Source organism: Spiribacter sp. SSL99 (assembly GCF_009805925.1).
Classification (GTDB): domain Bacteria; phylum Pseudomonadota; class Gammaproteobacteria; order Nitrococcales; family Nitrococcaceae; genus Spiribacter; species Spiribacter roseus.
Window position 1 is genome coordinate 1 of sequence record NZ_MAOM01000017.1, and the last position, 115343, is coordinate 115343.

The following is a 115343-nucleotide window of genomic DNA, read 5'->3' on the forward strand; positions in this document are numbered from 1 at the left end:
GCGCCTCGAGCCGGGCCCGCACGGCGCTCGCCGGCGGGTCGGGATCCGGGGGCGGGGCCGGCGGCCCGGATGTTTCACCGAACAGCGAGAGCTGCGGGACCGCCGGTTCACTGGCCTCGAGCCGTGTCAGCTTGTCCCGGGCCGTCTGCAGGACCGCATCGGGCACGCCGGCGAGCGCCGCCACCTGCAGGCCGTAGCTTTGATTGGCCGGCCCTTCCCGCACGCTGTGCAGAAACACGATCCGCTCACCGTGTTCCACCGCCTCGAGATGCACATTCGCCGCACCGGGCGAGTGTTCGGGCAGGGTGGTCATCTCGAAATAATGGGTGGCGAACAGGCTGAACGCCCGGATCCGCTCACAGAGCGCTTCGGCAGTCGCCCAGGCCAGGGCCAGACCGTCGAAGGTGCTGGTGCCACGGCCGATCTCATCGAGCAGGACCAGGCTCTCACGGGTGGCATTGCGCAGTATGTTGGCGGTCTCGGTCATTTCGACCATGAACGTCGAGCGGCCGCCGGCCAGATCGTCCGAGGCGCCGATGCGGGTGAAGATCCGGTCGATGGGCCCGAATGCGGCCTCGGTCGCCGGCACGAAGCTGCCGATATGCGCCATCAGGGTGATCAGCGCGACCTGGCGCATGTAGGTGGATTTTCCGCCCATGTTGGGCCCGGTAATCACCAACATCCGTCGCTGATCATCCAGGTCGATGTCGTTGGGGATGAAGGGTTGCCCGGTGCTGCGCTCCACGACCGGATGGCGGCCGCCCCGCAGGCGGATCCCGGGGGTCTCACCAAGCCGGGGCTGGACATAGCCGAGGCTGTCGGCGCGTTCGGCCAGCGTGGCCAGGGTGTCGAGTTCCGCCAGCGCCGCCGCCAGGTCCATGAGCGCCGCCAGGTGCGAGCCCAGCCACTGAACCAGTGATTCATAGAGCGCCTTCTCCCGCGCCAGCGCCCGCTCACGTGCCGAGAGCACCTTGTCTTCGAAGCCCTTGAGCTCAGGGGTGATGTAGCGCTCGGTGCTCTTGAGGGTCTGGCGCCGGGTATATCGGCTGGGCGCCTGATCGCTCTGGCTGCGACTGATCTCGATGTAGTAGCCATGGACCCGGTTGAAACTGACCTTCAGCGAACTCAGGCCGGTGGCATCACGCTCGCGGGTCTCGAGGTCGGCGAGGTAGTCATCGGCGTTGCGCGACAGGTCGCGGAGTTCATCGAGCGTCGCGTCATAGCCATCGGCGATCACGCCGCCGTCCCGGATCACGACCGGCGGCTGGGTGACAAGGGCGCGATCCAGGGCGTCGGCGGGACCCGCTTGCGGGGCGGCATCGAGGGCCAGCGTCATCAGGCGTGGCTCGTCATGGCAATCGAGCACCGCGGCCAGCTCGGGCAGCTCGGCAAGCGTGTCGCGCAGGCCGGTCAGATCCCGCGGCCGGGCGGATCCCATGCCGATCCGCGCACTGATCCGCTCAACATCGGCGCACCGCCGCAGCGTCTCGCGCAGCTCGGTGGGGTCGTGGTGGATGAGCGCGGCGATGGCCGATTGCCGGGCCCGCAGCGCCGCCTGGTCGCGCAGTGGGCGATTGATCCAGCGCCGCAGGGTGCGACTGCCCATGGCGGTGACGGTGGTATCAAGCACAGCCGCCAGGGTGTGATCGCTGCCGCCACCCAGATTGGTTTCAAGCTCGAGGTTGCGGCGACTGGCCGCATCAATGGTGATGGCCGCATCGGTGGGTTCGACGCGCAGTTCGCGGATATGCGGCAGTGCCGAGCGCTGGGTGTCGGACACATACTGGAGAAGCGCCCCGGCCGCGGCGATCGCCAGGGGCATTGAATCCACGCCAAAGCCGCTCAGGTCGCGCGTGCCAAAATGGCGGGTCAGCAGGCGTTTACTGGCCTCGCGCTCGAAATGCCAGGGCGGGCGCCGGGTGACCCCGGCCGGCTGATCGGGCACCACCGGCGGCTCGGCGGACTCGGCAATCAGGACCTCGCGGGGCGCGAGCCGTTCGAGTTCCGCGCTCAGTCCGGCCTCGCCGTGGCCCTCGCTGACCGTATATCGACCCGCTGCCAGTTCCAGGCTTGCCAGGCCCCAGTCGTCGCCATCGCGGGCGATGGCCGTCAGCAGGTTGCTGCGCCGGTCTTCCAGTAGCGCCTCGTCGGTGACCGTGCCGGGCGTCACCACGCGCACTACCTGACGCTCGACGGGTCCTTTGGCGAGCGCCGGGTCACCAATCTGTTCGCAGATCGCTACAGACTCGCCCCGGGCGAGTAGCCGGGCGAGATACCCCTCGTAGCTGTGGACCGGGACGCCGGCCATGGGAATCGGCTCACCGGCCGATTCACCGCGCTGGGTCAGGGTGATGTCAAGCAGTTCCGAGGCGCGACGGGCGTCCTCATAGAAAAGCTCGTAGAAGTCGCCCATGCGGTAGAACAGGAGGATATCCGGGTGTTCCGCCTTGATCCGGAGGAACTGCTGCATCATGGGGGTGTGGCGGGGTGACTGATTCATCCCCGTATCATACGAGGCCGTCCGTGCCGGCAGCCAGCCATGCGCTGATCGTCTGAATGCGCCGCGGGTCGGCCTGATGTCCCAGCCCGTCGAGCAGGCGCCGCGTCAGTCCCGCCGAATCCAGTGGTGGGCGAGGGTCGAGATAGCCGTTGGCCTGCAGCCATTCCTCAAAGGCCTCGATCAGCGACGGACTCAGCCGCTTGACGGCTTTACCGCGGAGCGCCGCGAGCAGGGCGATCGGATCGCCGTTGTGCTGGTTCGCCTGATCGGTGACCCGCTGTTGCATGGTGTCGCTGAAAACGTCTGACGCCTCGATGGCCGCTCCATCCACGGGAAAAGACCGCCCTTCCCGGGCCAGGGAATGCCAGGCTCGGGCAATGCTGATCCGCTCGCCCAGGCTGGGGCCCGCTGCGATGGTCTGGCTGGCCTGCGCGCCGGCGGGGGTTGCAAGCCAGGTGGCCAGCGGCCCCAGGGTGGCAAGCTGCCAGCGCTCCATCAGGGTGTGCAGGCCATCGAGGTCGTCGCGCAGCAGGTGAAAGATATGAATCGCCCCGGCATCGGCAAGCGGGTCGACCGCCGGGACGGCGATCCGCTCACCGTAGGCCTCCGCGCTTTGGCCCTCGGGGGCCGGTACCCGGGGGAGGTCGACCGTGGGCAGCGCCGTCGGGGCGCGGTCAGTCGCCTGGCGCAGGGCCCCCAGATCGATGCGATGCGGTGCCGGCTCGACGCTCGCCTCCCACAGGGCCAGATCATCGGCACGCGCGGTCAGATAGAGGATCTGGCGGTCCTCCTCCCGGGCCATGGACTCGAGGTTGTCGGCCACGGCGGCGAAGCGTCGCGCGTCGGTATGGGTCAGTGCCTCGTCGAGCACCAGAGGCAGGGTGGGGCCGCTGCCCTCCTGGTCGCGGGCCCAGGCCACCCTTGCCGCCAGCAGCAGCTGCATTCGGGTCCCCGAGGAAAGGGCGGTCAGCGGGTGGCGGCGATCGTTGCGAAGATCCCGGGCCATCGCCTGATATTGACTGTCCAGCTCGAATGACCACTGGTGATGGGTGAACGCCTCGAATCGCTCGCGGGCGTCGCGCAGCAGTCCCGGCTCGTGGCGTTTGCGGTAGTCGGCCTCGATGTCGCGCAGCAGCCAGTCGCCGAGCTGGGTCTGCAGGTAATGGTCGCGTTGGCGCTGCAGGGCATCCGCCAGGGCCTGTTCATCGGCGAGGGCGCGGGCGAGGGCGCTGTCACTGCCGGCCTGCTCGAGGCTGGCATCCAGGTCGGCGATCTCGCGGCTCAGGGTTTCGAGTTGGGCCGCCGTCTCGCGACGCTGCTCGATGGCGCTGGCGATGGTCTCGGCCTCGGCGTTCAGGGTCCACTCGATAAGCTCGGGCCAGGCTTCGAGGGGCGTCCGCAGCTGCTGCTCCAGCAACTGCGCCTGATCCAGGTCCCGGCGGGTCTGTACGTAGCGTTCATGGGCCTCGAGCCGCGCCGCCAGTCCGGCACGGTCACCCACTTCGACGTCCGCGCGCCGATAGATCTCGGCCCGGGCTGTGAGACGCTCGTCCAGCTCGCTCTGCAGCCGCTCCTGCTCGCGCGCCAGCTCATCGAGGCTGCGCTGGCATTCGCGGGCCCGATCGAGACGCCCGTCGAGGCTCTCCAGTGTGCTATGCACGGCCTCGGCGTCATCCCCGGGCTCGGCGACCCACGGCGCGAGCAGGCGCTGGAGCGAGGCCTGTTGGCTGACGACCCGCTGTTCCCGTTCGGCCACGCGGGCCGACTCGCGCTCGTGCTCACCGCGGGCGCGGTGACAGTCGCGTACCAGGTCGAGGAATCGTGCAAGCCCCAGATCCCGATAATCGAGGCCCTCGAGCCCGGCATCGGCCAGGGCGGTTTCCAGGGCGCTGCGGGCCTGCGCCGTTGCCTCGGCACGGGCCGTGTCGCGGGCGGCGGACTCAGGGCGTGACTGCCATCCGGCGGCGGCCGCCGCCGCGGCGGCAAGAAACCCGCCGATCAGAGGGATCGGTGCCGCAGCCAGCGCCCCGGCGACGGCCACCATCAGGGCGCTGAGAATGGCAACCGCGAATAATCCCCGCGTCCCCCGCCGCGCGCTCTGCCCGGGGGATTCGTCATGATCCTCCCGGTTGCGGGCATCATGATAGCGGCGCAACGCCTCGCCGATGGCATCGACGGATGCTGGGGCGAGCGCGGGGGGTGAATCCACCGGGGCACCCAGTGCCTCACAGGCATGGGTTAACGTGGCCGCCGCCACCGCCTGGTTTTCGGCCGCATGGCGCCGGTCCTGTTCCGCCGTTCGCAGGCCCTCCAACCGGTGGCGGGCGTCGCTGATGAGCGCCCGCTCGGGCCGTGATTCCGCGAGCCCCGTGGCCGCCAGGGCGGCATCCTGATCGCGGCGCCGACGCTCGACATCACGCAGCTGCTCGTGGCGGGCGGCGATGGCCTGATCATAGCCATCCACCGCCGCCCCCTCGTCGCCCGTCAGTGCCTGGAGGACCGGCGGAAAACCGGCCTGGTGGCTCTCCAGCGCCCGCCGTTGATCCACCGCTTCCCGGAGCTGCTGGCACTGGCCGAAGCGCTCGAGGGTTGCCTGGGCCTCGCGGGCGGCGGCGAGGCGCTCGGCCCGCTCCGCCCGGCCGTGGCGCTGCTGCTCGAGCTGGCGGTAGTGGGATTCCGTCGCTTCGCGGTGCTTGATCGCCGCCTGCCAGTCGCGACGCTGGTTCTTGGGAAACCCCGGGACCTGCAGGTTGGCCTCGCGCCGCACCTGAGCCAGATCGATGCCCCCGGCGAGGGCGGCCCGAAAGCGCTGCTCAAGGGCCAGGTCGTCGTCCTCGTCGGGTGCGATCAGGGTTTCGGCGCGCAACCAGTAGCTGCCCAGGGCGTCGGCGGCGGGCAGGCGCGGCGGCTCGCCTGCCTCGCCGTCGCAGAACCAGCGCTGATTGGGCCCATCGCGCTCGACGCTCCAGTGATGAGTGGCATCGACAAACGCGGCCCGCAGCCTGAGGGCAGGCGGATCGGTCCGGCGGGCCTCCGCGAGCAGATAGTGCAGCGCACGGATCAGGCTGCTCTTGCCGATGGCGTTCGGCCCAAGGATAAAGTTGGTGCCGGGGGCCAGATCGGTGATCCGGATCGGATCGACGCCCGGGAGCTGCTCAATATCCAGCCGGGTCAGCCGCATCAGTCACGCTCCTGAGCGAGCATGGCGCGGAGGGCGTTCTGGCCGCTTTCACGCAGCCAGTCGGCAAGCCTCTGCCGGTCGGGCCATGGCCCGGGCAGCTGACTCCAGCCCGCATGACCCGGCATGCTCTGCAGGTGCCGGTCGGCGGCTTCAAGCAGGGCGGCCCGGTCGGCGTCGGTGGCGTCGCGCTCGAGCACCAACAGGCGTCTCGCCAGCAGGCCGGGCTGGTCATCGCGCTCCGCGAGGCGGCTGAGCGGTGTGACCGGCCGGGTGTCGATCCGCCAGGATTCGACGAACCACCGGATGGTGCCGTCCAGGCCCGGCAGCTCCATGCTGTGATCGGTCTGTGGGACGGCGGGGGTGATATCGGTCTCGACGAGATCGCAGTCGCCGGTGAAACGCAGCCGTAACCCGATCAGATCGGGGCGATCATCGGCCCTGTCGAGCGCACGGGCCAGCCCTTCAAGCCGCGCGTCGAGTCGCTGAACGACATCGGCCTCGCCGGCCGCGCCGCCAATGTCGATGTCGATACGCTCCCAGCGAAGCGGAGCCAGCGGACGTTGCTCGAAACGCTGTATATGGCCGTCGGCAACCTCGATCAGCCACGGCCCGCGCGCACCCGGTTCACCGGCGTCCAGACCCACCACCGTCCCCAGGTAGCCGCTGGCGTTGTCGACATCGAGCCCGTCGGGCTGATGGATATGACCGAGCAGCCAGGCATCAAAGCGCGCATCGCGCAGGGTCTCGCCGGTGACCGGTGCGTAGGGACTGTCCGCCTGATCGCGGTCACAGTGCAGCAGGCCCAGGCGCAGTCCGGTCCCCCGGTCATCCGGCAGCTGGGTCAGGGGGTTGTGACGGACGCGCTCGGCGGGGAAGGACCAGCCCCAGAGAGTGGCGGAGTCGCCGTGGCCCGGATCACCCAGCTGCACCGACTCCCATTGGCCATTCCGGCCCAGCAGGTGTGCATCGGGGACGCGGTCAATCAGCGGCGGCAGGATATTGACGTCGTGATTGCCGCTGACCGCGAAGGTCTGGATGCCGGCCCGGGACAGCGCCGCCACACCGGTCTGGAGACGGGGCAGCGCCTCGAAATAGTCATGCCGCGACTCAACCACGTCCCCGGCGAGCAGGACGGCTTCGGCGCCCTCGCGGATCGCCAGGTCGACGCTGCGGCGCCAGGCCTCGGCCGGTGAATAGTCATCGGCCCGAGCGGCGAGATCGGCGGGCAGGCGCGTCGGGCGGCGGCCCAGATGCAGGTCACCCACGGCGAGGAGCTTCAGTGTCATGCCGTCAATGCTCGAAGATCCGGGCGCCCGACACAAGTCGACCGCCGATGCCCTGCGACACCGACGGTCGTTTTGTCGACGATCGGGGGCGTCTTAGTGACGCGTGTCCTGCGCCCGTCGACGGAGCGCATGGGCCTCGGCGGGTGCGCCGCCCTGCCGGCTCAGCCGGATCTGGCCCAGCGGCTGGGAGTAGATCCGCGTGAGCTCGACCTCGCCCAGCGGGCGCCTGCCGGTGGCGCTGATCCCGATATCGGCCTTGAGGTGGTTGTCCAGCCGGGACGGATCGGCGGCGGCATGACGCCGACGGCCCCGCAGCCACTGGCCGATGGCCCGGGACAGACGCATCGGCGGCATGGCCGGCATGACGATCCCGGTGTTGTGTCCCTCAACCTGTTCACGGAGGTTGATGGAATGGTCGTGTCGATTGTTGCTATTGAACATCATCGGTGTCCTCCGTCGGGTTGAATGACCGCCATGGCAGTCAAAGATGTCGCCTCAGTGAACACAGTGTCCCCCGAGATATTTGTTCAGGCAAACGAATAAGAATAAACTCTGGGTTCAAATAAACTGATGCAAACAGCGGATGGGAGATCAGGATGTCGACACCGACGTCACCCAACTCACCCCAGGGCCTGCCGCTTCTGGATATGGAAATCCTCCGGACCTTTCTGGCCATCTCGGAGACCGGGAGCTTTTCCCGGGCCGCCCAGCAGATCCATCGCACCCCCTCGGCGGTGAGCATGCAGATCAAGCGCCTCGAGGAGATGCTGGGACGCGCGCTGTTCGTGCGTGAGCCACGTCAGGTCCATCTGACGCCGGAGGGCGAGACGATGCTCGGGTATGCCCGCCAGCTGCTGGAGATCAATGACGAGGCGGTCGGTCAGTTCCTGTCCCCCCAGGTGGGCGGAACGGTCCGGCTGGGGGCGCCGGATGACCTGGGGACACGGGTCCTGCCGGGCATCCTGTCACTGTTCAGCCGCAGCTACCCGGCGGTGCAGGTCAATGTGCGCGTGGGCCGGAGTCCGGATCTGATGCGCCGCCTGGATATCGGCGAACTTGATATCGCCCTGCTGGTGGCCGAGGCGGGCAACCGGCCGCATCGACTGGCCGAGCCGATCTATCGCGAGCCACTGGTCTGGGCCGGGCGCGAGGGGGGCGTGGCCCTGCAGCGCTCGCCGCTGCCGATTGCCGTGGCGGACCGCGGTTGTCCGTGGCGCCGCATGGCGCTGGAGTCGCTCACCCGCAGTGGGCATCGCTACCGCATTGCCTACACCTGCGAGCACACGGCCGCCCAGGAGGCGGCCACTGGCCAGGACATCGCCATCACGCCGCTCCCGAGGGGGTTGGTGCATGCCCCGCTGCGCGTCATCGAGGAAGACGAAGCGGGGCTCTCGCCACTGGGTGACTACGAAGTGCTGATGCTGCGCATGCCCGCCCGCGGGGCCGCCGTGGAGGCCCTCGCGGAGCACATCATGGATCATTTTGCGGGCACGCCGAACGCCGCGGCGGCAGCGGTCGTCTAGCCGATCAAAACTTGCTGATTGCGACCATTCCTGTCATTCATAAAGCAATGATGGGAAGCGGTATGTCGACGTTGGCAGGACAAGCAGCGGGCGTCACCGGACGGTGGCGGGCATGGCTCATTGGCGTGGTGTTGATCGCGGGCCTCGGGGGCCACGCGGGTCGCGTGGACGCACTGGATCTCGGGCCGCTCAGTGGCATCGCGCCGCCGGCGGGCGTGACCGGCCTGAGCCTTGAGCTCTCGGAACGGTCATTGTCCGGGCGCCTGGATGTCGGCGCGGGTATGAGCGTCGATGCCACCGTCGATCGACGCAGCGCCAATCTTCGCTTCGGTCAGGCCTTTTCGCTGGGGGATCGACCGGCCTATGTGTACGGCGAGCTCCCTTTTGTCGACTATGACCTGAGTGGCGAGGCCGCCTCGCAGTTCGATCTTGACGGCGGTCACGGCGTCGGCGATGCCGCGCTGGCCCTGGCGGTATGGCCGCTGGCGGATCGGGTCGCCGGCCGCTTTCTGGGTGTTGCCGGTTATCTGATTGCCCCGACCGGCGAGTACAAGGTGGATCGCACACTGGGGGCCAACCTCAACCCGGGCAGTAATCGTTACGCCGGGATCCTGCAGGCCGGCTTTCATCAGCGTCTGCCGGCAGGATTCGAATGGAGCCTGGCGGCTGACGTGATGGCCTTCGGCGACAATGATGACTATATCGGCGATCGCGTGACGATGGGGCCCGAGGGACTGGTCCCAGCGCGTCCAGCGACGCTCGAGGTCAAGCCCTATCACAGCTATCAGACGTCGCTCGCCTGGCGTGGCCATCCGGCGGTGACCCTGGCCGCGAGCTATTACATCGACCGCGGCGCTGCATCCCGCGTTGACGGTGGCGACTGGGGGCCGTCGATCAATCGCGACCGATACGGCCTCTGGGGGCTTTTCGCCCTCACGCGCCAGACGCGGATCAATGTCAGCCTTAAACGGGTTGTCAGCGATCGCAGCGCCCTCTCACTGGATTCCGCGGTGCAGGTGCGACTGGTGCAGTTCTTCTAGCCGCTGTCAGGCTTCGAGGCGCTGCCACAGCGCGGCCAGTTCAGCACTGTTGGCTGCGCCCATTTTCTCGACCACCCGCGAGCGGTGGACCTCGACGGTGCGGACCGCGATATGCAGCGCCTCGGCGATTTCCCGGTTGGTCAGGCCCTCGCTGACCCAGCGGGCGATCTCGCGTTCCCGCTCACTGAGGGTGGCGGCGAGGTCACGGATCCGCCGATCGCCGGCGCACTGGCGGGCACGGGCGAAAGCCGAGTCCAGGGCCCGTTCCATGGCCCGGGCACCAACCGGTTTCTGCAGAAAGTCCACAGCGCCGCGTTTCATCGATTCGACCGCCATGTCGATATCGCCATGACCGGTGAGGATGATGACGCCGAGGCAGGCGTCGGCGGCCCGCAGCCGCTCGTGGACGGCCCTGCCATCGATGCCCGGCAAGCGCATGTCGAGCAGTACGGCAGCGGGTTCGTCGAGATTGGCGCCGGCCAGAAAGTCCTCACCACTGCGCCAGTCAATGACCGCGAGCCCCAGGCCCTCGAGAAGGTAACGGCAGGCTTCGGCCACGCCTGCATCGTCATCGACCAGATGGACGGCCAGCGTCTCGCTCATTGCGATGCCTCCGCGCTTGGGATGCGCACCGTGATCTCCGCGCCGCCCCGGGCATGGTTGCCGACGCTGATGTCGCCACCCTGGCGTTGCAGCAGGCGGCGGGTGATCACCAACCCCAACCCCATGCCCTGAGCGCGGGTGGTCTCGAGGGGCATGAACGGTCGCGCCAGTCGCTCGGGGCTGAAGCCCCCGGCGTTGTCACGGATCGTCAGCGTCACCTGGCCGGGATCTGCGGCGCGACGCGCATCGATGTGGATCCAGCCGCATCGGTCAGCGGCCTCGAAGGCGTCGAGGCTATTGCCGATGAGGTTGCCAAGGACCTGCTCCATGGCCAGACGATTGCCGAGCACAGCCAGGTCATCGGGCTGGATGGAGCGATCGAGGGCGACATCCAGCCGTTTCAGCCGCGGCTGGGCCAGCGCCCGGACATGGTCCAGCAGGCCATGCAAGGGCAGGCGCTCCGGAGCCGGGGCGTCGCGCCGGATCCATTGCCGGGCCTGGTCGATGATGCCGGCGCCGCGATTGGCCTCATGGCCGATGCGTGACAGCGGCTCGAGAAGGGGGCTGTCGGGCGCTTCGCGCTGCAAACGCAGGACACTGCCCTCGGCATAGTGACGGATGGCGGCAAGCGGCTGGTTGAGTTCGTGGGCAAGGGTGGTGGCCAGCTCGCCGGACACGTTCAGGCTCTGGGCATCGGCCAGTTCCCGTTCGCGTTCGCGCAGCGCCAGCTGCGTCGCCTCGAGGGCCCGCCCGTGGCGGCGGGCCTTGCGTTGCAGCCATGCGTGGTACATCAGCGCCATCGCGAGCAGCACGAGGGCCGCCACGCTGTAATGCCAGTAGCGCTGCAGGGCGTCCATCAGCCGCGTGGACAGGGGCTCGCCCAGCGGGTGGAGCGCCAGATCATCGAAGAGCGTCGCCACCCGGGCGGCCGAGACGGGCGCGCCCCAGCGCGCGGTATCCTCACCGTCCATCGCGAGCAGCCGGCGGGCCACATCGCCGGTCAGCGCCTCGCTGACATGCGGCAGGGCGGCAAATGTCCAGTCGGGATAGGCGGGCGTACTCGATACGCACCCGCCAAGAGGCTCGTCCGTCGCAAGGGCACGAAAGTCATCGCGCCTGACGAGTCCCTCGCTGGCCATCTGCTCGAGCATGCAAACGGGCATAATGGCCGCCTCGGCCTGTCCGTCACGAAGCTGATAGACCAGCGCATCCACCGGATAGCCCAGAAAGTCCACCGCAATCTCGTCGCTATCCACGCCGGCGGCCTGCAGCTCGGGCCGCATCAGCAGATAGCCGCCGAAGGCGCGCTCGTGAACGGCCACGATGCGCTGCCCGGTCAGCTGCTCGGCGCGGCGGTAGGGGGACTCCGCCCGCACCCACAGGACCGAGCCAAGGGCCGCACGGGCCGAATTGGCGGGGTTGGAGCGCAGCGTCGCCAGCCAGCTCAGCGCATAGGGCGTGCCGAGCAGCACGAACTGCCCGGGATTGGTCAGGACAAAATCCACCTCGCCCTGCGCCACAGCCGCGGCGATGCCATCGAGCGTCATCGCACGGGCGGTGAGGGTGATCCGCGGGATGGCATCGTCAAGGGCGTCAAGGGTGGCCTGCCACTGCGCGAGGGTATGGGCCTCGCCGCGGGGGGCGAGGATGCCCACGGTGACATCGCCGGCATTGACACTGGCATGGCCGCCATCGCTGTCCGGGGCATGAGCCGCCGTAGCGGCGACCGGGCCGAGCAGGGCCATCAGACCGCTGAGCAGTATGCCCGCGAGCCTGACCCGCCGCCCGGTCGGCAACGCGCTAGGGGCAGGGGTTGGGCGCGTCGGCATGAATGGCTTCGATGGCGTCCAGTACCTCATCGCTCAGATTGACTTCGGCGCTGTCGATATCGTTCTCGAGCTGCTCGAGCGTCGTGGCACCAATGATGTTGCTGGTCACGAACGGTCGGCCCGTCACCCATGCAAGCGCCATCTGCGCCGGGTCGAGACCATGCTCGCGGGCCAGCTGCACGTAGGCCTCGGTGGCGCGCACGCCGGGTGCCTTGGTGTAGCGCGTAAAACGGTCGAACAGCGTCAGCCGGGCATTCTCGGGCTGACCGTCGTCGAGGTATTTGCCACTGAGCACCCCGAACGCCAGGGGCGAATAGGGCAGCAGGCCGACCTGTTCCCGGTGCGAGACCTCGGCCAGGCCCACCTCGTAGCTGCGGTTGAGCAGGTTATAGGGGTTCTGCACGCTGACCATGCGTGGCAGGCCATGGCGCTCGGCCAGTTCCAGGAACTTCATGGTGCCCCAGGCCGATTCGTTGGATAGCCCCACATGACGGATTTTGCCGGCGGTGACCAGCGACTGCAGGGTCTCGAGGACCTCGAGCATCCCGTCCACGGGATCGGGTTCGTCGCCCCGCGGAGTGAATCCAAGCTTGCCAAAGAAGTTGCTGTTCCGCGCCGGCCAATGCAGCTGGTAGAGGTCGATGACATCGGTCCGCAGGCGCTGCAGTGACTCGTCAACCGCCGTGCGCAGCTGCTCCGCGCTGTAGTCGCCCTTGCCATTGCGCACCGTGCTGAGCCCCGGCCCGGAGATCTTCGTGGCGATGACCAGGTCGTCCCGCCGGCCCCTCTCGGTCAGCCAGCGCCCGATCATGGTCTCGGTGTCGCCCTGGGTTTCGGTTTCGGGGGGAACGGGATACATCTCTGCGGTATCAATGAAGTTGATGCCGCGCTCGACCGCGTAGTCGAGTTGCGATGAGGCGTCCTGCTGGGTGTTCTGCTTGCCATAGGTCATGGTCCCCAGACACAGGGCGCTCACATCGATGTCGGTATGGCCGAGTTTGCGGTATTCCACTCAATGACTCCTGTTGCATGGAAGTTGCCGATCAACGGCTAGTCTGCCGGGGTGACCGGGGTCAGTCGACCCGTCGCTCCGGGTTTCGCCACCGCCTTTGTTCTAGGCAATCAGGGGTGCAGCGAACGGCTCGACCTCAACGATCTCTCCGGCCTCGACCGGGCCGCGCTCGGCGGGCAGCACGATAAAGCAGTCCGCCTCGCTCATCGAGCGCAGAACGCCCGAGCCCTGATGACCAACGCTGACTACCTCGAGCTCGCCATCCGGGCCCTCGACGAGTCGCCCGCGCTGGAAATCCTGGCGGCCGGGGGTCTTTCCGAGGGGGCTCCGGGTCGTCACGCGCATGCGACGGGCGGGACGTTGTGCCTCACCCGCCAGACGCCGTAGCGCCGGCGTGATCAGTTGCGAGAATGTGGTCATGACCGATACCGGATTGCCGGGCAGGCCGAAGTACCAGGCCGAGTCGAAGCGCCCGACGGTGACGGGTCGGCCGGGCTTCATGGCGATGCTGCGAAAAAGCAGCTCACCGTGCTCTCCGAGCAGCGAGGGGAGATGGTCGGTATCGCCTACCGAGACACCGCCGGAGGTCACGATCGCGTCAGCGTCGCGCGCACCCTGGCGCAGGGCGCCGGCCAGGGTTTCGGGGTCATCCCGGATCGTGCCCAGATCCAGTACCTCGACGCCGAGTTGCGTGAGCATGCCGTAGAGGCTGTAGCGATTACTGTCGTGGATCTCACCCGGGCCGAGGGGCTCACCGACACCGCGCAGCTCATCGCCGGTGGAGAAGAACGCGACGCGCAACGGCCGCTTGACGTTGAGCTCAGCCCGACCGGTGGAAGCAATCACTCCCAGATCCGCCGCCGTGAGCCGTCGCCCCGCCTCGAGAATGCAGTCACCGGCCTGCAGGTCTTCGCCGGCCCGCCGGATGTTGTTGCCCGCCGGCGGCCACGGTTCGGGGGTGATGGCATCGCCATCACGGCTGACGCGCTCCTGCATGACCACCGCATCGGCGCCGGCGGGTACCACGGCCCCGGTCATGATGCGCACACACTCGCCCGCACCGAGTGTGCCGGTGTAGGGATGACCGGCGGCGGCCGTGCCAACCCTCTGCAGCGGGACGTGCCCGGCATCGGCATGCCGGAGCGCATAGCCGTCGACCGCGGAGTTGTCGTGAGCCGGCACTGAAACGGCCGTGCGCAGGGGCTCGGCCAGTATCCGCCCGAGTGCCGCGCGCAGGGCGACCCGGTGGTAACCACTGATCGGTTCGATGGCGGTGACAAGTTCGTGGACGGCGGCGCCCAGGGAGCGGTCGGATCCATGGGGGTTACCATGAGCAGGTGGGGTCATTGGTCTTCCTGTTGCCGGCCGGGCAGTCGCGCCGCGATCGGAGCTCCGACGACGACCACGCACGGCTAGCGCAATGCCTGGCTGAAGGAGAGGAAGAATGCCTGGGTGCGCCAGGCGCTGCCGGCACGGATCGATCGGGTCGCCTGAATAATCGATGCGGGTTGGTGGGCGGTGCTGGGATCGAACCAGCGACCCCTGCCGTGTGAAGGCAGTGCTCTCCCGCTGAGCTAACCGCCCAACAGTCTGATAGTTTAGGAATCAGCCGGGGGGCTGTCAATCGCTGATGACGCCCACTGGCCCGTGACCCCGGTCACTCGCTAGACTGGTGTCTTTCCAGACAGCGAAGGCCGATATGTCCGTCACCACTCGTTTTGCCCCCAGTCCCACCGGTTATCTCCACATCGGCGGTGCCCGCACGGCGCTTTTCTGCTGGCTCTACGCCCGTCGGCATGGCGGCCGCTTTGTACTGCGGGTCGAGGATACCGACCGTGAGCGCTCAACGCCCGAGGCCATTAACGCCATCCTCGAGGGCATGAGCTGGCTGGGCATCGATTATGACGAGGGGCCGCTCTACCAGACCGAGCGTTTCGCGCGCTATGGCGAAGTGATCGATCGCATGCTCGAGGAGGGCACCGCCTATCGCTGCTACTGCTCGCGGGAGCGCCTCGACCAGCTGCGTGCCGATCAGCAGGCGCGCAAGGTCAAGCCCCGCTACGACGGCCGGTGCCGGCATCTGACCGAGCGCCCCGCGGATGCCGAGGGCGATCCGGTCATCCGCTTTCGTCAGCCCCATGAAGGGCACACCGTGGTCGACGATCAGGTCAAGGGCCGGGTGGCATTCGACAATGCCGAGCTCGATGATCTGATCATCGCCCGCGCGGATGGCTCACCCACCTACAATTTCGTCGTGGTGGTGGATGACATGGACATGGGCATCAGCCATGTCATCCGTGGCGATGATCACCTCAACAACAGCGCGCGTCAGGCGAATATCCTCAAGGCGCTGGGGGTCGAGCCGCCGGTCTATGCGCACGTGCCAATGATCCTTGATGCGCAGGGCAAAAAGCTCTCCAAGCGCACTGGGGCGGCCAGTGTCATGGAGTATCGTGATGCCGGCTATCTGCCCGAGGCGGTGATCAACTATCTGGTTCGCCTGGGCTGGGCCCATGGCGATCAGGAGGTGTTCACGCTCGATGAGCTGATTGAGTATTTCGACATCGGCGAGATCAATCACTCCGCCTCGAGCCTCAACCCCTCGAAACTGGACTGGCTCAACCAGCATTACCTCAAGACGCTGCCGCCGGCGCATGTCGCACGCCACTTTGCATGGCATCTGGGTGCGCTGGGGATTGATCCCGGTGCCGCTGACGCGCCGAACATCGAAGCGGTGGTATCAGCCCAGGCCGAGCGCAGCAAAACGCTGGTCGAGATGGCCGAGAACAGCCGGTTTTTCTATACCGAACCGCAGGCTTACGACGAAAAGGCGGCGCGCAAGCACCTGCTCGGCGCCGGTGATGTGCTTGACGCATTGACCAACGCGTTGGCGGAGGTGGAGCACTGGAAGGCCGACGCCATCCATCAGGCGATAACCGGCGTTGCCGAGGAGCAGGGGCTGAAGATGGGCAAGGTGGCCCAGCCCCTGCGGGTGGCGGTGTCCGGCGGCCCGGTATCGCCGCCCATCGATATCACGCTGGAACTGTTGGGGCGCGAGGCCGTCCTGCGGCGTCTTGTCCGTGCCCGCGAGTGGGTGGACCAGCCGGAGCTGGATCGGCATTGACACCTAGCCCGTGTGTTCCTAAACTCTCGCTCGTTGATTCAGGGGCCATAGCTCAGCCGGGAGAGCGCCTGCATGGCATGCAGGAGGTCGGCGGTTCGATCCCGCCTGGCTCCACCAATCCCCCACAAACGCTCCGCAGTCGTTTCTGCTGACCTCCAGACTCAGTAATGTTGTGTTATTCGAGTAAGGGGGCGAAATGGCAGATCTGCTTTTTTATAGTGAGCCGGTGGCGCTGAATCGTGATCAGCATAAGTCGATGAAGATCGACCCGCCGAAAGACTACGGGTTCACCCGTCAAACCAATTCCGTTGCTCTGGCAGGCGTGGAGTTTGCTGAAGCCTCGCGAAACTTTCCGATCGTCTTCACCCGCAGTGCCGGCCAGGTGATCCCGGTAGCGGTGCTGGGGATGCGCGATGAGGAAAATCTCTTCGTTGATTCCGATGGTCGGTGGCAGGCCGACTACATCCCGGCGTTCGTCCGCCGCTATCCCTTCGTGCTTGCCAACCAACCCAACGAGCAGGATCAGTTTCTGGTCTGTGTGGACGGCTCTGCGATGAGTGCTGAGACGGGCAATGAACTCTTTGACGCTGATGGGCAGGAAACCGAGTACCTTGCGACCGCGACCCGGTTCATGCGCGAATACCACCAGCGTTTTCAGCAGACCGTTGAGTTTGCGAAAAAGCTTGACGCTCTGGGGCTGCTTACCGAGCGAAACGCACGAGTTACCCGCGAGGATGAATCCGCGGTCGTGCTCGGGCAGTTCCTCAGCGTCGATGAGCAGGCCCTGATGCGGCTCACCACCGCGAACGTCGATGAGCTGTTCCGCGCGGGTTACATGGGCTGGATTTATGCCCATCTGATCTCCCTGGGCCTTTTCCCGGCGCTGGCGCGGCGGATGGGCGGAGTCGACGCCGCGGCCTGACGATGTGAGCGGCGCGGCAGAAGCCGGGTCCTGCCTTGACGCAGACCCGCTTTCTGCTATTATTCGCGTCGTCTACAGGACATGTCCCCATCGTCTAGACGGCCTAGGACACCACCCTTTCAAGGTGGCGACACGGGTTCGAATCCCGTTGGGGACGCCATTTCCTCGCCTGCTCCACGTCACACTCCTGTCATGTATCCGGCGGCATAATCCGGAAAACATCAGGAGACGGCCCGTGACTAAAGCCCATTCCCGAACCGAGACACTGCGCGGCGTGGACTTCCATCGCATCATCAGCGACGGGGATCGCCTGCGTATGCTGACCTGTCTGCATCATGCCGGTGAGCTCAAGGCCGACGAACTGGCCCGGGTCATGCCTCAGCCGCCTGCCGATACCCGCCAGATGCTGGGTGATCTGGCGGCTCGGGGATTGCTGGCGGCCCGTCACCAGCATCCGGACATCCACTACCGCCTGGCGGATGATCTGCCCGTGTGGGTGACAATCGCCCTGGGCGCGGCCAATGACTGGAACGGCACCGGCCGTGCCGGGCTACACGCCGGGCAGCCCCGATAGCGCCATCGACTGCTCGGCCATCTGCTCGGGTTCGTCCTCGAGCCTGCCGGCGAGATAGTCGGTGTAGGCCTGCATATCGAAGTGGCCATGCCCGCAGAGGTTGAATAGCAGCGCCTTCGACTCGCCGGACTCACGGCAGGCGATCGCCTCGTCGATGGTCGCCTTGACCGCGTGGTTGGCCTCGGGTGCCGGGATGATCCCCTCCGCCCGGGCAAAGCTCAGACCAGCGGCAAAGCAGTCGAGCTGGCCATAGGCGCGCGGCTGAATGTAGCCGAGGTCGGTGAGGTGGCTGATCTGTGGCGCCATGCCATGGTACCGGAGCCCACCGGCATGAAAGCCCGGGGGCATGAAGGCCGAGCCGAGGGTGTGCATCTTGGTCAACGGCGTCAGGTGGCCGGTATCGCCCCAGTCATAGGCAAACCGACCTTTGGTCAGGGTGGGGCAGGCGGCCGGTTCCACTGCGATGAACTCGGTCGCCGGCCCGCCTCGCAGCCGCTCGCCGAGAAACGGAAAGGCGATGCCCGCAAAATTCGATCCACCCCCGGTGCAACCAATGACCTTGTCCGGGTAATCATCCACCTGCTCGAGCTGCCGCTGGGTTTCCAGGCCCGACACGGTCTGGTGCAGCAGGACATGATTGAGCACGCTGCCCAGGGCGTATTTTGTGTCATCGCGCTGGGCGGCCAGTTCGACGGCCTCACTGATGGCGATGCCAAGGCTGCCGGTGGCGTCGGGCCGTTCAGCCAGGACGGCGCGGCCGGCTGCCGTGGTGTCGCTGGGGCTGGCGATGCAGTGCGCGCCGAAGCTCTCCATGAAGGCCCGGCGGTAGGGCTTTTGATTGAAGCTCACCTTGACCATGAATACTTCAATGTCCAGGTCGAACATCGCCCCGGCGAGTGCCAGTGACGACCCCCACTGACCCGCGCCGGTTTCGGTGGTGATGCGTCTGACGCCCTCGGCCTTGTTATAGAACGCCTGGGCGATGGCGGTATTGGGCTTGTGGCTGCCGGCGGGGCTGACGCCCTCATACTTGTAGTAAATGCGGGCCGGGGTGCCCAGCGCCTTTTCCAGCCGACGTGCCCGGTACAGCGGCGAGGGCCGCCACTGGCGGTAGACATCGCGGACCGGCGTCGGGATCTCGATCTCGCGCTCGGTGCTCATCTCCTGTTCGATGACCGCCTGCGGGAAGATCGGCGCCAGATCATCCGGCCCTACCGGGGCATAGTTGTCGGGCCTCAGCACGGGGGCCATCGGGGCCGGCAGGTCGGCGTTGATGTTGTACCAATGCCGGGGGATCCCGGTCTCGGGCAATGTGATCTTCACGGTCTCGTCCATCGCTTGGGCATCCCTTGAATCAGTGATCCGTAGAACGCCAAGCGTACCATTGCGATGGCTCTGCGTGCCCAGCGGATGGCTTGAATACGCCGCCGGCAGCCTCCACCTCTGACCGTGTTACCCGGCAATTGGCCGGCGATCTTCGGAGGTATCCATGCAGACTCTTGAAAACGAGGGCGTTGAGCCGTCCCGCAGTCTGGTCATCCCGCGGCTTCCTGACGACGCGATGATCCTGCTGCCCATCCGCAACATGGTGCTGTTTCCGAACATGCTGGTGCCCGTGGGGATCGGTCGCGCGCGATCGATCCTCGCCGCGCGCCAGGCGGCGCAGAACGAGCAGCCCATGGGCGTGGTCATGCAGCGGGATGCCAGCGTGGAGGAACCCGGTCCCGATGACCTGCATGCCGTCGGCACGGTGGCCAACGTCATGCGGTTCGTGAACGGCAATGAGGGGCACCATCACCTGGTCCTGCAGGGCGAACAGCGCTTCCGCGTCATCGAGCACCTGCACGGCTATCCGTTCCCGGTGGCGCGGGTCGAGCGCATCGCCGAGGAACAGCCCGTGGGGCAGACCGTGGATGCCCACATGGTCGCGCTGCGCGACAAGGCGCTCGAGGCGCTCGAGCTCCTGCCACAGGCACCCCAGGAGCTGGCTGGGGCATTATCCAGCATCAAGGAGCCCGGTGCGCTCGCCGACACCGTCGCGGGCTATCTTGACCTCGAGAGTGCCGATCGCCAAGAGTTGCTGGAGACACTCGATATTGAGACGCGTCTCGAGCGGGTGCTGACACTGGTCGACTATCGCGTTGAGGTGCTCAAGCTCTCGCAGAAAATCAGCGAGCGGACCCACGAGACCATGTCCGAGCGCCAGCGTGAGGCACTGCTGCGCGAGCAGCTGCGCTCGATCCGCGAGGAGCTGGGCGAGAGCGATGACAAGGGCGAGGAGATCCGCGAGCTCGAGGCCCGCATCGATGCGCTACAGATGCCCGAGGCCGTTGACGAGCAGGCGCGCAAGGAGCTCAAGCGCCTCGAGCGGATGCCCGAGGGTGCCGGCGAGTATTCGATGGTGCGTACCTATCTTGACTGGCTGCTTGAGCTGCCCTGGTCCACCACGCGGCCCGAGGACATTGATATCGCCCGGGCCCGGGAGATCCTCGACACCGATCACTACGGCCTTGAGCCGGTGAAGCGGCGCATCCTCGAGCATCTGGCGGTGCGCAAGCTCAACCCCGAGGGGCGCAGCCCGATTCTCTGCCTCGTCGGGCCGCCCGGCGTGGGCAAGACCTCTCTGGGGCAGAGCATCGCCCGCGCCACGGGTCGCGACTTTGTGCGCTCGAGCCTGGGCGGTGTCCACGATGAGGCCGAGATCCGCGGGCATCGACGCACCTATCTGGGGGCGCTCCCGGGCAAGGTGGTCCAGAGCCTGCACAAGGCGGGGTCACGCAATCCAGTGCTGATGCTCGATGAGATGGACAAGCTCGGCGGCGGCATCCAGGGCGATCCGTCGGCGGCGCTGCTGGAAGTGCTGGACCCGGCGCAGAACGGGACCTTTCAGGACAACTATCTCGGCGTCCCCTTTGATCTGACCGGCGTGCTTTTCATCGCCACCGCCAACGTCCCCGATCAGATACCAGCGCCGCTGCGCGACCGCATGGAGATGATCGAGATCCCGGGCTATACCCAGGAGGAGAAAGCGGAGATCGCGCGGCGTTATCTGCTGGATCGCCAGCTCGAGGCCGCCGGCGTGACCCGCGGGCAGCTCGAGCTGACCGATGCGGCGATTGACCGGGTCATCGCGGAATACACCCGCGAGGCCGGCTGCCGGCAGCTGGAGCGCGAACTGGGCGCCATCGTGCGGCATTTTGCGGTGCAGTTCGCCGAGGGCACCGCCGAGCAGGCACGGGTGGACGCCGATGCCGTCGCGACCGTGCTGGGCGCGCCGAAGTTCGAGGGCGAAACGGCCATGCGGACCAGCGTCCCGGGGGTCGCCACCGGGCTGGCCTGGACGCCGGTGGGCGGAGATATCCTGTTCATCGAGGCGAATCGCTATGCCGGTAACGGCAAGCTGGTGCTGACCGGTCAGCAGGGCGATGTCATGAAAGAGAGTGCCCAGACGGCGCTCAGCCTGATCAAGGCGCGCGCGGACGAGCTGGGGATCGACTCCACGGCATTCTCCAGCGATGACATCCATGTCCACCTGCCGGCCGGGGCCATCCCCAAGGACGGGCCAAGTGCCGGTGTGGCGATGTACAGCGCGCTGGTCTCGCTGGTGACCGGGCGGTGTGTTCGCGAGGACGTCGCGATGACCGGCGAGATCACCCTGCGCGGTCTGGTGCTGCCGGTGGGCGGTATCAAGGAAAAGGTGCTGGCGGCGCGTCGGGCCGGCATTCACACGGTGCTGCTGCCGGCCCGGAACCGCAAGGACTACGAGGACATCCCCGAGTCCGCCCGTCAGGACATGACCTTCCACTGGCTTGAGCACGTCGGCGAGGCCACCGCGCTCGCCCTGCGCGAGACGTCGCCCGGTGAGGCGGCGACCCAGGCTTCGGCCTGAGTCGGTTCAGGCCCGGCCTGCCGGGATAGACAGCGGCTGCAGCGGCATGGGTCGATAATCCTCGGCCGGTGGCGGGCAGAGGCTGGCCGCTGACGGCCGTGGTGACCGGCCCACAGCGATCGGGTTGACGGGCACCAGCCGACGCGACTCCGCCGGGGTCGCCGGCAGCCATGCCGGCGCCAGGAGGCTGGTCACCTGCAGGAATAGCGGAAATAGCAGGGGTCCCGCCAGCGCCGGCAGCAGCCACGGCAGCAGTGACGGCGCCCCCATGGCGACGGTCAGGCCGACGGTCAGCGCCCCGGCCGCAATGGGCGTGCCCAACCGCCATGCTTCACGCGCCGGGATGCGCCGCCGGCCGCGCAGCGAGGTATCCCAGCGGGCCGGGCGTCCGGCCAGGATGCGCAGGATGAAGCCGCTGTAGAGCACCATCATGAGGGGGGATCGGAGAATGCCGAAGCCCAGCTCCAGAAGGCTGCCACGCAGCAGCGACCAGCGCCGGCCGTACCCGCGTTGCTCTCGGGTGGCGAGAGCGATGCCGATCAGCCGCGGCAGAAACAGAACCATCAGGCTCAGGCCGATCAGCGGCACAACGGTGTCGGGCCGTGTGGTGGCGGCGTTCACCCAGCGCCCCTGATCCGGGGAGACCACCGCGTCGAGGATGCCGGCGCTGATCATCAGCAGCCACAGCGGCGCGGTCAGGTAGGCGAGCCCGCCGAGCAGAAAATTCAGCCGCGTGACGGGTCGCCAGCCGCGCCCGGTTAGCAGGCGCAGATGCTGGAGATTCCCCTGGCACCAGCGCCGCTCGCGTTTGAGATCGTCGATGAAATTGCCGGGCATGCCCTCGAAGCTGCCGCCGATTTCGGGGAGGACGTAAACGCTGCGGCCCGCCCGGCGCATCAGCCCGGCCTCGACATAGTCGTGACTCATGATGTCGCCGCCCAGGGGCGGCCGGCCGGGGAGTGGCGAGAGCCCGCAGCAGGCCTTGAAATCGGCGATGCGGATGATCGCGTTGTGGCCCCAGTAGTTCGTGCTGTTGCCCTGCCAGAAGGCCAGGCCGTTGGCGATGTGACGGGCATGGAGGCTGGCCGCGAGCTGCTGGAATCGGCCCAGCACCGTGCGCTGGCCGACTGGCAGCGGGACCGTCTGGATGATGCCCGCCTGGGGGTTGGCGACCATGCGGCGCACCAGGGTGACCAGGGCCTCGCCGGTCATGCGGCTGTCGGCGTCCAGCACCACCATGAACTCGTAGCCGGCGCCCCAGCGCTCGCAGAAGTCCCGGATGTTCCCCGGCTTGCGACCGGTGTTCTCATCACGGGCCCGATAGTAGAGCCCGGGCCCCGTCGGGAATCGACGCTGCAGTCGGGCCATCGCCTCGCGCTCACGCTCGCGCTGGGCTGGATCGTTGCTGTCGCTGAGCAGAAAACAGTCGAACGCTTCGCTTTGACCGGTGTCTTGCAGGGACTGCAGTGTCGACATCAGGCAGTGTACGACGTCGCCCATGTCTTCGTTATAGGCCGGCATCACGAGTGCGGTCCGCGCCAATGGGGGCGCGTCTTCGGCCGCAGGGGCGCCGCGCTGCAGGGTGACTGGATGCCGACCGGACAGCCGCAGGGCAATACCGGCCATCATGGTCCAGAATGCAATGCACGAGAACCCGAAGGTGACCGAGAAGGCCGCAATGACCAGCCCCTCCAGCGCATCAATGCCGCCGCCGCCGAGCAGCGCAGTGAGCCAGTGGATTCCCAGTGCCGTGGTTGCCATGGCGAGCCCCGCCATGACGCCGCGCCGCAGTGGCAGGGCGGGTTCGGTCAGTGTCCAGCTCGATGGTTGGATGGCCTCGCTCCTGTGCTGCATCAACACCCTCCTCGATAGGGCGTCGACAGTGCCACGGGGTGGAAGTTGCACCGACGCGGCGAGTCGTCGGATGGGACGGTGGCCCGGATGATGCGCCCGGTCGTGGCGGGGCTGCTCATCGCGCTGGGTATCAACCTGCTGCTGGTGGTGCCCGAGTGGTGGATGCCTTATACGCAGTTCCCATCGCCGTGGCTGGCGGCGGAGACCCTGATCGTGCTCGGCATCATCTGGAGCCTGCCGGTGGCGCTGGCACGCGGCGTTGCGCCCATGCTCAGCTCCGTGATTCTGGTGGCGGTGGCTCTTGCGCTGTCGGATCTGGGCACCGGCTGGGCGCTGGGCCGGCCCATGAATCTTCTCATCGATATCCCGCTCGCCACCTCGGTCGAGCACCTGCTGCGGGGTGCCATCGGTGCGCCGCTGGCCTGGCTGACATTGGTTCTGGCGGCGCTGGCCGTGGTGGGTGTATTTGCCCTGCTGGCGCGGATACTGCGACGCGGGATCCCACCGCGGGGCGCCTGGCGGCTGCGCACGGTGGGTTTGCTGGTATTGGTCGCCGGATTGCTGCTGCAGCACCACCGGGATATGCCGGCAATCGATCGCGCGGTGGATGCGCCGGCGGTCATCCGCTTCAACGACCAGACCCACCGGGTGCTGGAAACGGCCCGTGAGCGCCAGCGATTCGCTGATGCACTGCGGCGTACACCGGACCCGGTCGCTCCATCACTTGATCGACTGGCCGGACGCGATGTGATTCTTGGTTTCATCGAGTCCTACGGCACCGTCATGCTCGATGACCCGCGGTATCGCGCCACCGGGCGGGCGGCGCTCGAGCACTTCGGTGAGTCGCTGGACGCCGCCGGCCTTGCCGTGGTGACCGGGCGTTTCGAGTCGCCCGTACAGGGCGGGCAGTCGTGGCTCGCCCATGGCACCGTGCTGAGCGGGCATTGGATGAACAATCAGATCCGTTATGACCTGTTCCTGAATGCCGAGCGGCCATCGCTGATCGAGGATTTTGATCGCGCCGGTTATCAGACCGTGGCCCTGATGCCGGCCATCACCGATCCATGGCCCGCCGGCGGGCAATGGGGCTATGACCGCATCGACGATTATGCGCGCATCGACTACGCCGGCCCCCCGCTCAACTGGGTCACCATGCCGGATCAGTACACCTGGCATTACCTGCAGTCGGCGATCCGCGAGGCAACCCGCGAGCCGGTGTTTGCCGAGGTGGCGCTGATAAGCAGCCACGCGCCGTGGACGCCGATCCTGCCGATCCTCGACTGGGCGCGGATTGGCGACGGGGCCGTCTTTGAGCGCTGGGCCGATGCCGGGCCGCCCCCCGGCGAGGTCTGGAGCGAGGGGGCGCGCATCCGTGATCATTACCAGCGGGCGGTGGATTACGCCCTTCGCACCGCCGGCGAGTGGGCCGGACGGTCTCTGGGTGATGGGGTGCTGATCCTGCTGGGTGACCATCAGCCGGCGCCGCTGATCACGGGTGACTCCACCTCGCGCACGGTGCCGGTGCATGTGGTCGCCCGCGATCCGGCGCTGCTCGAGGGTTTCGAATCGCTGGGATTTCGCGCCGGTCTGGAGCCCGGCCCGTCGACGGCGGGAACGCTGGCGGATCTGCGCGCTAGAATACTCAGTGTGTTTTCCAACCCCGGACAAGGGAGTCGTTCCAATGAACAGCAATGATGTGCTGGTGGTCGGCGGTGGCATGGTCGGCGCCGCGGTTGCGGTGGATCTCGGCCGTCGTGGCATCCCGGTGCGGCTGCTCGAGGCCCGTCCGGCGACCCGGCCCACGGCCGATGAGCCGCCGCGGCTCCGGGTCTCGGCCCTCAACGGCCGGTCTATCGAGTATCTCCAGTCGCTGGGCGCCTGGCCGGCGCTGGACCAGGCGCGGGTGGCGACCTTTGATGAACTGGCGACCTGGGATATTTCGGCACCGGGACGGCTCGCATTCAGCGCCGATGAGCTGGGTCTGGATCGGTTGGGCGTGTTCGTTGAAAACGACCACCTGCAGGCGGCCCTGCTGGAGACCGCTGCCGGGCTCGAATCGGTGCGGCTGGATGTCCCGGCCCCGACGCTCGACGTACAGCCCGGCACCGATGGCCCGCGGTTAATCCTTGAGGGTGAAGGGGCGTTGACGCCGGCATTGACGGTGGCGGCGGACGGTGCCGGGTCGCGGTTACGGGATGCGGCGGGTATCGGCGTCTGGGAGGGCGATTATCACCAGCACGCCGTGGTCGCGACTGTGCAGCCAAACCCGCCGGCGGGCACCCGGACCTGGCAGCGCTTTACCCCGGATGGCCCGCAGGCACTGCTGCCGCTCGCCGGTGGCGCGGCGTCGCTGGTGTGGTATGTCTCGCCATCCAAGGCCCGCCTGCTCACCGCGATGAGCGAGGCCGATTTTGTGGATGCCGTGGAAAGCGCCTTCCCGACGGATCTGGGTTTGATCGACCAGGTCTACGGGCGGGGCAGTTTTCCGATCCGCCGGCTGCATGCACAGCGCTACTGGCGCGATCAGCTGGTGCTGGTCGGCGATGCGGCGCATGTGATTCATCCGCTGGCCGGTCAGGGCGTTAATATCGGGCTGCGCGATGCGCGGGCGCTCGCCGGGCAGATTGCCGAGTCGCTGCGCCGGGGGCTGCCGGCGGCGCACCCGGCCGGGCTGGCTGCCTACGAGCGCGGGCGGCGTCCCGATAATCAGCTGATGCAGTCGGCGATGAGCGCGTTTCATGTCGGTTTCACGGCGCCGCTCGGGCCGCTCGCGCCGGTGCGCGGACTGGGCCTGCAGATCGCGGGCCATGGTGGCTGGCTGAAGCGCCGGGTGCTGCGCTATGCCATGGAGGGCAGATAACCGAGGCCGGCGCCGGTCAGTGCACACCCCAGAACCACCGCCCAGGGTGGGGTGCGGGTCAGCGCCAGCGCCAGCAGCGCGACAAGCGCAATGCCGGCATCCGCCACTGAGCCGATGCCACTGGTGATGACCGGGTCCCAAAGCACCGCGGCCAGCAGCCCCACCACGGCGGCGTTGATGCCGGGCAGTGCGCGGCCGGTCGCCGGGTAGCGGCCGGCCGCCTGCCAGAATGGCAGAAGCCCCACCACCAGCAGCAGTCCGGGCGCAAAGAGCAGGACGGTGGCCAGCATCCCCGTCAGTAAGGGGGCCTGATCGGCGACTCCGGCGCCGACGAACCCGCCAAAGCTGAACAGTGGCCCGGGCAGGGCCTGGGCGGCGCCGTAGCCGGCGAGAAAGCGGTTGGCATCGATCAGGCCCGGCGCCACCAGCCCGCTCTCGAGCAATGGCAGCACCACATGGCCGCCGCCAAACACCAGGGCGCCACTTTGATAGAGCGCCGCCCATAACGGGGGAAGGCCGAACGGGCCGACGAGGGCGATCAGTCCCATGCCGAACAGCGCCAGGGCGGCGAGGGCCTGGCGGCGGGTGACGCGCGCGCCCAGATCGGCATGGGCGGATTTCGGGTACGGAAACAGGACCAGGCCCGCCAGGGCCCCGCCGATGATGACCACGAACGGGCCCAGCGCCGCCGGTGCCAGGCTGACCGCCAGGGCGCTCGCCGCGGCAATCCCGACGCGTGGCCAGTCCGGGCAGAGCTGTCGGGCCATGCCATAAAGGGCATGCGCGACCACCGCCACGGCGGCGAGTTTGAGCCCGGTCAGCCAGCCTGCGGAATCAAACGCGCCGAGGTGCTGCATGCCCATCCCCAGGCCGATCATGATCACCGCCGAGGGCAGGGTGAAACCCAGCCACGCCGCGAGTCCACCAGCAATACCGGCGCGCTCGACACCAATGGCGAAGCCGGTCTGGCTGCTGGTCGGGCCGGGCAGCATCTGACAGAGCGCGAGCAGCTGGCCGTAGGTGGCATCATCCAGCCAGCGCCGGTCGCGCACGAACCAGCGGTGGAAATAGCCGAGATGGGCGACCGGCCCGCCAAAGGCGATCAGCCCCAGGCGCAGGAAGGTGGCGAATATTTCGGTCAGCGGGGTCATGGCGCCGGTCCTTCTGGGTTCGCGCGGGCTGGGGCGGTTTGCTACCATACAATAGCGGTGGCGCTGGTCCCCTCGCGACGATAAACCGTCAACCCCGTCAGGCCCGGAAGGGAGCAGCGGCAGCGGTGGATTCGGGCGCCGGGGTGTGGCTGGCGTCCCCGCCTTTCTCTATTGTCCCCACTCGCCGATGCTATACTCGCAGTATGGGTTATCAGGTACTCGCGCGGAAGTGGCGCCCCCACCGCTTTGACGAAATGGTTGGCCAGGGCCACGTCCTGCGGGCACTCGCCAATGGCCTTGCCAGCGGACGTCTGCACCACGCCTACCTGTTCACCGGCACCCGGGGCGTGGGTAAGACCACGGTGGCGCGGATCCTCGCCAAGTGCCTCAACTGCGAGTCGAAGGGTGTCACCGATGTGCCCTGTGGCGCGTGTGCCGCCTGCGCGGAGATCGACGCCGGCCGTTTCGTGGATCTGATCGAGGTCGATGCCGCCTCCCGCACCAAGGTCGAGGACACCCGCGATCTGCTGGATAATGTCCAGTACGCCCCGACCCGTGGACGCTACAAGATCTACCTGATCGACGAAGTGCATATGCTGTCCACGCACAGCTTCAATGCGCTACTGAAAACCCTCGAAGAGCCCCCGGAGCACGTCAAGTTCCTGCTGGCCACCACCGACCCGCAACGACTGCCCGTCACGGTGCTGTCGCGGTGCCTGCAGTTCAACCTCAAGCCGCTGCTGCCGGACATGATCGCCGGCCAGCTGGAGACCATCGCCCGCCACGAGGGCATCGAGGTGGAAAAGCCGGCCATCGAGCGTCTCGCCCGCGCTGCCGATGGCAGCATGCGCGACGCCCTCAGTCTGGCCGATCAGGCCCTTGCATTCGGCAGCGGTCGGCTGGTCGACGCCGATGTACAGGACATGCTCGGCAGCATCGATCACGACTTTCTGCTCGAACTGCTCGAGCGGCTCGCCGACGGCGATGGCCCCGGCCTGCTGGATACCGTCGCGCGCATGGCAGAGACATCCCCGGATTTTGCCCAGGCGCTGGCTGAGTTGCTGGCCCTGTTGCACCAGCTGTCGCTGGCCCAGACCGTGCCGGCCGTTTTTGATGCCGAGACCACTGACGGGCAGCGCCTGGCCGCGCTGGCCCAGCGGCTGGACGCGGCGTGGGTGCAGCTGCTCTATCAGATCGTGCTGCATGGGCGCCGCGATCTGCCCCTTGCCCCGGATCCGCGCGCCGGCTTCGAGATGGTGCTGCTGCGGATGCTCGCCTTTGAGCCGGACCCCGGTGAGGGCGACACCCGCGGCCCCACCGCAGCGGCTCCGACGGCGCCGGCGGCGCCGGCTCCGGGGCCGGCCCCGGAATCGGCGCCGACCCCGGCCCCTGCCGCTGAGCCCGCTACCGAGCGCCAGACCCCCACCGGCAATGATGACTGGCATCGCCTGGCGGCGGCGCTGTCACTGAGCGGCATGGCGCAGGCGCTCGCCGATCACTGCGACTGGGTGGCGCGCGAGGGCGATCGGGTGACGCTGCAGATCGACGAGGGCCATCGGCATCTGGTCAACGACAACGTCACCGCGCGCCTTGCCGAGGCCCTGTCGCAGCACTTCAATGAGGCGCTGCGGGTGGACATCCGGGTGGGACCGGTCAACGCGGAGACCCCTGCCGCCGCCGCGGAGCGTGTGGCGAGCGATCGCCGCGACCGCGCGCGTGAGTCCATCGAGACCGACCCCAATATCGCGGCACTCAAAGCGACCTTTGATGCCGAAGTCATTAGCGAATCCATTCGTCCACGCGATCAGGAGTAATTCATGAAAGGCGGACTCGGCAACATGATGAAGCAGGCCCAGCGCATGCAGGAGGAAATGCAGAAAGCGCAGTCGGAGCTTGCCGAAATGGAAATCACCGGCCAGGCCGGTGGCGGTATGGTCAGCGTCGTCATGACGGGCCGTCATGAGGTGCGGCGCGTTTCCATCGACGAAAGCGTCTATGACGATCGCGAGATGGTCGAGGATCTGGTCGCCGCCGCCTTCAACGACGCGGCGCAGAAACTCGACCAGGAGACCCAGTCACGCATGGGTGGGCTGACCGAGGGGCTGAACCTGCCGCCGGGCATGAAGATGCCGTTCTAGGCCGGAGCAGCGCATGGCCTATTCCCCGGCGGTCCAAGAGCTCATGGAGGCACTTCGCTGCCTGCCGGGCGTCGGACCCAAGTCGGCACAGCGGATGACGTTCTCGTTGCTGCAGCATGACCGCAGTGCGGCCGGGCGCCTGGCACGGGCGCTGCAGACGGCGGCCGATTCGGTGGGCGAATGCCGGCTGTGCCGCAATCTGACGGAAGCCGATCTCTGCCCGCTGTGTGCCAGCGGACGCCGCGACCCGGGCCTGCTCTGCGTGGTCGAGAACCCCTCCGATGTGCAGGCGCTCGAGGATGCCACCGACTATGGGGGGCTGTACTTCGTCCTCAAGGGCCGGCTGTCGCCGCTGGATGGCATCGGCCCCGGCGAGCTGGGCCTTGAAAGCCTCGAAGCCCGTCTCGCCGCTGGCGAGGTGGGTGAGATCATTCTCGCGGTCAGTCCGACGGTCGAGGGCGAAGCCACGGCCCAATACATTGCCGGCATGGCGGCGGATGCCGGCGTGGACATCGCCCGGATTGCCCACGGTGTTCCCCTAGGCGGCGACCTCGATTATGTCGACGCCGGTACCCTGTCCCACGCCTTTGCCGGCCGCGCCCGATATCGTTGAGTTTTATTGACCCATGGGGTCAGAAATTCAGTAGCAACGGTTGACCCTCCCTCCCAAACTCCTCAACCTCTGGTCCGCTTTGGCGCGATTTCGTGCAGGATGCAAGGAGAAAGTGCATGTTCAAGAAAATCCTGGTCCCGGTGGACCTGGCGCACATCGAGGCGATCCAGCGTGCGCTGTCCACCAGCGCGGACCTTGCCCGCCACTACGGGGCGGAGGTCTGTTACATGGCGGTCACCACCTCCACGCCGGGGACGGTGGCCCGGACCCCCGAAGAGTACGAGTACAAGCTCGAAGCCTTTGCGAGCGGTCAGGAGGCGGTGCACGGGCAGAAAACCTCGTCGCGCTGCATCAACTCCCCCGACCCTACGGCCGATCTGGACGGGTTGATTCTCAAGTCCATTGAAGCGGTCGGCGCGGACCTGGTGGTCATGGCCACCCACCTGCCGAGGCACCTGGATGCCGTCATGCCATCCCACGGTGACCGAATCGCATCCCACACCGATGTGTCCGTCTTTCTGGTGCGCCCGGCCTGAGCCGATGTGCGCCCTCGACACCCATCAAGGAGAGAATCGTGAGTGACGAAAACCTCGATGAGCAGAAATCCACCGGCGTCCCGGCACCGGAAGGGCCTTCAGGCCTGATCGATACCGACTATGTCATCGGCCAGGACAACATCGCCGGCAACCGCTTCGGCCTCGAAGTCGATCTGCACGGCAAGGTCTTCACCTTCTCGGGACTGATCATCCTCGCCTTTGTCATCATTACGCTGGCGTTGCAGAACGAAGTGGGCCCGGTCTTTGAAACGACCCGCGTCTGGCTGACCCAGAACCTCGCCTGGTTCTTTCTTGGTGGCGCGAATATCTTTGTCCTGGTCGCCCTGGGGCTGATCTTTACGCCGCTGGCCAACGTCCGGCTGGGCGGTGCCCACGCGACACCCGATTTCAGCTATGCGGGCTGGTTCGCGATGCTGTTCGCCGCCGGCATGGGCATCGGGCTGATGTACTTCGGCGTCTCCGAGCCGCTCTCGCACTTCGGCACCTCCATGGGGGGCACCAGCATGGAAGGCGGCGTCCGCACCGACTGGGCCCCCCTGGGCGCGGCGGCTGGCGATCAGAACGCCGCCATTTCGCTGGGTATGGCGGCAACGATTTTCCACTGGGGGCTGCACCCCTGGGGTATCTACGCCGTGGTGGCGCTGGCGCTGGCACTGTTCTCGTTCAATAAGGGCCTGCCGCTGACCATGCGCTCGGTGTTCTACCCGATCCTTGGCGAGCGCGTCTGGGGCTGGCCGGGGCACGTGATCGACGTGATCGCCGTGTTCGCGACCCTGTTCGGACTGGCGACATCGCTGGGGCTGGGTGCCCAGCAGGCGACCGTCGGTCTGGGTTACCTGTTTGGCATTCCCTCCGGTGATACCACGATGGTGCTGCTGATCATCGGTATCACCATCATCGCCCTTGCCTCGGTGACGCTGGGCGTCGACAAGGGGGTGCAGCGGCTCTCGCAGCTCAACATGGGGCTTGCCGGCCTGCTGCTGCTGTTCGTGATCGTGGCGGGACCGACGCTGGCGATCGCCACCGGCTTTTTCGAGTATCTGTTCTCGTATGCCAAGAACGTCATCCCGCTTTCCAACCCCATTGGCCGCGAGGACACGAACTTCTCCCAGGGGTGGACGTCGTTCTACTGGGCCTGGTGGATTTCCTGGTCGCCGTTCGTCGGCATGTTCATCGCCCGGGTCAGCCGCGGCCGCACGGTGCGCGAATTCCTGATCGCGGTGCTGGTCATTCCCACGCTGATCTCGGTGCTATGGATGACGGCACTGGGTGGTACCGCCATTGACCAGGTGGTCAACAAGGGGCTGGAGAGCGTCTCCGAGGCGAGTGGCGATCTGCAGCTCTTTGAGATGCTCTCGAATCTGCCGCTAGGGCTAATCACCTCGAGCCTCGCCATCTTTCTGGTGATCGTCTTCTTCGTGACCTCGTCCGACTCGGGCTCGCTGGTCATTGACGCGATCACCGCCGGCGGCAAGGTCGACTCGCCCAAGCCACAGCGCATGTTCTGGGCGATCATCGAGGGCGCGATCGCCATCGCCCTGCTACTGGGTGGCGGGCTTTCAGCACTGCAGGCCATGGCCCTGTCGGCGGGCTTTCCGCTGACACTAGTGCTGCTGGTGGCCTGCTACTCCATCATCAGGGGACTGATGTCGGAGCCCCGCGCCGCCTAGACCCAGAGCTGGCCCACCGGGGTCGAGCGGCTGTAGTGGTGCTGGATCTGCGCCTGCAGCAGCTCGGCCGTCCCGATCGCATCCAGCACGGCCTGGTGCCCCTCGTAGGGGGGCAGGCCGTAACGGATGCGACTGTCATTGAGGCGGATTGATGCCGGCGACCGGCGCAGGAGCCGGCGCAGGCGAAGCCGCCAGCGACGTCGATGGCGTTTGGCCTCGATCTCCATGGTGTCGATGAGCGGAAACCGGAAGACGCTGCCGGTGCGCTCGCGCACGGCCCGATCCAGAAAGCGCCGCTCCACCGGATGGTAGTGCACCACCGGCAGGCGACCCTGCAGCTCGGCGAGGATCTCTGGCAGCACATCCGCCAGGTCCGGTGCCTGCTCCACCTCCGAGTGGGTGATGTGGTGATGGGCGACGGATTCGCCAGAAAAGCCCCGGGGCGGTCGCAGAATCCAGTGGCGGCGGCGGGCGACGGCGATGGCGTTCAGGGTAAACGGCACGACGCCGACGCTGAGGATGCCGTGCTGGCGCGGATCAAGGCCGCTGGTCTCGAGATCAATGGCGACCAGGGGCGTATCACCGATGGCGGCCTCCGGGTTGTCCGGGAACGCCGCATAGAAGTCGCGCAACGCCGGGGTATCGGCGCGCCGAGCCATCTCCTGCAGCCAGTCATGCCAGCGCGCGTGCGGGTCGGCTTTCAGCCGCACGCCTAGCGGCCACGCTTCTGCAGGCCGCCGGACGGCATCGGGTAGCGGAAACGCAGAAACTTCTGCGCGTCACTCAGGGCACGGAAGGCTTCCTTGATCTCGGCGCGCTGCTTGGCGGGCACGTTGCGGGGTTCGATGTTGTTATCCGGCTCACGCTCCTGCTCGATGTCGAGTACCTGATCGCGCAGGCGCGCGAGGCTCAGCACCTCGAGGGAGTAGCTCAGGCGATCGGCCACGCCGGGACCCAGCAGCGAGGTGGTCTTGATATCGGCAAGCCGCTCGAACGAGTTCTGTGCCTGCGACCCGCAGGCAAGGGCGTGAATGCGGATGAGATCGGTGAGCGGCGCGGTTCCGCGTCGCTTGACGTTGATCGAGTCGTTCTGTTGGCCGTCCTTTTCGGTCACGAATTCGCGGAAAAAACCGATCGGCGGCGTGCGGTTGAGGGCGTTGCGTGACATGGCCGCCAGAAAGGCGGGGCTGTCACCGGCCTCGGTGGCGATCAGTGTCTGCAGGGTCTCGATCAGGCGTTCCTCGCCGTAGAGGTTATCGAGGTCAAAAAAGATATTGCTGTGTAGCAGCCGCTCGGCATTGGGGGCCTGTATCCAGCTGCGGAAATAGCGCTGCCAGACCCATAGCGGCTGGCGCCAGCGCGGGTTGGTGGCCATGATGCCGCCCTTGCAGTAGGCATAGCCACAGGCATCCAATCCGTCGCTCACCCGCTGGGCGAGGGCGGCAAAGTAGTCATCGTGCTGCTGGGGATCAAAGCGGTCATCCAATACCAGCGCATTGTCCTGATCGGTCACCAGGGTCTGCTCATTGCGGGCCATTGAGCCCATACCCATGAAGGCGTACGGGACCGGTGGCGGTCCGAGCTCGGCTTCGGCCAGCTCCAGGAGGCGGCGGACGAAACTCCGGCCGATGGATGACAGGGCCGTGCCCACGGTGCGTGAGTCGGCGCCCACGCGAATCAGGCGAACCGCTGCATTGCGGACCTCGGGCAATAATCGGGCAAGTCCCTCGGGATGGCGCTGACTGAAGATGCTCTCAATCAGATAGAGGCTGCTCTGCGTTTCATAACGCACGACGTCCTCGAGCCGGATCACACCAATCGGGCGGCGCCGATGCATCACCGCCAGGTGATGGACGTTATGCCGAAGCATGGCGAGCATGGCCTCCTGCATGGTTTCGTCCGACTGCACCGCCACGAGCTGCTCATTGACGATTTCACCGACCGGAGTGTCCACCGGGCGGCCTTCGGCGACGAGGCGGGCGCGGAAATCGGCATCGGTGAGAATGCCCTTGACCTGCCAGAGCGCCCCGTCGGCATCCGCGTAGGTATAGCGCGGGTCATCGCCCTGGGGTTCGACCACCAGCAGCGCCGCCGATGGCTCATCGGCCAGCTGGCGGGCCACGTCGCGGGCGCTTGCGTCGCTCTCGGCGATCAGCGGCTGGCGTGTGACCAGCTTGCGGATCCGCGTGGCCATCCGGTCATTGTTCCGGGTCTGGCTATCAACGCTGGTCCCGGTCCGCGGCCGGCCCAGTTCGATGAAGTCGGCAAAATCGCCGTCGGTTTCGTAGAGCGCATCAAAACGATCGGCATCGATGGCATAGATCAGCGTGTCTTCGATGGCGATTGCGGGGTACTGGGCGCGTCGGCCCCGCAGCAGGCCGTAGTGGCCGAACAGACTGCCTTCGCCGAGGCGATCGAACAGGTCGCCGCTGCGCCGGTAGACTTCAACCGCGCCGCTGCGGACATAAAAAAGCGCGGCGATGGGTTGGCCCGAGGCCAGGATCTGCGAGCCCGCCCGGTAGTAACTGATCTCGACATGACTGGCGATGTCGTCGAGCTGATCATCGGTCAGGCCGTCAAATGGCGGGTGTTCGCCCAGGTGACGGCGAATGTCGAGCAGTTCCGGATCCATGCCAATGCCTCCCGATCAGTCTCCGGTCGACTCGAGAACCGGCTCGAGCAGCCGCTCGATGGCCTCGCGCTGTTCGGGCGTGCGTGCCTCGATGGCCTGTTGCACCACCGCCGGGGTGAGGTGCGGGGCGAATGTCTCGATGAACGCGAACATGTAGGCGCGCATGTAGGCACTGCGCCGAAAGCCGATCCGCGTGGTGCTTGCCTCGAACAGGTGACTCGCGTCCAGCGCGACCAGGCCTTCATCGCGCTGCGGGTCGAATGCCATGCTGGCCATGATGCCAACCCCGAGGCCGAGTTGGACATAGGTCTTGATCACTTCCGAGTCGGTGGCGGTGAAGACCACCTCCGGCGTGAGGCCGCGGGCGGAGAAGGCTGCATCCAGTCTTGATCGACCGGTAAACCCGAAGACGTAGGTGACGATGGGATGCTCGGCGATGGCCTCGAGGGTCAGGGGCTCGCAGGCGCAGAGCGGATGGCCCTGCGGCACGACGATGCTGCGGTTCCAGCGATAGCAGGGCAGCATCACCAGATCCTCGTAGAGTTCGAGCGCCTCCGTGGCGATGGCGAAGTCGACCTCGCCGGCGGTGGCCATCTCGGCGATCTGCGTGGGTGTGCCCTGATGGAAGTGCAGGCTGACGGCGGGGTAGTGGGCGCGGAAGGCCTGCACTGCCGGGGGCAGCGCGTGACGGGCCTGGGTATGGGTGGTCGCGATGCTGAGGCTGCCACTCTGGTCGTCGGCAAACTCCGCAGCAATGGACTGAATGCCACGGGTCTCCGCCAGTGTGCGCTCCGCGGCGGCCAGAATCTGATGGCCGGGGCGGGTGAGGCCGGTGAAGTGCTTACCGCTACGCTCGAAGATCGGAACGCCGAGTTCCTCCTCGAGCATGCGGATCTGTTTGCTGACCCCGGGCTGCGAGGTGTAGAGCGCATCCGCTGCGGCGGAGACATTCAGGCCGCGGCGCACGACTTCGACGATATAGCGGAGCTGGGTGAGTTTCATGGGCGATAGTCACCAAAGGTATGACGGATGCCCATGATAGACCAAATGGCAATAAAAAACCCCGCCCGATCAGACATCGGACGGGGTCGGGTCAGGCCCGCAGGCCCCGATCAGCGCTCGCCGGCAAACGCCGCGAGCAGCTGCAGCAGACTCAGGAACAGGTTGTAGATCGTCACGTACAGCGTGATCGTCGCCATGATGTAGTTGGTCTCGCCGCCGTTGATGATCTCACTGGTCTGGTAGAGGATCAGGGCGCTCATCAGCACCACGAACGCCGCACTGACCGCCAGCGACAGGGCCGGGATCGAGAACAGCACCGCGACGATGGAGCCGGCGAAGGCCACCAGCACACCCGCGAAGATGAATCCGCGCATGAAGCTGAAATCGCGCTGCGTGGTGAGTGCGTAGGCCGAGAGCCCCAGAAAGATCATGCCGGTGCCGCCCAGCGCCATCATCACCAGCTCGGCGCCGTTGCTGAACGCGCCAATGTACATGCTGACGATCGGGCCCAGCGTGAACCCCATGAAGCCGGTCAGCGCGAAAACGCTCGCCAGCCCCCAGACGCTGTTACGCAGCCAGGTGGTCAGGAACAGGAGACCGAAATAGCCACCCAGCACCATCAGCCAGTGCATGGGCGGTGCGTTGGTCGCCATCGCGGTTCCCGCCATGGCGGCGCTGAACAGTAGTGTCAGCGCGAGCAGCGCATAAGTATTGCGCAGCACCTTGTTGGTGGCGAGCACCGACTGGCCGGTGGAGCGGCCGCCGGCGATCGAGGTGCGAAAATCCTGAGCCATCGTTGCTTACCTCCGTTGGATCAATGATGCAACTGCCTTCAATATGTCATTGGATGGTGGCAATGTCACGCAAGTTCAATGCGCTCGTGGAGGCGGATGAGCGGCCACCCGCCGCCTTGCAGCCCATGGCTAAAAACCGTAACGTCCGCGAGCCTGAATCTAGGAGGGATCAACCCTGGTGAATATAGTCTGTCTCGACCTCGAGGGTGTGCTGGTCCCGGAGATATGGATCGACTTTGCGGCGCTGACCGGCATCGACGCCCTCAAGGCGACCACGCGCGACATCGCCGATTACGATGAGCTCATGCGCATGCGCCTGGACACCTTGGCCGCCCACGAGCTGGGCCTGCCCGACATCCAGGCGGTCATCGACCGGATGGAGCCGCTCCCTGGCGCCCGGGCGTTTCTCGACGACCTGCGGTCGCGCTACCAGGTGATCATCCTCTCGGACACCTTCTATGAGTTCGCCCGGCCGCTCATGCGCCAGCTGAACTGGCCGACGCTGTTCTGTCATCAGCTCGAGACCGGCGCCAATGGAGACATCACCGGCTATCGGCTGAGGATGCGCGACCACAAGCGTGCGGCCGTCGAGGCCCTGCGCGGGCTGAACTTTGCGGTGGTCGCAGCGGGTGATTCGTTCAACGACACCAGCATGCTCGCGGCTGCCGGGCAGGGTATTTTCTTCTCGGCCCCCGCGAACGTCACCGCGGCGTTCCCGCAGTTCCCCGTGACGGACAGCTATCCGGCCCTGACCGCCGCCATCGATGCGGGTTTTGCCGCGCAATGACTGATCGCTCGGTCCGGGTCGCCATTCTCGCGGATACCCACGGGTTCCTCGATCAGCGCATTGCCGATGAGGTCCGTCGCTGCGACATTGCCCTGCATGCCGGTGACGTCGGTGGCGCGGATGTGCTTTTCGCCATGCAGCCCGAACAGGAAGCCGTGGCGATCCGCGGTAATAATGACGATGCGGCGCACTGGCCCGCGTCCGAGCAGGACATGCTGGCCAGGCTGCCGGAAAACGCCACGGTGGATCTGCCCGGCGGGCGAATCAAGCTCGTCCATGGCGATGACGGCGGCACGATTGACCAGCGCCATCGCCGCTACCGGCAGCAATTTGCCGACTGCCGTGCGGTGGTCTACGGCCACAGTCACCGCCAGTGCGTCGATCAGAGTGCCGCGCCCTGGGTGCTGAACCCCGGCGCCGCGGGCCGGACGCGGACCTATGGCGGACCGGGCTGCCTGGTCCTGCAGTGTGACGATGCGCACTGGGATCTTGAGGCCCTGCAGTTTGAGCCGCGCACGGCGCCCCGGACCCGACGCCGCTCGGGCCGCGACGGATCGGAGTCCAACGACGGCCGGAATGGCTGAACACTCCAACGCCCACCCGACGCGTAGCGCTGCGAAGGCCCGGGCCGCCCGGGAGGCGATCACGCTGCGCCCGGATTATGCCCTGGATCTGCCCGTCCTCGAGCATGCCGAGGTCATCAAGGCGGCGGTGCGTGATCATCCCGTGGTCGTGGTCTGCGGCGAGACCGGATCGGGCAAGAGCACGCAGCTGCCCAAGCTCATGCTCGATCTCGGTCGCGGTATCGACGGGATGATCGCGCATACCCAGCCACGGCGCATTGCCGCCCGCAGCCTCGCCAGCCGTGTGGCTGAAGAGTGTGGGACGAGAGTGGGCAGCGGGGTCGGCTACCGGGTGCGTTTCAGTGACCAGACCGGGCCGGAGACGCGCATCAAGCTGCTCACCGACGGCATGCTGCTCGCCGAAACTCAGGCCGACGATCGGCTTGACGGTTACGACACGGTCATCATCGACGAGGCCCATGAGCGCAGCCTGAACATCGACTTCCTGCTCGGTTACCTCAAGCGCCTCCTGCCCCGACGGCCCGATCTGCGCGTGATCATCACCTCGGCGACCATCGATCCGGCCCGGTTCTCGCAACACTTCGACGATGCCCCCGTGATCGAGGTCTCGGGACGCACCTACCCGGTGGAGGTCCGCTACCGACCGCTGGTCGAACAGTCGGAGGATGAGCGCGAACGCAGCCTGCGCCAAGGCGTTGTCGAGGCCGTGGATGAGCTCGCGGGCCTCGGCCGCGGCGACGTTCTGGTGTTCCTGCCCGGCGAGCGCGAGATCCGTCAGTGCGCTGAGGCGCTGCGCAAGCATCACCCGCCCCATACCGAGGTGCTGCCCCTGTTCGGGCGCCTCTCCACCGCCGAACAGCAGCGCGTGTTCGCACCGCACCGTGGCCGGCGGATCGTCCTGTCCACCAACGTCGCCGAAACCTCGCTGACCGTCCCGGGAATCCGCTATGTGGTGGACAGCGGGCTTGCGCGGATCAGCCGCTACAGCTATCGCACCAAGGTCCAGCGCCTGCCGGTCGAGCCGGTCGCACAGTCCAGCGCCGACCAGCGCGCCGGGCGCTGTGGACGTGAGGGGCCGGGCGTGTGCATACGCCTCTACGACGCGGCCGACTTTGAGGCGCGGCCGCGGTTTACCGATCCCGAAATCCTGCGCACCAACCTGGCCTCGGTCATCCTGCAGATGAAGCATCTGCGGCTGGGCGCCATCGAGCGGTTTCCCTTCATCGAGCCGCCGGATCCGCGCTACGTCAAGGACGGGCTCAAGCTGCTCGATGAACTGGGCGCGCTCAACCGCCGCCAGAATCTCTCGCGGCTGGGTCGTCAGCTGGCCCGCCTGCCGGTGGATCCGCGCATCGCGCGCATCCTGCTGGCGGGCGACCGCGAGGGTGCGCTGGATGAGCTGCTGGTGATCGCCGCCGCGCTGTCGGTACAGGATCCCCGTGAGCGGCCCATGGATCGACGCGAGGCGGCCGATGCCGCGCAGTCCGCCTGGCAGGACAAGCGCTCGGATTTTGGCGGACAGCTGCGCCTCTGGGCCGCCTATCGGGAGCAGGCCCACCATCTGAGTCGGCGCAAACTCCAGGCCTGGTGCCATGAGCATTTCCTGTCTCATGTGCGGATGCGTGAGTGGGCGGATACCCACGCCCAGCTGCGCCGCCTCGTGCGGGATATGGGGCTCACCGAAAATACCGCGCCGGCACGACCGGTGGCGATCCATCGGGCCCTGCTCAGCGGCTTTCTCTCCAACATCGCCCGGCGCGAGGACGGCGGTGAGTATGTCGGGCCGCGTGGGCTCAAGCTCGCCATTCATCCGAGCTCGGCGGTGGCGCGCCAGCGGCCGCGCTGGATCATGGCCGCGGAGCTTGTCGAAACCAGCCGGGTGTTCGCCCGGGTGGCGGCCGATGTGCGGCCGGAGTGGATCGAACCGCTGGCCGGGCATCTGCTCAAGCGCCGCCATCGCGATCCGTGGTGGGAGGCCGGCAGGGGCAAGGTGTTCGGGCGTGAGGATGCCACCCTCTACGGTCTGCCCATCGTCACCGGGCGCAAGATCGACTATGCGCGCGTGGCCCCGGCGGAGGCCCGGCAGGTGTTCATCCGTGAGGGTCTGCTGGGCGAGCCACCACCGGATCCGCCGGCCTTTCTGCGGGCCAACCAGGACCTGATCGCCGAGGTCGAGACCCTCGAAGCAAAGACCCGGCGCCGTGATGTGCTGGTGGATCACGAGGCACTTGCGGCCTTCTATGACGCGGCCCTGCCGGCCGCGGTGGTGGATGGCCCGAGTCTTGATCGCTGGCTGCGCGACGGCGGCGACGACCGTGCGCTGCGGCTGGATCGCGATCAGTTGATGGCCCGGGGCGTGACCGAGGGGGCGGCCGACTACCCCGACACATTCGATGTCAATGGCGTGCGCCTGCCACTGCGATACGCCTTTACGCCCGGTAGCGAGGTCGATGGCGTCACGGTCTGCATTCCGGTGGCGGCCCTCAACGCGCTCTCGCCGGAGCCCTTCGAGTGGCTGGTGCCCGGCCTGCTCGAGGAAAAGGTGGTCACCCTGATCCGGGCACTGCCCAAGGCGCTGCGACGGCATTTTGTGCCCGTGCCGGATTTTGCCCGTGCGGTTCTCGAGTCACTGCCCTCCCGAGAGGGATCATTGGAGGCGGCGGTGCGCGCCGAGCTGCGGCGCATGACCGGGATTGATATCCCTGGTGGCCTGTGGGATGAACTGGTCCTGCCCGGACATCTGCAGATGCGCTTCGAGGTGCTCGATGAGGCCGGTGCGCTGCTCGACAGCGGTCGTGATCTGCCCGCGCTGCAGCGGTCCTGCGCCGATCATGCGGCGCGCGACTTCCGGGCGCCGGCCGACAGCAGCTTCGAGCGCACCGGGATCACCGACTGGGACATCGGCACGTTGCCGGAGCGGGTGCCTTTCGTGCAGGGCGGGATCGAGCTGCAGGGCTATCCGGCCCTGTGTGCCGAACAGGGCGCGGTGGCCCTGCGCCTGCTTGACGGCCCCGAGCGCGCCGCCATTGCCCATCGCGAGGGCGTTCGCAGTCTCCTGATGAAGCGCTTCGCCCAGCAGGCGCGCCACCTGCGCCGGGGGCTCGAGGGGCTCGATCGCATGGCCATCGACTACCGCGATGTGGGGGACGCCGATGAGTTCAAACGCGGCTTTGTGGCCGCGGTATTCGATCAGGTTTTTCTCGCCGGGACCGTTCCGCGGGACCGGGCCAGCTGGCTCGAAATCTGCGAGCAGGGCCGCACCGCAATCATCCCCCACGGTGAGCAGCTCCGGGATCGGGTCTCTGATATCCTGTCGCGACAAAAGCGGGTGCGCCGGGCACTCAAGGGCAATATCCCGCTGGGCATGATGGACAGCTACCAGGATCTCCGCCAGCAGCTGGACGGGCTGGTGTACCCCGGGTTTCTGCTGGACACCGACCCGGAGCGGCTCGCCGATCTGCCGCGCTATCTGGCGGGAATGGCCCGTCGGCTCGAGCGCCTGCAGCAGGATCCGAACCGTGACGCGGCCGGCCTGGCGGCGATCCAGCCGCATCAGCGCCGGCTCGACGAGGCGCTGGCGCGTCATGCCCGACGGGCCATCCGTGACCCGGCCCTGGCGCAGGTCCGGTGGCTGGTGGAGGAGTACCGCATCTCGCTGTTTGCCCAGGATCTGGGCACGCGCGAGCGGGTATCGGAAAAACGCCTGGCCCGCGCCTGGGAAGCCGTGCGCTGAGCCGCCAGGCCAATCGACAGTCAACAAGAGGAACACCGTGCTCGACAGTAATCAGCTTGCCACCCAGCTTGACGATCTCAAGGGACGCTCCGAGTCCCTGAGGGGGTATCTTTGACCTCGCTGAAAAGGAGGAACGCTTCGAAGAAGTCACCCGCGAGCTCGAGCAGCCCGATGTCTGGAATGACCCCGAGCGCGCCCAGAACCTGAATCGCGAGCGCGCGGCGCTGGACACGGTCGTCGCTCAGATGCGCGGCCTGCTGACCGGGCTGGATGAGGCGGGCGAACTGCTCGAGATGGCCCGGGAGGAGGATGACGCCGACACCCTGGAGTCGGTGGCGGCGGACCTCGCCGCCCACGAGCGCGTTGTCCAGTCGCTGGAGTTCCGGCGCATGTTCGCCGGCGAGATGGACCCCACCAACGCCTTTGTCGACATCCAGGCCGGCTCCGGCGGTACCGAGGCCCAGGACTGGGCCGACATGCTTCTGCGCATGTACCTACGCTGGATCGAGCACAAGGGTTTCAAGGCCGATCTGATCGAGGTTTCCGAAGGCGACCAGGCCGGCATCAAGAGTGCCACCATCCGGGTCGAGGGGGAGTACGCGTTTGGCTGGCTGCGCACCGAGACCGGTGTTCATCGACTGGTGCGCAAATCACCCTTCGACTCCGGCAACCGTCGCCACACATCATTCGCCTCGGTCTTCGTCAGCCCCGAGCTGGACGAGGACGTGGACGTCGAGATCGACCCGTCGGATCTGCGCATCGATGTCTATCGCGCCAGCGGTGCGGGCGGGCAGCACGTCAACCGGACCGAGTCGGCGGTGCGCATCACCCACCAGCCCACCGGCATCGTGGTGCAGTGCCAGAATGACCGCTCGCAGCACAAGAACCGGGCGACCGCCATGAATCAGCTGCGGGCCAAGCTCTACGAGCGCGAGATGGAGGCCAAGCGCGAACAGGCGGCGGCGGTGGAGGATTCGAAGTCGGATATCGGCTGGGGTAGCCAGATCCGCTCCTACGTGCTGGATCAGAGCCGCATCAAGGACCTGCGCACCGGCGTCGAGGTGGGCAACACCCAGGCCGTGCTCGACGGCGGTCTGGATTCATTCATAGAGGCGAGTCTCAAGGCCGGCCTGTAGGCGGGCGACACGCCGGACGACTTTTGGAACAGGAACAGCATGGCTGAAGAGCAGGATGAACACCGCCTGATCGCCGAGCGGCGGCGCAAGCTCGATGAGTGGCGCGCCGAAGGGGCCGCCTTCCCCAATGATTTCCGGCGTGACGCGCTGGCCGCCGATCTGCAGTCGCGCTATGCCGATCACGACGCCGAGCAGCTGGCGGCTACCCCGGTACGGGTACGCATCGGCGGGCGACTGATCCGCAAACGCGTCATGGGCAAGGCGAGCTTTGCAACGCTCCGCGACATGTCCGGCGACATTCAGCTGTTCGTACGCCGCGATGATCTGGCCGAGGGCCTGTATGCGGCATTCAAAGGCTGGGATGCCGGCGACATCATCGGCGTATCGGGCACGCTGATGCGCACCCGGACCGGCGAGCTCTCGGTGCATTGCGACCGGTTGGCGCTGCTGACCAAATCGCTGCGCCCGCTGCCCGATAAATACCATGGTCTGGGGGATACCGAGGCGCGCTACCGGCAACGCTATCTCGACCTGATGACCAACCCCGATTCGCAGCGGATCTTCACCGTGCGCAGTCGCATCATCCGCAGTATTCGCGAGGCCTTCCACGAGCGCGGTTTTCTCGAAGTCGAGACACCGATGATGCAGCCGATTCCGGGGGGCGCGGCCGCCCGGCCGTTCGTCACGCATCACAATGCCCTCGATGTCGATCTGTTTTTGCGCGTCGCCCCCGAGCTCTACCTCAAGCGGCTGGTGGTGGGCGGCATCGAGCGGGTGTTCGAGATCAACCGCAACTTCCGCAATGAAGGGGTCTCGACGCGGCATAACCCCGAATTCACGATGCTCGAATTCTACGAGGCGTACGCCGATTACCGGGACGCCATGGACTTTACCGAGTCGCTGCTGCGCCGGCTGGCCCGGGATGCCGTGGGCACCGAGCAGCTCGTCTGGCAGGGCGAGTCGATTGATCTGGCCCCCGCGTTCCGCCGGCTGAGCGTCCGCGACGCGGTCGTCGAGCACAACCCCCAGCTCGGTGCCGGGGTGGACGATCCGCAGGCCCTCGCCGGTTATGCCGAGTCACTGGGCATCGAGGTCGGCCCGCACTGGGGCAACGGCAAGGTCCTGCTGGAGGTCTTCGAGAAGACCGCGGAGGCCGCGCTCATCCAGCCCACCTTTGTCACCGACTATCCGGTGGAGGTCTCGCCGCTGGCCCGGCCACGGGATGACAACCCGGCGGTGACCGAGCGCTTCGAGCTCATCGTGGCGGGTCGGGAGATCGCCAACGGCTTCTCGGAGCTCAACGATGCCGAGGATCAGGCACGCCGCTTCCGCCGCCAGGCCGAGGAGAAGGCCGCCGGTGACGACGAGGCGATGCACTATGATGCCGACTACATCCGCGCGCTCGAGTACGGCATGCCGCCGGCCGTGGGCGAGGGGATCGGCATCGACCGGCTGGTGATGCTGCTTACTGACAGCGCCTCGATCCGGGATGTGCTGCTGTTCCCGGCCATGCGCCCCCGCGACTAGTCGCCTGCCGCGCGCCGGCCGGGCAGGCGCTCGCCGATCGAGGCATGCAACGACAGCAACACCGGGATGACGAACAGCACCAGCAGGGTGGAATAGCCCAGCCCGAAGGCGATGGAGGTGGCCATCGGGATCAGGAACTGCGCCTGCAGCGATGTCTCGAACAGCAGCGGCGTCAGGCCGCCGATCGTGGTCAGCGAGGTCAGCATCACGGCCCGCAGGCGCCGCACCGCCGCCTCCTCAAGGGCGGCGTCCACGCTCAGTCCGGCGGCCAGCTGATCGCGGTAGAACGCCACCAGGATGATCGCGTTATTGACCACGATGCCCGAGAGGCCGAACAGACCGAACAGCGAGAGCACGGTGAGTTCGATGTTCATCAGCCAGTGGCCGACGATGGCCCCGACCAGTCCCAGCGGGATGACGCCCATGACGATCAGGGGCAGGGTCCAGGCCGAGAACACCCAGACCAGGACAACGGACATCAGGGCGAGGCCCAGATACAGGCCGAACTGCATGTCATCCAGGGTGTTGCGCTGATCCGCCTGGCGCCCCTCGAAGCTGTAATCGATGCCGTAGCGCTCGGCCAGCCGGGACAGCGCGCCGTCCTGCAGTGAGCCGATGATGCGATCGGCATTGGCCACCTGATTGTCCAGGGATGCCTGGATCTGCACCGCGCGCTCGCCATCGGCATGGCGGATCGCCTCGAAGCCGCGCTGCGAGCCGCGGTTGATCACCTGATTGACCGGCACGAACTCGCCGGCCGGCGTGCGGATGGTCAGTTCGTCGAGGGCCCCGATGCGTCGCTGCTCATCGCGGGGTAGCAATACCCGCACCTCCACTTCGTCGGGGCCGGACTGATAGATCTGGCTCAGCGCGCCATCGAACGCGGCTCGCAGCTGCGAGCCCACGGCCTGCGTAGAAAGGCCCAGCGCACGGCCCTGTTCATTGACCGAGAAGGTGATCTGCTGACGTCCGTAGGGCAGGTCATCACTGACGTCCACCACACCGGGGATGCCCCTGAGGGTCTCGGACAGCGACACGGCCGAGTTTTTCAGCGCATCGGTACCCGCCCCGGTCAGGCGGACGGTCAGATCGGCACCCGGTGGACCGCCCTGGCGCGAGGTGATGGAAAAGTTTTCCATGCCCGGCGGCACCTGCGTGTTGGCTTTCCAGTCGCCGATAAAGGTGCTGTTACGCGTCGTGCGCGCGTCGGGGGGCGTGAGCTCCACCAGCATTGAGCCCAGGGCATCGCCCTGCGTGGCGCCGGTCCCGCCGACGGTACCGCCGGCCCGGGTGATGGCCGTCTGCACCAGATTCTCACCCGACTCCGCCTGTGTCTGGGCCAGACTGCGCTCGAGCTCGTCGAGGAATGCCTCCATCTCCTGGCGGTCCGTGCCGGCGACAAAGGTCGCGTTGGCGTAGACGATCTGGGACTCGGGCGTCGGGAAAAACGTAAAGCCCAGCCGTCCGCTGGCGAGCAGGCCAGCGGCCAGAACGACGCTGGCGGCGGCGATTGACAGGGTCACCGCCCGGTGGCTGACGGCCAGACGGACGGCCCGCCGGAACCCGTTTTCACGGAATCCCTCGAAGCCACGCTCGAACCGCGCCCGCCAGCGGCCGGGACCGCGCTGCGGCGATGGCGTGGGGGCGGTCGGTGTCTGAGGGCGACTGCGCCCGGTGAACGCACCCCGCAGATGACCCGGCAGGACCAGAAAGCTCTCCACCAGCGACGCGGCGATGACGCAGATCATCACGATGGGGATGTCCCGCAGGATCTGGCCGATGGTCCCGCCGACCACCAGCAGCGGCATGAACGCCGCGACCGTGGTCAGCGAGGAGGCCATCACGGGCCAGAACATGCGCCGGGCGGCGCCCTGCGAGGCCAGGAGTGCGGGTTCGCCGCCGCGGAAATGGGCATCGGCATCCTCACCCACGACAATGGCGTCATCGACGATCACGCCCAGCGCCATGATCAGCGCAAACAGCGAGATCATGTTGATGCTCCCGCCGATCAGCCAGAGGATGGCGAGCGCCGCGAGGAATGCCGAGGGGATGCCCACTGCCACCCAGAATGCAACACGGGCGGGCAGGAACAGGTAGAGCAGGATCAGGACAAGCACAAGGCCGCCCAGCCCGTTGCTGACCAGGAGGTTGATGCGGTCGCGGATCAACTGCCACGACTGGTCGTAGAGGGTCAGCTCGAGGTTGGCGGGCAGACGCGGCCGGGTATCGGCCACCCACTGCTCGAGGGCCTGAGCCGATTCCAGGCTGTCGCCGTGCTGGGCCCGCTGCAGGACGAGTTCGATGGCGGGGGCGCCATCATGGCGCATCAGCACCGAATCCGGCCTCGGCTCCTCGCGGATCGAGGCAATCGAGCCCAGCGTCAGCGAACTGCGCGGGTCACTGACAACCGGCAGTTCATCAAAACCCAGCACGTCGCGGCGCTGCTCGACGGCGCGCAGCTCCCGGCCCCCATCGAGGCTCCCGAACTCGCCGGCCGGGATGTCCGTGGAGCGACTGGCGATGCGATCGGAGAGCTGGGGCAGGCTCAGATCCAGCGACGGGATGCGCTGTGCCGGCACCGCCACCGAGATCTGCTGATCGGGCATGCCGTTGACGCTGATGCGATCGATGCCACGCTGGACGAGTTCGCGCTCAAATTGATCCGCCCATGTGCGCAGCGCCGAGCGGTCGACGTCGCCGTGCACCAGCACCCGTCCCACCGGGTCGAATTCCGGCGCGCGGCTGATCTGGGGGGATTCCGCGTTGGCGGGAAAATTGCGGAAGCTGTCGACCTGCTCGCGTACGTCCGCCAGGGCCAGCACGGTGTCGGTGCCCTCGATGAATTCCAGCGTGATGGTGGCGATGCCCTGGGCCGAGGTCGAGGTCATCTTGCTGACATCAGGGACCGCCCGCAGACGCTCCTCGAGCGGCTCGGTAATGCCGCGCTCGACGTCTTCAGCCGAGGCCCCGCTCCAGACCACTGAAACTGTGATGATATCGATGGAAAAGTTGGGGAAGAACTGCACATTCATCCGTGAAATGGCGAAAAGCCCGCCCAGAATCATGAGGATCATGACCAGATGCGGGGCGACGCGGTGACGGGCGAAGCGCTCGAGCAGACCCGGCGATTCGCTCACGGCGATGCCCCGTCGTCATCGGCGGGCTGCACGCGCAGACCCTCCACCGCGTTGGGGAGCTGAGTGGTGGCGATCCGGTCGCCGGCGGTCAGCGCTCCGCTGCGGATCAGCGCGCGCTCGGTGCCATCAACGCGGGTGGTGCCGAGGTGCTCGACGGCCACCCGCTCAAGGCGGTCATCGCGGACCCGGTAGACCCGGTCGTTGCCGTACAGCGCGCTCTGCGGGACCGCGATGGTGTCAGGCATGGCCGGCATCCGCAGTTCCATGCGAATGACCTCACCGGGGCGCAGCGAGCGATCCGGTGCCTCGAACTGAAACAGCCCGGTGACGCCCCGGGCACTCGCTGAACCGCCAAGCCGCATGAGCCGCAGCGCCACCGTGCCGCCCAGCAGCTGGGCCTCGGCGGTCGGATGCTCGTCGCGGGCCAGCGCCCGCAGCAGCGTTTCCGCCCGTTGATTGGGGATCAGGGCGCGCACCTCGAAACCGTCGCGGGGGAGAAACGTCAGCAGCGCCTGACTGGTGCTGACCCGCTCGCCGGTGGCGACCTCGCGCCCGGTAATAATCCCGGCGCCGGGGGCTTCAACCCGCGAGCGTCGGGCGTCACGACGGGCGCTGCGCACATCCGCCTCGGCGGCCTTGCGGCGGGCCTGCAGCGAGGCAAGCCGGGCGTCGAATGTCGCGACCCGCTCCTCGCGGGTGTTCAGCGCGAGCCGCGCCTGGTTGAGCGCATCGCGGTTGGACTCCACCTCGGACGGCGAGGCGAGTTCATCGCTCTGCAGCGTGAGGGTCCGCTCGAGGGAACGCTGCGCGGTGTCCACCAGTGCCTGCTCGATCTCGAGCGCCTGCTGATCACTCTGGTAAGCGCGGCGGGCCTCCTGGATCTGGGCCTGCAGGTCAGCAAGATTGGCCTCGGCGCGTCGCAGTGGCGGCTCGTAGTCGGCGGGATCCAGCGCGACCAGCAGATCGCCTCGTTCAACCGCGTCGCCATCGGCGACCGGCAGGCGGGCCACCCGCGCCGTCAGCGGCGCATTGATCACGAGTCGATCCGGATTCTCCACCTCGCCGGTGAGTGTCAGCTGGGGCTGGTGCGTGCCCGGCTCGACCACGGCCGTGTCCACTCGCCAGGCCCGCTCGGCCACGTCCGCCCGCGGCGGCGTCGGCCCGGTCTGGGTGAGCCAGATGTAGCCGCCCGCCGCCAGGGCGATGATCAGCAGGGGCAGGATCAGTCGGACAAAGCCCAGCCGAATCCAGTGGCGGGCGCGCGGTTCGGAGGCCATAAGTCAATCGCCTGCGTTCGAATACCGCCGTCAGTGCGGCGGGGTGTAGGGGAGATCCAGGATCTCGAGGGTGCGTGTCGCGACGGACAGTGTCTGTCCGGCCTTTTCGATGCGCAGCACCGCCAGCAGTTCACTGCCACCACCGGCCGCCGCGGCGCTGATGACGACCCCGGCCTCCTGATCATCGGCGTCGAGCACCGCCGTGCCGGGTGCCGGTGGATCGTCGGCGATGGCCGCCCGGTAGAGTCGGCGTTTGAGCTGGCCGCGGTAATGCATGCGCGCGATCACTTCCTGACCGGGGTAGCAGCCCTTGTCATAACTGATCCCGCCCAGGGGTTCGAGGTTGAGCATGGTCGGCACGACGGATTCGCTGACCTCGCGGGTCAGTTCGGGGAGGCCGGCGCGGATCGACTGCAGACGCCAGAAATCCTCGCTGCCCTCGACGAGTGCGTAGCCGAAGCGGGTGCGCAGGGCGGCCAGCTGATCGGCGGGTGCGATGACCAGATAGCGCAGGTCAGCCGCGCCGGGCAGGGCGATGACATGCAGGTCGCCGGCCCGCACGACCTCGCCCGCCTGGGCGGGCAGGGTGCCGGCCGCCTCGCTCAGCAGACTGGCGGCGGCCGGGCCGGCCATCCCCAGTGCCCCCTCATCGGGTCGCAGATCAGTGAGCGCGACCTGCGAGCGCAGGATGAACATCTGAAGGGTCGGGCGGATCGCCTCGATCAGTTGGGCATCGGCCAGCAGCAGCATGCCCGTGTCACTGGGGACGACGCGGAACACCGCGCGCGCCCGGCCCTTGGCGTTGCACCAGGCGGCGAGTGCGCTGGCGGATGGCTCCAGTCCCGCAACGTCGGCGGTCAACTGGTTCTGCAGGAACGCAACGGCGTCGTCGCCGGCGACGTGGAGCAGGCCCAACGAGGGCAGGGCACAGATCAGTCCGCTGTCGTTGAGGGCCATTTCCATTTCATCGGGCGTATTCGCGGGTTCATGCATGGTCGGCTCCAGACGGTAGCGGATAGAATGTCGGCCTCCGCTGTCATAAATGATGCCATTTGCAGACCGCCCCGTGTAGCTGGAGGATCCCACATGACCGACGATCGCAAGACCCATCCGTCCGACGCCGAGACTCAGGAAGGCGCTGCCGGGACCCCGTCACCGGAGACGGTGGATTGGGAGCGGCCCGAGACCTGGCCCAAAGAGGTGGGCGGTAAGCGCGGCCCGGAACCGACCCGCTACGGCGACTGGGAAAGCAACGGCCGCTGCACCGATTTCTGACCGGCACCGAGGGCGATTTGTTGCACTGCCGCGATATTGCGCGATGCGGCATGGAAGCGTAGTTTATCGGAATAATTCCAAAGATGATGACCCTCGGAGAGTGTTCAGATGAGTACCGATAACCGGCCCCTCTCGCCCCATCTTCAGGTCTACCGCCTGCCGTTCACCGCGCTGACGTCCATCAGCCATCGCATCAGTGGTGTATTGCTCTCCGGGGGCGCGCTGGTACTGGTGTACTGGGTGGTGGCCGCGGCCGCCGGCCCGCAGGCCTATGCCACCGCCAGCAGCATCCTCTCGAGCCTGCCGGTCCAGGCGCTGATCTTCCTCTGGACTTTCGTCCTGTTCTATCACCTGTGTAACGGCATCCGTCATCTGGTCTGGGACGTGGGTTATGGTTTTGACCTGAAAACGGCGCAGCGCTCCGGGCAGATCGCCATTGGCGCGGCCGCCGCGCTCACCCTGATCGCCTGGCTCATCGCCCTGGTCTGAGGAGAACAGCAATGGATTATCGGACTCCCCTGAAACGCGCACAGGGCCTGGGCGCCTCCCACCACGGCGTGGGCCATTGGTGGATGCAGCGGCTCAGTGCCGTGGCGATGGTGCCGCTGATGCTCTGGCTGGTGGTTGGCCTCGCCACGCACACCGGTGGTGGTTACGAAGGTGCCGTGGCCTGGCTGGGCAACCCGATCAACACCGTGGTGCTGGTAATCGCCTTCGGCGTGCTGTTCTATCATGCTTCGCTCGGGCTCCAGGTGGTCCTCGAGGACTACGTCAGCCACACGGGCACAAGACTGGCACTGGTGACCGCCGTGCGGTTCCTGGCCGCACTGCTGGCCGTCTCGGCGATATTCGCCCTACTCAAGATTGCGTTCGGAGGCTGACCGGATGAGCACCGATTACGAGATTATCGATCACACCTATGACGTTGTGGTGGTGGGTGCCGGCGGCGCCGGCCTGCGCGCGACCTTCGGCATGGCCGCCAAGGGCCTGAAAACGGCCTGCGTCACCAAGGTCTTCCCCACGCGGAGCCATACCGTGGCCGCCCAGGGCGGCGTCAGCGCGGCGCTGGGCAACATGGGCGAGGACGACTGGCGCTGGCATGCCTATGACACGATCAAGGGCTCCGACTGGCTGGGCGATCAGGATGCCATCGAGTACATGTGCCGCGAGGCGATCCCCGCGATCATCGAACTCGAGCACTACGGCGTGCCCTTTTCGCGGACTGAGGAAGGCAAGATCTACCAGCGGCCGTTCGGCGGCATGACCACCCGGTTCGGCGAGGGGACCGCGCAGCGCACCTGTGCCGCCGCCGACCGGACCGGGCATGCGATCCTGCACACGCTCTACCAGCAGTCGATGGCGCACTCGGCCGACTTTCACATCGAGTTTTTCGCCCTTGACCTGATCATGGAAAACGGCGCCTGCCGCGGAGTGATTGCCCTGGAGCTGGCCACCGGCAAAATCCATCGCTTCCGGGCCCATATCGTGGTGATGGCCACCGGCGGTTACGGCCGCGCCTGGTTCTCCTGCACATCGGCCCATACCTGCACCGGCGATGGCGGCGGTATGGTGCTGCGCGCCGGCCTGCCGCTGCAGGACATGGAGTTCACGCAGTTCCATCCGACCGGGGTCTACGGCGCCGGATGCCTCATCACTGAAGGCGTCCGCGGCGAGGGCGGCTACCTGACCAACTCCGATGGCGAGCGCTTCATGGAGCGTTACGCCCCCAACGCCAAGGACCTAGCCTCGCGCGATGTGGTGTCACGCTCAATGACCGTTGAGATCCGCGAAGGACGCGGCGTCGGGCCCAACGCCGATCACATCCATCTGCATCTCGAGCACCTCGGCCCCGATGTCATCAACCAGCGGCTGCCGGGGATCGCCGAGACCGCCAAGATCTTTGCGGGTGTCGACGTCACGCAGTCGCCCATCCCGGTGCTGCCGACCGTGCACTACAATATGGGCGGCATCCCCACCAACTATCGGGCCGAGGTGGTGGCACCCCGCGATGGCGACCCGGATGCGGTGGTGCCCGGGCTGATGGCGATTGGCGAAGCCGGGTGCATTTCGGTGCACGGCGCCAATCGTTTGGGCTCCAACTCGCTGCTTGACCTGGTGGTGTTCGGCCGCGCGGCGGCGATCCGGGCGGCCGAGATCGTGGCCGAAACCGGCGAGCATAAGCCACTGCCGGCGGACAGCGCCGACTACGCGCTCACGCGGCTGGATCGACTGCGCCATGCCAACGGCAGTCATCCCACCGCCAGCATCCGTGAGCAGATGCAGAAGACCATGCAGGAATACGCCGCCGTGTTCCGCACCGAAGAGACGCTCGCCACCGGCCGGGAGCGCATCCACGAGATCCACGCCATGCTTGAGGATGTGCAGCTTTCCGACCGGTCGTTGATCTGGAACACGGATCTGGTGGAGAGCCTCGAGCTCGAGAACCTGCTGGGCAATGCGGTCGTCAGCATGGATTCGGCGCTGAACCGGCAGGAGAGTCGCGGTGCCCACGCCCGCGAGGACTACACCGAGCGTGATGACGAGCACTGGATGAAGCATACCGTGTCCTGGATGCAGGACAGTGGCGAGGTCCAGCTTGACTACCGGCCGGTACACATGACGACGCTTTCCGATGAGATGGAAGTGATTCCGCCCAAAAAGCGCGTGTACTGATTCCAGGAGAGATTAGCGATGGCTCAGTTCGTACTACCCCCCAATTCCCGGATCAAGCAGGGCGAACACCACGAGGCGCCTGACGGGGTCAGTAACACCCGGACCTTCAAGGTCTACCGCTGGGAGCCGGACAAGGGGGAAAACCCGCGTCTCGACACCTACGAGGTGGATCTCGATACCTGTGGCCCGATGGTGCTCGACGCCCTGGTCAAGATCAAAAACGAGATCGACCCGACACTGACTTTCCGGCGTTCCTGCCGCGAGGGCATCTGTGGGTCGTGTGCGATGAACATTGATGGCCGCAACACCCTGGCGTGCATTCAGGCCATCGACGAAATCGACGGTGATGTGCGGATCTATCCGCTGCCCTCCATGCGGGTGGTCAAGGATCTAGTGCCGGACATGACGCATTTCTATGCCCAGTACGCGTCGATCCGCCCGTGGCTGCGCACCGAGACGCCGACGCCCCCCGATCGTGAGCGGCTGCAGAGCCCTGCGGACCGCGAAGAGCTGGACGGTCTCTACGAGTGCATCCTGTGTGCCTGCTGCCAGACCTCATGCCCCAGCTACTGGTGGAACCCCGACCGTTATCTGGGACCGGCCGTGCTGTTGCAGGCCTACCGCTGGATTGCCGATTCGCGCGATGAAGACACCGCCGGTCGCCTTGACGACCTCGATGATGCGTTCAAGCTCTATCGTTGCCACACGATCATGAACTGCGCATCCGCCTGTCCCAAGGGTCTGAACCCCGCCAAGGCAATCGCTGAGATCAAGCGCATGATGGTGGCCCGCCAGTAAGCGGCGGCACGATCCGTGAGCGAGCGATCGAGATTGCGCTGGCGATGCCGGCGTGGAACCACGGAACTGGATCGACTGCTGACCCGGTTCCTGGACGCGCCGGCCCAGGGCTATGACGCGCTTGATGCCGAGGGACGCGAGGCGTTTGACCGCCTCCTGACCATCGAGGATGACCACCTCATCGACTGGCTGGTCAATGGTCAGCGGCCCTCGGAGGAAAGCCTTGTCGACATCGTCAACCGCATCCGCCACGCCTCCGGTCTACCGACTCACGCCTAGCGCCTGGTTGCGTGGGGCGCTGATCGCACTGTTCCTGCTGGCGGTGCTGGTGGCGCTGGTCGCACCCGGGCTGGCCCCGACCCTGCGGATTGCGGCGCTGATCCTGACCCTCGCGGTGGCGGCGTGGACGGTGCCCCGGCACTGGCCGACCCGACCCCGGGCGGTTCAGGCCTTTCAGCTTGAATCCGGTCATTACGTGTCGATATGGCGGTATGATGGGGCACAGGCCCGGTATCGTCTCCGGGACAGTCGGATCTGGCCGGCGCTGGTGGTGCTGGCGCTGGCCGACGGCAGGGATCGCCGGGCGCTGTTCATACCGCGGGACGCCCTCGGGGGCGAGGCCCATCGACAGCTGCGCCGGGCCGTGAGCGCATGCTGAGGCGTTTGCCGGTGTCGGGGCGATCCGCTAGCCTCCTCAGGATGAATGAACTTCTACCAGACTCACGGGTCATTGCGGAGGGTGAATGAGTACCGCCAATGCGGACAAGGAGCTGGTAGAGCGTGTTCAAGCGGGTGACAAGCAGGCCTTCGACCTGCTGGTGCTCAAGTATCAACACAAGCTTGTCAAGCTCATCTCCCGGTACGTGCATGATCACGCTGAGGCGATGGATGTCTCCCAGGAGGCATTCATCAAGGCTTATCGGGCGTTGCCGAGGTTCCGTGGCGACAGCAGCTTCTACACCTGGCTCTATCGAATCGGGATCAATACGGCGAAGAACTATCTGGTCTCACAGGGCCGGCGGCCACCGGATAACGACATTGATGCCCAGGATGCTGAACGATATGACATCGAATCGCGTCTGAAGGATCAGGAGTCGCCGGAAGCGCTTGCGCAGCGGGACCAGGTGCAGGAGACAGTGGTCAGCGCCATCGAGGATCTGCCCGATGACCTGCGCACGGCGATCACCCTGCGTGAGTTCGACGGTCTCACGTACGAGGAAATCGCCGAGGCAATGGACTGCCCGATAGGAACGGTTCGGTCACGGATATTCCGTGCCCGTGAGTCAATTGATAAGCGGCTGCGGCCGCTGGTGTCCGGTACAGACGGGTGATAGCGATGCAGGATGATACGGATCAACAACTCTCGGCCTATGTGGATGGCGAGCTGGGTCGGGACGAAAGTCGTTTTCTGGAGCGCCGCCTGGCCGCCGATCCGGGGCTGAGGCAGGCGCTCGAGCGCTACCATTCAATGCGCGCCGCCGTGCGTGGCGAGCATGTCGCCGGTGTCGAGGGGCTGGCGGATCGGGTGCGAGGGCAGCTTGAGGCAGAGCCCGAACACGAAGCGGACGACGCCCTGGCCCAAGCCAATTGGCGACGAGCTTCGTTCATGGTCCAGCCGGTGGCGGGGTTGGCCATCGCCGCGAGTGTCGCGCTGGGGCTGGTGGTCGCCTGGCCGATGTTCACCGCGCCCTCGACGCCGGCACCCACGGCCACCCCGGTGCAGATCGCGGCGGAGCCCACCAACGGCAGTCTTTCGCGGGTGGGCGGTCCTTCAGCGGTCCGGCAGGACGACGACGTCGACGCACAGGTGCGACGTCAGCTCCAGCCCTATTTCATCGATCACAATGACCAGACCACGGCCCGGCCCATTGGCGGGACTCTGGAGTCGGCGAGAATCATCGGTCATGACCGCGAACGCTGATCCATCGTGGCGGCGCGGCCGCCGACGCGGTGCGACCGGCCTACTGGCGCTTGCCCTGTTGCTTGCCAACCCGGCAGCGGCGGAAACCCCGCGCAGCGCCAGCGGGTGGCTGGAACATGCAAGCGACGCGATGGGGCGTCACAGCTTTGTTGCCGATGTGATCTATGAACAGGGGGCGCATGTCGAAGCGCTGCGGCTTTGGCGCGATGCCTCCGTGGCGGACGGCAGCCGTGAACGGCTCATGTCGCTTTCAGGCCCCCCGCGCGAGATTCTCAGAACGCCGACCACCACCACCTACATTTCTCCCACCGCCGCTCCCCATCCCCGTCAGCGCTACGCGAACCGCTCGCTGCGGCTGCCCGATCCGGATGCCATTGATCGGCTCGATCAGTCCTACACGCTCAATCTCGAGGGACAGGGGCGGGTCGCGCAACGCGCGGCGCAGCGGCTTCGCGTGATCCCGCAGGACGATCTGCGGTATGGGTATGCGCTGTGGCTCGACCAGCAGACCGGCATTGTGTTGCGGGCCGATATCCTCGAGCCCGGCGGCTGGCCGGTGGAGCGCTTCATGGTGGTCGAGCTGAACCGTCGTGAGGCAATGGATCCGAGCCTGCTTGATCCGGTGCTCGCTGACGAGGGCGCGACTTTCGAGCGGGCGACCCGCGGGAATGCGGCGGCCGACCAGGATGGCCCGGTCCATGGCGACTGGTCGTTGACCGATCCACCCCCCGGCTTCACCCGACAGGCGGATCGCACCCAGGCGCTGCCGGGCTACGAACGGCCGGTTCGGCACCTGGTGTTCTCCGATGGCATCGCCAGTGTTTCGGTCTACATCAAGCAATCCGAGGCGGCCGAGGCGCTCCAGGGCGCGATGAGCATGGGCGGTGTGAACATCCATGCGCGCACGCATGACGGTGTCCAGATTCTGGTTGTCGGACAGGTGCCGGCAATCACCGTGGAACGGATGGCCAACGCCATGGTCCGCTCCAGTCAACCCAACGCGACAGGGCAGTAAACCGAATGACCCTCTTACGATCGATTTCCCGTGGCACCCGCCGGGGGGCCATGGCGCTGATGGCGGCCACGATGCTGGTGGCGCCGGGTGTCGGCGCCCAGAATCTGCCGGATTTCACCGACATGGTGCGCGAAAACAGCCCGGCGGTCGTCAACATCAGCACGACCCAAGCCCAGCCGGAAGGCCGTGCCGGCATGCCCGATGTGCCGGGCATGCCCGACCCCGAGGATCTTCCCGAGGGGCATCCATTCCGTGACTTCATGGACCGGTTCATGGATGACGAAGGGCCGGAGCAGGCGCCGCCGCGCCGCGACGCCCGGTCGCTGGGCTCCGGATTCATCATCTCCGAGGACGGCTACATCCTCACCAACAATCACGTGGTCGAGGACGCCAGCGAGATCATCGTCCGGCTGAACGATCGCCGCCAGATGACCGCTGAACTGGTCGGCGCCGACGACCGGGCGGATCTCGCCCTGCTCAAGGTGGATGGCGAGGATATGCCAACGGTGGAAACCGGCCAGTCCTCCGAAGTCGAGGTCGGTGAGTGGGTGCTGGCCATCGGTGCGCCGTTCGGATTCGAATATTCGGTCACCGCCGGCATCATCAGCGCCAAGCAGCGCAGTCTGCCCATGGAAAACTACATTCCCTTCCTGCAGACCGACGTGGCGATCAACCCGGGCAATTCCGGCGGCCCGCTGTTCAATCTCGACGGCGAGGTGATCGGGGTCAATTCGCATATCTACAGCCGCTCCGGGGGCTTTCAGGGCATCTCTTTCGCCATTCCCATCGAGCTGGCAATGGATGTGGCCGATCAGCTGCGTGACGGGGGCGAAGTCAGCCGGGCCTGGCTGGGCGTCGTGATCCAGGACGTCACCCGCGATCTGGCGGAATCCTTCGGCATGGATCGGCCCGAGGGGGCCCTCATCGCCCAGGTCCTGCCGGACAGCCCCGCCGCGGCCGCCGGTATTGAGCCGGGGGATGTGGTGCTTGAGTTCGACGGCAATGATGTCGCGACGTCGGGTGCCCTGCCACCGATCGTGGGCCAGGCGACCGTCGGCTCGACCGTACCAGTGGTGGTGATGCGCGATGGCGAGCGTCAGACGCTGGAGGTCACCCTGGCTGAATTGCCGGACGATGCCGGCCAGCGTGGTGGCGGGTCGCCGCAGACCGAACCCGGCGCGTTCGAGGAGCTGGGACTGATGCTGCAGCCCCTGACGGCCGAGCGCCGTGATGCGTTGGGCCTGGAGCCGGATGTTGACGGGCTTGTCGTGGCCGGCGTTGATGGCGGTCCGGCCGCCGAGGCGGGGATCGAGCCCGGGGATGTCATCGCCCGGGTCAACCGTTCCCCGGTCGAGGGGGTCGAGGCGTTCCGTGAGATCATCGCCGGCATGGAGTCGGGACGCCGTGTCCCGTTGCTGGTACTGCGAGACGGGAGTCAGCGGTTTCTTGCCCTGCGTATCCCCTGATCGGTATCGTACCGCGATAGCGTGTCGGCCCTGCGCCGATGAGGCCGCGGTGGCATCAAGCCGCCGCGGCTGATTTGTTTCCGCAACCGGCCCGACCCCGGCCAGGACTTCATGGACCAGATCAGAAATTTCTCCATCATCGCCCACATCGATCATGGCAAGTCGACCCTTGCGGACCGCCTGATCGAGCGCTCGGCACATTTCCAGTCCCGGCAGTCCAACGAGCAGATGCTCGACTCCATGGACCTTGAGCGCGAGCGCGGCATCACCATCAAGGCGCAGAGTGTGTCGCTGGACTACACCGCCGCGGATGGCCGCACCTATCAGCTCAACTTCATCGACACCCCCGGGCATGTCGACTTTTCCTACGAGGTCAGTCGCTCGCTGTATGCCTGCGAAGGGGCGCTGCTGCTGGTGGATGCCTCGCAGGGCGTCGAGGCACAGAGCGTCGCCAACTGCTATACCGCGGTGGAGCAGAATCTCGAAGTCATTCCGGTGCTGAACAAGATCGACCTGCCCTCGGCCGAGCCCGAACAGGTCATCCAGCAGATAGAGGAGATCATCGGTCTGGATGGCTCGGAAGTGGTCCCGATCAGCGCCAAGACCGGCGATGGGATCGACGACCTGCTCGAGTCGCTGGTGGCCAATGTGCCGGCCCCGCAGGGTGACCCGGAGGGACCGCTCAAGGCGCTGATCATCGACTCCTGGTTCGATAATTATCTGGGCGTCGTGTGTCTGGTCCGGATCTTTGATGGCGTGCTGCGCAAGGGCGATCGCATCAAGGTCATGTCCACCGGGCGCGAGTTCCAGGCGGATAACCTGGGCATTTTCACGCCCAAGCGGATGCCCTGGGACACCCTCGAGACCGGCCGGGTCGGATTCGTGGTCGCCGGGATCAAGGACATCGACGGTGCCCCGGTAGGCGACACCCTGACCAGCGCCCGTCGACCCACGGAATCGCCGGTGCCTGGCTTCAAGCGGGTCCAGCCGCGGGTGTTTGCCGGGGTGTTCCCCACCAGTTCCGAGGACTATGAGGCATTCCGCGATGCCCTCGGCAAGCTGCGGCTCAATGACGCCGCGCTGCATTATGAACCCGAGAACTCCGAGGCCCTCGGGTTCGGGTTTCGCTGCGGATTCCTTGGCATGCTGCACATGGAGATCATCCAGGAGCGGCTCGAGCGCGAGTATGGCCTGGATCTGATCACCACCGCGCCGACGGTCGTGCATGAAGTCGTCAACAAGGACGGCGAGGCATTCCTGATCCACAACCCCTCGGAGATGCCGGCGGTCAACGACGTCGAGGAGATCCGCGAGCCCATCATCCACGCCAGCATCCTCGTCCCGCAGACCTACATCGGTGCGGTGATCAAACTCTGCGAGGAAAAGCGCGGCGTGCAGAAGGGCATGCAATATGTCGGCAATCAGATGTCGCTTGAATACGAGATGCCCATGGGCGAAGTGGTGCTCGACTTCTTCGACCGCCTGAAATCGGCGTCCCGGGGGTATGCCTCGTTTGACTACGAGTTCCGCCGCTTCCAGCCCGAGCGGCTGGTCAAGCTCGATATCCGAGTCAACGGCGACAAGGTGGATGCGCTGTCGGTGATCGTCCATCGCGACCAGGCCGAATACCGAGGCCGCGATCTGACCGAAAAGCTGAAGGAAATCATCCCCCGGCAGATGTTCGAGGTGGCCATTCAGGCGGCGGTGGGGTCGAAGATCATCGCCCGCTCGACGGTCAAGGCACTGCGTAAGAACGTGACCGCCAAGTGCTATGGGGGCGACATCACCCGAAAGCGTAAGCTGCTTGAGAAACAGAAGCAGGGTAAGCGTCGGATGAAGCAGGTGGGGCGCGTTGAAATCCCGCAGGACGCGTTCCTGGCCGTGCTTCAGGTTGATAACGATAAATGAACCGGCGTACTAGCCCATGACAATGCCTGATTTTGAACAGCTCCTGGTCATCCTCACCCTGGTGAGCGGCGTCATCTGGGTGATCGACCGGTTCCGCCGCCGTCGGCGCGCCGCTGATGCGCGGGTCTCGTGGTGGTTTGATCTGGGCCGCTCGCTGTTTCCCGTGATCCTGATCGTGCTGATCATCCGCTCGTTCGTCATCGAGCCCTTTCGCATCCCTTCGGGGTCCATGCTCCCGACGCTCGAGGTGGGCGATTTCATCCTCGTCAACAAGTTTGGGTATGGCCTGCGACTGCCGGTGGCGCATGAGCTGATCGTGCCGGTGGGCGATCCCTCGCGCGGCGATGTCGCGGTATTCCGCTATCCCGAGGATCCCTCCCAGGACTACATCAAACGCATTGTCGGTCTGCCGGGGGATACCGTGTCCTATGTCGACAAGCGCCTGATCATCAACGGCGAACCCCTCGAGGTGGAGCGCCTCGGCGCCTGGCGCGGCGATGACGCATTCAACCTGCTGCGCGAGCAGCTGGGCGGCGACTGGCATGAGATGCTGGTGCATCGCTCGCCCGATGACCGGCAGTTGAGCCTGACGGTGCCCGAAGGCGAGTACTTCGTGATGGGGGATAACCGGGACCGCAGCAGTGACAGCCGCTTCTGGGGCACCGTGCCCCGGGATCATCTGGTCGGGCAGGCGTTTTTCGTCTGGCTCAGCTGGAATGGGGGGCCCAACTGGTCACGCATGGGCGATGTGATCCAATGATGGCAGGGAGCGGCCGGGTATGACGCACCGCGCAGATCTTGTCGGCCACCTGGGTCGGGCGTTCGAGGACCCGGCGCTGCTCGATCAGGCGGTCACCCATCGCAGCGCCGAGGGCCCCAACAACGAGCGACTCGAGTTTCTGGGTGATTCGATTCTCAACTTCGTGATTGCCGCTGAGGTCTTTGAGCGCCGTCCCGAACTGCACGAGGGTGAGCTCAGCCGGCTGCGGGCGGCGCTGGTCAACAAGAATGCGCTGGCTGCCATTGCGCGGGGGATCGATCTGGGTGCGCATATCGTGCTGGGCAGTGGCGAACTCAAGACCGGGGGCAGTCGCCGCGACTCCATCCTCGCCGATGGGCTTGAGGCGGTGATCGGTGCGGTCTATCTGGATGGGGGCTATGAGGCGGGGCGGCAGGTGATACTGCAGCTGTTCGAGGCGCACCTCAGCCGCCTGCCCGACATGGAGGCACTCAAAGACCCCAAGACCCGACTCCAGGAATATCTCCAGGCCCGGCACCTTGAACTGCCCACCTATCAGGTGGATGCGGTCAGCGGGCGGGCGCACCAACAGACCTTCCGCGTCGGCTGTCACTGCGAGTCGCTCCAGCTTACCGGGGAAGGCACGGCCGGTAACCGACGCCAGGCGGAACAGGCGGCCGCAGACGACCTGCTGGCCAAGATCGCCGCCGCCGACACAGGAAAGAATAATGACTGAAACCGAATCCGCGACGGACACTGACTTTGCCTCAGGGTTTGTCGCACTGGTCGGCCGCCCCAATGTGGGCAAGTCGACCCTGCTCAACGCCGTGCTCGGCCAGAAGGTGAGCATCGCTACGCGCAAACCGCAGACCACGCGCCACCGCATTCTCGGCATCCACCAGCGCGATGACGCTCAGATCGTCTATGTCGACACACCCGGCCTGCACGAGGGCGGGCGGACCGCCATGAACCGTTACATGAACGAGGCCGCCGGCAGTGCGCTGGGCGATGTCGATGTGGTGGTCTTCATGATCGAGGCAGGGCGCTGGACCGACGCCGACGAGCGTGTTCTCCAACGGCTGCAGACCGTCAGGGCACCGGTGGTGGCGGTGATCAACAAAGCGGATCGGCTGCGCGACAAGAATCGGCTCCTGCCCGAGATCGAAGCGCTCGCCGGGCGCTACGATTTCGCCGCCGTGGTCCCGGTGTCGGCGCTTAAAAGCGACAAGCTCGATGCCCTTGAAAGCGCACTGATCGAGGCCCTGCCGCGCGGGCCGGCGCTGTTCCCCCGCGACCAGATCACCGATCGCGATGAGCGCTTCATGGCCACCGAGCTGATCCGCGAGCAGCTGACCCTGATGCTGGGCGATGAGCTGCCCTACGCGAGCACGGTGGAGATCGAGGCCTTCGAGCAGGAGGGGCAGCTGCGCCGTATCGCCGCGATCATCTGGGTCGAGCGCGTCGGCCAGCGCCGGATCGTCATCGGCGAAGGGGGCGAGCAGGCCAAGCGCATCGGGGCGGCGGCCCGCCTGCAGATGGAGCACCTGCTGGGCGGCCGGGTCTACCTCAAACTCTGGGTCAAGGTCCGCGAGGGCTGGTCCGATGACGCCCGACTGCTCAAGTCGCTGGGTTACAGCGCCGATCGATGACCGCGACGCCGCGGGAGGCAGCCCTCGAGCCGGGGTTCATCCTGCATACCCGGGCGTATCGTGACACCAGCCTGCTGCTGGAGGTGCTGAGTCGCGGCCACGGCCGGGTGGGCCTGGTCGCGCGCGGCGCGCGTAGTCGCAGGTCGCGGACGGCGGGCCTGCTTCAGGCATTTCAGCCGCTTGCGCTGTCGTGGCGCAGCCGCGGCGAAATGGGTAGCCTGCGCCAGGTCGAGTCGGCCGGTCGACCGTTCATGCTCAAGGGCCGGCGTCTGGTCAGTGGGCTTTACATCAATGAGCTGCTGATGCGTCTGCTGGGGCGCGAAGACCCGCACCCCGGGGTGTTCGAGCACTACCTCAACTGTCTCGAGGCGCTGGCGGAAGCGGTGCCCGAGGCCGTGGCGCTGCGCGGCTTCGAGCGCGATCTCCTGGGGCTGCTCGGCTATGGCCTGCCGCTGGCGCGTGATACCGAGGATGCGCCGCTGGTCGCGTCGCAGTGGTATCGTTACGATCCGGGGCGCGGGGCCATTCCCGTGGCGGGGCCGGACGCACCGGGTCAGGTGGTCAGCGGGGAAACACTGCTCGGCCTTGCCCGGCCGACGCTCACCGAGGCCACCGCACGGGCCAGCCGCGACCTGATGCGGGCCGCGCTGGAGCCGCATATTGGCAACCGTCCACTGAAAACCCGCGAACTCTACGGTCGCACCACAGCCAGGGGAGATCCTGATCATGGCCCATCATCAGGGCAGTCTTGAGCCACTGCTCGGCGTCAATGTCGATCATGTCGCGACGCTGCGGCGCAAGCGCGGCACCCGCTACCCCGATCCGGTCCACGCCGCGCAGGTGGCGGAGCAGGCCGGCGCCGACGCCATTACGGTGCATCTGCGCGAGGACCGGCGCCATGTCACCGACCGTGATGTCGAGATCCTCGCACAGACGCTGCAGACCCGGATGAACCTGGAAATGGCGGTCACCGATGAGATGCTCGCGATCGGGCAGCGCATCCGGGCGACGGATTGCTGTCTGGTGCCCGAGCGGCGTGAGGAACTGACCACCGAGGGCGGGCTGGATGTGGCCTCTGATCCATCGCGCTGTGCGGACGCCTGTCAGGCCCTCACCGAGGCGGGATCCCGCGTGTCGTTATTCATCGACCCCGAACCGGCGCAGCTGCATGCCGCGGTCGAAGTAGGCGCGCCGGTGGTCGAACTGCATACCGGCGCGTTTGCCGATGCCCGCAGCGATGGCGAAATCCATGCCCAGTTCCAGCGGGTACGCGAGGCGGCAAGCCTGGGGGCGTCGCTGGGGCTGCAGGTCAATGCCGGGCACGGACTGCATTACCACAATGTGGCCCCGATTGCCGCGCTGCCCGAGATCACCGAACTCAATATCGGCCATGCGATCATTGCCCACGCCATCTTCGCCGGGCTGGACGGCGCGGTGCGTGAGATGAAACGCCTGATCCGCGAGGCGCGTCATTGAGCATTGTCGGGATCGGCACCGATCTGGTTGAAATCGATCGGCTTGAAGCGCTCCAGCAACGCTATTCCACCCGACTGGCCGCGCGGCTGCTCGCCCCGGCCGAGCGATCGGATTATCAGGCCCATGCCGCCGGCGACCGCCAGGCCGCGGCCTTTCTGGCCCGCCGATTCGCCGCCAAGGAAGCCGCCGCCAAGGCCCTGGGCTGCGGCATCGGGGCGCAGGCGCGCTTGTCGGAACTGGTGGTCACCCACACCGGAGCCGGCGCGCCCGGCCTGACCCTGACCGGGGCGGCGGGCCGCCAGGCCGAGCGTCTGGGCGTGCGATCCGCGCACCTGAGCATCAGCGACGAGCGCGGTTACGCGCTCGCCTTCGTCATCCTCGAGGGCTAACGGGGCTCGGCCTCGGGCAGGACCTGCTCGAGCCACTGCGAGTTGAGCCGATCGCTCAGGCGATTCTGCTGCTGGCGTGCCGAGAGGTTGTCGAGGTCGATCCAGGTCAGCGGCTGGTCCTGGCCGGCACAGGAGAACACCGGTCGGGTGCGCTCGCCGGTCTCGGGGTCGATCTGCCACTGCAGGCACTGGGCGCACACGCCCTGCATCATGCACTGCATCGGGCTGCCCACGGTCCCGAAGGCGTCACAGCCCTCGGCGACGCGTGTCGCCAGTTCACCACGGACCGCCTGCTGAAAGCCCTTCAGCAGCCCGGTGCCGCCCATGACCATGATGCGGTCGACATCCGACAGCGGGATGCCGCCCTCGGCGGGGCCGATGTCGCCGTCATCGTAGCGCTTCACCACATCGATCATGTCGGTCGCCTGCAGACTGACGTCCTGGGGCCGGCGGGGCTCAATGGTCTCCTCACGGGCCGTGCACCAGATGATCTGGTCCGCACCGGCCTCGAGCTCGTCCTGATGATCGACATCGCCGGCACCGCCGAACGCGGCCACGTACAGCACCCGATTACCGGCAGCCCGCAGGGCGGCGCCGATGTCGAGCATGACCGCCGCGCCCCAGCGGCCCGCCACGACCATGATGGTACGGCCGGTGGGCATGTCGGTCGGGGCGCCGGTGGGGCCCATGAGCACCAGCGGGTCGCCGGGGCGCAGCCGGCCCACCAGGCGTGGCCCCGCGCCCCACTGCAGCACCATCAATCGGATGCAATCATCCTTCACCCCCGTGCCCGACACGGTGATCAGCGGAATCTGCAGGCGCGTGTTATCGACGACGGGTGACAGTGACTCGAAGGTCTGGAGGCGATAGAACTGGCCGGCGCGGAAGTTCCGGGCCGCCATGGGCGCCTTGACCCATACTTCGACCATTGCCGGGTTGTCGTTTCTGACCTCCACCACCCGGGCGGTCAGCAGGTCGTCCATCCGGGTCAGGAAATCGCTGTGAGACTCGTCAGTGCCGGGGACCTCATGGGCCATGGCGGCCATGACGTAAGGATAAGTACGCATCCCCGAGGCAATCGCCTTGACCACACTGCCATGGAACGCCGGATGCGTGTCGCCGATGAAGGTCACCCGGCGGCCGCCCTCCTGATAGGAGGTGAAGGGGCCAAACACCCGGGACTTGGAATGCTCGGCGTCGGCCACCGGCTCCAGCCCCTGATCGGTGGGGGTGTGGGCAAGGAAGTGGTTGCCTTCGAGCCGGAAGGTGTCTGCGTGTTCGCGCTCGTAGATGGTGTTGGGCACCGTGCCGGCGGCGATGAAGATCGCCCGGGCGGGCAGGCGCCGTTCGGCACCGGTGGGCGCCCACTTACCATCGCGCCGGTCGAGCTCGCGGCAGACCAGCGAGCTGACATGCTGGTACTCATCCACCTCGGCGTGGAGCGGCTCCAGACCCTGGGCGTAGTAGAGCCCTTCCTCGGTGGCCTTGATCACCTCCTCGTGGTTGCGCACGTACGCCGGCGAGTCGGTCATGCCCTTGCGATAGGCGACGGTGACCCCGCCCCAGGCGCGGATCAGCGGGTTGAAGTCGGGCTCGCGGCCCTCCCGCGCGGCGTTTTCGCGCTCGGTGCGAATGGCGCGGCCATGCGTGAGGAATTCCTCGAGCGTGGCCTGGTCCTCGTCGTTCATCCCGGCTGTGACGGCCGATTCGCCAAGGCGCTCGGAGAGACGCTCGTAGCGCTCGAGGATTTTCTCGACCTGTTTGACGTAGTAGGCCTGCACCTCGGTGGCGGTATCCACGCCGGTGAGTCCACCGCCCACGACCACCGCGGGCAGCCGCACCTGCAGGCTTGCCAGACTCGATGCCTTGGCGGCCCCGGTCAGCTGCAGGGCCATCAGAAAGTCGCTGGCCTGACGCATGCCGCGGGCGAGGCTGTTGCCCATGTGCACGACCCGCGGCAGGCCCGCGCCGGTGGCGTTGACGACGTGGTCGAACCCAAGCGCCCAGGCGTCTTCGAGGGTCACGGTGCCGCCCAGCCGCGCCCCGCCATAGACCCTGAAATTGTGCCGCCGGGCCAGCGTCAGGTAGATGAGCTTGAGGAAATTCTTATCCCAGCGCACGGTGATGCCATACTCCGCGACGCCGCCAAAGCCCATCAGAATGCGCTCATCGAGGTCCTCCTGGAGATCCGCCCAGCGCGGCACCGGGGCATCGAGCAGCGAGGCCGGCAGGGGCTCGATCTTGAGCCCGTCAACACCCACCACGGCCGTGCCGTTCATGGTCAGGTGGTGCGCCATGGTAAAGCCCGCCGGGCCCATGCCGGCGACCAGCACCCGGCGGTCATTGTCGGGCTGCTGGATGAACTGCTCGCGGCGCAGTGGGTTCCAGCGCGTGAGCAGGTGATAGAGCTCCACCCCCCAGGTCAGATCAAGGCTGTCGCTGAGGACGCGCGTCTCGATCTGAGGGATGTCGACCGGGTCCTGCTTCTGGTAGATGCAGCCCTTCATGCAGTCGTTACAGATGCGATGGCCGGTGGCGGGCACCATGGGATTGTCCACCATCACCATGGCCAGCGCCGCCAGGTTGTAGCCATCCCGGCGCAGCACATGCATCTCGGAGATCTTTTCCTCGAGCGGACAGCCGGTCAGGGTGACGCCGAGCGGATCCTCCTTGAAGCCCAGCTCGGGCTGGGTCTTTTTCTCGGGGAAGCCCTTCGAGCAGAAGTCTCCCTCGTGGTCATGGCAGTAGATGCAGTAGTGGATCTCGCTCTGCACGTGACGCGAGTCCATGCGGTAGTCGGTCAGCGAGAACCCATCCCGCGCCCGGCGCCGGGAGGGCTCGGCCTGCAGGCGCTCGACGCCATCCACCTCAACCCGCTCGGCGGGCACGCGATCGAAGTGATCGACCCGCTCGGGCAGCTTGAAACTTGCCCAGCCACGCACCCGCGCCTGACCGGCCTGGGTCTGACGGGCCAGCTTGCACCAGGCGGTCAGCGTTTCGATGGCCTCGGCATTGGCGGCTTCGTCCTCGAGCAGTGCCATGCCGAACCGGGCGATGGCGCGCTCCTCGTCATCGCCGGCGACCTCGCCCAGGCTGGCACGCACCGCGGCATCAAGGGCCTCGAACGTGTGCTCCACGGGGCGGCGGTGGCGTTTGACGCGGCGCTGCACGAACGCCTGCTTGAACTGCATGACCACGTCGTCGGCCAGAATCGACTCGCGCAGCTCGTGCAGCTCGGATTCGATGCCGAACAGTCGGCCGATGAACGCCTCGACGTAGGGGCCGAGCTCGATGAGCAGTTCGCTGTTCTGGGTGCCGGGCAGGTCGCTGTCGCGGCCACGGTAGTCCCGCAGCCGGGCGGCGAGGGCGGGTGCCGCGCTGTCCAGCTCATCGAGGAAGGCCGCGTCGACGCGGGCAAGGCCCTCGGGTGTCTGAAGGGCGGTAAAATCGAGGCCGAAACGGCCCAGGCTCAGATCAAGATCCATAAGGTTCCAACGCAGGGGTGGATGATCCCGGCATGATGCGCCCGGCGTTGTCGCGCAACAAGCCAGCTGAAATGGGGTTTAACTCCCCTCGTCGTGACCCTCGACCCGCGCGATCAGCGTGCCCTCGCGAAGGCGCGCGCGGATCGGATCACCGACGGCGACATCCGTCGCGCGATGGATCACCGCCTGGCCGTCCCGGGGCTGGACAATGGCATAGCCTCTGGCCAGCGTGCCCAGTGGACTGAGACTGTCGAGCGTGCGGGCCTGGGTCTCGACCCGCGTCCGCTTGCGGGTGATGAGCTCCCGCACGCCACGGTCCAGGCGCCGCGCGAGTTGATCCGTGGTGTCACTGAGCCGCTGGATCCGCGGGGTCGGGTCCTGGGCCTGCAGGCGCTGATGGACCCGCTCGACATGCCGCGCGCGCTCCGCCATCCGGGCGCGGACGGCGCGTCCCAGGCGCTGGTCAAGCTCATCCAGCCGCTGGGCGCGATCCCGCAGCCGCCGGCCGGGATGCTGGGCATTCAGCCGCCGGATCAGGCGATGGATGCGCTCGCGGCGCTCGCCCAGGACCCGCGACAGGCCTTTGCTGAGGCGGGCCTGCTGTTGCTGCACACGGCGCCCGAGTGCCTCGCCGTCGGGAGACAGCCGCTCCGCCGCCGCCGACGGCGTGGCGGCACGCTCATCGGCCACCAGATCAGCGATGGTGACATCCACCTCGTGGCCGACGGCACTGACGGTCGGCAGGCTGCAGGCATGAATCGCGCGGGCGACCGCTTCGTCGTTGAAGGCCTGCAGGTCTTCCAGCGAGCCGCCACCCCGGCCGACGATCAGGGCATCCACCTCCTGGCGCTGATCGGCGCGATGAATGGCCTCGACAATGGCCGGTGTGGCCTGGGCCCCCTGGACCGCCACCGGGTAGATGAGGATCGGCAACGCCGGAAACCGCCGGCGCAGGACGCTGACGATGTCGCGGATGGCGGCGCCGGTGGGCGAGGTGATGACGCCGATGCGCCGCGGCAGGGTCGGCAGCGCCTGTTTGCAGGCCGGATCGAAAAGGCCCTCGCGCTCGAGGCGGGCCTTGAGTTCAGCGAACGCCCGCTGCAGCGCCCCATCCCCGGCGGGTTCCAGGTGCTCGGCGATCAGCTGGTATTCACCGCGCGGCGCGTAAAGGCCGATGCGTGCCCGCAGTCGTACCTGGTCACCATTGGCCGGGGTCGTGCGCAGGCGCATGGCGCGATTGCGGAACAGTGCACAGCGCACCTGGGCATCCGGATCCTTGAGGGTGAAGTACAGATGCCCCGAACGGGGCCGGGCGAGATTGGAGATTTCGCCTTCGACCCATACCAGCGGGAGCGCCTGTTCGAGCAGGCCCCGAACGGTCTGGTTGAGATCGGAGACGGTGTACACGTGACGGGCGTCAGGGCTGTCCATACATCGAGCCTAGCAGCTCATGCCCTGAATGCCAGATGCAGCGTTTCTGACATTGGCGTTCAGGCAGGAGGCGGCCTATAATAGACGGTTACCATCGCGCCAGAAGAGGACGTCACCATGCAGATCGCCCAGGAAGCCCTGACCTTTGACGACGTCCTCCTGCTGCCGGATTACTCCGATGTGCTGCCCAAGGCCGTCGACCTGTCGACGCGGGTGACCCGCGACATCCGGCTCAATATCCCGCTGCTCTCCGCCGCCATGGACACGGTCACCGAATCGCGCCTCGCCATCCGGCTGGCTGAGCAGGGCGGCATCGGCATCGTGCACAAGAGCATGAGCGTCGAAGATCAGGCGCGGGAAGTGCGCATCGTCAAGAAATTCGAAAGCGGTGTCATCAAAGAGCCGATCAGCGTCAACCCCGAGGCGAGCATCCGCGAGGTGATCACGCTCATGGGGCAGTACGGCATCTCCGGCGTCCCCGTGGTCGAGGGCCGTCAGCTCACCGGCATCGTCACCAGTCGTGATCTGCGTTTCGAGACCCGGCTCGACATGAAGGTGACCGATGCGATGACGCCCAAGGACCGGCTGGTGACGGTCCAGGAAGGGGCCGAGCGCGACGAGATCCTCACGCTGCTGCATCGCCACCGCATCGAGAAGCTGCTGGTGGTCAACCCCCGCTTTGAGCTGCGCGGCATGATCACCGTCAAGGACATCCAGAAGGCCGAGGACTTCCCCAACGCCTGCAAGGACGAATATGGCCGCCTGCGTGTGGGCGCGGCGGTTTCTACGGGCGAAGGCACCGAGGAGCGCGTCGAGGCGCTGGCCGAGGCGGGCGCCGATCTGCTGGTGGTGGACACCGCCCACGGCCACAGTAAGGGCGTGATCGATCGGGTGGGCTGGATCAAGCGTCACTTCCCCGGCGTACAGGTCATTGGTGGCAACATCGCCACCGGCGATGCCGCGCGGGCTCTGGCGGATGCCGGCGCCGACGCGGTCAAGGTGGGCATTGGCCCGGGATCCATCTGCACCACCCGAGTCATCGCCGGCGTCGGAGTACCCCAGGTCACGGCGGTCGACAACGTCGCCACGGCACTGGCCAGCACCGATGTGCCGGTGATCGCCGACGGTGGCATCCGCTTTTCCGGGGATATGGCCAAGGCCATGGCCGCCGGAGCCCACTGCGTGATGATGGGCAGCATGTTCGCGGGCACCGACGAGGCACCCGGCGAGGTTGAGCTCTATCAGGGCCGCAGCTACAAGTCGTACCGGGGCATGGGCTCGATCGGTGCGATGTCCGGCAAACAGGGCTCATCGGATCGCTACTTCCAGGAAAACGCCCGCGACGCCGACAAGCTGGTGCCCGAGGGCATCGAGGGCCGGGTCCCTTACAAGGGCCCGATGAACGTCATCATTCACCAGCTTCTGGGCGGTCTGCGCGCCAGCATGGGCTACTGCGGCTGTGCGGACATCGACTCGTTCCGCGAGCGGGCCACCTTTGCACGCATCACCAACTCCGGGGTGCGCGAGGGGCATGTCCACGATGTGAGCATCACCAAGGAAGCGCCCAACTACCGGAGCGATTGACGCCATGACCGGCGATATCCATGCCGAGCGGATCCTCATCCTCGATTTCGGTTCGCAGTACACCCAGCTCATCGCCCGTCGCATCCGTGAAGCCGGGGTGTATTGCGAGATCCGCCCCTGGGATGTGGAAGCCGAGCGCATCCGCGAATTCGCGCCACGGGGGGTGATCCTCTCGGGTGGGCCTGAGTCGGTGCACGAAGACAGCGAGCAGACACCGCGGCTGCCGACGACCGTCCTCGATCTGGAAGTCCCGGTTCTGGGCATCTGCTACGGCATGCAGACCCTTGCCCACGAGCTGGGTGGAGCGGTCGAGGCCTCGCAGACCAAAGAGTTCGGCTACGCCGAGGTGCGTGCCCGCGGCCACTCGGTGCTGTTGCAGGATATCGAGGACCGCACCAACGCCGAGGGGCATGGGCTTCTGGACGTGTGGATGAGCCATGGCGACCGGGTGTCCGGATTGCCCGCCGGCTTCAAGGTCATTGCCAGCACGCCTTCGGCCCCCATCGCCGGCATCGGCGACGACGACCGCGGTTTCTATGGCCTGCAGTTTCATCCCGAAGTCACTCACACGGCCCAGGGGCAGCGCATTCTCGAGCGGTTCGTCCACGGCGTCTGTGGCTGCTCGGGGAACTGGACGGCGGACAACATCATCGAGGATCTGATCGCCCGGGTGCGCACGACGGTCGGCGATCAGAATGTGCTCCTGGGGCTGTCCGGCGGCGTCGACTCATCGGTGGTCGCCGCGCTGCTGCACAAGGCCATCGGTGATCAGCTGACCTGCGTGTTCGTCGACAACGGCCTGCTGCGCCTGGGCGAGGGCGATGAGGTCATGCAGACGTTCGCCCGCCACATGGGCATTCGCGTGATCCGCGTGGATGCCGAGGCGCGGTTCATGGACGCCCTCGCCGGCGAGGCCGACCCCGAGGTCAAGCGCAAGATCATCGGCCGCACTTTCATTGAGGTGTTCGACGAGGAGGCGGGCAAGCTCGACAACATCCAGTGGCTGGCGCAGGGCACGATTTACCCGGATGTCATCGAGTCCGCCGGCGCCAGCACCGGCAAGGCCCATGTCATCAAGTCGCATCACAACGTCGGCGGCCTGCCCGAGCGCATGAATCTGAAGCTGCTCGAACCCCTACGTGAGCTGTTCAAGGACGAGGTGCGCCGGATCGGGCTGGAACTGGGTCTGCCAGCGGAAATGATCCATCGCCACCCGTTTCCCGGCCCCGGCCTGGGCGTCCGTATTCTTGGCGAAATCCACAAAGAATACGCGGATCTGCTGCGCCGCGCCGATGCCATTTTCATTGAGGCACTTCGCGCCGGCGGCTGGTATGAGCGGACCAGCCAGGCGTTTGCCGTGTTCCTGCCGGTGCGCTCGGTCGGGGTCACCGGGGATGGCCGACGGTATGAGTGGGTGGTGGCGCTGCGGGCGGTGGAGACCATCGATTTCATGACCGCCCGCTGGGCGCATCTGCCCTACGACTTCCTCGATGATGTCTCGCGGCGGATCATCAATGAAATCGACGGGATCTCGCGGGTGGTGTATGACATCTCCGGCAAACCACCCGCGACCATCGAGTGGGAGTGACACCGGAGGCGGCCATGCAACGTGCGCTGGCGCTGGCCGAACGGGCGGCGGGCGCCGGCGAGGTGCCGGTGGGGGCGGTGCTGCTACGCGATGGCGAGTTGATCGGCGAGGGCTGCAACCAACCCATTGGCCGCCACGACCCCACCGCGCATGCCGAGATCGTCGCCCTGCGGGCCGCCGGCACGCGGCTGGGCGCCTACCGCCTGCCGGGCACCCAGCTCTACGTGACGCTCGAGCCCTGCCCCATGTGTGTCGGTGCCCTCATCCATGCCCGGGTCGACACGGTCATCTATGGTGCCACTGATCCCAAGACCGGGGCCTGCGGGGGCGCCATGCGACTGCATGACGATCCGCTCCACAATCATCGCCTGTCGGCGCAGGGTGGGTTGATGGCAGAGCCATGCGCGGCGCTTTTGAGGGACTTTTTTCGGGTACGACGCGAACGCTGAGGCACATCATGACATCGACTGAACTGCCCCGGACCATGGCCGCCGTCCAGCTTGACCGCCATGGCGGTCTGGATGCCCTGACCTACCGCAATGACGTGCCGGTGCCCCGGCCGTCTGGCGATGAGGTCCTCATCGAAGTGCATGCCTGTGGCATGAACAACACCGATGTCTGGGTGCGCGAGGGCGCCTATGGCAGCGACACCGATCCCAATGCCGTGTCCACCTGGCGCCGGGGCCGCTCGACGCTGACGTTCCCGCGGATTCAGGGCACCGACAGTGTCGGAGTCATCGTGGCGGTGGGGGAGGGCGTGCCCGCCGCCCGGATCGGCGAGCGGGTGATCGTGGACTTCAGCCTCTACAATCGCGACGACGACAGCCTCGCGGATATCGACTACATCGGCCATGGCCGTGACGGGGGTTATGCCGAATATCAGTGTGTGCCCGCCGCGAATGCCCATGCCGTCGATACCACGCTGACTGATGCGGAACTGGCGACCTTCTGCTGTGCCTATCTCACCGGCGAGCATATGCTCGAGCGCGCCAACGTGCAGGCCGGCGAGCGGGTACTGGTCACCGGTGCCTCGGGCGGTGTGGGTTCGGGGATTGTTCAGCTGTGCCGGGCGCGCGGGGCGATCCCCTATGCGGTGACCCGGGCTGACAAGGCGGAAGCCTTGATGGCGATCGGTGCCGAGGCGGTGATCGATCGCGGCGCAGCCGACTGGGTGGAGGCCGTGGAGGCGGCCACCGGCGGTGCGCCGATTGATGTGGTGGCCGATCTGGTCGCCGGGCCGCACTTCAACGACCTGCTCCGCATTCTGCGGCCTGAGGGGCGCTATACCACCGCCGGCGCCATCGCCGGACCCGTGGTCGAGCTGGATCTGCGGACCCTCTATCTCAAGCAGCTCCAGATCAACGGCTCCTCCCAGGGGCGCCGCAGTGACTTTCGGCGGCTGCTGGGCCACGTCCTCGCAGGGCGTATCCGGCCGCTGCTGCATGCCACCTATCGGCTTTCGGATTTTCATCACGCCCAGCGCGATTTCATGGGCAAGGACTACGTCGGCAAGCTCGTGGTGGTTCCCGACCGGCACTGGGACCGGGTGGGTGCGCCCCATGTCCGCGACTGACCCGGGGACGCTCGAGTGGATGGACGTCGCCGTGGGCAGCGACATCCATCGGGTGGTGTTCGCCGGTGTCCCCACCGACGCGACCCGCAGCGTGCGCGAGCGCATGGAGTGGCTGAGCGGGCCGGGCGACGGACTGCGGCAGCTGCTGATCGAGCCCCCCTATGGCACGCCGACCTTCTGCGTTGATCTGCTGACGCTGCCTGATGACCCCGAGGCCCAGGCGGCGTTCATCATCATGGAGGTGATGGGCTATCCGTTCTTCTCGGGGTCGAACACCATGGCCACCGCCTGCGCCCTGATCGAGAGTGGCCGCATCCCCGGAACCCATCCCGATGGCACGCAGTGCCTGCGCCTCGAGGCCCCGGGCGGGCGGGTTGATGCGCATGTGCAGCGGCGCGATGGGCAGGTGGTCAGGGTGACCGTCGAGGGGGACGAGGCCTTCGTGCATCGGGCCGATGCCCGGGTCGAGCTGCCTGGCCTGGGGACCGTGGCGTATGACCTGGTCTGGAGTGGTGGTCATTACGTGATGGTCAACGCCGATTCGCTGGGTCTGCGCCCGGCGGACGCGGGCGGAGCGGATGCGCTTGCCCTGGCGGCACGGATTATCGAGGCGGTACAGGCGGATTTTCAGGATCTGCACCCGCGGCTGGGTGATGTCGGGGCGCCGCGGTTTCTGCACTGGATGTGGCCCGAGACCGAGACTTCGCCGGAGTCCCTGCAGGCAACCGGCGGGACTTATGGTCACCCCGGCGTGCTTTGGGGTTGCCCCACAGGCACCGGCACCGTCGCGCGCCTCGCCCGGCGGATGCACCGCGGGCAGGCCGGCGTGGGAACCACGCTGCGCAACACCAGCCCCGCGGGGACGACCTTCGAGGGCCGAGTCATTGAACAGAGCCGGGTGGGGGATTATCCGAGCATCCGGACCCAGGTCAGCGGCATGCCGCAAGTGGTCGGCCGGTGCCGCCTCAGCCTTCCGGCCACCAGCCCCGTGATCGCCGAGCGCGGTCTGGAGTGGCTGCTGGATCCGCGCTCAGGCCTGATCGATGATCCAGTCCGGGGCGATACCGGATGAGTCGATGGCCGCATCGATATCCATATCGGCAAGCACCCCGGTCTGCGTGACAAGCGCCGTGCGAACCCCCGCCGCCTGGCCGCCAAGGACGTCGGTATGCAGTGTATCGCCCACCATCAGTGTCCGCTCGCGGTCGATACCGGGGCCCAGGCGCTCGAGGGCGAGCTCAAAGATGTTGGCAAACGGTTTGCCGTAGAACGCCGGCTCGACGCCGGTGGCATCCTGGATCTGGTGGGCGAAAGTCCCCGGCTCGGTGGAATCCCCGCCTGCCTGTGGCGCGAGAAGATCCGGGTTGGCCACCAGCAGACGCCGCGGATTGGCTTGGAGGCTGCTGGTCAACAGATCCTGTCGTGCCGGCGTCCACTCCGAGGCGCCGACAAACAGAAAGCCCTCAACGGCGTGATAGTCCGCGATGTCATCCGCCAGCATCCGATAGTCCAGGGGTGGGAACTCATCAGGACCGAACTGCTGGCCGGCGATGATGCCCCAGTGCCGCGGCGCCTCCTGCTCGAGCTGGCGCACCAGGGTTTTACGGCTGGTGACCACATCGGCGGCGTCAAAGTGGTAGCCCAGACGCTGATAGCGCGCCATCAACGTCGCATGCGAGAACCCGGCGGCGTTGGAGACCACCATGACCCGCTTTCCGGCGGCCTGCAGGGCGGCGATCCGCTCAGGGACACCCGGGATGGGGTCCTGCCCGCGATTGAGCACGCCAAAGGCATCCAGCAGCACGGTGTCGAAGTGATCCATGATCTCGCCAAGGTTGGCGGCACGTCGGGCCGCCCCTGGCCGGGCAGGGGCCGGCAGCCGATGACGGATGGCCTCGTAGGCGGTAAAACCAAGCGGGGCCGAGCACAGGGTAGAGGGCGATGCGTGATCCATGGGCGTCCTGTTGAGCGCGATTTCAGCGCCACAGTATAGCGCGTCCGAAAGCCAGCGGCTTGGGGCAACCGTGGTTTTCGCTCGCGACGGGGAATGTTGTACAATCTACATCGCTGGAGAGGTGGCTGAGTGGTCGAAAGCGCCGCACTCGAAATGCGGTGAGTCCGAGAGGGCTCCGGGGGTTCGAATCCCTCCCTCTCCGCCAAGCATAAAACAGGGGCCATCGGCCCCTTTTTTGTGTCTGATGCAGTGCTGGGGTTCGAGCCCCCGGAGCCAAGCGGACGGGGTTCGACCAATCGCCGGTAGGCGATTGGGACGCGTCGCGCAGCGATGCGCCCGAAGGGTGAGGCCCGGAGGGCCGAATCAATCCCTCCCTCTCCGCCAGACATAAAACAGGGGCCATCGGCCCCTTTTTTGTGTCTGATGCAGTGCTGGGGTTCGAGCCCCCGGAGCCAAGCGGACGGGGTTCGACCAATCGCCGGTAGGCGATTGGGACGCGTCGCGCAGCGATGCGCCCGAAGGGTGAGGCCCGGAGGGCCGAATCAATCCCTCCCTCTCCGCCAATAAAATCAGGCATTTGAGCTCGCTACTGATCGCGTTTTTGTGGGTAGGGCAGTGTAGTGGCTAAGATTCTGCGCAGGATTCCTGCCGGCAGAACTCTCCTTGTGTCTGATTAAAATTCAGCCAATACTACGCTTTGGTATCCGTGGCGATTGGGCTGTTGAGTTTTTGCGCCGCCCTGCACAGTGGAGCGTTCGACCTTGCTGAACCGGATTTTTTAGTACTGGGTGTATGCAACGCTCCCAGCGGCGCTACTGCTGATCGGACTTTATCCGTTCATCGGTGCCGGAATCGCACTGCCGGTCTATCTTGCATTGCCCATCTATATGGCCCACCAGTTCGAGGAGCATGATGCGGATCGCTTCGCGGCCTTTTTGAACGAGCTGCTTGGGCCGAGGCGCAGAGGGCTGACAGCGGCAGATATCTGGGTCGTCAATGTCGTGTTCGTATGGTTTGCCCTGCTCGCGGTTTTCTATCTCACCCGGCTCGATCCGGCGTGGGGCGTATTGGCAGGTTATCTCGTCGCAGTTAATGCGTTATTGCACGTGGTCTGGGCGGTACGGCTACGCCGCTATAACCCCGGCCTTTGGAGCGCTGCCGTTCTATTCTTGCCGCTGGCGGCCTGGATTTTCGCGGCCACCCCCGCACCGATACTGATTCATCTGGTCGCGATGCTTGTCGTGATCGTCTTGCATGCCGCGATCGCATACCGAGCATCACAACCCGCATGATCTGAGACTAGATGCCGGGCACTAAGGGGACGCCGCTGCAGCCGGTTAAAAGGGTGATCAGCGAGATGATCAGTGCGGTTCGGATCATGAGTTGCTCCTGATTTGCAATGGTAAGGGGACCTGAGCCGTCAACGCCGGCTCAGGTCGTCCGCGTTACTAAATGAACGCAAATCGCAGCGCGAACAGGGCCGCGATCAGCCACACCGCTGGATGGACGGCCGTCGGCTTGCCCGCCAGCGTCTTACCGAGCACATAGGTAATGAAACCCAGCCCCATGCCATCAGCAATGGAGTAGGTGAGTGGCATCGCGATGGCGGTCACGACGGCCGGTCCCGTATCGGTAATGTCGTCCCAGTCAAGCTCGGCCAGGCCGCGGACCATCATGCAGGCCACAAACAGCAGCGCCGGTGCGGTGGCATAGCCCGGAATGGCGCTGACCACCGGCAGGAAGAACAGTGAGAGCAGGAACAGCACCGCAATCACAACGGCGGTCAGTCCGGTCCGGCCACCGGCATTGATACCCGATGCGCTTTCGATATAGGTCGTGGTGGTCGAGGTGCCGAACAGTGCGCCGCCGATGCTCGCGCCCGAATCCGCGACCAGTGCGCTGCGCAACCGGCCCAGACGACCGTCGCGGTCGAGGAAGCCGGCCCGATGCGAAAGGCCCACTAGAGTGCCCGTACTGTCGAACAGATCAACAAACAGGAACACCAGCACCACGGACACAAGTCCCAGCTCGAGCGCACCGGCAACGTCCATCTGCAGGAAGGTCGGGCTCGGATCCGGGGGCATCGATACCACCCCGTCAAACTCGGCAACGCCGAAGGGGACACCAATCAAGCTGACCGCCAGAATGCCAATGAGCACGGCGCCCGGGACTTCGCGATAGCTCAGCGCCACCATAATTGCGAATCCGAGCATGGCGAGCAGCGTTGGGACGGCGGTCAGATCGCCGAGCGTGACCAGCGTCGCATCGCTGTTGACCACAACGCCGGCGTTCTGCAGCGCGATGATCGCCAGAAAGAAACCGATGCCAGCCGAGATCGCCATTTTCAGCGATAACGGAATCGCGTTGATCAGCCACTCACGGATGGGCAGTACGGAGATGATCAAAAACAGAATGCCCGATAGGAAGACCGCGCCCAGTGCCGTCTGCCAGGCGATCCCCATGCCCAGCACCACGCCGTAGGTGAAGTAGGCGTTCAGGCCCATGCCCGGTGCGAGCCCGAATGGGTAGTTGGCATAGAGCCCCATGATCAGGCTGCCGAGTGCCGCGGCCAGGCAGGTCGCGACAAACACCGCCCCCCAGTTCATCCCGGTCTCGGAAAGAATGCTCGGGTTGACCACGACGATATAGGCCATCGTCAGAAAGGTGGTCAGACCGGCCAGCAGCTCGCGACGGATCGTCGTGCCGCTTTCCGCCAGTTCGAAGTATCGATCCAACATGCTAAGAGCCCCCGCAATACGCAAAATGCGAGTATACCCGGTGAGGGCTCATTGGCCACGACATCGTTTGGTCATCGCGGCGTCATCGGACTGTCACAGGTAACTCCTATCGTCTTGCTGAGTTATTCCTACGACAGAGGACTTCACCATGAGAAAGCTCAATGCCCTGACCATCGCTGCTGCGATCATGGGGGCGGCCGCCGCGCAGGCTCAGGCCCCGCTGGTTGTCACTGACACCGCAAACGCTGGAGAAGGCTCACTGCGTGCGGCGCTGGAGGCTGCCTCGCAGAGCGGTGGTGCCTCGCAGATCGTGATGACCGTGAGCGGCGATATCGTGATTGATGAGAGCCTCGTCTACACCGGTGAGGCACCGCTCGAGATCATCGGCAATGGTCAGCGCGTGCGCAGTGATGCCAACACCGACCTTCTTGTGAGCGCGAATGGTGGCGATCTGGCCATCAGCGATCTGGCCTTTGAGGGCCCCGGCGGCTTCAGTGTGCTCAACCGCGGTGATGTGGACGGGCAGACCGCCGGCAAGGGGATCTTTCTTGATGTCCGCGAGGATCAGACCGGCATGGTCCAGCTGGCGTTGACCAACGTATCCGTGAAGGGCGTCGCCAACCATGGCATTCACGTCTCCGACTGCACGCTGGCCGATGACTGCGGGAGCGGCGCTGGCGGCGCCGGAGGCGGATCGCCGGCCTCGCTGCACATCCAGCTCGAGAACGTTACCGTTGATGGCGCCGGCACTGGCAAGTTCGACGCCGATGGCCTCCGGGCCGATGAGCGGGGCGCGGGCGATATCCACCTGTCCGCCAATGGCTCGGAGTTCGCCCGGGTCGGCGCCGACGGTCTGGAGCTTGATGAAGGTCAGGCCGGGAGCATCCACTCGACGATCATCCGGACCGCGTTCATCGACAATGGCCCATACTGCAATCCGGATGTTCTCGCCGAGTATATGCCGGCTGAGCCGGAGGGCAGCTTCCAGGACGGTATGATGCAGCCCTCTGACATCCCCTCCGCGGTGACCGGCACGCCCGATGACAACTGCTTCGAGCGTGAGGTGTCGCTGTACGACTCGGGCTCGGTGGAAGAGTACGAGATCGGACTGGATCTTGATGACGGTATTGATTATGACGAGGCCGATTCCGGCAATCTCAACCTGACCATGATCGGGAGCACCGTCAGCGGCAACTACGACGAGGGCGTCGACATGGATGAAGCTGGCCCGGGTAATGGCAACCTGCGCTACATCAGCACCGTCGCGTACGGCAACAGCGATGACGGCTTCAAGATGTCCGAAGAGGACGCCGGCGGCGTCGATGGAGCCGTCATGGGGTCGGTCTCCCGCGACAATGGCGGGGTTGGTGTCGTGTTCGAGGAAGAGTCCGACGGCAATCTGGTTGTACAGATCAGCGACGTCCACACCGTCAACAATGACGATAGCGACGACACCGGACTCGAGATTGTTCAGGAAGATGCTGGAACCGGTGAGCTTTCCCTGACCGGCAGTCAGATCGAGGACGGCATGGAAGTCGAGGGCGTCAGCGTGTCGCGCTAGACCCACGGCATTGTGAGGAACGAAAAGGGGGCAGGGGAATCTGCCCCCTTTTTTATGCGCTCAGCGGGTCAGCCGAACCAACCGGTCGGGGAAGTCCGTGAAGATCCCATCCACGCCCCAGTCAGTCAACTGCTCCATCGCCGGGATATCGTTGATCGTATAGACATGCACTCGCAGGTCATTGGCCTGCGCCTGTTTGACGAATGCCTCATCAATCACCGCATCCCCCTGATAATTCAGGTTGCTGCCGATACCCACGGCATATTCACGGATCGTTTCGAAATCGGCGTCGGTGATCGTGCCTGGGCCTGGCGTGACGCCCGTCCACTCGATCAATGTGTCGCTGTCCTCTGTTTCGGGGTAGTACCACACGAGCTGCACAAGCGGTACGTCCGGATTGATGGACTCGACCTCCCGCAGACTCTCCTGCGAAAACGACTGAATCACGACGGCGCCGGCCTCAATCAAGCCACGTTCGCTGAGAGTGTCCATCAGCTCGGCCTCAAGCGTGGGGTCGCGTTCCGCGGATTTGGTCTCAATGTAATATCGAGTCTGGGTGCCGAATCGGTCGATGACCTCATCGAGCGTGACTACCCGGGTGCCCTTAAAGTCTGACCGCGCATGGTTGGGGTTGGCCTGGTTGAACCAGCTCCCGGCGTCGAGTGATTGCAGCTCTGCGAGCGTGTAGTCGCGCAGAGGGCCTTCGCCATTGGTTGTGCGGTCGATGGTTTCATCGTGAAAAACCACCAGCCGGCCATCCGCCGTCATCTGGATATCCAGCTCGAGATAATCTGCGCCCATGTCATGGGCTAGCTGCCAGGCGGGCAGCGTATGCTCCGGTGCGTGACCGCTAGCGCCACGATGTGCGATCACCTGAAAATCCTGCAGGGCTTCGAGCTGCTGTTCGATGCTGTTGGCGCTCGTGCCGGATGAGGTGAAAAGGGTTGCCACGGCGAGGGCGCCGGCGAGCGTGCGAAGGGGGCGGGTAGTGAGCATTGGATGGTCCATACAAATCCTATTGATTGAGCGTTCAATCAATACGCTACAGACCGGCAAAGCCCGGTTGCAAGTCTGGGCCGCCCGCTGCTCATCGCTTGACGCCCCCGGGTGAATTGGCCATACTCCGCGCTCGTCACAGCGCCTGTAGCTCAACTGGATAGAGCACCTGACTACGGATCAGGAGGCTGGGGGTTCGAATCCTCCCGGGCGCGCCAGACATCAAGGAAACCGGCTGCGGCCGGTTTTTTTGTGCGCGCCCGGGAGGGTTCGAACCCCCAGCCAAGGAACATGGGTTCGACCCGAGCGCAGCGCGCGAGGGAACGAGGCCCGCGGGGCCGAGTTAATCCTCCCGGGCGCGCCAGATATCAAGGAAACCGGCTGCGGCCGGTTTTTTTGTGCGCGCCTTCCGGTCAGGGTTCCTTCGCGGCCGCGGCGCGTACGCTGCGCGGGCTTAACTGCAGGGTCGCGGTCGCCAGCAGCGTCACCGCGATGAAGGGGAGGACCGTCAGGTTGAGGCCTACCCAGCCCAGGTGATGCAGCAGCGCACCCGCCATCAATGAACCGGCGGCGACCAGCCCGAAGATCACCAGGTCGTTGATGCCCTGCACCTTGCCGCGTTCCTCAACCGTGTGGGTTTCGGTGACCAGGGTGCTGCCCCCGATAAACAGAAAATTCCAGCCAATGCCCAACGCCACCAATGCCGCCCAATACTGGGGGAGGGCCTGGCCGCTGAGGGCAATGGCAACACTCATCAGCATGATGACCCCACCCGCGAACAGGATATTGAGCACACCGAAGCGGGCGATGAGCGATCCGGTGACAAACGACGGGGCGAACATGCCGAGCACGTGCCATTGCATCACGAAAGCCGCATCGCCCATCGCAAAGCCGCTGTCGCGCATGGCGAGGGGCGTCGCGGTCATCACCAGAGTCATCACGGCATAGCCGATGGCAGCCGCCATCAGGGCCACCATGAATCGCGGCTGGCTGATGATCTGCGGCAGACGTCGCTGTGCGGCCGTATTGTCCGGCCGGCCCGACGCCGGCACATCGAGGAATACCATGAGTAGACTGACCACCAGCGCCAGGGCGGTCACGATCAGATAGGGACCCGCCTCGGCGTGGGCTGTCCACAGGCTCTGGCCATAATTGGCGTTCCACGGCCCCAGAAAGGCGGCGGCGACCCCACCGGCCATTACCAGAGAGATGGCCCGGCTTCGGAAGCCCTCGCTGGCGCAATCGGCGGCCGCAAACCGGTAATACATGGCGAAGCCCTGATAGACGCCCAAAAGCAGATTGCCCACGTTGAACAGGACGAACGAGTCCTGGGCAATGCCGGCAGCCGCCAGGGCGCCGCCGGCTGCACCGCCCCCAGTGGCGCCGAGGATGAACCCGGGGCGACGCCCCATCCGTTTCATAAGTAGGGACGCCGGGAAGGTGGCCAGCAGGGCACCGACCTGCATGAGAGCGACCGGCAGTGTCGCCAGCGCGGGGCTGGTCGTCAGCTGCTGACCCACCACGCCGCTTAACGTCATCACAGTAATGGCCGCAATCAGGAATAATGCCTGGCTGACGGCAAGAATGGCGACGTTGGTCTTCTCGTTCGCCGGCTTCGCTGTATCCAATTCCACTCCGCCCGAGGCCTGTCAGAAAAGTTGAACGCCACGCTCAGTAATCGTCGTGGCAGGGCTTATTGATGCTGGAACCCTCAATCGCCATATTGGTCGATTGATCGTCACCACAAATCATACCCTTTCAGTCGGTGACCGGGGACCATGCCGATGTTGCTTCCGATTGCGCTTGTCATGGCGGCTGCCTTTCAGTGGGGACTGGCAGGCGGGCTGGCGGGGCAGCTCATGACCTCGGGCTGGTCGCCGGAGCTGCTGACGTTCTGGCGGCTGCTTGTCGGGCTTCTGTGCATGCTGGCGTGGGTAGCGGTGATCCGGTTGCAGGGCTATTCCCTCAATCTCACCCGCCCGTTGGTCGCCTGGTCGGCGCTGGCCGGCCTGGGGGTCACCGGCAATCTGACCTTCTATTTCATCAGCATCAGCGAGGCCAGTGTCGCCGTGGCGGTGACCCTCATGTACAGCGCACCGGTCATGGTCTACTTCGTGTCGTTTGCGCGCGGTACGGAGCGCCCCACCACGCTCAAGCTGGGTGCGATTGCAGCGATCGTGGTGGGGGTGGTACTGCTGACCGGGCTATATCGGACAACCCCCGGTGCATTCAGTCTGTGGGGCGTTCTCGCGGGGCTGCTCTCGGGGATTTCGTACTCGGTGTTCATCTTTGCATTCAAATCGGCCGGCTCTCATGGCAGAACCCCGGTTTCGCTGACGGTCGCCTTCATGGCTGCCGTGCTCGCTCTGGCCTTTCTCGTTGACCCGGCTCAGGCGGTCAGTGTGCCGCTATCGCCCGACGCACCGTTGTTTTTGCTGTTCGGGTTGATCGGCGCGGGGCTGTCGTTTCTCTGCTATTTCATCGGCCTGCGCGGCGTGCTGCCCACGATGGCGGCCGTGGTGGCGATGATCGAACCGGTCACCGCAACGCTCTACGGAGTGATCGGTCTGGGCGAGGCGCTATCCCTTGCCGAGGTCCTGGGCATGATCATCATTCTCTCCTCGGTGACCGCGCTGACCGTCATGAGTCATCGGGAGTCCGTGCGCTGACCCCATGGGGCAGCGGCGGTCAGCAAGAAACCGAACAACCAGGCCAGCGCTGCGGCGGCGAGCCATTGCATGTCGTAGGGGGCGCCCAGCCGCAGCCCGGCAGCACCGGCGACTAGTAAGCCGGCCGGCGTGCCCAGCCACCGCGTCAGCACTCGATGATCGGTCAACAACAGGCTGAGGGCGGCGGGAAGGCTGGCGATCAAGCCAATCACCAGGCCCTGGTTGCGTCCGCCAGGATCATGCAGCGCCGAGCCCACGGCGTCGATGATGCCGGCAGCGGCGAGCCCGAGCAGGGACACTGCCAGAAGCGGGCGAACGAAGCGCGTGCCGGCTGGCGATGCCCGGCTCGGCGTCCGCATGATCACGACGAGCAACCAACCCATAAACACAAGGCGCAGGCCAATCGGCAGGACACCCGGGCCATCGGGAAGACGCAGCAGTTCAGCAATCACCCAGACCCAGAGAATCTTTGTGACCGCCTGGGGCGCGATGCGAAGCCAGTAGACGCCGATAAGGCCGGGTAATGCGCCGTGAACCAGGGCGGCCAGATCGGCGTTCAGGTCAATGAATCCCGGCAGACACAGCGGCGTCATCCGGGTAAGCCAGGCGAGCACCGGAATGATGCCCGTGTACCCGAATACGATCACCCACCAGAGGCGCTGTTCATTGCTGAGGGATGTCGGCTGCATGGGAGCATCATCCCATGCGCCCACTCACGCCAGGTTGCCCGGCATCAAGTCAGGATGCGACGGACCTAGAGAGTCTGTCCTGTGGACTCCCAGTCGCTCAGGAACTGCTCGAGCCCCTTGTCCGTTAGGACGTGGTTGGCGAGCCCGCGAATGACACCGGGCGGGATCGTCGCCACATCGGCGCCCGCCAGCGCTGCGGTTTTGACGTGGTTGGCGTGCCGGATCGATGCGGCAAGGATCTTCGTGGGGAAGTCGTAGTTGTCATAGATGGCACGGATATCGCTGATCAGGGCCATTCCATCGATGTTGATGTCATCGAGTCGGCCAATGAAAGGCGATACGTAAGTGGCGCCGGCCTTGGCCGCAAGCAGTGCCTGGTTGGCGGAAAAGCAGAGCGTCACATTGGTGGCGATGCCATCGCCGCTGAGTCGTCGACAGGCCTTGAGGCCATTCAGGGTCAGGGGCAGTTTGACGACAACATTGTCAGCAATTTCCGCCAGCGTCCTCGCCTCGCGGAGCATGCCCTCGTACTCGAGTGCGGCGACTTCGGCGGAGACCGGACCATCCACGATCTCGCAGATTTCGCCGACAACGGTCCGGAAATCGCGCCCCGACTTGGCGATCAGCGACGGATTGGTGGTAACCCCGTCAAGCAGGCCATAGCCATTGAGCTCGCGGATGTCGTCGGCCTGTGCGGCATCCACAAAAAACTGCATCGCTCAGTTCCCCGGCCAGGGCGGCCAGCCCATGCTGCGCCCACCCATTAGGTGGAGATGGATATGCCAGACGGTCTGCCCGGCATCACGGCCGCAGTTGAATATGCTGCGATACCCCGTGTCCGCGATTCCCAGCTCGTGGGCGAGCTTTTTGGCGGTCAGGTGCATGTGGCCGATCAGGGACGCGTCATCGGGCTGGATATCGACCATGCTCTCGATGTGCCTGCGTGGGATGATCAGCACATGCGTGGGCGCCTGAGGGTGAATGTCGTGAAAGGCCACCACCTGGTCATCCCGATGGATTACATCGGCATCCATCCGCCCGGCGACGATCTCGCAGAAAATGCACGGTTTACTCATGGGGCGAGATTAAGGCCGACATCCCGCACGACGCAAGCACTGCCCCATGTCAGTCGGCTTTGGCGTCCACCCGCGCCCGGAGTGCCTCGGCAAGGGTCTTCGCCTGGGTGTTGTCGGCGGCATCCACTGGCGTGAGTCCTTCGCGGGTCAGGAACGTGTCCGACCAGTGGTCACCGGCGGCCGCGAAGGTCATGAAATCGCCCCACCACAGAATCTGGTAATGATCGGCCGTGATGCGGTTGTGGGCGAGGCGGCTGTCCTCCTCGAGGCCATACACATCGACCCGGGTGAGTATCGGCTCGAGTGCCGATTTGATCGCAATCAGCGCAGGCCCCCGCAGCGCCCAGCGCTGCGGCTCCATGCGTCGCAACCACTGCGAGATCTCGGGCATGTTGCGAAACCACTGCAGCACTACGGCCTCGCCGTTGCTGGTGGCACAGCCGACCTGGAACCGACGGGGGTCACGGCGTTGGGTGAGCAGGCTGACGTCGCTGAAGTTCTGTCCTTCCCATGCGTGCATTTATACGATCCGGTTATATAAAGATAAGAAATGATTCTTTTGGTTTGGGGCCTGTCCCGTCATACAGTGCCGGTATTGCTATCCAACACAAATCAATGGAGCGTTTTGATGGGACTGCGTATCGGAAGCCTCGCGCCGGATTTTACCGCCAAAACAACCGAAGGCGAGATCCGCTTTCATGACTGGATCGGTGACAACTGGGCGATTCTTTTCTCGCATCCGAAGGACTTCACGCCGGTCTGCACCACTGAGCTCGGCTACATGGCCCAGCTCAAGCCTGAGTTCGACAGGCGTGGCACCAAGGTGATCGGCCTGTCGGTGGATCCGGTCGAAAACCATGCCACCTGGGCGCAGGATATCGAGGAGACTCAGGGGACGGCGCCCAATTATCCGATGATCGGCGATACGGACCTGACCGTCGCCAAGCTCTACGACATGCTGCCCGAGGACGAGGGTGACAGCTGCGAGGGGCGCACGGCCATGGACAACGCCACCGTGCGTGCTGTCTACGTCGTGGGGCCGGACAAGCGCATCAAGGCGATGCTGGTTTACCCGATGACCACCGGGCGTGATTTCAACGAGATCCTGCGGTTGCTCGATTCCCTTCAGCTGAACGCCCGACACACGGTCGCGACGCCCGTGAACTGGCAGGACGGTGACGACATCATCATCCCGCCGGCGGTCAGTGACGAGCAGGCCCGGGATAAATTCCCCGAGGGCTGGGAAACGCTCAAGCCGTATCTGCGGGTGGCCAAGCAGCCGGCGGACTGAATCGGTTAAAGGCCGGGGCAGCAGGGGCTGGCCCGGTCCGCCCCTCCCGCCTCGAATGTGCCCGATGGCCTCGCGTGTTACGCTCACCGGCTAATGTCAGCAATCACCGGCGGGACCCGCATGGCGTCTGCAGAGCATATCTATCGCGTGATCTTCCACAACCAGGGCAAGATATATGAAATCTATGCCCGTAATATTTCCGATGGCGGGCTGCTTGGGTTTGTGGAGATTGAGGAGCTCACCTTTGGCGAGCGCACCCAGGTGGTCGTGGATCCCGCCGAAGAGAAACTCAAGAGCGAGTTCGAAGGCGTCAAGCGCACCTATGTGCCCATGCACTCCATCGTACGAGTCGACGAGGTCGAAAAGGAAGGCACCGCCAAGATCTCTGAGGCGGACGGCAACGTCACACCGTTTCCCAGCTCGGTCTACACCCCGGGGCACCGCACCGATTGATCGTGAGCCGGGTGTGAATTAACCTGCACGCTGTTCTGGAGAGGTGTCCGAGCGGTCGAAGGAGCGCGCCTGGAAAGCGCGTGTACGGTAACCCCGTACCGAGGGTTCGAATCCCTCCCTCTCCGCCAGACATAAAACAGGGGCCGCGGGCCCCTTTTTTATGTCTGGCAGTGCCGGGGGGTTCGGACCCTCGGTACAAGCAGATAGTGGGTTCGACCAATCGCGCAAGCGATTGGGACGCCGAGCGCCGCGAGGCGCCCGGAGGGTGAGGCCCGCAGGGCCGAATCGATCCCTCCCTCTCCGCCAGACCCACCTATTGATTGCAGCTAACAGAAAGCCTCGCTCGATTGCTCCCAGCTATTACCCCCATTGGCAGCAACAACTTCCATCCTCAGCTGTGTTTGTTATAACTGCAGCCTGAAGAGCAACCATTGGCACGAGCGGAGTATACGAGCTATGGCAGCAGCCGATATCGATAAAGCGGGCAAATGCCCGGTCATGCATGGCGGGGCGACCAACCAGAGCAGCGACAATATGGAGTGGTGGCCCAACGCGCTGAATCTGGAAATCCTCCACCAGCACGACACCAAGACCAACCCGATGGGCGAGCATTTTGACTACCGCGAGGAAGTCAAGAAGCTCGACTACGAAGCGCTGTGGAATGACATGCGGGCGTTCATGAAGGACAGCCAGTCCTGGTGGCCGGCCGACTGGGGCCATTATGGCGGCCTCATGATCCGTATGGCCTGGCATGCTGCTGGCTCCTATCGCACATCCGACGGCCGGGGCGGTGGGGGCACCGGCAACCAGCGCTTCGCGCCGCTGAACTCCTGGCCGGATAACACCAACCTGGACAAGGCACGCCGCCTCCTGTGGCCGCTCAAGCAGAAGTACGGCAATCAGGTGAGCTGGGCGGACCTGATCATCCTTGCCGGCACGGTGGCGTATGAGTCCATGGGCCTCAAGGTGTTCGGCTTTGGTTATGGCCGTGAAGACATCTGGCATCCCGAGAAGGACATTTACTGGGGCTCGGAGAAGGAATTTCTTGCGCCCAGTGACGAGCGCTACGAGGATGTTGAAAACCCCGAGACGATGGAAAACCCGCTGGCCGCCGTCCAGATGGGGCTGATCTACGTGAACCCCGAGGGTGTCAACGGCAACCCGGATCCGCTGGCTACGGCCGAACAGGTGCGGGTGACCTTTGATCGCATGGCGATGAACGACGAGGAAACCGTCGCGCTGACCGCTGGCGGTCACACCGTGGGCAAGTGCCACGGCAATGGCGATGCCGAGCTGCTCGGGCCCGATCCGGAAGCGGCCGACGTCGAAGAGCAGGGCCTTGGCTGGAACAACCACACGACGCGCGGCGTCGGGCGTGACACGGTCACCAGTGGTATTGAGGGCGCCTGGACCACGAAGCCGATCGAGTGGGACAACGGCTACTTCTATCTGCTGCTCAATTACGAGTGGGAGCTCAAGAAGAGCCCGGCCGGCGCCTGGCAGTGGGAGCCGGTGGACATCAAGGAAGAGGACAAGCCGGTTGATGTCGAGGATCCCTCCATCCGACTCAATCCGATCATGACCGATGCCGACATGGCCATGAAGATGGACCCGGCCTATCGGGAGATCTCGGAGCGGTTCTACAACGACCCGGCCTATTTCGACGACGTGTTCGCCCGCGCCTGGTTCAAGCTCACGCACCGTGACATGGGTCCCAAGGACCGCTACATCGGCCCGCATGTCCCGGATGAGGACTTGATCTGGCAGGATCCGGTGCCCGCGGGCAACCGCGATTACGATGTGGATGCACTCAAGGCGGCGATCGCCGGGAGTGGCCTGTCGATCGATGAAATGGTCGCGACCGCCTGGGACAGCGCCCGCACGTTCCGCAACTCGGACCTGCGCGGCGGTGCCAACGGCGCCCGCATCCGCCTGGCGCCCCAGAAGGACTGGGCCGGTAACGAGCCTGAGCGGCTGCAGAAGGTACTCGGTGTGCTCGAGCCGCTGGCCCGTGATGCCGGGGCGAGCCTGGCCGACACCATCGTTCTGGCCGGCAACGTCGGCATCGAGCAGGCGGCCAAGGCGGCCGGTTACGATGTCACGGTGCCGTTCCTGACCGGACGGGGTGATGCGAGCGAAGAGCAGACTGATGCCGCGTCCTTCGATGTCCTGGAGCCCGAGGCCGATGGCTTCCGCAACTGGATGAAGAAGGATTACGTCGTCAGCGCCGAAGAGCTCATGCTCGACCGCGCCCAGCTGCTGGGTCTGACCGGGCCGGAAATGACCGTGCTTGTCGGCGGCATGCGGGTGCTCGGCACCAATCACGGCGGCACGCAGGAGGGTGTGTTCACCGACCGGACCGGCGAGTTGACCAACGACTTCTTCGTCAACCTGTGCGACATGGGCAACACCTGGAAGCCGGTGGACACCAACCGCTACGAGGTGCGTGACCGGCAGACCGACGAGGTCAAATGGACGGCCACCCGGGCCGACCTGGTGTTCGGCTCCAACTCGATCCTACGGTCCTATGCCGAGGTCTATGCGCAGGACGACAACCAGGAGAAGTTCGTCAACGACTTCATCAGCGCCTGGACCAAGGTGATGGACAACGATCGGTTCGATCGCGTCGCCTGAGCCCTTCACCCCGTGAAGCGAAGCCCCGCCGCGGCCACTGCGCCCCGGCGGGGCTTTTTGTGTCGGATCCCCCGGAGACTCGGCGCGGCGGCCTTTTCGTGGCAATATCTAGCGCTGATCCATTGATGACAGGTTTCAGGACCCCATGCCACATCTTTTCGTCAACCGCAGCCGGGCCTATGACCTGCTGGAGTCCTCCGAGAAGGCGGGACGCACGTTTGTCTGGGAGAGCGTCAACGCCATTCTCTACGTCTTTGGCGGCGTTGCGTTCATCTTTGGCAGCCTGTTCTTTTTTCCTGCGCTGGAGGCCGAACTCAACTGGGGTGTCTGGGGCTTTTTCATTGGCTCCATCCTCTATCTGCTGGTCACGGCGCATGATGTGCTGGAGGTGCTGCGCTACCGGCGCGAGCCGCACCGGGGGCGTTCACTCGAACTGGTTGCGGCCAGCGGCTATCTGATCGGCACGATCCTGTTCCTTGTCGGCAGCGTCCTGTTCTTCACCTTCGTGGACCTGACCGTCGCGGGCGCCTGGTGCTTCATCATCGGCAGCCTGCTGTTCACCGCCTCGCCATTCGTCAATGTGCTCCAGGTCCACCATCTCAGTGCGCGCGCCCTGCGCCTGTACACCCTGACCGGCATCAGCTTTGTGGCCGGCGCGGTGCTCTTCACCACCGCCTCCATCCCCTATCTGTGGAACATCGGGGATTCGCGGCTTGCGATCGAGCTGTCGGATTTTCTGGGGGCGCAGTATCTGGTCGGCAGTGTCCTGTTCCTGGCCGGCGGGTTTTTCAACTATCTGCGCGCCTGGGTCCGGGTGCGGGAGTATCGCTCGCAATGATCCCGCTGTTTGGCACCCTTTTCCCAGGTTGGATTCTGGTGGTGGCGGCGGCGGCGCTGATCACCGTCGGGCTGACGCTGATCCTGCGCTGGGTGGGTCTGGGGGCTGCGATTCCCGCCAGGCCAGTGTTCAATCTGGCGCTTTTCCTGCTGGTGACGTTCATTCTCTGGGAGGTCCTCTATGCCAGTCACTGATCGCCACGCCGTCAGAAGGCAGGGACAGCGATGAGCGCGCGGGAGGCGATGCGCCAGCGCATCACCGACCGCCATGGTGCCGGCTCGGGATCGCCGGGGCGCTGGCGCCGGATAATCGGGGTCGGCCTGCTGATTGGCGTGCTGTTGGGTGCCGGCATCATGGGCGAGCGGGTGGTGAGCACGCTCGATACGCGCCCGCGGACCAGTGATGCGCAGATCGCGGCGGATACGACGCTGTTGGGCGCCCCGTTGCCGGGCCGTGTTGTCGAGATCGCCGTTCGCGAAAATCAGCCGGTGAAAGCCGGAGCGGTCCTGTTCACGATCGACCCGGCCCCCTACGCCATGGCGCTCAGTCAGGCTGAAGCGACGCTCGACGCCGCCACGGCCGAACTGGCGGACGCCCGCCGGCGGATTGAGGCCGAGGCTGCCAACGCCGATGGCGCGCGTGACGAGATTCAGCGCGCGGAAGACGACCTGGCGCTGGCGGAGCGCACTGTGGAGCGCCTGACCCCATTGGCAGAGGCGGGCATCGTCTCGCAGCAGACCTATGATGAAGCCGTCACCGCCCGTGCCAATGCGCAGACGGCGCTGCGTCAGGCACAACAGGCGGCCGTTGCAAGCGTCGATCTCATCGAGACCGCTGAGGCGCTGGAGGCTGAGCGCGATGCGGCCCGGGCGGCGGCACAGCTCGCCCGCTGGGAGCTTGAGCAGACCACTGTCAGGGCGCCGTTCGATGGGGTTGTCGTGGGTCTTTCCGCGGCCAGGGGGCAGTACCTGGTCCCGGGCGAATCGATCCTCACCCTCATTGATGACCAGTCCTGGCACGCGGTGGCACTCGTGCGGGAAACCGACCTCGCCGGGATACGCCCCGGGAGCGACGCGGAAGTGAGTGTCGCGATTGACACCAGCACGGCCGTCAAGGGCCGGGTCGAGAGCATTGGGCGGGGCATCCAGCTGTCGGATGACGTCGATCTGGCCGGCCGACTGCCCTACGTTCAGGCAACGCTTGACTGGGTACAGGTGGCGCAGCGCTTCCCGGTGCGCGTCAAACTCGACAACCCACCGGATCACCTGCGGCGGCTGGGGGCGTCAGCCCGGGTCGTGTTCACGCCCGATGCGAGCGCGGCCCCTGAGTCCGGAGGAGGGCGGTGAGCATTCTCGCGGATCTCGCCCCGCGACCGGGGCGTTTTCGTGACGCCGTCTCCATCGGAGGGCTCTGTACCGCCATCGTCGTGGTGTCCATGACGCTTCGTATTCCCGAAGCGGGTCTGGCCGCCTATCTGGTTTTCTTCGCCTATCGGCCCGATGCCAATGGCACCATCGCCGTGGCGGTGGTTTTCGCCGCGCTCTCGATCCTGGTGGTGGGTCTGTCCATCCCGATGCTCGCCGCGGTGGTGGATAACCCACCGGCGCGCATGGCGTTGGTCGCGGTGATCACGTTTGTCGGAATGTGGCTGGCGAGCGCTACGCCACTCGGACCCATCGCCAGTACGCTGGCGATGCTGTTGACGTTTCTGGTGATCCTGCCGGATGTGGTCAATCTGCCCATCCCCAACGAGATCGAACTGCTCACTCGCGGTATCGCCTGGGTGGGGCCGATTGTCATCGTGGCGATGATCACCATCGGGGTGCTGGCGTATCTGTTCGGGCGTAATGCGGTGGGCGTGGTCGAAGATCGTCTGGCGGAACGGCTTGCGGCGGTGGAGGAGCGGCTCGCCGGGCGGATCGATGCCGGGGCCTTTGCCGAACGGGCCACGGCGGCGCCGGCACGGGTCGAGGATCTGAATAAGTTTGCGGGCCTCTCGACTTCCCGGGCGGACTGGCAGCGGCTGCAGGCGCTTGATCGTGAGCTGCTCGAGCTGATGCTGGCGGTGGCGGCCCTCGACGCCAGCGGCGCCGATCAGCGCACGCGGTCCGGCCTGGCGGCGGCTCTGACCGACACTGCGGCGATGGTCCATGCGAGCGCCCCCGAGTCCGCCGCCGACAGGCCACTGGTCGCGGCCACCGCCGAGGACGTGGCGGCGCAGCTGCGTCGGGTGGGCGGTATTCTTAAAGGCGACCCGCTGCCGGCGGCGCCCGCCCGCGCCAACGAGTCAGTCGGGTTTCGGGCGTTGTTGGCCGAACCCCGCCACTGGCAGTTCGCCACCAAGGTCACGCTGGCGGCGATGGCTTGCATCGTGCTTTTTACCGGACTTGAGTGGGTGAGCGTCCACACTTGCCTGATTACCTGTTACTACGTCTCAGAGGCCACTCTGGGCGAGTCGGTTCACAAGATGACGCTGCGGATGATCGGGTGTCTGATCGGGGCGGCGATCGCGGCGTTGAGTCTGATCTATCTCGTCCCACTGATGAATGATGTCGGCCAGCTCGCGCTACTGGTGTTCGTTGTCGCATCCATTGGCGGTTGGATCGGGGTCGGCTCCGAGCGCATTGCCTACGCGGGCTTTCAGATTGTCCTCGCGTTCTTTCTCGTGGTGCTCGAGGCCTTCGGGACTTTTGGGGTGAATTTCGGCCCGAGCTACGATTTCGAGCCGGCCACCGGGCGCATCATCGGTATCCTGCTCGGCTCGCTGGCCTGCGCGTTCGCCTTTGTCGCGCTCTGGCCGCTGCCCATGCGGGTGGATGTCGCCGATGGGATTCAGCGGGCCTACCGGTCCGTGGCGGCCGGACTCCGGGGGAGTCCGCTGCCCGAGCGCGCGGGTGTGCTCGCGGGCCTGGGGCGCGCGCGGGACCTGCAGGATTACACCGCCTTCGAGCGGGCCGTCGAAATCGATTCCATCACCCCCGCCTGGGGCGCCGCCATCGATGAGGCGTTCACCACCCTCGCCGTGGCATCGACGCTCGAGCGTCGCCGGGCGCGGGCCTCCGGTGCCCCGTTGATCAACACGCAAGCGTTTGCCGAGGCATTCGAGCAGGATGCCGAGACCTTCGCCATGGGCCGCCTGGCGCCGCCATGGACACGCACCGCCGACCCGTCGCTGGGTGCCACCGGCGCGGACGCGAAGGACCAGGCCCTCGTCAATTACCTCCAGGAGATCGCAGGATGCCGTACCGCTCCCTGCGCGGCCGAGTCGCCGCAGCCAGCGCTCTCGTCATAGTCCTCTGCGGATGTTCCCCGCGCATGGATTCGCTGGCGCCGGCAAGCTCAGTGACTGAGTGGGATGTGCCCGTGACGCTGACCGATCAGGCCCAGCAGGCACTGGGGGCGACGGATCGCCCGATGCCAGCCGTGCATCGGGATGCGCCGCACGATCTGCCGGCGCTTATTGATCTCGCTCAGCGCCTCAACCCCGAGACGCGGGTCGCTTGGGAGCAGGCACGGGTTGCCGCCCATGCCGTGGATGCGGCCAGCGCCGAGTATTTCCCGCAGATCGGCGCGGGACTGGTCATGGGGCGCGGGCGCTCCGACATTACCTATGACCTGCCCGGACTTGGCAGTACCACGGTCGACAATACCGCCACGGCCACCGTGCCCACGGTCTATGCGGAGTGGCTCCTTTACGATTCCGGCGGTCGCGATGCCGCTGTCAGACTCGCGCGCCGACTCGCGCTCTCGGAGAACATCGGGTTCAACCTGGCCCACCAGGAAACGGTGCTTGATGTGACCCGCGAGTACCACGAGCTGCGATCGGCGCGCACCCAGGCGGAGGCGGCGGCAGAGGCGCTCGCCAATAGCCGGCGGATTCTGGCGGCCGCTCGGGCCCGGCGGGACCAGGGCCTGGGCGATGTTGTCGAGGTCGCCCAGGCCGAGCAGGCGCTGGCGCAGGCCCAGCTTGATGATCTACGCGCCCGGGGCGAGGCCCGGAGCGCGCGCGCCGCCCTGCTGGCAAGCGTGGGTGTCGCGCCGGATGATGATCTGGCGATCGCCACGGGGCCCATGCCTTTGCCGGTGGAGATGACCCAGCGGCTGGATGGTCTTGTCCGCGACGCCCTGGTGCACCGGCCCGACATTCTCCAGGCCGTGCTCAATCTCCAGGCGCAGCGCGCTGCACAGGCTGGTGCCGAGGCCGAATTCCGGCCCAAAGTCGGTGTGGTGGCGTCGCTGGCTCGTAACGAGGGTGGGCTGGCGATCAACGGTAATCGATTTGATTTACCCGCGACGGACAGCCTTGCGCTGTTGACGCTCGAGGTGCCCATCTTCAATGGTGGGCTTCGGGAGAGTCGACGCAGCGCCGCGGCAGCCGAAGTGGCGGGCGCCGAAGCGGCCCTCGCTGCCGTGCGTAATGAGGCCGAGGCGGCCATCATCACGGCTTATGAGGGCATGCGGACCGCGGTCGAGGCGGTGCGCAGTGCCGAATCCCTGGTGGCGGCCTCGCGCCGGACGGCCGAGGCGACGCTCTCGGCCTATCGCGAGGGGGTCGGCAATCTGCCCGATGTGCTGGCCGCACAGAACGGGCTTCTCGATGCCGAACAGCTCGCCTCGCAGGCGCGGGCCGACGCGCATGTCTCGGTGGCAGTGCTTGCCTTCGAGACGGGTAACTTTCAGTAAGACGTCAAGGAGTCATCGATGTACAAGGATTGGGCGAACACAACCGACGAGCTGACCAAGCTCATGCAGTCCTTCGGCAAGGGGCATCCCGAAGTCGCCAAGGGCTTTACCCAGCTCTCGAAGGCGGCGGAAAAGGACGGCGCGCTCAGTGCCAAGGACAAGGAGCTGATGGCGCTGTCCATTGGTGTGGCGATTCGCTGCGAGGGCTGCATCGCCTTTCATGCCAAGGCGGCGGCCGAGTACGGCGCGACCCGCGCCGAGGTGCTGGAGACCATCGGGGTCTGCCTCTACATGGGCGGCGGCCCGGCATTCGTCTATGGCGCTCAGGCGCTGGAGGCATTCGACGCCTTTGCCGAAGACCGCTGACCCTCTCGTCTGAGCACAAAAAAAGGGCCGACGCCGATGGCGTGGCCCCTTTTTCTACCCGCGGGCAGTCGGCTCAGTAATTGCCGCGCACGCCATCCACCGCCGCGCTGGTGGGCACAAGGGCCTTGACCAGGGTCTGCATGTCGATCATGCCCACCTGCTCTCCGTCCTTGGTCACCCGGTAGACCAACCCGGTGTCACCATCCGAGGCGGCAATCACCGACTCGAGGTTGGACTCCTCGTCGATCTCTCCCGCCACGGGGCCTTCAATGGGCTCGCGGGTGTGCTGCATCACCGAGCGGACCCGCAGCACGCGGGCGCGGTTGATGTCGCTGATGAAGTCGATGATGTAGGGGTCATTGGGTCGCAGGAGGATGTCCTGCGGCTCGCCCTGCTGCACCGTATAGCCGTCCTTGAGAATCACCAGATGGTCGGCGAGCTTCAGCGCCTCGTCCAGGTCATGGGTGATGAACACGATGGTCTTGTGCAGTTCCTGCTGCAGCTCGAGCAGCAGGTCCTGCATGTCGGTGCGGATCAACGGATCGAGTGCCGAGAAGGCCTCGTCCATCAGCATGATGTCGGAGTTGGACGTCAGCGCCCGTGCGATACCGACCCGCTGCTGCATGCCACCGGAGAGCTGATGCGGGTGCTGGTTGTCATTACCCTGAAGCCCGACCCGCTTGAGCCATTTGCTGGCTTCCTCCAGGGCGGCCTGCTTGTCTTCACCGCGCACGATCAGCGGCATTGCCGCATTCTCGGCGATGGTGCGATGGGGCAGCAGGCCGAACTTCTGGAACACCATGGACATGTGCTCACGCCGCAGTTGGCGCAGCGCGGTCTCGTCATAGGCGATGACATTCTCGCCATTGACCGTGACGTCACCGGAGGTGGGCTCGATCAAGCGGTTGAGGTGCCGGATCAGCGTCGATTTGCCCGAGCCGGACAGCCCCATGATGACGGTGATCTGACCATCCGCCATGTCCACGTTGATGTCCTGGAGCCCCAGGACATGTCCGTACTGCTCGAGCAGATCGGTTTTGTTGACACCGGCCTTGACGTGTTCCAGCGCTGCGGCCGGGTCGTCACCGAAGATCTTGTACAGATGCTGGATCGAGATCTTTATCTGATCGCTCATTGAATCGACCTCCTGTGATTACTGCTGCGACGTGTTGACGCGGGCCAGCGCGGCCTTGGTCACACGATCGAGGATGACGGCGAGGAGGACGATGCCGAGCCCGGAAACCAGTCCCACACCCAGCTCGAGGTTGCGGATGCCGCGCAGCACCAGCACGCCCAGACCCGGCGCGGACACCAGCGAGGCGATCACGACCATGGCCAGGCTCATCATGATGGTCTGGTTGACACCCGCCATGATGTTGGGAAGCGCGAGCGGGATCTGCACGCCATAGAGCTTCTGCCGATCGGTCATGCCGTAGGCATCCGCGGCCTCGATCACGTCCTTGTCGACCAGCCGGATCCCCAGGTTGGTCAGTCGGATCACCGGCACGATGGCGTAGAGGATGATCGCGATGCCGTAGAGCTTGGGCTCGGTAATCGAGAACAGGAAGATCAGCGGGATCAGATACACAAACGGCGGCAGGGTCTGGAGCATGTCCAGCACCGGCGTGATACCGCGTTGCAGGTTGTCGCTGCGGGACATGGCGATGCCGATGGGCACCCCCAGCAATACGCAGATCAGCGAGCAGACGAAGATGATCGCCAGCGTCTGCATGGCGTAGTCGTAGTGGTCGATGAAGGCGAGGAACAGGATCATGGCGGCCACCATGCCCACCAGCCGGACCGACTTGGAGGCGACGAACACCACGGCCAGCATGATCGGCACCATGATGAACCAGGGCACGGTCTGGAACATGTTGAGGGCGCCGTTCAAAAACCAGCTCAATGGCTGGGTGATCGGGTCAAGCACGAACTTGAGGCTGTCCTTGATGGCAAGGAAGCCACTCTCCAGACCGCTGGTCAGATCTCGCGTCTGGGCAATGGCCGGGCAGGCCTCGTTGAGGTTGTCGAGGGACGGGAACGGGAGTTCCCATAGGGAGGGCGAACCGGTGTTCTGGCTGGCCAGGAGGTCATCCATACTCATGGATCCACCGCCCTTCTCGCCGCACCACTGGCGCAGTCCCAGGCTGTTGAAAATAAAATCGTAGGTCGCCATCGGCGGATTCCTTTCGTGGGATGAGAAAAGGCGCCGGGGCGGAAGCCCCGACGCCTGTGGTCATGTCAGGGCGCGTGCCCTTAGAACATGCCCTGCAGGTTGGAACGGGCATCCTCGCTCAGCCAGCTCATCCACTCTTCCTGATTGTTCTGCAGGAAGTAGACGACCGCCTCGTCAACGGTTGCCTCGTTATCGGTATGCCAGGCCAGCAGACCGTTCATGACGTCGTTGTCGAACGTGACGTTCTGCATGAGCTCGAAGGCTTCCGGCTCGCGCTCGGCCAGATCCGCGGTCACGACGTTGAACACGCTGGCGGACGGGAACGACGAGACGCCGACCTCGTTGCACTCGGTGTTCTGGTTGCAGTCGTGGACTTCCTCGTTGTACGGACCCAGATCAACGCTCACGAAGTCGTACTTGCCGAGCGGTGCGGTGGGACCCCAGTAGTAGCCGAAGTAGGGCTCTCCGGCCTCATAGGCCGATGCCATGGCGGCCTGAAGGGTCTCGCCGGAACCGTGGTTGAACACCTCGATGCCATTGCCTTCCAGATCAAACGCCTCTTTCAGCGAGTCGTTGACGATCCGGCAGCCCCAGCCGTCGGGGCAGTTGTGGAAACGGGCGCCGACGAGCTCAGGGTTGTTGAGGATCCCTTCAATGGTGCCGAGCTCGGGGTTTTCCTCGACGAGGTAGCTCGGCACGAGCCAGTGCTCGGTACCGCCCTCGCTGAAGGCGTCGGAGGCCTTCACGACCTTGCCTTCTTCGGCAAGCTCGAAGTACAGCGGGGCGGAGTTGACCCACAGCTCAGGCACGATGTCGGGCTCGTTGTTCTCGGCCAGCGAGGTGATCGCGGTGGTGGTCGCCGACGGCACAACCGTGACATCGCAGCCATAGCCCTGCTCGAGCAGGAACTCGGTGACACCGGTCATGATGCCGCCTGAGGTCCAGTTCATCTCGGCGACGGACACTTCGCCGCACTCGGCGTTGGCCGCCATGGGTGCCATCGCACCGGCGAGGACGAGGGCGTATAGAGGACGCTTACTCATGGTTTTCTCCATTATCTTGGATTAATTGAAGGATTGGCCATCAGCCGGAGCGGCCCGAGTACCCGCTGATAACGGGGTCGCGCCTGCACCGGTGCGATGGAAAGGGGAGAGTCTGCTGCACAGCGCATGCAGTCTGAATTTTGCGCGGTCGATCGGGTATCGGATTGCCCGGTCTCCGTGTCCAGGTTGAGTTAACTATAGATCAACTTTTCTGATCAGCGCAAACGGCCGGACTCATCCGAGCCAGGAAAGGGCCAGGGCGCCCGCCAGCGGGCCCAGCACCATGCTGACCAGCCAGCGGCGCCAGACGAACGCCCAGCCGAGGGTCGGCAGTTCATAGGCAAGCACACGATGGAGGGCAAAACACGACCATCCGGTCAGCAGCGCGATGAGCTGCGGGGTGCCCACGCCGGCGCGCTCGAGCACCAGGATCAGTGGGAATGTGACGGTCGGCCCGCCCGGCAGGATGCCGCCGAGCGCCGAGGCGATGACAACGCCGGTGAGCCCCGAGCGGGCACCGAGCCACTCGCCGAACAGCGCCTGGGGGATCAGTTCACCGACAAGGCTTGCGGCAATCAGTGCGATGGGCAGTCGGATCAGCAGCGGAGCGAGCTGTCGCCACGCCCCACGGATGACGCTGACATGGCTGACCGCGCTATGGCGATGGCCCATCACGCCAAGTGTCAGTGCCATGCCGAGGATGCTCAGATAGGCATAGACCATTCAGCGGCGCACCGGCTCGCCCAGCCATTGGGCGGTGACGCCCGCGATCAGCGGCAGGGGCAGTGACACGAGAAGGCGCAGCACAACAAAGTCGACGCCAAAGAAGGGTAATTCCCAGATCAGGATGCGCTGGATTCCGAGCACCGACCAGGCGGTCAGGTAGGTGATGCAGATCGGCAGCGAGGCACCCACCGCACGCAGTCCGACAACCAGCGGAAACGCCATGAACGGTCCGCCCGGGGTGACCGCGCCGGCGGCAATGGCGATGAAAAGCCCGCGCCAGCCGGCATCACGGCCGAGCCATCGTTCAACGATCTCCCGGGGTAGCAGGGCCTGGGCATAGGCCGCCATGACAATGGCGATGACCACCAGTGGAATGACCAGGGCGATCAGCTCGCCGGCTGACAGTAGCGCACCGATCACGGCCTCCACGCCCTGACGCTGGGCGAGGAGGGTACCGGCGGCTGTGGCCAGCACCACGAAAAACACCGTCATCCGCCGGTTTCCTCACGAAGGCGTTGCCAGCGTTGCCATTGCCCGGCGTCTATTTCACCGCTCTCCAGCCCCTGCCGAATGGCGCAGGCGGGCTCATGGCCGTGACGGCAGTCATTGAAACGACAGCGGCGGGTGGCCGCCGCAATCTCCGGGTATGCGGCATCCACGTCACTCGCGGATAGATGGTCGAGCCGCAATGTGCGGACCCCGGGCGAGTCGACCACGGCGCCGCCATCGGGGCGCTCGAACCAAGTGGTCGCACTGGTGGTATGCCGGCCCTGGCCGCTGGTCGCGGATATTTCCCCGATACGCCGCGATGCCGTGGGGATGAGGGCCTGGGTGATGGACGATTTGCCGACCCCGGACTGCCCCACCAGGATCAGGGCTTCATGGCGGGTCGCGGTCTCCAGGTGGGCGAGCCCGTCGTCGGATAGGAGGCTGCCCGTCATCAGGACGATCCCCTGGTGCTCGCAGCGCGTCCGTAAGGCGCGCATCGCCCCCGTCGGCGTCGACGGGGCCAGGTCCTGCTTGTGACACCAGATGAGCAGCGGAATGCGTAGTGCCTCGCCGAGGACGATATAGCGGTCGATCAGCAGGGCGTCGGGGACAGGCTGTGGGGCGATCACCACGACGATGCGGTCGATATTGGCGGCCAGACCCCGAGGTCGACCGCGAAAGTCACCGCGTTCGATGAGATTGGTGCGCGGCCGGATCGCATCGATCCAGCCCGCGGTGGCGTCGGCGGACCAGTCCACCCGGTCGCCACAGACCGGGCGGGGCGCGCGCCGACTGCGGGGGTGGCAGCGATGCAGCGCGCCGGACGAGTCGGCCACAAGGCAGTGATTGCCGCTGCTCACGATCACGCGGCTGCCGGTCTCATCCATGGCGTGGGTGTCTCGGTCGGGGAGTGGCTTTGGTAGACTGCCGGCTCAATGCAGGCAAGGGGAATGCAGACCAATGCTTTACTCGGCGACGAATCTGATCTGGATCGATCTTGAAATGACCGGGCTCGACGTCGATCGCGACCAGGTCATCGAGATTGCCACGATCGTCACTGACGCCGATCTGAATGTGCTTGCCGAGGGGCCGGTGCTGGCCATCCATCAGCCTGAGTCGGTACTGGCCGGCATGGACGAGTGGAATCAGACCCAGCACGGTGGCTCGGGCCTGCTCGAGCGGGTGCGTCAGAGCGTGGTGGATGAGCGTGAGGCCGAGCGTCAGACCCTGCGATTCCTCGAGCAATGGGTGCCGGCGGGGGTGTCGCCCATGTGCGGCAACAGCATCTGTCAGGATCGTCGCTTCCTCCATCGGGTGATGCCCGAGCTCCTGGGGTACTTCCACTACCGGCACATCGACGTGAGCACGCTCAAGGAGCTGGCGCGGCGCTGGCTGCCTTCCGTGGCCGAGACCACCGGTAAGACGAGCTCGCATCTGGCGCTTGACGATATCCGCGACTCCATCGCCGAGCTGCGCCACTACCGCGCCAGTTTTCTGTGTGAGGCGGCAAGGGGTGGTTGATGTCGGGCGTGCTCAGGCGTTGCTCCCGGCACTGACGGGGCGCCGCGGGTCGTTACCCCATTCCGACCAGGACCCATCGTATCCGCGGACCCGCTCGAATCCGAGCCAGCGCAGCACGACATAGCTCAGCGATGAGCGGTGATGCGTCTGGCAGTGCGTGATCACCTCGCGCTCGGGCGTTACGCCGAGTGCGGCATAGGACTCGCGCAGGCTCTCCGCTGGCCGCAGGCGGCCGTCACCGGCTGCGTCGACGTTATCGGTCCAGTCCAGATTGACGGCGCCGGGAATATGCCCGGCGCGTGCCGCGCGAACGTCGTCGCCGCGATACTCGCCCGGCGAGCGGGCATCGAGGATGACCACATCCGGGTCGTCGAGGTGTGATTCGATGTAGTCGGCGTCCGCCCGCGCGCGGCTGGCGGCCGTATCGACGGGGTAGGGCGGCGCCCCGGCCCGGGCTGCGTGGGTGTCGGCCACCAGTGGCAGTCCTTCCGCCCGCCACGCCGGCAGTCCGCCGTCGAGCAGCGACCAGTCGTCGTGACCCACGCAGTCCAGGGTCCAGAGCAGTCGCGAGGCGGCGCCACCGCCGCTCGCGTCATACGCAACGACATGCCGCGTCGGGATGATGCCCGCTTCGGCCAGCACCCTCGCGAGTGTGGCCGAATCCGGCAGCAGCCCGCTGGCCGGGGGCCGGGCGGCTACCAGATCCGCATAGCGCAGGCAGGTCGCCCCCTCGATGTGGCCCTGAGCGTGAACGGTCTCATCGCCCACAAACACCACCTGGATCCCGGGGTCGCCCAGGCGCCGCGCCAGATGATGCGCCGCGATCACTCGTGGCATGGCCGCCATCAGTGGGTCTCGCCGCCCAGGTACAGCCAGGTCTCGACCACGCTGTCAGGGTTGAGTGAGACACTATCAATGCCCTCATCCATCAGCCAGCGCGCCAGGTCGGGGTGATCCGAGGGGCCCTGGCCGCATATCCCGACATATTTGCCCGCCTTGTTGGCGGCCTGGATCGCCATGTGCAGCAGCGCCTTGACGGCCGGGTCCCGCTCTTCGAACAGGTGCGCGACCAGTCCTGAATCGCGGTCCAGCCCCAGGGTGAGCTGGGTGAGATCGTTGGAGCCGATGGAGTAGCCATCGAAGATCTCGAGGAACTCGTCGGCCAGCACGGCATTCGACGGCAGCTCGCACATCATGATGACCTTGAGCCCGTCACGACCCTTTTCGAGCCCGTTGCGGGCAAGCAGATCCACCACCTGACGGCCCTCATCGGGGGTGCGCACGAACGGGATCATGATCCAGACATTGGTCAGCCCCATTTCCTCGCGCACCTTGCGCAGGGCCCGGCATTCGAGCTCAAAGCAGGGCCGGAAGTCCTCCGAGATGTAGCGCGACGCCCCACGGAAGCCGATCATCGGGTTCTCTTCCTCGGGCTCGTAGGCCGCCCCGCCGATGAGGTTGGCGTACTCGTTGGACTTGAAGTCGGACATGCGCACGATCACCGGCTGATCGGCAAAGCTCGCGGCCAGTGTACTGATGCCCTCGGCGAGTTTATCGACGTAGAAACTGACCGGATCATCATAACCGGCGATCTGATTGTCGATGACCGATTTAAGGTCATCCGGCTGCTGGTCATACTCCAGCAGTGCCCGGGGATGGATGCCGATCATGCGGTTGATGATGAACTCGAGCCGGGCCAGCCCTACGCCGGCATTGGGCAGCTGGGCAAAGTCGAAGGCGCGGTCCGGGTTGCCCACATTCATCATGATCTTGAATGGCAGCTCGGGCATGTTGCCCAGCTCGATGTTGCGGATCTCGAAATCCTGGATGCCCCGGTAGATGTAGCCGGTATCTCCTTCGGCACAGGACACCGTCACCTCGAGGCCATCATGCAGGCGGTCGGTGCCATTGCCGGTGCCGACCACCGCGGGGATGCCCAGTTCGCGGGCGATGATGGCGGCGTGGCAGGTTCGCCCACCGCGGTTGGTGACGATCGCCGAGGCACGCTTCATGATCGGCTCCCAGTCGGGATCGGTCATGTCGGTGACCAGGACGTCGCCGGCCTCGACGGTGTGCATGTCCTCGAGATCATCCACCACACGGGCGCGGCCGGCGCCGATACGCTGACCGATGGCGCGGCCTTCAACCAGCACCTGACCACGTTCGTGGAGCTGGTAGCGCTGTAGACTCTGGCCGCCGTCGCGGCTTTTCACCGTCTCTGGCCGGGCCTGGAGGATGTACAGGCGCCCGGTCTCGCCATCCTTACCCCACTCGATGTCCATGGGGCGGCCATAGTGGGCCTCAATGGTCATCGCCTGACGCCCCAGCGACTCGACATCCGCATCACTGAGGCAGAAACCGGCCCGTTCCGCCTGTGATGTCTCGACGACCCGCACCGTCTCGTCGCTGTCCGGGTCGTCCTCATAGACCATCTTGATGGCCTTCTCACCCATCGTCCGGCGCAGGACGGCGGGCCGCCCGGCGGCCAGCGTCGCCTTGTGAACATAAAACTCGTCGGGGTTGACCGAGCCCTGCACCACGGTCTCGCCAAGACCATGGGAGGCGGTCACGAACACCACGTCACGGAAGCCGGATTCGGTGTCCATGGTGAACATCACGCCCGAGGCACCGACATCGGTGCGCGCCATTTCCTGAATGCCCGCTGAGAGCGCGACCTTGTCGTGCGCAAAGTCATGGTGCACGCGGTAGGAGATCGCGCGGTCGTTGAACAGCGAGGCGAAGACGTCCCGGATCGTGCGGCGGACGTTGTCAAGCCCGCGGACGTTGAGAAAGGTCTCCTGCTGGCCGGCGAAGGAGGCGTCGGGCAGGTCTTCGGCGGTCGCTGAGGACCGCACCGCCACCGACAGATCGGCTTTCTGCGAACGCTCGACCAGCTGCGACCAGGCCTTCGCGATCGCTTCGTCGAGTTCCGCCGGGAAGGGGGTTTCGATGATCATCGAGCGGATCTGTGCGCCAACCCGTGCCAGCGCCTGGACATCGTCGATGTCCAGACCGTCGAGGGCGGCCTCGATCCGCGGCCGCAGCCCGCTTTCATCCAGAAAGTCCCAATACGCCTGCGCGGTGGTGGCGAAGCCCCCGGGGACCTGTACGCCCGCCCCGGAAAGGTTGCTGATCATCTCACCGAGCGAGGCATTCTTGCCGCCCACCCGCTCGACATCGTCCATGCCCAGCGACTCGAACCAGACTACATATTCGCTCACTACCGCTCTCCCGTTAAAAGTATGTGCCGCACCGGTATACTGATGCGTGATTATCGTTGATCAAGTCGAGTCCCGCCATGTCTGAATCGCGCAGTGTCTTTTTCATATCGGATCGCACCGGGATTACCGCCGAGACGCTTGGCCACAGTCTGCTCACCCAGTTCGCGCTCGAGGCCTCGCCGGTGAGCATGCCTTTTACCGACAGCCCGGACGCGGTGGATGCCGCCATCGAGCAGATCGAGTCGGCGGGACGCGCCAGCGGCGTGCGCCCCATCGTTTTCAGCACCATCATCGATGCGGGCCTGCGCAACCGCCTGCGGCGGGTCAACGCCGTGGTGCTTGATTTTTTTGACACCTTCATCGGCCCGCTCGAGAGCGAGCTCGGCATGGAGTCGAGCCACACCATCGGCCGCAGCCATGGCATTGCCGATCCCGGGGCGTACAAGCTGCGTATCGATGCCATGAACTACGCGCTATCCGCCGACGATGGCGCCGCGGTGCGTCACTACGAGCAGGCCGACGTGGTCCTTGTCGGCGTGTCGCGCTCGGGCAAGACACCGACCTGCATCTACATGGCGCTTCAGTACGGGATCTACGCGGCGAACTATCCGCTGACTGATGATGATCTGCTCAGTGGCCGGCTGCCGGAAGTGCTGCGGCCGTTCCGCCAGCGGATCTACGCGCTCACGATCCGCCCCGAACGGCTCGCCCAGATCCGTGCCGAGCGGCGCGCGAACACCCGTTATGCGTCGCTGCGCCAGTGTCAGTATGAAACGGCTCGCGCCGAGGGGCTTTTTCACCAGGAGAAACTGCCTTTCTCGAACACCACCACCATGTCCATTGAGGAGATCGCGGCGATGATCATCCAGTCGCGTCATCTTCCGCGGCGACTCTATTAAAATCCCGGCTTTGATGCCAGTCAGGGGGCGTCCCACGCCGCGTGGCTGTGCTAGCATCCGCGCATGATCAAGCAGCCTGGCCAACTCGTTGCAGAGCGCCCGCCGCAGGGCAGTTTCGCCGCGCTCATGGAGCTCTACGAGAGCAACTACATCTTCCTGCGCCGCCTGGTGCCGCAGCTTGACGGACGGCGTGACGCGCAGGTCTCGAGCGTTGACCGCGGCCCCGATCTGCATCTTGAAGTCATTGAACGTTGCCCCTACACCACCACGCTGATGCTCACCCACCGGTTTGCCCGTCGTGATGGTGATGAGTCGCTGCCGGATCTGCAGGTGCGTATCTATCACGATGCCCGGGTGGCCGAGGTGCTGGCCACTGAGACCGAGACCGCGGGGCAGGCGCCGCTGGCCTGGCGCTGGGGGGCCAACCGGTTCCTCTATCGCTGGCTGCGCTACTGTCTTGGCGAGGGACACGGTTTTCCGAGTGCCAGCGGCGAAGCGGTCGTGCTGAGGCCTTCCGCAAGACGCTGGGCCGTCTAGGAGGGGGTTGCATGCGCCTTTCAACGAAGGGCCGCTACGCCCTGACCACCATCATGGACCTGACGCTGCATCAGGACGGTGGGCCGGTCACGCTGGCGGATATCTCCCAGCGTCAGTCGCTCTCCCTGTCCTATCTTGAGCAGCTGTTCGCCGATCTGCGCCGCGACGGACTGGTCCATGGCATGCGCGGACCGGGCGGCGGCTATCGCCTGGCCCGGGCGGCCGACACGATCAGCGTGGCGGCGGTCATCATGGCGGTGGATCCGCCGGCTGCCGCCATGGTGGATGACGGGGGTGGGCATGATGACGCGGGCAATCACTGCATCACCCATGACCTGTGGTCGGATCTGTCCGATCAAATCCGGGATTTTCTGGCCGGTATCACGCTGGCCGACCTTGCCGCGGATCCCGCGCTGGTGTCGCTGGACGGGTGACTACGGTTCGAGGTCGACGAGGCCGAGTTTGACCGCCGCCAGGGTCGCCTCGGCACGGGTCGATACATTGAGTTTGAGATAGATCGACTTGATGTGGCCGGCCACGGTGGACGGCCGGATCACCAGTGCCTCGCCCACCCGATGCCGATCGAGCCCCTGGGAGAGCAGGGCAAGGACCTCGATCTCGCGCTGGGTCAGTCCGGCCGCTTCGCTATCGGCGGGTTCAGAGCCCGTGCCGGACCCCGGCTCAGTCAGTGGCGCTTCAAACTGCCGCAGCGCGAGGCGCGTGATTTCGGGCGAGAGCCCGGGGTCTCCCTTGCCGATGGCGGCGAATAGCGCCTGGATCCCGTCGTTGCCCTGGTCCTTGAGGATATAGCCGTCAATGCCCTGGCGCAGGGCCGCCCGCAGATGGGCCTCGTCATCATGCCGGGTCAGCAGCACGCGCGGCGAATCGGGGTAGAGCATGCGCATCTGCTCGATCAGCTCAAGCCCCGAGCCGTCGGGCAGATAGAAGTCGGTGATGAGCAGTCCCGGCATCGAGCGGCCAAGCTGCCCATGGGCCGACTTGATGTCGGAGACAGCGATCAGGTCAATTTCGGGCCAGAGCCTGCAGAGGATGTTCTGGACCCGCTGCTGTTCGTCGCCATCCGGGTCGATGACCAGAGCGCGCTTCATCCAATCATCCGTTCCTCAGTGCTGCAGGATCTGTTCGAGAAACTCGCGGGTCCGCGGTTGCTCGGGGCGGGTGAAAAAGTCCCGGGGTGGCGCGGCCTCGACGATCTGGCCGTCATCCATGAAGATCACCCGGTCCGCCACGGTCTTGGCAAAGCCCATTTCATGGGTGACACACAGCATGGTCATGCCGCTGCTCGCCAGCTCGACCATGACATCCAGGACCTCCTTGATCATCTCCGGGTCGAGCGCCGAGGTCGGCTCATCGAACAGCATGATCTTGGGCTGCATGCACAGGGCCCGGGCGATGGCCACCCGCTGCTGCTGTCCGCCTGAGAGCTGGCCCGGGTATTTGTCCGCCTGTTCCGGGATGCGCACCCGTTCGAGATAGTGCATGGCCATCTCGATGGCCTCGCGCCGGGGCGTCTTACGGACCCAGATGGGCGCCAGCAGGCAGTTCTCGAGCACGCTCAGGTGCGGGAACAGGTTGAACTGCTGGAACACCATGCCGACCTCGCGCCGGATGGCCTCGATGTTCTTGACGTCTTCATTCAGCTCGACGCCGTCGATGATGATCTGGCCGCGTTGATGGGCCTCGAGGTGGTTGAGGCAGCGGATCAGCGTGGACTTGCCCGACCCGGACGGGCCGCAGATCACGATGCGCTCGCCCTTCTGGACATCGAGGTTGATCGAGTTGAGCACATGGAAGTCGCCGAACCACTTGTTGAGGTCGTTGACCTGAATGATGCTCTCATCACTGGCGGCCGATTCAACCGGGGTGGTCAGGGTCTCGGCCTCGAAGCCCGTGCCGTTGTTTTCCATGCCGGGTGTCCTTTACTACTGCCGATGGTCGGTATCGAGCTGCTTTTCAACGCGGTGGCTGTACCGCGACATCCCAAAGCAGAATACCCAGAAACAGAAGGCGACGAATAGATATCCTTCGGCCATGACGTTGTTCCAGGCCGGGTCGCTGAGCGTTGACTTGACCGCACCGAGCAGGTCAAACAGACCGATGATCAATACGAGCGTGGTGTCCTTGAACAGCGAGATCACGGTATTGGCGATCCCGGGGACGACGATCTTCAGTGCCTGCGGCAGGATGATCAGCCGCATGCGGCGCCAGTATCCCAGCCCCAGCGCCTCGGCCGCCTCATACTGTCCCTTCGGGATTGCCTGGAGTCCACCGCGCACCACCTCGGCCATATACGCGGCCTGGAACAGTGTGATGCCGATCAGTGCCCGCAGCAGTTTGTCGAAGGTCACCCCATCCGGCAGGAACAGCGGCAGCATGACCGAGGCCATGAAAAGGATGGTGATCAGCGGCACCGCCCGCCAGAATTCGATGAATATCACGCAGATGCCGCGGATGACCGGCATTTCGGAGCGTCGCCCCAGCGCCAGGGCGACGCCGATGGGCAGGGCGGCGATGATGCCCACATAGGCCAGTATCAGGGTGAGCATCAGCCCGCCCCACTGGGAGGTATCCACCGACTCGAGGCCGAACACACCGCCGGCGATCAGGATATACCCACCCACCGGTAACCCGGTGAGACCGAAAATGGCGACGCCGCGCCGCAGCCTGGCTGGCAGTGGCAGAAACGGCGGGACAACGGCGAGGGCGAACAGCACGAACGCCAGGGTGGGCCGCCAGCGCAGGGCCTCGGGATAGAAGCCATACATGAAAAAGCCGAAGCGCTCCTCGACGAATATCCAGCAGGCCTTGCCGGGCCGACAGGCGTCGACGCCATCGCCGGTAAAGACCGCGCCGATGAACGCCCAGTCGATCAGCGGAATGAGCGTGCTCAGCAGGTAGTAGCCCACCACCAGAGTGACCAGACCATTGATCCAGCTCGAGAAAAGGTTGGCGCGCAGCCAGCGGATGACGCCACGCTGCGTCACCGGAGGGGGCTGATTGGGCAGGGGCTGATGCGGGGCCATGTCGCTACCGCTCCTTCAGCGCCACGGCGCGATTGTAGATGTTCATGAGAAGCGAAATGCTCAGGCTGATCGCCAGGTAGACCGCCATGGTCATGGCGACGATCTCCACGGCCTGACCGGTCTGGTTGAGGGACGTGCCCATGAATACGTTGACCAGGTCGGGATAGCCGATGGCCACTGCCAGGGATGAGTTCTTGGTCAGGTTAAGATACTGACTGGTCAGTGGCGGGATGATCACGCGCAACGCCTGAGGGATGACCACCAGTCGCAATACGCGTCGCGGCGGCAGTCCCAGTGCCAGGGCGGCTTCGGTCTGGCCGCTGCTGACCGAGACGATGCCCGAGCGGACGATTTCGGCGATGAAAGTCGCGGTATAGATCGTCAGCGCCAGAAGCAGGGCACCCAGTTCGGGAATGGCGGTGATGCCGCCTGAGAAGTTGAATCCGCCCATGGCCGGAATATCCCACCCCACCGGCCGCCCCATGACGAAGTAGGCGAGCGCCGGGAGGCCGAGGATCAGCGCGGACGCCAGGGGAAACGCCGGAAAGATCCGGCCGGTCGCGGCCTGACGGCGGCGCGCCCAGGTGACCATCACGGCCGAGGCGATCAGCGCGATGATCAACGCAATGCCGATCCATCCCGCGCCGGCCTCGAACACGGGCCGGGGGATGATGATTCCGCGGTTGCTCAGAAAGGCGACACCGCCGACATCGAGGGCCTGCCGCGGGCCGGGCAGGGTGCCGAGCACCGCGAAGTACCAGAAGAAGATCTGCAGCAGCAGCGGGACGTTACGAAAGATCTCGATGTACGCGAGCGCGAGCTTTGCCACGAGCCAGTTGGTGGAAAGCCGCGCGATGCCGACGATGAATCCGACGATCGTCGCAAAAAGAATGCCCAGCCCTGAGACCAGCAGGGTATTGGTCAGCCCGACCAGAAAGGTCCGGGCATAGGTCATGGTTTCGTTGTAATCGATCAGGCTCATGATGATGCCGAAGCCGGCGGTTTCATTCAGAAACCCGAACCCGGTGCGGATGCCCCGGCTTTCCATGTTGCTGATCGTATTCTGAAAAAGGCTGTATCCGATCCAGGCCACGGCGGCGATTGCGATGAGCTGGAAGGCCACCGAGCGGACGCGCGGATCATTCCAGGGTTTGGGGTTGCCCGGCTTAAGCGGTGTCGGGTCGCTGCTCATGACTGCCGGCCTGTGCCGTGGGTGAGTGGGTTGTCAGCACCCGGGCATCGGCATCCGACGCCCGGGCGGTTTCATTGCGCCGTAGTGCGCTTACCGGAACGGCGGTGCGTAGAGGATGCCACCGTCGGTCCACAGGGCATTATTGCCCCGGTTGAGGCCAAGCGGCGTGTCCGGGCCCACGTTACGCTCGAACATCTCGCCGTAGTTCCCGACCTGGCTGATCACATCGACCATGAAGTCGTCGTCGAGGCCAAGGATCTCGCCCATGTTGCCGGAGGTGCCGACGATACGCTGCACGCTCGGGTTGTCCGAGGACTCCATCTCTTCGACGTTCTCCGAGGTGATGCCGTACTCTTCGGCATTGATCTGCCCGAACAGCACCCATTTGACGACGTTGAACCATTCGTCATCGCCCTGCCGGACCACGGGGCCCAGCGGTTCCTTGGAGATGATCTCCGGCAGGATCTCGGCGGAATCCGGATCCGTCAGCTGGGTCTTCAGCGCCGCGAGCTGCGAGGTGTCCGAGGTCAGGACGTCACAACGGTTGTTGTCAAAGCCCTGGGCACTCGCCTCGGAGGTGTCGAACACCACCGCTTCATACTCCATGTCGTTGGCCCGGAAAAAGTCGGCCAGGTTGAGCTCGGTGGTGGTGCCGGCCTGGGTGCAGACCGCGGCCCCGTCGAGGTCATAGGCGCTGTCGACGCCGAGCGCGGTCTTGATGAGAAAGCCCTGCCCGTCGTAGTAGTTGGTGCCGGTGAAGTTCAGGCCCAGCGACGCATCACGGGTGGTCGTCCACGTGGTGTTGCGCGACAGCACATCGATCTCGCCCGACTGCAGGGCGGTGAAACGCTCCGCGGCGGTCAGGGGGATGAATTCCACGGCATCGGCGTCACCGAGTACCGCGGCCGCGACGGCCCGGCAGGTGTCCACATCGATGCCCGCCCAGTTGCCGCTGCTGTCGGGTTGTGAAAACCCGGGCAGCCCGTTGCTGACGCCGCAGCGCAGTTCCCCTGCATCCTGCACGTCCTGAAGGGTGGCCGCCTGTGTGGTGCCGGCAAACGCCAGCAGCCCGGTCGCGGCAAGGCCCATTGAGATGATTGTCTTATTCATTCCCGCGTTCCTCTTTTGTCTCGAGGGTGTGCAAAGCCAGTTCGGCACCCCTGTCTCAAGCAAACTACGTGCCAATCGGGTGGACTCTCCTCCTCGACCCGCGGCCGTCAACGGTGCCGGGATCCGTTATGTCACGGATGCACCAGTCTGGACAAGTCCGGGCGATCTGCACATAAACAGTGCATCTGATGGCATGGACGACCCGGCATCCGCCTGCGACGATAGGCGGCTTGAAAAATCCCGGAGAAGCGCATGTCCACCGCCTTTGATCTGCACCTGCCCCGTCATGTCCGGTTTGGTCGGGATACGGCCGTCGAGGCGGTCAGTACCGTGTTCGCCCATGGCCGCCGGGCACTGGTCGTTCATGGTGCCAACGCCGCTCGGGCGCAGTGGCTGGTCGACGGACTGACGGAAATGGGCACCGGGTGCGCGTGCCTGGCCTGCCCCCACGAGCCCGATGTGGGTCTCATCGAGACCGGCGTGGCGCTGGGGCGTCAGGCCGACGTCGACGTGGTCGTGGGGTTGGGCGGCGGGTCCGTGATCGATACCGCCAAGGCGGTGGCGGCGCTCATCCCGGCCGCGGGGGATGTGCTGGACTATCTCGAGGTGGTGGGTGGCGGTGCCGCGTTGGATGCCACGCCGCTGCCGTTCATTGCCCTCCCCACGACGGCCGGCACTGGCACCGAGGCGACCCGCAACGCGGTGATTGACGTGCCCGAGGCCCGCCGCAAGGTGTCACTGCGTGATCCGCGTCTGCTCCCGGCAGTGGCCCTCGTCGATCCTGCCCTGACCGATCACTCACCGGCCGCGGTCACCCTGGCAAGCGGTCTCGACGCCGTGACGCAGGTGATTGAGCCGTATCTCAGCGGTCAGGCCAATCGGTTTACCGATGCACTCTGCCGCGATGCGATTCCTCTGGGACTGACGGCGCTCCGGCGATTGATGGCGGGCGAGGATCCGGCCGCGCGTGACGACATGGCCTGGGTCAGTCTGACCGGGGGGCTGGCTCTCGCCAATGCCCGGCTGGGTGCGGTGCATGGCCTTGCCGGGCCGCTCGGCGGCATGACCGACCTGCCCCATGGCGCCATTGCCGGCGCATTGCTGCCAGCGGCCCTGCGGGCCAATCGCGCCGCCACCCATGGTGCAACCGCCGCGCGGATCCGCGCGGTGGAGGGGTGGATCGCCGACGCCCTGGGTTGCGAGGCTGACACGGCCATTGATCACCTCGCGCAGTGGTCCCGTACGCAGGGGCTGCCCGGTCTGGGCTCGGCGGGGCTCGCGCGCAGTGATCTGCCAGCGATTGCCGCGGCCGCCGAGCGGTCCTCATCGATGAAGGGCAACCCGGTGGTGCTGCCCGCCGAAACCCTGGTGGCGATGATGGAGTCGGCCTGGTGAGTGGCCGTGTGATGCGCGGACTGCTGACGCTCTCAGGAATGATTGATGCGCTCAGCGACCGGGTGGGCCGGGCGCTGCGATGGGTGGCGATGCTGATGATCGCCCTCGGGGTGATCAACGTGATTGGCCGTTATCTGGGCGCGGAGCTCGGCATGCAGCTGTCCTCGAACGCCCTGCTCGAGGGCCAGATCCAGGCTTTCGCGGTGATCTTCCTGCTGGGTAGCGCCTATCTGCTCCGCCACGATGGGCACATCCGCGTCGACATTCTCCAGTCCCGATTCAGCGCCCGCACGCGGGCGTGGGTGGATCTGTTGGGTGCGCTGCTCGCGCTGGTGCCATTCTGTGGGGTCATGCTCCTCAATGGCGTTGACTATGTCGCCCTGGCCTGGGCGCGGGGCGAAGTCAGCCCTAACCCCGGGGGGTTGCCGCTCTACCCGATCAAGACCGTCATCCTGATCGGTTTCGCGCTGTTGCTGGCCCAGGGGATCAGTCAGGCGATCAAGGCCGCCGCCACGCTGACCGGGCGGGAGGCGCAATGATTTACGAGCTTCTGCCCCTGGCCATGTTCGCCGTGCTGCTGGTGTTCCTGCTCAGCGGCTATCCGGTCGCCTTCGCCCTGGCGGGGACGGGGTTGCTGTTCACGCTCATCGCCAGCGACTGGCTGCCCGGTCTGGGCATCGCCCTGCCGTGGGAGCCGCTGTTCCGTGTCGCCCGGCTCAGCATCCTGCCGCAGCGGGTGTATGGCTCGATCATGGACAATTACACCCTGGTTGCCGTGCCGTTTTTCATCTTCATGGGCAGCATGCTCGAGCGCTCGGGCCTTGCCGAGGACCTGCTGCAGACCATGGGCCGGCTGTTCGGACGGCTGCGCGGCGGGCTGGCGGTCTCGGTGGTGCTGGTGGGCATGCTGCTTGCCGCCGCCACCGGTGTGGTGGGCGCCTCGGTGGTCACGATGGGCGTGCTGGCACTGCCGGTCATGCTCAAATACGGCTACGACCAGCGCCTCGCCACCGGCACCATCGCCGCCAGCGGCACGCTGGGCCAGATCATCCCACCGTCCATTGTCCTGATCATTCTTGGCGATCAGATGGGCGTGAACGTGGGGGACCTGTTTGTCGGTGCGCTGATCCCCGGCCTGTTACTGGGCATCGCCTACGTGGCATGGATCGCGCTGGTTGCCTGGCGCCGGCCCCTGGCTGCTCCGGCGCTGCCGGAGGGTGCCGACGACCGCGGCCCGGCTGGCCCCCTGTGGCTGGCGGTGCTGCGCTGCCTGGTCCCACCGCTGGCGCTGGTGGGCGCGGTGCTGGGGACGATTTTCGTGGGCTTGGCCACCCCCACCGAAGCGGGCGCCATGGGGGCGTTCGGGGCGCTGCTGCTGGCGCTCGCCTATGGCAAACTCTCGCGCGGCAGTCTGCTGTCCGTGTCCGACACCACGGTCCGGCTGACCGCGATGGTGTTCACCATTCTGGTGGGCGCCACGGTATTCGCCACCGTGTTCAGTGCCATGGGCGGTCAATGGCTGGTGGAAGACTTTCTGCTGGCGCTGCCCGGTGGCGAGACGAGCTTCATCCTGTTCGTCATGCTGACGATCTTCATCCTCGGGTTCTTTCTCGACTTCATCGAGATCACGTTCATCGTGGTCCCGCTGGTGACGCCGATCGCCGAGAGCTTCGGGCTGAGTCCCCTGTGGTTTGCGGTGCTGATCGCGATGAACCTGCAGGCCTCGTTCCTGACGCCGCCGTTCGGGTTCTCACTGTTCTATCTGCGCGGTGTCACGCCCGATGCGGTGCCCACCCGCGCCATTTACGCCGGGATCCTGCCCTACATCGGGATACAGCTGCTGATGCTTGTGCTGATCGTGGCCTTCCCTGGCCTGGTCACCTGGCTGCCGGGACTCGCCGGCTGATTCAGTCGGCGTCGCGGTAGATGAATTCGCGGTACCGGTAGCTGTTCACCTGATCCCAGCCGCGCAGCCGGTCGCGGAAGGCCGACCAGTTGGGGTAGATGCGGGCGTAGTCCTCGTTGTCCATGTCCTCTTCGTGCACGGCCGCGGCGCCATTGCGGAAAGCGGCCAGGACGCTGTCGGGAAAGTCGAGGACCTCGACCCCCTGCGATTTCAGGGACTCGAGTGCGACCGGAT

At 65.8% G+C, this 115343-nt stretch carries 102 protein-coding genes, 6 tRNA genes and 1 other RNA gene (1 of these 109 running past the window's edge); 66 read left to right on the plus strand and 43 right to left on the minus strand.

Annotated features, from left to right (window positions below):
* The 4 genes from mutS to BA899_RS05735 all read right to left on the minus strand — a co-directional run.
* A partial coding sequence (gene mutS / locus BA899_RS05720) for a DNA mismatch repair protein MutS (RefSeq protein ID WP_235013309.1) occupies window positions 1–2500 on the minus strand: 2500 nt, incomplete at its 3' end.
* A 7-nt stretch (window positions 2501–2507) separates the two neighbouring features.
* Window positions 2508–5681, minus strand: coding sequence for a hypothetical protein (locus tag BA899_RS05725; protein WP_159300040.1), 3174 nt, complete (start codon window positions 5679–5681; stop codon window positions 2508–2510).
* Complete coding sequence (locus BA899_RS05730; protein WP_159300041.1) at window positions 5681–6967, minus strand: metallophosphoesterase; 1287 nt, start codon at window positions 6965–6967, stop codon at window positions 5681–5683. Before BA899_RS05730 ends, BA899_RS05725 begins: the two co-directional genes overlap by 1 nt.
* A 93-nt stretch (window positions 6968–7060) precedes the next feature.
* On the minus strand, window positions 7061–7411 hold the full coding sequence (locus BA899_RS05735; RefSeq protein ID WP_069133927.1) for a hypothetical protein: 351 nt from the start codon (window positions 7409–7411) through the stop codon (window positions 7061–7063).
* Between the two features lie 152 nt (window positions 7412–7563).
* Between BA899_RS05735 and BA899_RS05740 the strand changes: the two genes are divergently transcribed.
* Window positions 7564–8490, plus strand: a complete 927-nt coding sequence (locus BA899_RS05740) for a LysR substrate-binding domain-containing protein (RefSeq protein WP_148122229.1) — start codon at window positions 7564–7566, stop codon at window positions 8488–8490.
* A 62-nt stretch (window positions 8491–8552) separates the two neighbouring features.
* Window positions 8553–9530 (plus strand): transporter, encoded by a 978-nt coding sequence (locus BA899_RS05745; protein WP_159300042.1) that lies wholly within the window; start codon window positions 8553–8555, stop codon window positions 9528–9530.
* Between the two features lie 6 nt (window positions 9531–9536).
* On the opposite strand, the gene BA899_RS05750 is transcribed toward BA899_RS05745, so the two are convergent.
* From BA899_RS05750 to BA899_RS05770, 5 genes are all read right to left on the minus strand, one after another.
* Entirely contained in the window at window positions 9537–10133 is a 597-nt protein-coding gene (locus BA899_RS05750) for a response regulator (RefSeq protein ID WP_159300043.1), read from the minus strand.
* Window positions 10130–11878 (minus strand): PhnD/SsuA/transferrin family substrate-binding protein, encoded by a 1749-nt coding sequence (locus BA899_RS05755; RefSeq protein WP_159300044.1) that lies wholly within the window; start codon window positions 11876–11878, stop codon window positions 10130–10132. The genes BA899_RS05750 and BA899_RS05755 overlap by 4 nt, the downstream gene beginning before the upstream one ends.
* A gap of 55 nt (window positions 11879–11933) precedes the next feature.
* On the minus strand, window positions 11934–12974 hold the full coding sequence (locus tag BA899_RS05760; RefSeq protein ID WP_148122225.1) for an NADP(H)-dependent aldo-keto reductase: 1041 nt from the start codon (window positions 12972–12974) through the stop codon (window positions 11934–11936).
* A 102-nt stretch (window positions 12975–13076) separates the two neighbouring features.
* Window positions 13077–14321, minus strand: coding sequence for a gephyrin-like molybdotransferase Glp (gene glp / locus BA899_RS05765; protein WP_159300045.1), 1245 nt, complete (start codon window positions 14319–14321; stop codon window positions 13077–13079).
* Window positions 14322–14483: 162 nt separating this feature from the next.
* Window positions 14484–14558, minus strand: a tRNA-Val gene (locus BA899_RS05770).
* A 115-nt stretch (window positions 14559–14673) separates the two neighbouring features.
* On the opposite strand from BA899_RS05770, the gene gltX reads away from it, so the two are divergent.
* The 5 genes from gltX (at window position 14674) to BA899_RS05795 (ending at window position 17594) form a co-directional block, all read left to right on the plus strand.
* Window positions 14674–16098 carry a glutamate--tRNA ligase gene (gene gltX, locus BA899_RS05775; RefSeq protein ID WP_159300046.1) on the plus strand — a complete coding sequence of 475 codons (1425 nt, stop codon included), beginning with the start codon at window positions 14674–14676 and terminating at the stop codon, window positions 16096–16098.
* Between the two features lie 41 nt (window positions 16099–16139).
* Window positions 16140–16215, plus strand: a tRNA-Ala gene (locus tag BA899_RS05780).
* Between the two features lie 79 nt (window positions 16216–16294).
* Window positions 16295–17020, plus strand: coding sequence for a SapC family protein (locus tag BA899_RS05785; protein ID WP_159300047.1), 726 nt, complete (start codon window positions 16295–16297; stop codon window positions 17018–17020).
* An 83-nt stretch (window positions 17021–17103) separates the two neighbouring features.
* A tRNA-Glu gene (locus BA899_RS05790) sits at window positions 17104–17180 on the plus strand.
* Between the two features lie 75 nt (window positions 17181–17255).
* Window positions 17256–17594 (plus strand): hypothetical protein, encoded by a 339-nt coding sequence (locus BA899_RS05795; RefSeq protein ID WP_157809104.1) that lies wholly within the window; start codon window positions 17256–17258, stop codon window positions 17592–17594.
* Here BA899_RS05795 and BA899_RS05800 read toward each other — a convergent pair.
* Window positions 17571–18929, minus strand: coding sequence for a TrpB-like pyridoxal phosphate-dependent enzyme (locus BA899_RS05800; RefSeq protein WP_159300048.1), 1359 nt, complete (start codon window positions 18927–18929; stop codon window positions 17571–17573). The two genes, BA899_RS05795 and BA899_RS05800, sit on opposite strands and share 24 nt — an antisense overlap.
* 154 nt (window positions 18930–19083) lie before the next feature.
* Here BA899_RS05800 and lon point away from each other — a divergent pair, with 154 nt between their 5' ends.
* Entirely contained in the window at window positions 19084–21483 is a 2400-nt protein-coding gene (gene lon / locus BA899_RS05805; RefSeq protein ID WP_159300049.1) for an endopeptidase La, read from the plus strand.
* 6 nt (window positions 21484–21489) lie between these two features.
* On the opposite strand, the gene mdoH is transcribed toward lon, so the two are convergent.
* Window positions 21490–23388 (minus strand): glucans biosynthesis glucosyltransferase MdoH, encoded by a 1899-nt coding sequence (gene mdoH, locus BA899_RS05810; RefSeq protein WP_159300050.1) that lies wholly within the window; start codon window positions 23386–23388, stop codon window positions 21490–21492.
* A 36-nt stretch (window positions 23389–23424) separates the two neighbouring features.
* On the opposite strand from mdoH, the gene BA899_RS05815 reads away from it, so the two are divergent.
* Window positions 23425–25032, plus strand: coding sequence for a hypothetical protein (locus BA899_RS05815; protein ID WP_159300051.1), 1608 nt, complete (start codon window positions 23425–23427; stop codon window positions 25030–25032).
* Window positions 25019–26197, plus strand: a complete 1179-nt coding sequence (locus BA899_RS05820; RefSeq protein ID WP_159300052.1) for an FAD-dependent monooxygenase — start codon at window positions 25019–25021, stop codon at window positions 26195–26197. The genes BA899_RS05815 and BA899_RS05820 overlap by 14 nt, the downstream gene beginning before the upstream one ends.
* Here the strand turns inward: BA899_RS05820 and chrA are convergent.
* Window positions 26176–27348, minus strand: coding sequence for a chromate efflux transporter (chrA, locus tag BA899_RS05825; protein WP_159300053.1), 1173 nt, complete (start codon window positions 27346–27348; stop codon window positions 26176–26178). The two genes, BA899_RS05820 and chrA, sit on opposite strands and share 22 nt — an antisense overlap.
* 61 nt (window positions 27349–27409) lie before the next feature.
* Between chrA and ffs the strand changes: the two genes are divergently transcribed.
* From ffs to BA899_RS05855, 6 genes are all read left to right on the plus strand, one after another.
* Window positions 27410–27506, plus strand: an RNA gene (gene ffs / locus BA899_RS05830) — signal recognition particle sRNA small type.
* Between the two features lie 45 nt (window positions 27507–27551).
* Entirely contained in the window at window positions 27552–29162 is a 1611-nt protein-coding gene (gene dnaX / locus BA899_RS05835; RefSeq protein ID WP_159300054.1) for a DNA polymerase III subunit gamma/tau, read from the plus strand.
* A 3-nt stretch (window positions 29163–29165) separates the two neighbouring features.
* On the plus strand, window positions 29166–29486 hold the full coding sequence (locus BA899_RS05840; RefSeq protein WP_069133948.1) for a YbaB/EbfC family nucleoid-associated protein: 321 nt from the start codon (window positions 29166–29168) through the stop codon (window positions 29484–29486).
* 13 nt (window positions 29487–29499) lie between these two features.
* Window positions 29500–30099, plus strand: a complete 600-nt coding sequence (gene recR / locus BA899_RS05845) for a recombination mediator RecR (protein ID WP_069133949.1) — start codon at window positions 29500–29502, stop codon at window positions 30097–30099.
* 116 nt (window positions 30100–30215) lie between these two features.
* A complete protein-coding gene (locus tag BA899_RS05850; protein WP_159300055.1) occupies window positions 30216–30635 on the plus strand; it encodes a universal stress protein in 420 nt (139 codons plus the stop codon).
* Window positions 30636–30673: 38 nt separating this feature from the next.
* A complete protein-coding gene (locus BA899_RS05855; protein ID WP_159300056.1) occupies window positions 30674–32326 on the plus strand; it encodes a BCCT family transporter in 1653 nt (550 codons plus the stop codon).
* Here BA899_RS05855 and BA899_RS05860 read toward each other — a convergent pair.
* The 4 genes from BA899_RS05860 to BA899_RS05875 all read right to left on the minus strand — a co-directional run bounded on the left by BA899_RS05860 (window position 32323) and on the right by BA899_RS05875 (window position 36754).
* Window positions 32323–33036 carry a 3'-5' exonuclease gene (locus tag BA899_RS05860; RefSeq protein ID WP_235013311.1) on the minus strand — a complete coding sequence of 238 codons (714 nt, stop codon included), beginning with the start codon at window positions 33034–33036 and terminating at the stop codon, window positions 32323–32325. The genes BA899_RS05855 and BA899_RS05860 overlap by 4 nt on opposite strands.
* Window positions 33037–33038: 2 nt before the next feature.
* On the minus strand, window positions 33039–34958 hold the full coding sequence (locus tag BA899_RS05865) for a DUF294 nucleotidyltransferase-like domain-containing protein (RefSeq protein ID WP_159300057.1): 1920 nt from the start codon (window positions 34956–34958) through the stop codon (window positions 33039–33041).
* Window positions 34959–34973: 15 nt separating this feature from the next.
* Window positions 34974–35960, minus strand: a complete 987-nt coding sequence (gene cysB, locus BA899_RS05870) for an HTH-type transcriptional regulator CysB (protein ID WP_069133954.1) — start codon at window positions 35958–35960, stop codon at window positions 34974–34976.
* Window positions 35961–36070: 110 nt separating this feature from the next.
* A complete protein-coding gene (locus tag BA899_RS05875) occupies window positions 36071–36754 on the minus strand; it encodes a Bax inhibitor-1/YccA family protein (RefSeq protein ID WP_159300058.1) in 684 nt (227 codons plus the stop codon).
* A gap of 178 nt (window positions 36755–36932) precedes the next feature.
* Here BA899_RS05875 and thrH point away from each other — a divergent pair, with 178 nt between their 5' ends.
* The 5 genes from thrH to lysS all read left to right on the plus strand — a co-directional run bounded on the left by thrH (window position 36933) and on the right by lysS (window position 44521).
* Window positions 36933–37541, plus strand: a complete 609-nt coding sequence (gene thrH / locus BA899_RS05880; RefSeq protein ID WP_159300059.1) for a bifunctional phosphoserine phosphatase/homoserine phosphotransferase ThrH — start codon at window positions 36933–36935, stop codon at window positions 37539–37541.
* The gene (locus BA899_RS05885) at window positions 37538–38125 is read left to right on the plus strand and encodes a metallophosphoesterase (RefSeq protein WP_159300060.1); all 588 of its coding nucleotides are present in this window, start codon (window positions 37538–37540) and stop codon (window positions 38123–38125) included. Before thrH ends, BA899_RS05885 begins: the two co-directional genes overlap by 4 nt.
* A complete protein-coding gene (gene hrpA, locus BA899_RS05890) occupies window positions 38118–41858 on the plus strand; it encodes an ATP-dependent RNA helicase HrpA (RefSeq protein WP_159300061.1) in 3741 nt (1246 codons plus the stop codon). The genes BA899_RS05885 and hrpA overlap by 8 nt, the downstream gene beginning before the upstream one ends.
* A gap of 37 nt (window positions 41859–41895) precedes the next feature.
* Window positions 41896–42994, plus strand: a protein-coding gene (prfB, locus tag BA899_RS05895; RefSeq protein WP_159300062.1) for a peptide chain release factor 2 whose coding sequence is annotated in 2 segments (ribosomal slippage) — window positions 41896–41970 and window positions 41972–42994 — 1098 coding nt in all. Because the reading frame shifts where the segments join, the coding sequence is not laid out codon by codon here.
* A gap of 39 nt (window positions 42995–43033) precedes the next feature.
* Complete coding sequence (gene lysS, locus BA899_RS05900; RefSeq protein WP_144348241.1) at window positions 43034–44521, plus strand: lysine--tRNA ligase; 1488 nt, start codon at window positions 43034–43036, stop codon at window positions 44519–44521.
* On the opposite strand, the gene BA899_RS05905 is transcribed toward lysS, so the two are convergent.
* Genes BA899_RS05905 through BA899_RS05915 form a run of 3 tightly spaced genes read right to left on the minus strand, consistent with a single transcriptional unit; the run spans window position 44518 to window position 49928 of the window.
* Window positions 44518–47658 (minus strand): efflux RND transporter permease subunit, encoded by a 3141-nt coding sequence (locus tag BA899_RS05905; protein ID WP_235013312.1) that lies wholly within the window; start codon window positions 47656–47658, stop codon window positions 44518–44520. The genes lysS and BA899_RS05905 overlap by 4 nt on opposite strands.
* Window positions 47655–48935, minus strand: coding sequence for an efflux RND transporter periplasmic adaptor subunit (locus tag BA899_RS05910; protein ID WP_159300063.1), 1281 nt, complete (start codon window positions 48933–48935; stop codon window positions 47655–47657). Before BA899_RS05910 ends, BA899_RS05905 begins: the two co-directional genes overlap by 4 nt.
* Before the next feature lie 30 nt (window positions 48936–48965).
* Window positions 48966–49928: a folate-binding protein YgfZ gene (locus BA899_RS05915; protein ID WP_159300064.1), complete on the minus strand. Its 963-nt coding sequence runs from the start codon at window positions 49926–49928 to the stop codon at window positions 48966–48968.
* A 93-nt stretch (window positions 49929–50021) separates the two neighbouring features.
* Between BA899_RS05915 and BA899_RS05920 the strand changes: the two genes are divergently transcribed.
* The 18 genes from BA899_RS05920 (at window position 50022) to acpS (ending at window position 64244) form a co-directional block, all read left to right on the plus strand.
* Window positions 50022–50210 carry a DUF1674 domain-containing protein gene (locus BA899_RS05920; RefSeq protein WP_069133964.1) on the plus strand — a complete coding sequence of 63 codons (189 nt, stop codon included), beginning with the start codon at window positions 50022–50024 and terminating at the stop codon, window positions 50208–50210.
* Window positions 50211–50318: 108 nt separating this feature from the next.
* Entirely contained in the window at window positions 50319–50699 is a 381-nt protein-coding gene (gene sdhC / locus BA899_RS05925; RefSeq protein WP_159300065.1) for a succinate dehydrogenase, cytochrome b556 subunit, read from the plus strand.
* Window positions 50700–50710: 11 nt separating this feature from the next.
* Complete coding sequence (sdhD, locus tag BA899_RS05930) at window positions 50711–51091, plus strand: succinate dehydrogenase, hydrophobic membrane anchor protein (protein WP_069133966.1); 381 nt, start codon at window positions 50711–50713, stop codon at window positions 51089–51091.
* 4 nt (window positions 51092–51095) lie between these two features.
* Window positions 51096–52883 (plus strand): succinate dehydrogenase flavoprotein subunit, encoded by a 1788-nt coding sequence (sdhA, locus tag BA899_RS05935; protein WP_069133967.1) that lies wholly within the window; start codon window positions 51096–51098, stop codon window positions 52881–52883.
* Between the two features lie 18 nt (window positions 52884–52901).
* The gene (locus tag BA899_RS05940) at window positions 52902–53681 is read left to right on the plus strand and encodes a succinate dehydrogenase iron-sulfur subunit (RefSeq protein ID WP_159300066.1); all 780 of its coding nucleotides are present in this window, start codon (window positions 52902–52904) and stop codon (window positions 53679–53681) included.
* 15 nt (window positions 53682–53696) lie between these two features.
* A complete protein-coding gene (locus BA899_RS05945) occupies window positions 53697–53960 on the plus strand; it encodes a succinate dehydrogenase assembly factor 2 (RefSeq protein ID WP_159300067.1) in 264 nt (87 codons plus the stop codon).
* On the plus strand, window positions 53905–54339 hold the full coding sequence (locus BA899_RS05950; RefSeq protein WP_159300068.1) for a protein YgfX: 435 nt from the start codon (window positions 53905–53907) through the stop codon (window positions 54337–54339). Before BA899_RS05945 ends, BA899_RS05950 begins: the two co-directional genes overlap by 56 nt.
* Before the next feature lie 85 nt (window positions 54340–54424).
* A complete protein-coding gene (rpoE, locus tag BA899_RS05955) occupies window positions 54425–55012 on the plus strand; it encodes an RNA polymerase sigma factor RpoE (RefSeq protein WP_069133971.1) in 588 nt (195 codons plus the stop codon).
* 5 nt (window positions 55013–55017) lie between these two features.
* Entirely contained in the window at window positions 55018–55602 is a 585-nt protein-coding gene (locus tag BA899_RS05960) for a sigma-E factor negative regulatory protein (RefSeq protein ID WP_159300069.1), read from the plus strand.
* Window positions 55586–56617 (plus strand): MucB/RseB C-terminal domain-containing protein, encoded by a 1032-nt coding sequence (locus tag BA899_RS05965; RefSeq protein ID WP_159300070.1) that lies wholly within the window; start codon window positions 55586–55588, stop codon window positions 56615–56617. The genes BA899_RS05960 and BA899_RS05965 overlap by 17 nt, the downstream gene beginning before the upstream one ends.
* A gap of 50 nt (window positions 56618–56667) precedes the next feature.
* Complete coding sequence (locus tag BA899_RS05970; RefSeq protein ID WP_159300125.1) at window positions 56668–58083, plus strand: DegQ family serine endoprotease; 1416 nt, start codon at window positions 56668–56670, stop codon at window positions 58081–58083.
* Between the two features lie 111 nt (window positions 58084–58194).
* Window positions 58195–59991: a translation elongation factor 4 gene (gene lepA / locus BA899_RS05975; RefSeq protein ID WP_069133975.1), complete on the plus strand. Its 1797-nt coding sequence runs from the start codon at window positions 58195–58197 to the stop codon at window positions 59989–59991.
* A 22-nt stretch (window positions 59992–60013) separates the two neighbouring features.
* The gene (lepB, locus tag BA899_RS05980; protein ID WP_069133976.1) at window positions 60014–60751 is read left to right on the plus strand and encodes a signal peptidase I; all 738 of its coding nucleotides are present in this window, start codon (window positions 60014–60016) and stop codon (window positions 60749–60751) included.
* A gap of 19 nt (window positions 60752–60770) precedes the next feature.
* A complete protein-coding gene (gene rnc, locus BA899_RS05985) occupies window positions 60771–61466 on the plus strand; it encodes a ribonuclease III (protein WP_148122182.1) in 696 nt (231 codons plus the stop codon).
* A complete protein-coding gene (era, locus tag BA899_RS05990; protein ID WP_148122181.1) occupies window positions 61459–62379 on the plus strand; it encodes a GTPase Era in 921 nt (306 codons plus the stop codon). The genes rnc and era overlap by 8 nt, the downstream gene beginning before the upstream one ends.
* Window positions 62376–63131 carry a DNA repair protein RecO gene (gene recO / locus BA899_RS05995; protein ID WP_144348251.1) on the plus strand — a complete coding sequence of 252 codons (756 nt, stop codon included), beginning with the start codon at window positions 62376–62378 and terminating at the stop codon, window positions 63129–63131. Before era ends, recO begins: the two co-directional genes overlap by 4 nt.
* A complete protein-coding gene (gene pdxJ, locus BA899_RS06000; protein ID WP_144348252.1) occupies window positions 63106–63855 on the plus strand; it encodes a pyridoxine 5'-phosphate synthase in 750 nt (249 codons plus the stop codon). The genes recO and pdxJ overlap by 26 nt, the downstream gene beginning before the upstream one ends.
* Window positions 63852–64244, plus strand: coding sequence for a holo-ACP synthase (gene acpS, locus BA899_RS06005; RefSeq protein ID WP_159300071.1), 393 nt, complete (start codon window positions 63852–63854; stop codon window positions 64242–64244). The genes pdxJ and acpS overlap by 4 nt, the downstream gene beginning before the upstream one ends.
* Here the strand turns inward: acpS and BA899_RS06010 are convergent.
* Together BA899_RS06010 and xseA are read right to left on the minus strand one after the other, a co-directional pair.
* On the minus strand, window positions 64241–67729 hold the full coding sequence (locus BA899_RS06010; protein ID WP_159300072.1) for an FAD-dependent oxidoreductase: 3489 nt from the start codon (window positions 67727–67729) through the stop codon (window positions 64241–64243). The two genes, acpS and BA899_RS06010, sit on opposite strands and share 4 nt — an antisense overlap.
* 78 nt (window positions 67730–67807) lie before the next feature.
* The gene (xseA, locus tag BA899_RS06015) at window positions 67808–69160 is read right to left on the minus strand and encodes an exodeoxyribonuclease VII large subunit (RefSeq protein ID WP_159300073.1); all 1353 of its coding nucleotides are present in this window, start codon (window positions 69158–69160) and stop codon (window positions 67808–67810) included.
* A 117-nt stretch (window positions 69161–69277) separates the two neighbouring features.
* Here xseA and guaB point away from each other — a divergent pair, with 117 nt between their 5' ends.
* From guaB to BA899_RS06040, 5 genes are read left to right on the plus strand one after another with little or no spacing between them, the layout of a single operon-like run.
* Complete coding sequence (guaB, locus tag BA899_RS06020) at window positions 69278–70744, plus strand: IMP dehydrogenase (protein ID WP_159300074.1); 1467 nt, start codon at window positions 69278–69280, stop codon at window positions 70742–70744.
* A gap of 4 nt (window positions 70745–70748) precedes the next feature.
* On the plus strand, window positions 70749–72332 hold the full coding sequence (guaA, locus tag BA899_RS06025; RefSeq protein WP_069133985.1) for a glutamine-hydrolyzing GMP synthase: 1584 nt from the start codon (window positions 70749–70751) through the stop codon (window positions 72330–72332).
* A 14-nt stretch (window positions 72333–72346) separates the two neighbouring features.
* The gene (gene tadA, locus BA899_RS06030; RefSeq protein WP_148122177.1) at window positions 72347–72781 is read left to right on the plus strand and encodes a tRNA adenosine(34) deaminase TadA; all 435 of its coding nucleotides are present in this window, start codon (window positions 72347–72349) and stop codon (window positions 72779–72781) included.
* A gap of 8 nt (window positions 72782–72789) precedes the next feature.
* Complete coding sequence (locus tag BA899_RS06035) at window positions 72790–73905, plus strand: alcohol dehydrogenase family protein (RefSeq protein ID WP_159300075.1); 1116 nt, start codon at window positions 72790–72792, stop codon at window positions 73903–73905.
* Window positions 73892–74977: a proline racemase family protein gene (locus BA899_RS06040; protein ID WP_159300076.1), complete on the plus strand. Its 1086-nt coding sequence runs from the start codon at window positions 73892–73894 to the stop codon at window positions 74975–74977. Before BA899_RS06035 ends, BA899_RS06040 begins: the two co-directional genes overlap by 14 nt.
* On the opposite strand, the gene BA899_RS06045 is transcribed toward BA899_RS06040, so the two are convergent.
* Complete coding sequence (locus BA899_RS06045; protein ID WP_148122174.1) at window positions 74936–75859, minus strand: HAD-IIA family hydrolase; 924 nt, start codon at window positions 75857–75859, stop codon at window positions 74936–74938. The genes BA899_RS06040 and BA899_RS06045 overlap by 42 nt on opposite strands.
* Window positions 75860–75974: 115 nt before the next feature.
* On the opposite strand from BA899_RS06045, the gene BA899_RS06050 reads away from it, so the two are divergent.
* A tRNA-Ser gene (locus BA899_RS06050) sits at window positions 75975–76064 on the plus strand.
* Window positions 76065–76647: 583 nt separating this feature from the next.
* Window positions 76648–77151, plus strand: a complete 504-nt coding sequence (locus tag BA899_RS06055; RefSeq protein ID WP_157809100.1) for an HXXEE domain-containing protein — start codon at window positions 76648–76650, stop codon at window positions 77149–77151.
* A 156-nt stretch (window positions 77152–77307) separates the two neighbouring features.
* On the opposite strand, the gene BA899_RS06060 is transcribed toward BA899_RS06055, so the two are convergent.
* A complete protein-coding gene (locus tag BA899_RS06060) occupies window positions 77308–78597 on the minus strand; it encodes an NCS2 family permease (RefSeq protein WP_144348474.1) in 1290 nt (429 codons plus the stop codon).
* 148 nt (window positions 78598–78745) lie between these two features.
* On the opposite strand from BA899_RS06060, the gene BA899_RS06065 reads away from it, so the two are divergent.
* Window positions 78746–80158, plus strand: coding sequence for a hypothetical protein (locus BA899_RS06065; RefSeq protein WP_159300077.1), 1413 nt, complete (start codon window positions 78746–78748; stop codon window positions 80156–80158).
* A gap of 60 nt (window positions 80159–80218) precedes the next feature.
* Here the strand turns inward: BA899_RS06065 and BA899_RS06070 are convergent, their stop codons facing one another.
* Window positions 80219–81109: a glycerophosphodiester phosphodiesterase gene (locus BA899_RS06070; RefSeq protein ID WP_200833071.1), complete on the minus strand. Its 891-nt coding sequence runs from the start codon at window positions 81107–81109 to the stop codon at window positions 80219–80221.
* 186 nt (window positions 81110–81295) lie between these two features.
* Here BA899_RS06070 and BA899_RS06075 point away from each other — a divergent pair.
* Window positions 81296–81372 (plus strand) — tRNA-Arg (locus tag BA899_RS06075).
* 195 nt (window positions 81373–81567) lie between these two features.
* Here BA899_RS06075 and BA899_RS06080 read toward each other — a convergent pair.
* Window positions 81568–82782: an MFS transporter gene (locus BA899_RS06080; RefSeq protein WP_235013313.1), complete on the minus strand. Its 1215-nt coding sequence runs from the start codon at window positions 82780–82782 to the stop codon at window positions 81568–81570.
* Window positions 82783–82938: 156 nt separating this feature from the next.
* Between BA899_RS06080 and BA899_RS06085 the strand changes: the two genes are divergently transcribed.
* A complete protein-coding gene (locus BA899_RS06085) occupies window positions 82939–83823 on the plus strand; it encodes a DMT family transporter (RefSeq protein WP_144348447.1) in 885 nt (294 codons plus the stop codon).
* Here the strand turns inward: BA899_RS06085 and BA899_RS06090 are convergent.
* The 4 genes from BA899_RS06090 to BA899_RS06105 all read right to left on the minus strand — a co-directional run bounded on the left by BA899_RS06090 (window position 83802) and on the right by BA899_RS06105 (window position 86108).
* On the minus strand, window positions 83802–84512 hold the full coding sequence (locus BA899_RS06090) for a hypothetical protein (protein WP_159300078.1): 711 nt from the start codon (window positions 84510–84512) through the stop codon (window positions 83802–83804). The genes BA899_RS06085 and BA899_RS06090 overlap by 22 nt on opposite strands.
* 65 nt (window positions 84513–84577) lie before the next feature.
* Window positions 84578–85228, minus strand: a complete 651-nt coding sequence (gene fsa, locus BA899_RS06095; protein WP_159300079.1) for a fructose-6-phosphate aldolase — start codon at window positions 85226–85228, stop codon at window positions 84578–84580.
* A gap of 3 nt (window positions 85229–85231) precedes the next feature.
* Complete coding sequence (locus tag BA899_RS06100) at window positions 85232–85588, minus strand: histidine triad nucleotide-binding protein (RefSeq protein ID WP_159300080.1); 357 nt, start codon at window positions 85586–85588, stop codon at window positions 85232–85234.
* Between the two features lie 49 nt (window positions 85589–85637).
* A complete protein-coding gene (locus tag BA899_RS06105) occupies window positions 85638–86108 on the minus strand; it encodes a hypothetical protein (RefSeq protein WP_159300081.1) in 471 nt (156 codons plus the stop codon).
* Between the two features lie 108 nt (window positions 86109–86216).
* On the opposite strand from BA899_RS06105, the gene BA899_RS06110 reads away from it, so the two are divergent.
* The 10 genes from BA899_RS06110 (at window position 86217) to BA899_RS06155 (ending at window position 95853) form a co-directional block, all read left to right on the plus strand.
* A complete protein-coding gene (locus BA899_RS06110; RefSeq protein ID WP_069134004.1) occupies window positions 86217–86879 on the plus strand; it encodes a peroxiredoxin in 663 nt (220 codons plus the stop codon).
* Window positions 86880–86999: 120 nt separating this feature from the next.
* Window positions 87000–87332 (plus strand): DUF1820 family protein, encoded by a 333-nt coding sequence (locus BA899_RS06115; protein ID WP_069134005.1) that lies wholly within the window; start codon window positions 87000–87002, stop codon window positions 87330–87332.
* A gap of 37 nt (window positions 87333–87369) precedes the next feature.
* A tRNA-Ser gene (locus tag BA899_RS06120) sits at window positions 87370–87460 on the plus strand.
* Between the two features lie 328 nt (window positions 87461–87788).
* On the plus strand, window positions 87789–89966 hold the full coding sequence (katG, locus tag BA899_RS06125) for a catalase/peroxidase HPI (RefSeq protein WP_159300082.1): 2178 nt from the start codon (window positions 87789–87791) through the stop codon (window positions 89964–89966).
* Window positions 89967–90111: 145 nt separating this feature from the next.
* Window positions 90112–90804, plus strand: coding sequence for a YrhK family protein (locus BA899_RS06130; protein ID WP_069134007.1), 693 nt, complete (start codon window positions 90112–90114; stop codon window positions 90802–90804).
* Window positions 90801–90998 carry a DUF1656 domain-containing protein gene (locus BA899_RS06135; RefSeq protein ID WP_069134008.1) on the plus strand — a complete coding sequence of 66 codons (198 nt, stop codon included), beginning with the start codon at window positions 90801–90803 and terminating at the stop codon, window positions 90996–90998. The genes BA899_RS06130 and BA899_RS06135 overlap by 4 nt, the downstream gene beginning before the upstream one ends.
* A 30-nt stretch (window positions 90999–91028) precedes the next feature.
* Window positions 91029–92150: an HlyD family efflux transporter periplasmic adaptor subunit gene (locus BA899_RS06140; RefSeq protein ID WP_159300083.1), complete on the plus strand. Its 1122-nt coding sequence runs from the start codon at window positions 91029–91031 to the stop codon at window positions 92148–92150.
* Window positions 92147–94096: an FUSC family protein gene (locus tag BA899_RS06145; protein WP_159300084.1), complete on the plus strand. Its 1950-nt coding sequence runs from the start codon at window positions 92147–92149 to the stop codon at window positions 94094–94096. The genes BA899_RS06140 and BA899_RS06145 overlap by 4 nt, the downstream gene beginning before the upstream one ends.
* Window positions 94097–94119: 23 nt before the next feature.
* On the plus strand, window positions 94120–95487 hold the full coding sequence (locus BA899_RS06150; protein WP_159300085.1) for a TolC family protein: 1368 nt from the start codon (window positions 94120–94122) through the stop codon (window positions 95485–95487).
* Window positions 95488–95505: 18 nt separating this feature from the next.
* A complete protein-coding gene (locus BA899_RS06155) occupies window positions 95506–95853 on the plus strand; it encodes a carboxymuconolactone decarboxylase family protein (protein ID WP_148122147.1) in 348 nt (115 codons plus the stop codon).
* A 73-nt stretch (window positions 95854–95926) separates the two neighbouring features.
* Here BA899_RS06155 and BA899_RS06160 read toward each other — a convergent pair whose 3' ends face one another.
* The 6 genes from BA899_RS06160 to rsgA all read right to left on the minus strand — a co-directional run bounded on the left by BA899_RS06160 (window position 95927) and on the right by rsgA (window position 101171).
* On the minus strand, window positions 95927–96988 hold the full coding sequence (locus BA899_RS06160; protein WP_069134012.1) for an ATP-binding cassette domain-containing protein: 1062 nt from the start codon (window positions 96986–96988) through the stop codon (window positions 95927–95929).
* An 18-nt stretch (window positions 96989–97006) separates the two neighbouring features.
* Window positions 97007–98026: a proline/glycine betaine ABC transporter permease gene (locus tag BA899_RS06165; RefSeq protein ID WP_069134013.1), complete on the minus strand. Its 1020-nt coding sequence runs from the start codon at window positions 98024–98026 to the stop codon at window positions 97007–97009.
* Window positions 98027–98106: 80 nt separating this feature from the next.
* On the minus strand, window positions 98107–99069 hold the full coding sequence (locus BA899_RS06170; RefSeq protein WP_159300086.1) for an ABC transporter substrate-binding protein: 963 nt from the start codon (window positions 99067–99069) through the stop codon (window positions 98107–98109).
* 234 nt (window positions 99070–99303) lie between these two features.
* A complete protein-coding gene (locus BA899_RS06175) occupies window positions 99304–99792 on the minus strand; it encodes a hypothetical protein (RefSeq protein ID WP_159300087.1) in 489 nt (162 codons plus the stop codon).
* The gene (locus BA899_RS06180; protein WP_159300088.1) at window positions 99793–100287 is read right to left on the minus strand and encodes a hypothetical protein; all 495 of its coding nucleotides are present in this window, start codon (window positions 100285–100287) and stop codon (window positions 99793–99795) included. It lies immediately after the preceding gene.
* Entirely contained in the window at window positions 100284–101171 is an 888-nt protein-coding gene (gene rsgA / locus BA899_RS06185) for a ribosome small subunit-dependent GTPase A (RefSeq protein ID WP_159300089.1), read from the minus strand. The genes BA899_RS06180 and rsgA overlap by 4 nt, the downstream gene beginning before the upstream one ends.
* A gap of 73 nt (window positions 101172–101244) precedes the next feature.
* Between rsgA and orn the strand changes: the two genes are divergently transcribed.
* Window positions 101245–101805 carry an oligoribonuclease gene (orn, locus tag BA899_RS06190; protein WP_069134017.1) on the plus strand — a complete coding sequence of 187 codons (561 nt, stop codon included), beginning with the start codon at window positions 101245–101247 and terminating at the stop codon, window positions 101803–101805.
* Window positions 101806–101817: 12 nt separating this feature from the next.
* Here orn and BA899_RS06195 read toward each other — a convergent pair whose 3' ends face one another.
* Both BA899_RS06195 and ppsA read right to left on the minus strand, forming a co-directional pair.
* Window positions 101818–102642, minus strand: coding sequence for a sulfurtransferase (locus BA899_RS06195; RefSeq protein WP_370456324.1), 825 nt, complete (start codon window positions 102640–102642; stop codon window positions 101818–101820).
* 8 nt (window positions 102643–102650) lie between these two features.
* Window positions 102651–105026, minus strand: coding sequence for a phosphoenolpyruvate synthase (gene ppsA / locus BA899_RS06200; protein ID WP_069134019.1), 2376 nt, complete (start codon window positions 105024–105026; stop codon window positions 102651–102653).
* A 77-nt stretch (window positions 105027–105103) separates the two neighbouring features.
* Between ppsA and BA899_RS06205 the strand changes: the two genes are divergently transcribed.
* The 3 genes from BA899_RS06205 to BA899_RS06215 all read left to right on the plus strand — a co-directional run bounded on the left by BA899_RS06205 (window position 105104) and on the right by BA899_RS06215 (window position 106896).
* Entirely contained in the window at window positions 105104–105925 is an 822-nt protein-coding gene (locus BA899_RS06205) for a pyruvate, water dikinase regulatory protein (protein WP_069134020.1), read from the plus strand.
* A gap of 63 nt (window positions 105926–105988) precedes the next feature.
* On the plus strand, window positions 105989–106462 hold the full coding sequence (locus tag BA899_RS06210; RefSeq protein WP_144348431.1) for a DUF1249 domain-containing protein: 474 nt from the start codon (window positions 105989–105991) through the stop codon (window positions 106460–106462).
* A gap of 11 nt (window positions 106463–106473) precedes the next feature.
* On the plus strand, window positions 106474–106896 hold the full coding sequence (locus BA899_RS06215) for an Rrf2 family transcriptional regulator (protein ID WP_144348430.1): 423 nt from the start codon (window positions 106474–106476) through the stop codon (window positions 106894–106896).
* Here the strand turns inward: BA899_RS06215 and BA899_RS06220 are convergent, their stop codons facing one another.
* The 5 genes from BA899_RS06220 to BA899_RS06240 all read right to left on the minus strand — a co-directional run bounded on the left by BA899_RS06220 (window position 106897) and on the right by BA899_RS06240 (window position 111808).
* Window positions 106897–107571, minus strand: coding sequence for a response regulator transcription factor (locus BA899_RS06220; RefSeq protein ID WP_069134023.1), 675 nt, complete (start codon window positions 107569–107571; stop codon window positions 106897–106899).
* Window positions 107572–107586: 15 nt separating this feature from the next.
* Complete coding sequence (locus tag BA899_RS06225) at window positions 107587–108315, minus strand: amino acid ABC transporter ATP-binding protein (protein WP_198515279.1); 729 nt, start codon at window positions 108313–108315, stop codon at window positions 107587–107589.
* 90 nt (window positions 108316–108405) lie between these two features.
* Window positions 108406–109506, minus strand: a complete 1101-nt coding sequence (locus tag BA899_RS06230; RefSeq protein WP_148122141.1) for an amino acid ABC transporter permease — start codon at window positions 109504–109506, stop codon at window positions 108406–108408.
* Window positions 109507–109510: 4 nt separating this feature from the next.
* A complete protein-coding gene (locus BA899_RS06235) occupies window positions 109511–110698 on the minus strand; it encodes an amino acid ABC transporter permease (RefSeq protein WP_144348428.1) in 1188 nt (395 codons plus the stop codon).
* Between the two features lie 90 nt (window positions 110699–110788).
* Window positions 110789–111808 carry an amino acid ABC transporter substrate-binding protein gene (locus BA899_RS06240; protein WP_069134027.1) on the minus strand — a complete coding sequence of 340 codons (1020 nt, stop codon included), beginning with the start codon at window positions 111806–111808 and terminating at the stop codon, window positions 110789–110791.
* A 252-nt stretch (window positions 111809–112060) separates the two neighbouring features.
* Here BA899_RS06240 and BA899_RS06245 point away from each other — a divergent pair, with 252 nt between their 5' ends.
* From BA899_RS06245 to BA899_RS06255, 3 genes are read left to right on the plus strand one after another with little or no spacing between them, the layout of a single operon-like run.
* On the plus strand, window positions 112061–113203 hold the full coding sequence (locus BA899_RS06245; RefSeq protein ID WP_148122140.1) for an iron-containing alcohol dehydrogenase: 1143 nt from the start codon (window positions 112061–112063) through the stop codon (window positions 113201–113203).
* Window positions 113200–113742: a TRAP transporter small permease subunit gene (locus BA899_RS06250; RefSeq protein ID WP_235011820.1), complete on the plus strand. Its 543-nt coding sequence runs from the start codon at window positions 113200–113202 to the stop codon at window positions 113740–113742. The genes BA899_RS06245 and BA899_RS06250 overlap by 4 nt, the downstream gene beginning before the upstream one ends.
* Window positions 113739–115109 carry a TRAP transporter large permease subunit gene (locus BA899_RS06255; protein ID WP_069134030.1) on the plus strand — a complete coding sequence of 457 codons (1371 nt, stop codon included), beginning with the start codon at window positions 113739–113741 and terminating at the stop codon, window positions 115107–115109. Before BA899_RS06250 ends, BA899_RS06255 begins: the two co-directional genes overlap by 4 nt.
* A gap of 1 nt (window position 115110) precedes the next feature.
* Here the strand turns inward: BA899_RS06255 and BA899_RS06260 are convergent, their stop codons facing one another.
* A protein-coding gene (locus tag BA899_RS06260; RefSeq protein WP_159300091.1) for a TRAP transporter substrate-binding protein crosses the window boundary here: on the minus strand, window positions 115111–115343 show its final stretch. Its footprint extends 850 nt past the window's final position; only the last 233 of its 1083 coding nucleotides appear in the window; the start codon falls outside the window, past its right edge — the gene reads right to left on this strand; it ends in the stop codon at window positions 115111–115113.

Bases quoted from the DNA above. Each gene is read 5' to 3' on its own strand.
- glp (WP_159300045.1), bottom strand. From the start codon at position 14,321: ATGACCCCACCTGCTCATGGTAACCCCCATGGATCCGACCGCTCCCTG.
- xseA (WP_159300073.1), bottom strand. From the start codon at position 69,160: ATGGACAGCCCTGACGCCCGTCACGTGTACACCGTCTCCGATCTCAAC.
- BA899_RS06170 (WP_159300086.1), bottom strand. From the start codon at position 99,069: ATGAGTAAGCGTCCTCTATACGCCCTCGTCCTCGCCGGTGCGATGGCA.
- BA899_RS06110 (WP_069134004.1), top strand. From the start codon at position 86,217: ATGGGACTGCGTATCGGAAGCCTCGCGCCGGATTTTACCGCCAAAACA.
- dnaX (WP_159300054.1), top strand. From the start codon at position 27,552: ATGGGTTATCAGGTACTCGCGCGGAAGTGGCGCCCCCACCGCTTTGAC.
- lon (WP_159300049.1), top strand. From the start codon at position 19,084: ATGCAGACTCTTGAAAACGAGGGCGTTGAGCCGTCCCGCAGTCTGGTC.
- BA899_RS06210 (WP_144348431.1), top strand. From the start codon at position 105,989: ATGATCAAGCAGCCTGGCCAACTCGTTGCAGAGCGCCCGCCGCAGGGC.
- BA899_RS06115 (WP_069134005.1), top strand. From the start codon at position 87,000: ATGGCGTCTGCAGAGCATATCTATCGCGTGATCTTCCACAACCAGGGC.
- katG (WP_159300082.1), top strand. From the start codon at position 87,789: ATGGCAGCAGCCGATATCGATAAAGCGGGCAAATGCCCGGTCATGCAT.
- BA899_RS05885 (WP_159300060.1), top strand. From the start codon at position 37,538: ATGACTGATCGCTCGGTCCGGGTCGCCATTCTCGCGGATACCCACGGG.
- rsgA (WP_159300089.1), bottom strand. From the start codon at position 101,171: ATGGATGAGACCGGCAGCCGCGTGATCGTGAGCAGCGGCAATCACTGC.
- BA899_RS06130 (WP_069134007.1), top strand. From the start codon at position 90,112: ATGCCACATCTTTTCGTCAACCGCAGCCGGGCCTATGACCTGCTGGAG.
- BA899_RS06065 (WP_159300077.1), top strand. From the start codon at position 78,746: ATGAGAAAGCTCAATGCCCTGACCATCGCTGCTGCGATCATGGGGGCG.
- BA899_RS05750 (WP_159300043.1), bottom strand. From the start codon at position 10,133: ATGAGCGAGACGCTGGCCGTCCATCTGGTCGATGACGATGCAGGCGTG.
- BA899_RS05745 (WP_159300042.1), top strand. From the start codon at position 8,553: ATGTCGACGTTGGCAGGACAAGCAGCGGGCGTCACCGGACGGTGGCGG.
- BA899_RS05755 (WP_159300044.1), bottom strand. From the start codon at position 11,878: ATGGCCCTGCTCGGCCCGGTCGCCGCTACGGCGGCTCATGCCCCGGAC.
- BA899_RS05915 (WP_159300064.1), bottom strand. From the start codon at position 49,928: ATGCATGAACCCGCGAATACGCCCGATGAAATGGAAATGGCCCTCAAC.
- BA899_RS05960 (WP_159300069.1), top strand. From the start codon at position 55,018: ATGCAGGATGATACGGATCAACAACTCTCGGCCTATGTGGATGGCGAG.
- BA899_RS06255 (WP_069134030.1), top strand. From the start codon at position 113,739: ATGATTTACGAGCTTCTGCCCCTGGCCATGTTCGCCGTGCTGCTGGTG.
- BA899_RS06235 (WP_144348428.1), bottom strand. From the start codon at position 110,698: ATGAGCAGCGACCCGACACCGCTTAAGCCGGGCAACCCCAAACCCTGG.
- recO (WP_144348251.1), top strand. From the start codon at position 62,376: ATGACCGCGACGCCGCGGGAGGCAGCCCTCGAGCCGGGGTTCATCCTG.
- BA899_RS06100 (WP_159300080.1), bottom strand. From the start codon at position 85,588: ATGAGTAAACCGTGCATTTTCTGCGAGATCGTCGCCGGGCGGATGGAT.
- tadA (WP_148122177.1), top strand. From the start codon at position 72,347: ATGCAACGTGCGCTGGCGCTGGCCGAACGGGCGGCGGGCGCCGGCGAG.
- recR (WP_069133949.1), top strand. From the start codon at position 29,500: ATGGCCTATTCCCCGGCGGTCCAAGAGCTCATGGAGGCACTTCGCTGC.
- BA899_RS05965 (WP_159300070.1), top strand. From the start codon at position 55,586: ATGACCGCGAACGCTGATCCATCGTGGCGGCGCGGCCGCCGACGCGGT.
- lepB (WP_069133976.1), top strand. From the start codon at position 60,014: ATGCCTGATTTTGAACAGCTCCTGGTCATCCTCACCCTGGTGAGCGGC.
- BA899_RS05815 (WP_159300051.1), top strand. From the start codon at position 23,425: ATGATGCGCCCGGTCGTGGCGGGGCTGCTCATCGCGCTGGGTATCAAC.
- BA899_RS06155 (WP_148122147.1), top strand. From the start codon at position 95,506: ATGTACAAGGATTGGGCGAACACAACCGACGAGCTGACCAAGCTCATG.
- rpoE (WP_069133971.1), top strand. From the start codon at position 54,425: ATGAGTACCGCCAATGCGGACAAGGAGCTGGTAGAGCGTGTTCAAGCG.
- lepA (WP_069133975.1), top strand. From the start codon at position 58,195: ATGGACCAGATCAGAAATTTCTCCATCATCGCCCACATCGATCATGGC.
- BA899_RS05820 (WP_159300052.1), top strand. From the start codon at position 25,019: ATGAACAGCAATGATGTGCTGGTGGTCGGCGGTGGCATGGTCGGCGCC.
- BA899_RS06220 (WP_069134023.1), bottom strand. From the start codon at position 107,571: ATGAAGCGCGCTCTGGTCATCGACCCGGATGGCGACGAACAGCAGCGG.
- BA899_RS06240 (WP_069134027.1), bottom strand. From the start codon at position 111,808: ATGAATAAGACAATCATCTCAATGGGCCTTGCCGCGACCGGGCTGCTG.
- BA899_RS06215 (WP_144348430.1), top strand. From the start codon at position 106,474: ATGCGCCTTTCAACGAAGGGCCGCTACGCCCTGACCACCATCATGGAC.
- BA899_RS05970 (WP_159300125.1), top strand. From the start codon at position 56,668: ATGGCGCTGATGGCGGCCACGATGCTGGTGGCGCCGGGTGTCGGCGCC.
- chrA (WP_159300053.1), bottom strand. From the start codon at position 27,348: ATGACCCCGCTGACCGAAATATTCGCCACCTTCCTGCGCCTGGGGCTG.
- BA899_RS06205 (WP_069134020.1), top strand. From the start codon at position 105,104: ATGTCTGAATCGCGCAGTGTCTTTTTCATATCGGATCGCACCGGGATT.
- hrpA (WP_159300061.1), top strand. From the start codon at position 38,118: ATGGCTGAACACTCCAACGCCCACCCGACGCGTAGCGCTGCGAAGGCC.
- guaA (WP_069133985.1), top strand. From the start codon at position 70,749: ATGACCGGCGATATCCATGCCGAGCGGATCCTCATCCTCGATTTCGGT.
- BA899_RS06160 (WP_069134012.1), bottom strand. From the start codon at position 96,988: ATGAGCGATCAGATAAAGATCTCGATCCAGCATCTGTACAAGATCTTC.
- gltX (WP_159300046.1), top strand. From the start codon at position 14,674: ATGTCCGTCACCACTCGTTTTGCCCCCAGTCCCACCGGTTATCTCCAC.
- guaB (WP_159300074.1), top strand. From the start codon at position 69,278: ATGCAGATCGCCCAGGAAGCCCTGACCTTTGACGACGTCCTCCTGCTG.
- BA899_RS06175 (WP_159300087.1), bottom strand. From the start codon at position 99,792: ATGGTCTATGCCTATCTGAGCATCCTCGGCATGGCACTGACACTTGGC.
- BA899_RS05840 (WP_069133948.1), top strand. From the start codon at position 29,166: ATGAAAGGCGGACTCGGCAACATGATGAAGCAGGCCCAGCGCATGCAG.
- BA899_RS06180 (WP_159300088.1), bottom strand. From the start codon at position 100,287: ATGACGGTGTTTTTCGTGGTGCTGGCCACAGCCGCCGGTACCCTCCTC.
- BA899_RS05850 (WP_159300055.1), top strand. From the start codon at position 30,216: ATGTTCAAGAAAATCCTGGTCCCGGTGGACCTGGCGCACATCGAGGCG.
- BA899_RS06105 (WP_159300081.1), bottom strand. From the start codon at position 86,108: ATGCACGCATGGGAAGGACAGAACTTCAGCGACGTCAGCCTGCTCACC.
- BA899_RS05725 (WP_159300040.1), bottom strand. From the start codon at position 5,681: ATGCGGCTGACCCGGCTGGATATTGAGCAGCTCCCGGGCGTCGATCCG.
- fsa (WP_159300079.1), bottom strand. From the start codon at position 85,228: ATGCAGTTTTTTGTGGATGCCGCACAGGCCGACGACATCCGCGAGCTC.
- BA899_RS05940 (WP_159300066.1), top strand. From the start codon at position 52,902: ATGGCTCAGTTCGTACTACCCCCCAATTCCCGGATCAAGCAGGGCGAA.
- BA899_RS06140 (WP_159300083.1), top strand. From the start codon at position 91,029: ATGAGCGCGCGGGAGGCGATGCGCCAGCGCATCACCGACCGCCATGGT.
- sdhD (WP_069133966.1), top strand. From the start codon at position 50,711: ATGGATTATCGGACTCCCCTGAAACGCGCACAGGGCCTGGGCGCCTCC.
- BA899_RS06195 (WP_370456324.1), bottom strand. From the start codon at position 102,642: ATGCCACGAGTGATCGCGGCGCATCATCTGGCGCGGCGCCTGGGCGAC.
- BA899_RS05800 (WP_159300048.1), bottom strand. From the start codon at position 18,929: ATGGACGAGACCGTGAAGATCACATTGCCCGAGACCGGGATCCCCCGG.
- BA899_RS06245 (WP_148122140.1), top strand. From the start codon at position 112,061: ATGTCCACCGCCTTTGATCTGCACCTGCCCCGTCATGTCCGGTTTGGT.
- BA899_RS06150 (WP_159300085.1), top strand. From the start codon at position 94,120: ATGGATTCGCTGGCGCCGGCAAGCTCAGTGACTGAGTGGGATGTGCCC.
- lysS (WP_144348241.1), top strand. From the start codon at position 43,034: ATGGCTGAAGAGCAGGATGAACACCGCCTGATCGCCGAGCGGCGGCGC.
- BA899_RS05920 (WP_069133964.1), top strand. From the start codon at position 50,022: ATGACCGACGATCGCAAGACCCATCCGTCCGACGCCGAGACTCAGGAA.
- BA899_RS06045 (WP_148122174.1), bottom strand. From the start codon at position 75,859: ATGGATCACGCATCGCCCTCTACCCTGTGCTCGGCCCCGCTTGGTTTT.
- BA899_RS05740 (WP_148122229.1), top strand. From the start codon at position 7,564: ATGTCGACACCGACGTCACCCAACTCACCCCAGGGCCTGCCGCTTCTG.
- pdxJ (WP_144348252.1), top strand. From the start codon at position 63,106: ATGGCCCATCATCAGGGCAGTCTTGAGCCACTGCTCGGCGTCAATGTC.
- BA899_RS05910 (WP_159300063.1), bottom strand. From the start codon at position 48,935: ATGGCCTCCGAACCGCGCGCCCGCCACTGGATTCGGCTGGGCTTTGTC.
- era (WP_148122181.1), top strand. From the start codon at position 61,459: ATGACTGAAACCGAATCCGCGACGGACACTGACTTTGCCTCAGGGTTT.
- BA899_RS06165 (WP_069134013.1), bottom strand. From the start codon at position 98,026: ATGGCGACCTACGATTTTATTTTCAACAGCCTGGGACTGCGCCAGTGG.
- BA899_RS06230 (WP_148122141.1), bottom strand. From the start codon at position 109,506: ATGGCCCCGCATCAGCCCCTGCCCAATCAGCCCCCTCCGGTGACGCAG.
- cysB (WP_069133954.1), bottom strand. From the start codon at position 35,960: ATGAAACTCACCCAGCTCCGCTATATCGTCGAAGTCGTGCGCCGCGGC.
- BA899_RS05865 (WP_159300057.1), bottom strand. From the start codon at position 34,958: ATGGATCCGGAACTGCTCGACATTCGCCGTCACCTGGGCGAACACCCG.
- sdhC (WP_159300065.1), top strand. From the start codon at position 50,319: ATGAGTACCGATAACCGGCCCCTCTCGCCCCATCTTCAGGTCTACCGC.
- BA899_RS06090 (WP_159300078.1), bottom strand. From the start codon at position 84,512: ATGCAGCCGACATCCCTCAGCAATGAACAGCGCCTCTGGTGGGTGATC.
- sdhA (WP_069133967.1), top strand. From the start codon at position 51,096: ATGAGCACCGATTACGAGATTATCGATCACACCTATGACGTTGTGGTG.
- BA899_RS06010 (WP_159300072.1), bottom strand. From the start codon at position 67,729: ATGGATCTTGATCTGAGCCTGGGCCGTTTCGGCCTCGATTTTACCGCC.
- rnc (WP_148122182.1), top strand. From the start codon at position 60,771: ATGACGCACCGCGCAGATCTTGTCGGCCACCTGGGTCGGGCGTTCGAG.
- BA899_RS06060 (WP_144348474.1), bottom strand. From the start codon at position 78,597: ATGTTGGATCGATACTTCGAACTGGCGGAAAGCGGCACGACGATCCGT.
- BA899_RS05785 (WP_159300047.1), top strand. From the start codon at position 16,295: ATGGCAGATCTGCTTTTTTATAGTGAGCCGGTGGCGCTGAATCGTGAT.
- BA899_RS05730 (WP_159300041.1), bottom strand. From the start codon at position 6,967: ATGACACTGAAGCTCCTCGCCGTGGGTGACCTGCATCTGGGCCGCCGC.
- BA899_RS06085 (WP_144348447.1), top strand. From the start codon at position 82,939: ATGTTGCTTCCGATTGCGCTTGTCATGGCGGCTGCCTTTCAGTGGGGA.
- BA899_RS06135 (WP_069134008.1), top strand. From the start codon at position 90,801: ATGATCCCGCTGTTTGGCACCCTTTTCCCAGGTTGGATTCTGGTGGTG.
- BA899_RS06035 (WP_159300075.1), top strand. From the start codon at position 72,790: ATGACATCGACTGAACTGCCCCGGACCATGGCCGCCGTCCAGCTTGAC.
- orn (WP_069134017.1), top strand. From the start codon at position 101,245: ATGCTTTACTCGGCGACGAATCTGATCTGGATCGATCTTGAAATGACC.
- BA899_RS05875 (WP_159300058.1), bottom strand. From the start codon at position 36,754: ATGGCTCAGGATTTTCGCACCTCGATCGCCGGCGGCCGCTCCACCGGC.
- BA899_RS05735 (WP_069133927.1), bottom strand. From the start codon at position 7,411: ATGATGTTCAATAGCAACAATCGACACGACCATTCCATCAACCTCCGT.
- BA899_RS06040 (WP_159300076.1), top strand. From the start codon at position 73,892: ATGTCCGCGACTGACCCGGGGACGCTCGAGTGGATGGACGTCGCCGTG.